The sequence below is a fragment of the Novosphingobium sp. PhB55 genome, assembly GCF_004368805.1.
Lineage (GTDB): Bacteria > Pseudomonadota > Alphaproteobacteria > Sphingomonadales > Sphingomonadaceae > Novosphingobium.
The window spans coordinates 1-113,370 of sequence record NZ_SODQ01000008.1 but is presented as its reverse complement, the minus strand read 5'-3'; the positions used below and the strand labels follow the sequence as shown (position 1 = coordinate 113,370).

The 113,370-nt window shown below is 65.2% G+C and carries 103 protein-coding genes, 1 tRNA gene and 2 riboswitches (1 of these 106 only partly in view); of the genes, 47 read left to right on the top strand and 57 right to left on the bottom strand.

Annotation, left to right across the window (positions count from 1 at the left end):
• On the top strand, positions 1-208 hold the final stretch of the coding sequence (locus EDF57_RS20175; protein WP_134095539.1) for an Hsp70 family protein. Its footprint begins 1,124 nt before the window's first position; 208 of the gene's 1,332 nt are visible here — the last part of the coding sequence; its start codon lies beyond the left edge, outside the window; it ends in the stop codon at positions 206-208.
• Between the two features lie 28 nt (positions 209-236).
• Here the strand turns inward: EDF57_RS20175 and EDF57_RS20170 are convergent, their stop codons facing one another.
• From EDF57_RS20170 to EDF57_RS20145, 6 genes are all read right to left on the bottom strand, one after another.
• Entirely contained in the window at positions 237-899 is a 663-nt protein-coding gene (locus EDF57_RS20170) for a TenA family protein (protein ID WP_134095538.1), read from the bottom strand.
• A gap of 44 nt (positions 900-943) precedes the next feature.
• Positions 944-1,684, bottom strand: coding sequence for a S1/P1 nuclease (locus tag EDF57_RS20165; protein ID WP_243841199.1), 741 nt, complete (start codon positions 1,682-1,684; stop codon positions 944-946).
• A gap of 139 nt (positions 1,685-1,823) precedes the next feature.
• A complete protein-coding gene (locus EDF57_RS20160; protein ID WP_134095535.1) occupies positions 1,824-2,606 on the bottom strand; it encodes a hypothetical protein in 783 nt (260 codons plus the stop codon).
• Positions 2,607-2,666: 60 nt separating this feature from the next.
• On the bottom strand, positions 2,667-3,056 hold the full coding sequence (locus EDF57_RS20155; protein ID WP_134095534.1) for a VOC family protein: 390 nt from the start codon (positions 3,054-3,056) through the stop codon (positions 2,667-2,669).
• Between the two features lie 122 nt (positions 3,057-3,178).
• Positions 3,179-3,697, bottom strand: coding sequence for a hypothetical protein (locus EDF57_RS20150; RefSeq protein ID WP_134095533.1), 519 nt, complete (start codon positions 3,695-3,697; stop codon positions 3,179-3,181).
• 69 nt (positions 3,698-3,766) lie between these two features.
• On the bottom strand, positions 3,767-4,312 hold the full coding sequence (locus EDF57_RS20145; RefSeq protein ID WP_243841161.1) for a hypothetical protein: 546 nt from the start codon (positions 4,310-4,312) through the stop codon (positions 3,767-3,769).
• Between EDF57_RS20145 and EDF57_RS20140 the strand changes: the two genes are divergently transcribed.
• Positions 4,311-4,550, top strand: coding sequence for a hypothetical protein (locus tag EDF57_RS20140; RefSeq protein ID WP_134095532.1), 240 nt, complete (start codon positions 4,311-4,313; stop codon positions 4,548-4,550). The genes EDF57_RS20145 and EDF57_RS20140 overlap by 2 nt on opposite strands.
• 115 nt (positions 4,551-4,665) lie before the next feature.
• Entirely contained in the window at positions 4,666-5,424 is a 759-nt protein-coding gene (locus tag EDF57_RS20135) for an enoyl-CoA hydratase (protein ID WP_134095531.1), read from the top strand.
• 6 nt (positions 5,425-5,430) lie between these two features.
• Here the strand turns inward: EDF57_RS20135 and EDF57_RS20130 are convergent, their stop codons facing one another.
• The 4 genes from EDF57_RS20130 to EDF57_RS20115 all read right to left on the bottom strand — a co-directional run bounded on the left by EDF57_RS20130 (position 5,431) and on the right by EDF57_RS20115 (position 10,013).
• Positions 5,431-6,735, bottom strand: a complete 1,305-nt coding sequence (locus EDF57_RS20130; protein ID WP_134095530.1) for a replication-associated recombination protein A — start codon at positions 6,733-6,735, stop codon at positions 5,431-5,433.
• A gap of 27 nt (positions 6,736-6,762) precedes the next feature.
• Positions 6,763-7,062: a hypothetical protein gene (locus EDF57_RS20125; RefSeq protein WP_132265711.1), complete on the bottom strand. Its 300-nt coding sequence runs from the start codon at positions 7,060-7,062 to the stop codon at positions 6,763-6,765.
• A gap of 121 nt (positions 7,063-7,183) precedes the next feature.
• Positions 7,184-9,019: a sensor domain-containing diguanylate cyclase gene (locus EDF57_RS20120; RefSeq protein ID WP_134095529.1), complete on the bottom strand. Its 1,836-nt coding sequence runs from the start codon at positions 9,017-9,019 to the stop codon at positions 7,184-7,186.
• Between the two features lie 97 nt (positions 9,020-9,116).
• Entirely contained in the window at positions 9,117-10,013 is an 897-nt protein-coding gene (locus EDF57_RS20115) for a LysR family transcriptional regulator (protein ID WP_134095528.1), read from the bottom strand.
• Between the two features lie 100 nt (positions 10,014-10,113).
• On the opposite strand from EDF57_RS20115, the gene EDF57_RS20110 reads away from it, so the two are divergent.
• Together EDF57_RS20110 and EDF57_RS20105 are read left to right on the top strand one after the other, a co-directional pair.
• Positions 10,114-10,914, top strand: a complete 801-nt coding sequence (locus EDF57_RS20110) for an alpha/beta fold hydrolase (protein WP_134095527.1) — start codon at positions 10,114-10,116, stop codon at positions 10,912-10,914.
• Between the two features lie 94 nt (positions 10,915-11,008).
• A complete protein-coding gene (locus EDF57_RS20105; RefSeq protein ID WP_243841160.1) occupies positions 11,009-12,283 on the top strand; it encodes an MFS transporter in 1,275 nt (424 codons plus the stop codon).
• 48 nt (positions 12,284-12,331) lie between these two features.
• Here the strand turns inward: EDF57_RS20105 and EDF57_RS20100 are convergent, their stop codons facing one another.
• Positions 12,332-13,450 (bottom strand): NADH:flavin oxidoreductase, encoded by a 1,119-nt coding sequence (locus tag EDF57_RS20100; RefSeq protein WP_134095526.1) that lies wholly within the window; start codon positions 13,448-13,450, stop codon positions 12,332-12,334.
• Between the two features lie 102 nt (positions 13,451-13,552).
• Between EDF57_RS20100 and EDF57_RS20095 the strand changes: the two genes are divergently transcribed.
• Positions 13,553-13,915, top strand: a complete 363-nt coding sequence (locus tag EDF57_RS20095) for a helix-turn-helix domain-containing protein (RefSeq protein ID WP_132265702.1) — start codon at positions 13,553-13,555, stop codon at positions 13,913-13,915.
• A gap of 13 nt (positions 13,916-13,928) precedes the next feature.
• On the opposite strand, the gene EDF57_RS20090 is transcribed toward EDF57_RS20095, so the two are convergent.
• A complete protein-coding gene (locus tag EDF57_RS20090; RefSeq protein ID WP_132265701.1) occupies positions 13,929-14,351 on the bottom strand; it encodes a hypothetical protein in 423 nt (140 codons plus the stop codon).
• A 219-nt stretch (positions 14,352-14,570) separates the two neighbouring features.
• Entirely contained in the window at positions 14,571-15,038 is a 468-nt protein-coding gene (locus EDF57_RS20085; protein WP_132265699.1) for an outer membrane beta-barrel protein, read from the bottom strand.
• 401 nt (positions 15,039-15,439) lie between these two features.
• Between EDF57_RS20085 and EDF57_RS20080 the strand changes: the two genes are divergently transcribed.
• Positions 15,440-17,704: an NADP-dependent malic enzyme gene (locus EDF57_RS20080; RefSeq protein ID WP_134095525.1), complete on the top strand. Its 2,265-nt coding sequence runs from the start codon at positions 15,440-15,442 to the stop codon at positions 17,702-17,704.
• A gap of 285 nt (positions 17,705-17,989) precedes the next feature.
• Here EDF57_RS20080 and EDF57_RS20075 read toward each other — a convergent pair whose 3' ends face one another.
• Positions 17,990-18,253 carry a hypothetical protein gene (locus EDF57_RS20075; protein WP_132265696.1) on the bottom strand — a complete coding sequence of 88 codons (264 nt, stop codon included), beginning with the start codon at positions 18,251-18,253 and terminating at the stop codon, positions 17,990-17,992.
• A 173-nt stretch (positions 18,254-18,426) separates the two neighbouring features.
• On the bottom strand, positions 18,427-19,041 hold the full coding sequence (locus EDF57_RS20070; RefSeq protein WP_243654205.1) for a TetR/AcrR family transcriptional regulator: 615 nt from the start codon (positions 19,039-19,041) through the stop codon (positions 18,427-18,429).
• Positions 19,042-19,145: 104 nt separating this feature from the next.
• Between EDF57_RS20070 and EDF57_RS20065 the strand changes: the two genes are divergently transcribed.
• The 5 genes from EDF57_RS20065 (at position 19,146) to EDF57_RS20045 (ending at position 27,286) form a co-directional block, all read left to right on the top strand.
• Positions 19,146-20,360, top strand: coding sequence for an efflux RND transporter periplasmic adaptor subunit (locus EDF57_RS20065; RefSeq protein ID WP_134095524.1), 1,215 nt, complete (start codon positions 19,146-19,148; stop codon positions 20,358-20,360).
• A 6-nt stretch (positions 20,361-20,366) separates the two neighbouring features.
• Positions 20,367-23,564, top strand: coding sequence for an efflux RND transporter permease subunit (locus EDF57_RS20060; RefSeq protein ID WP_134095523.1), 3,198 nt, complete (start codon positions 20,367-20,369; stop codon positions 23,562-23,564).
• Between the two features lie 2 nt (positions 23,565-23,566).
• Positions 23,567-25,054 (top strand): efflux transporter outer membrane subunit, encoded by a 1,488-nt coding sequence (locus tag EDF57_RS20055; RefSeq protein WP_208324909.1) that lies wholly within the window; start codon positions 23,567-23,569, stop codon positions 25,052-25,054.
• 131 nt (positions 25,055-25,185) lie between these two features.
• Entirely contained in the window at positions 25,186-26,094 is a 909-nt protein-coding gene (locus tag EDF57_RS20050) for a LysR family transcriptional regulator (protein ID WP_134095521.1), read from the top strand.
• A 142-nt stretch (positions 26,095-26,236) separates the two neighbouring features.
• Complete coding sequence (locus EDF57_RS20045) at positions 26,237-27,286, top strand: NAD(P)-dependent alcohol dehydrogenase (protein ID WP_134095520.1); 1,050 nt, start codon at positions 26,237-26,239, stop codon at positions 27,284-27,286.
• A gap of 208 nt (positions 27,287-27,494) precedes the next feature.
• On the opposite strand, the gene EDF57_RS20040 is transcribed toward EDF57_RS20045, so the two are convergent.
• On the bottom strand, positions 27,495-29,732 hold the full coding sequence (locus tag EDF57_RS20040; protein ID WP_134095519.1) for a fused MFS/spermidine synthase: 2,238 nt from the start codon (positions 29,730-29,732) through the stop codon (positions 27,495-27,497).
• A gap of 128 nt (positions 29,733-29,860) precedes the next feature.
• On the opposite strand from EDF57_RS20040, the gene EDF57_RS20035 reads away from it, so the two are divergent.
• Positions 29,861-30,196 (top strand): hypothetical protein, encoded by a 336-nt coding sequence (locus EDF57_RS20035; protein WP_134095518.1) that lies wholly within the window; start codon positions 29,861-29,863, stop codon positions 30,194-30,196.
• A gap of 216 nt (positions 30,197-30,412) precedes the next feature.
• Here EDF57_RS20035 and EDF57_RS20030 read toward each other — a convergent pair whose 3' ends face one another.
• Complete coding sequence (locus tag EDF57_RS20030; RefSeq protein ID WP_134095517.1) at positions 30,413-31,171, bottom strand: SDR family oxidoreductase; 759 nt, start codon at positions 31,169-31,171, stop codon at positions 30,413-30,415.
• Between the two features lie 229 nt (positions 31,172-31,400).
• On the opposite strand from EDF57_RS20030, the gene EDF57_RS20025 reads away from it, so the two are divergent.
• The 4 genes from EDF57_RS20025 to EDF57_RS20015 all read left to right on the top strand — a co-directional run bounded on the left by EDF57_RS20025 (position 31,401) and on the right by EDF57_RS20015 (position 33,410).
• Positions 31,401-31,910 carry a hemerythrin domain-containing protein gene (locus EDF57_RS20025; protein ID WP_134095516.1) on the top strand — a complete coding sequence of 170 codons (510 nt, stop codon included), beginning with the start codon at positions 31,401-31,403 and terminating at the stop codon, positions 31,908-31,910.
• Entirely contained in the window at positions 31,910-32,083 is a 174-nt protein-coding gene (locus EDF57_RS25600; RefSeq protein ID WP_208324925.1) for a hypothetical protein, read from the top strand. Before EDF57_RS20025 ends, EDF57_RS25600 begins: the two co-directional genes overlap by 1 nt.
• A gap of 62 nt (positions 32,084-32,145) precedes the next feature.
• On the top strand, positions 32,146-32,826 hold the full coding sequence (gntA, locus tag EDF57_RS20020) for a guanitoxin biosynthesis heme-dependent pre-guanitoxin N-hydroxylase GntA (RefSeq protein ID WP_134095515.1): 681 nt from the start codon (positions 32,146-32,148) through the stop codon (positions 32,824-32,826).
• A 5-nt stretch (positions 32,827-32,831) separates the two neighbouring features.
• Positions 32,832-33,410, top strand: coding sequence for an urea carboxylase-associated family protein (locus EDF57_RS20015; protein WP_134095514.1), 579 nt, complete (start codon positions 32,832-32,834; stop codon positions 33,408-33,410).
• A 5-nt stretch (positions 33,411-33,415) separates the two neighbouring features.
• On the opposite strand, the gene EDF57_RS20010 is transcribed toward EDF57_RS20015, so the two are convergent.
• Together EDF57_RS20010 and EDF57_RS20005 are read right to left on the bottom strand one after the other, a co-directional pair.
• Complete coding sequence (locus EDF57_RS20010; protein WP_134095513.1) at positions 33,416-34,699, bottom strand: cystathionine gamma-synthase family protein; 1,284 nt, start codon at positions 34,697-34,699, stop codon at positions 33,416-33,418.
• 90 nt (positions 34,700-34,789) lie between these two features.
• On the bottom strand, positions 34,790-35,314 hold the full coding sequence (locus EDF57_RS20005; protein WP_134095512.1) for a hypothetical protein: 525 nt from the start codon (positions 35,312-35,314) through the stop codon (positions 34,790-34,792).
• A gap of 151 nt (positions 35,315-35,465) precedes the next feature.
• Between EDF57_RS20005 and EDF57_RS20000 the strand changes: the two genes are divergently transcribed.
• The 3 genes from EDF57_RS20000 (at position 35,466) to EDF57_RS19990 (ending at position 36,621) form a co-directional block, all read left to right on the top strand.
• The gene (locus EDF57_RS20000; protein WP_134095511.1) at positions 35,466-35,699 is read left to right on the top strand and encodes a hypothetical protein; all 234 of its coding nucleotides are present in this window, start codon (positions 35,466-35,468) and stop codon (positions 35,697-35,699) included.
• A gap of 25 nt (positions 35,700-35,724) precedes the next feature.
• Positions 35,725-35,994: a DUF6356 family protein gene (locus tag EDF57_RS19995; protein ID WP_132265671.1), complete on the top strand. Its 270-nt coding sequence runs from the start codon at positions 35,725-35,727 to the stop codon at positions 35,992-35,994.
• Positions 35,995-36,144: 150 nt separating this feature from the next.
• Positions 36,145-36,621 carry a MarR family winged helix-turn-helix transcriptional regulator gene (locus EDF57_RS19990; protein WP_134095510.1) on the top strand — a complete coding sequence of 159 codons (477 nt, stop codon included), beginning with the start codon at positions 36,145-36,147 and terminating at the stop codon, positions 36,619-36,621.
• Between the two features lie 34 nt (positions 36,622-36,655).
• On the opposite strand, the gene EDF57_RS19985 is transcribed toward EDF57_RS19990, so the two are convergent.
• On the bottom strand, positions 36,656-37,420 hold the full coding sequence (locus EDF57_RS19985) for a CbtA family protein (protein ID WP_134095509.1): 765 nt from the start codon (positions 37,418-37,420) through the stop codon (positions 36,656-36,658).
• A 10-nt stretch (positions 37,421-37,430) separates the two neighbouring features.
• A complete protein-coding gene (locus tag EDF57_RS19980; RefSeq protein WP_134095508.1) occupies positions 37,431-37,658 on the bottom strand; it encodes a CbtB-domain containing protein in 228 nt (75 codons plus the stop codon).
• 35 nt (positions 37,659-37,693) lie between these two features.
• Positions 37,694-37,824: riboswitch (cobalamin riboswitch) on the bottom strand.
• 30 nt (positions 37,825-37,854) lie between these two features.
• On the opposite strand from EDF57_RS19980, the gene EDF57_RS19975 reads away from it, so the two are divergent.
• From EDF57_RS19975 to bluB, 5 genes are all read left to right on the top strand, one after another.
• Positions 37,855-38,436, top strand: a complete 582-nt coding sequence (locus tag EDF57_RS19975) for a histidine phosphatase family protein (protein WP_134095507.1) — start codon at positions 37,855-37,857, stop codon at positions 38,434-38,436.
• A 31-nt stretch (positions 38,437-38,467) separates the two neighbouring features.
• Positions 38,468-38,712: riboswitch (cobalamin riboswitch) on the top strand.
• 188 nt (positions 38,713-38,900) lie between these two features.
• Positions 38,901-39,950, top strand: a complete 1,050-nt coding sequence (gene cobW, locus EDF57_RS19970; RefSeq protein ID WP_134095506.1) for a cobalamin biosynthesis protein CobW — start codon at positions 38,901-38,903, stop codon at positions 39,948-39,950.
• Positions 39,951-40,095: 145 nt separating this feature from the next.
• On the top strand, positions 40,096-43,818 hold the full coding sequence (gene cobN, locus EDF57_RS19965; protein ID WP_134095505.1) for a cobaltochelatase subunit CobN: 3,723 nt from the start codon (positions 40,096-40,098) through the stop codon (positions 43,816-43,818).
• A 2-nt stretch (positions 43,819-43,820) separates the two neighbouring features.
• A complete protein-coding gene (gene cobO / locus EDF57_RS19960) occupies positions 43,821-44,426 on the top strand; it encodes a cob(I)yrinic acid a,c-diamide adenosyltransferase (protein WP_134095504.1) in 606 nt (201 codons plus the stop codon).
• A gap of 2 nt (positions 44,427-44,428) precedes the next feature.
• Positions 44,429-45,064, top strand: coding sequence for a 5,6-dimethylbenzimidazole synthase (bluB, locus tag EDF57_RS19955; protein ID WP_134095503.1), 636 nt, complete (start codon positions 44,429-44,431; stop codon positions 45,062-45,064).
• Here bluB and EDF57_RS19950 read toward each other — a convergent pair.
• A complete protein-coding gene (locus tag EDF57_RS19950; protein WP_243841159.1) occupies positions 45,051-45,923 on the bottom strand; it encodes an ABC transporter substrate-binding protein in 873 nt (290 codons plus the stop codon). The two genes, bluB and EDF57_RS19950, sit on opposite strands and share 14 nt — an antisense overlap.
• Positions 45,924-46,063: 140 nt before the next feature.
• On the opposite strand from EDF57_RS19950, the gene EDF57_RS19945 reads away from it, so the two are divergent.
• Positions 46,064-47,035, top strand: a complete 972-nt coding sequence (locus EDF57_RS19945; protein ID WP_134095715.1) for an iron ABC transporter permease — start codon at positions 46,064-46,066, stop codon at positions 47,033-47,035.
• On the top strand, positions 47,029-47,808 hold the full coding sequence (locus EDF57_RS19940) for an ABC transporter ATP-binding protein (RefSeq protein WP_134095502.1): 780 nt from the start codon (positions 47,029-47,031) through the stop codon (positions 47,806-47,808). Before EDF57_RS19945 ends, EDF57_RS19940 begins: the two co-directional genes overlap by 7 nt.
• A gap of 46 nt (positions 47,809-47,854) precedes the next feature.
• On the opposite strand, the gene EDF57_RS19935 is transcribed toward EDF57_RS19940, so the two are convergent.
• From EDF57_RS19935 to EDF57_RS19925, 3 genes are all read right to left on the bottom strand, one after another.
• Positions 47,855-48,853 (bottom strand): 4-hydroxyproline epimerase, encoded by a 999-nt coding sequence (locus EDF57_RS19935; RefSeq protein WP_134095501.1) that lies wholly within the window; start codon positions 48,851-48,853, stop codon positions 47,855-47,857.
• Between the two features lie 10 nt (positions 48,854-48,863).
• Positions 48,864-49,778, bottom strand: coding sequence for a dihydrodipicolinate synthase family protein (locus EDF57_RS19930; RefSeq protein ID WP_132265652.1), 915 nt, complete (start codon positions 49,776-49,778; stop codon positions 48,864-48,866).
• A gap of 224 nt (positions 49,779-50,002) precedes the next feature.
• Positions 50,003-51,751 (bottom strand): cytochrome c biogenesis protein DipZ, encoded by a 1,749-nt coding sequence (locus EDF57_RS19925; protein WP_134095500.1) that lies wholly within the window; start codon positions 51,749-51,751, stop codon positions 50,003-50,005.
• Positions 51,752-51,905: 154 nt separating this feature from the next.
• Between EDF57_RS19925 and msrA the strand changes: the two genes are divergently transcribed.
• Both msrA and msrB read left to right on the top strand, forming a co-directional pair.
• On the top strand, positions 51,906-52,619 hold the full coding sequence (msrA, locus tag EDF57_RS19920; RefSeq protein ID WP_134095499.1) for a peptide-methionine (S)-S-oxide reductase MsrA: 714 nt from the start codon (positions 51,906-51,908) through the stop codon (positions 52,617-52,619).
• Positions 52,616-53,116: a peptide-methionine (R)-S-oxide reductase MsrB gene (gene msrB / locus EDF57_RS19915; protein ID WP_134095498.1), complete on the top strand. Its 501-nt coding sequence runs from the start codon at positions 52,616-52,618 to the stop codon at positions 53,114-53,116. Before msrA ends, msrB begins: the two co-directional genes overlap by 4 nt.
• 35 nt (positions 53,117-53,151) lie before the next feature.
• Here msrB and EDF57_RS19910 read toward each other — a convergent pair whose 3' ends face one another.
• From EDF57_RS19910 to EDF57_RS19855, 12 genes are all read right to left on the bottom strand, one after another.
• The gene (locus EDF57_RS19910) at positions 53,152-54,114 is read right to left on the bottom strand and encodes a glycosyltransferase family 2 protein (protein WP_134095497.1); all 963 of its coding nucleotides are present in this window, start codon (positions 54,112-54,114) and stop codon (positions 53,152-53,154) included.
• Between the two features lie 48 nt (positions 54,115-54,162).
• Positions 54,163-55,152 carry a phosphoribosyltransferase family protein gene (locus EDF57_RS19905; protein ID WP_134095496.1) on the bottom strand — a complete coding sequence of 330 codons (990 nt, stop codon included), beginning with the start codon at positions 55,150-55,152 and terminating at the stop codon, positions 54,163-54,165.
• A gap of 22 nt (positions 55,153-55,174) precedes the next feature.
• Positions 55,175-56,167, bottom strand: coding sequence for a glycosyltransferase family 4 protein (locus tag EDF57_RS19900; RefSeq protein ID WP_134095495.1), 993 nt, complete (start codon positions 56,165-56,167; stop codon positions 55,175-55,177).
• A 48-nt stretch (positions 56,168-56,215) separates the two neighbouring features.
• Positions 56,216-57,163, bottom strand: coding sequence for a glycosyltransferase family A protein (locus EDF57_RS19895; RefSeq protein ID WP_166675328.1), 948 nt, complete (start codon positions 57,161-57,163; stop codon positions 56,216-56,218).
• 98 nt (positions 57,164-57,261) lie between these two features.
• A complete protein-coding gene (locus tag EDF57_RS19890; RefSeq protein WP_134095493.1) occupies positions 57,262-58,176 on the bottom strand; it encodes a glycosyltransferase family 2 protein in 915 nt (304 codons plus the stop codon).
• Positions 58,177-58,381: 205 nt separating this feature from the next.
• Positions 58,382-58,675: a plasmid stabilization protein gene (locus tag EDF57_RS19885; protein ID WP_132265634.1), complete on the bottom strand. Its 294-nt coding sequence runs from the start codon at positions 58,673-58,675 to the stop codon at positions 58,382-58,384.
• A gap of 172 nt (positions 58,676-58,847) precedes the next feature.
• Positions 58,848-59,495, bottom strand: a complete 648-nt coding sequence (locus tag EDF57_RS19880) for a YbhB/YbcL family Raf kinase inhibitor-like protein (protein ID WP_134095492.1) — start codon at positions 59,493-59,495, stop codon at positions 58,848-58,850.
• 70 nt (positions 59,496-59,565) lie between these two features.
• On the bottom strand, positions 59,566-59,823 hold the full coding sequence (locus EDF57_RS19875; RefSeq protein WP_132265631.1) for a hypothetical protein: 258 nt from the start codon (positions 59,821-59,823) through the stop codon (positions 59,566-59,568).
• A gap of 60 nt (positions 59,824-59,883) precedes the next feature.
• Positions 59,884-60,087, bottom strand: coding sequence for a hypothetical protein (locus EDF57_RS19870; protein WP_134095491.1), 204 nt, complete (start codon positions 60,085-60,087; stop codon positions 59,884-59,886).
• An 82-nt stretch (positions 60,088-60,169) separates the two neighbouring features.
• Positions 60,170-64,330 carry a bifunctional nitrate reductase/sulfite reductase flavoprotein subunit alpha gene (locus EDF57_RS19865; RefSeq protein ID WP_134095490.1) on the bottom strand — a complete coding sequence of 1,387 codons (4,161 nt, stop codon included), beginning with the start codon at positions 64,328-64,330 and terminating at the stop codon, positions 60,170-60,172.
• A 209-nt stretch (positions 64,331-64,539) separates the two neighbouring features.
• Positions 64,540-65,337 carry a transporter gene (locus EDF57_RS19860; protein ID WP_134095489.1) on the bottom strand — a complete coding sequence of 266 codons (798 nt, stop codon included), beginning with the start codon at positions 65,335-65,337 and terminating at the stop codon, positions 64,540-64,542.
• Between the two features lie 82 nt (positions 65,338-65,419).
• Positions 65,420-66,580, bottom strand: a complete 1,161-nt coding sequence (locus EDF57_RS19855) for a hypothetical protein (protein WP_134095488.1) — start codon at positions 66,578-66,580, stop codon at positions 65,420-65,422.
• Between the two features lie 162 nt (positions 66,581-66,742).
• Here EDF57_RS19855 and EDF57_RS19850 point away from each other — a divergent pair, with 162 nt between their 5' ends.
• The 3 genes from EDF57_RS19850 (at position 66,743) to EDF57_RS19840 (ending at position 69,295) form a co-directional block, all read left to right on the top strand.
• A complete protein-coding gene (locus EDF57_RS19850; protein WP_166675327.1) occupies positions 66,743-67,840 on the top strand; it encodes an acyltransferase in 1,098 nt (365 codons plus the stop codon).
• 202 nt (positions 67,841-68,042) lie between these two features.
• Positions 68,043-68,801, top strand: coding sequence for a response regulator transcription factor (locus tag EDF57_RS19845; protein WP_134095486.1), 759 nt, complete (start codon positions 68,043-68,045; stop codon positions 68,799-68,801).
• 266 nt (positions 68,802-69,067) lie between these two features.
• On the top strand, positions 69,068-69,295 hold the full coding sequence (locus EDF57_RS19840; protein WP_031342197.1) for a helix-turn-helix transcriptional regulator: 228 nt from the start codon (positions 69,068-69,070) through the stop codon (positions 69,293-69,295).
• On the opposite strand, the gene EDF57_RS19835 is transcribed toward EDF57_RS19840, so the two are convergent.
• From EDF57_RS19835 to EDF57_RS19805, 7 genes are all read right to left on the bottom strand, one after another.
• Entirely contained in the window at positions 69,261-70,025 is a 765-nt protein-coding gene (locus EDF57_RS19835) for a 4'-phosphopantetheinyl transferase superfamily protein (RefSeq protein ID WP_134095485.1), read from the bottom strand. The two genes, EDF57_RS19840 and EDF57_RS19835, sit on opposite strands and share 35 nt — an antisense overlap.
• Entirely contained in the window at positions 70,022-70,999 is a 978-nt protein-coding gene (locus tag EDF57_RS19830) for a glycosyltransferase family 2 protein (protein WP_134095484.1), read from the bottom strand. Before EDF57_RS19830 ends, EDF57_RS19835 begins: the two co-directional genes overlap by 4 nt.
• Positions 70,996-77,436 (bottom strand): type I polyketide synthase, encoded by a 6,441-nt coding sequence (locus EDF57_RS19825; protein WP_134095483.1) that lies wholly within the window; start codon positions 77,434-77,436, stop codon positions 70,996-70,998. The genes EDF57_RS19830 and EDF57_RS19825 overlap by 4 nt, the downstream gene beginning before the upstream one ends.
• Before the next feature lie 3 nt (positions 77,437-77,439).
• Complete coding sequence (locus EDF57_RS19820; RefSeq protein ID WP_134095482.1) at positions 77,440-82,140, bottom strand: MupA/Atu3671 family FMN-dependent luciferase-like monooxygenase; 4,701 nt, start codon at positions 82,138-82,140, stop codon at positions 77,440-77,442.
• 124 nt (positions 82,141-82,264) lie between these two features.
• On the bottom strand, positions 82,265-83,179 hold the full coding sequence (locus EDF57_RS19815; protein ID WP_134095481.1) for a glycosyltransferase family 2 protein: 915 nt from the start codon (positions 83,177-83,179) through the stop codon (positions 82,265-82,267).
• Entirely contained in the window at positions 83,176-84,348 is a 1,173-nt protein-coding gene (locus EDF57_RS19810) for a glycosyltransferase family 2 protein (protein WP_134095480.1), read from the bottom strand. Before EDF57_RS19810 ends, EDF57_RS19815 begins: the two co-directional genes overlap by 4 nt.
• The gene (locus EDF57_RS19805; RefSeq protein WP_132265605.1) at positions 84,348-85,211 is read right to left on the bottom strand and encodes a 2OG-Fe(II) oxygenase; all 864 of its coding nucleotides are present in this window, start codon (positions 85,209-85,211) and stop codon (positions 84,348-84,350) included. Before EDF57_RS19805 ends, EDF57_RS19810 begins: the two co-directional genes overlap by 1 nt.
• Positions 85,212-85,375: 164 nt before the next feature.
• Between EDF57_RS19805 and EDF57_RS19800 the strand changes: the two genes are divergently transcribed.
• Entirely contained in the window at positions 85,376-86,599 is a 1,224-nt protein-coding gene (locus EDF57_RS19800; protein ID WP_134095479.1) for a glycosyltransferase family 4 protein, read from the top strand.
• On the top strand, positions 86,596-87,978 hold the full coding sequence (locus tag EDF57_RS19795; RefSeq protein ID WP_134095478.1) for an oligosaccharide flippase family protein: 1,383 nt from the start codon (positions 86,596-86,598) through the stop codon (positions 87,976-87,978). Before EDF57_RS19800 ends, EDF57_RS19795 begins: the two co-directional genes overlap by 4 nt.
• A 104-nt stretch (positions 87,979-88,082) precedes the next feature.
• Here EDF57_RS19795 and ssb read toward each other — a convergent pair whose 3' ends face one another.
• The 5 genes from ssb to EDF57_RS19770 all read right to left on the bottom strand — a co-directional run bounded on the left by ssb (position 88,083) and on the right by EDF57_RS19770 (position 92,152).
• Positions 88,083-88,613: a single-stranded DNA-binding protein gene (gene ssb, locus EDF57_RS19790; RefSeq protein WP_134095477.1), complete on the bottom strand. Its 531-nt coding sequence runs from the start codon at positions 88,611-88,613 to the stop codon at positions 88,083-88,085.
• An 81-nt stretch (positions 88,614-88,694) separates the two neighbouring features.
• Complete coding sequence (locus EDF57_RS19785; protein ID WP_132265598.1) at positions 88,695-90,539, bottom strand: ferrous iron transporter B; 1,845 nt, start codon at positions 90,537-90,539, stop codon at positions 88,695-88,697.
• On the bottom strand, positions 90,536-90,775 hold the full coding sequence (locus EDF57_RS19780) for a FeoA family protein (RefSeq protein ID WP_132265596.1): 240 nt from the start codon (positions 90,773-90,775) through the stop codon (positions 90,536-90,538). The genes EDF57_RS19785 and EDF57_RS19780 overlap by 4 nt, the downstream gene beginning before the upstream one ends.
• A 157-nt stretch (positions 90,776-90,932) precedes the next feature.
• A complete protein-coding gene (locus EDF57_RS19775) occupies positions 90,933-91,586 on the bottom strand; it encodes a COQ9 family protein (protein ID WP_134095476.1) in 654 nt (217 codons plus the stop codon).
• 8 nt (positions 91,587-91,594) lie between these two features.
• Positions 91,595-92,152: an ankyrin repeat domain-containing protein gene (locus EDF57_RS19770; protein WP_243841158.1), complete on the bottom strand. Its 558-nt coding sequence runs from the start codon at positions 92,150-92,152 to the stop codon at positions 91,595-91,597.
• A gap of 202 nt (positions 92,153-92,354) precedes the next feature.
• On the opposite strand from EDF57_RS19770, the gene EDF57_RS19765 reads away from it, so the two are divergent.
• From EDF57_RS19765 to EDF57_RS19740, 6 genes are read left to right on the top strand one after another with little or no spacing between them, the layout of a single operon-like run.
• Positions 92,355-92,954, top strand: a complete 600-nt coding sequence (locus tag EDF57_RS19765) for an SCO family protein (RefSeq protein WP_243841157.1) — start codon at positions 92,355-92,357, stop codon at positions 92,952-92,954.
• Positions 92,951-93,448, top strand: coding sequence for a YcgN family cysteine cluster protein (locus EDF57_RS19760; RefSeq protein WP_132265593.1), 498 nt, complete (start codon positions 92,951-92,953; stop codon positions 93,446-93,448). Before EDF57_RS19765 ends, EDF57_RS19760 begins: the two co-directional genes overlap by 4 nt.
• 3 nt (positions 93,449-93,451) lie before the next feature.
• On the top strand, positions 93,452-94,177 hold the full coding sequence (locus tag EDF57_RS19755) for a SprT family zinc-dependent metalloprotease (RefSeq protein WP_134095474.1): 726 nt from the start codon (positions 93,452-93,454) through the stop codon (positions 94,175-94,177).
• Between the two features lie 33 nt (positions 94,178-94,210).
• A complete protein-coding gene (locus EDF57_RS19750; protein ID WP_132265589.1) occupies positions 94,211-94,708 on the top strand; it encodes a hypothetical protein in 498 nt (165 codons plus the stop codon).
• The gene (gene ribD / locus EDF57_RS19745; protein WP_243841156.1) at positions 94,705-95,721 is read left to right on the top strand and encodes a bifunctional diaminohydroxyphosphoribosylaminopyrimidine deaminase/5-amino-6-(5-phosphoribosylamino)uracil reductase RibD; all 1,017 of its coding nucleotides are present in this window, start codon (positions 94,705-94,707) and stop codon (positions 95,719-95,721) included. The genes EDF57_RS19750 and ribD overlap by 4 nt, the downstream gene beginning before the upstream one ends.
• A gap of 2 nt (positions 95,722-95,723) precedes the next feature.
• On the top strand, positions 95,724-96,341 hold the full coding sequence (locus EDF57_RS19740) for a riboflavin synthase (protein ID WP_134095473.1): 618 nt from the start codon (positions 95,724-95,726) through the stop codon (positions 96,339-96,341).
• 62 nt (positions 96,342-96,403) lie between these two features.
• Here the strand turns inward: EDF57_RS19740 and EDF57_RS19735 are convergent, their stop codons facing one another.
• The 3 genes from EDF57_RS19735 to EDF57_RS19725 form a co-directional block, all read right to left on the bottom strand.
• Positions 96,404-96,937, bottom strand: a complete 534-nt coding sequence (locus EDF57_RS19735) for a GNAT family N-acetyltransferase (RefSeq protein WP_134095472.1) — start codon at positions 96,935-96,937, stop codon at positions 96,404-96,406.
• Positions 96,938-98,116 carry an aromatic amino acid transaminase gene (locus EDF57_RS19730; protein ID WP_134095471.1) on the bottom strand — a complete coding sequence of 393 codons (1,179 nt, stop codon included), beginning with the start codon at positions 98,114-98,116 and terminating at the stop codon, positions 96,938-96,940.
• Positions 98,117-98,323: 207 nt separating this feature from the next.
• Positions 98,324-99,076: a DUF1134 domain-containing protein gene (locus EDF57_RS19725; protein WP_243841196.1), complete on the bottom strand. Its 753-nt coding sequence runs from the start codon at positions 99,074-99,076 to the stop codon at positions 98,324-98,326.
• 335 nt (positions 99,077-99,411) lie between these two features.
• On the opposite strand from EDF57_RS19725, the gene EDF57_RS19720 reads away from it, so the two are divergent.
• Positions 99,412-99,503: transfer RNA gene (locus EDF57_RS19720), tRNA-Ser, on the top strand.
• Positions 99,504-99,773: 270 nt separating this feature from the next.
• Here EDF57_RS19720 and EDF57_RS19715 read toward each other — a convergent pair.
• Complete coding sequence (locus EDF57_RS19715; protein ID WP_208324907.1) at positions 99,774-100,151, bottom strand: hypothetical protein; 378 nt, start codon at positions 100,149-100,151, stop codon at positions 99,774-99,776.
• A gap of 60 nt (positions 100,152-100,211) precedes the next feature.
• Positions 100,212-102,929 (bottom strand): TonB-dependent receptor, encoded by a 2,718-nt coding sequence (locus EDF57_RS19710; protein ID WP_134095468.1) that lies wholly within the window; start codon positions 102,927-102,929, stop codon positions 100,212-100,214.
• A gap of 336 nt (positions 102,930-103,265) precedes the next feature.
• Here EDF57_RS19710 and EDF57_RS19705 point away from each other — a divergent pair, with 336 nt between their 5' ends.
• The 3 genes from EDF57_RS19705 to EDF57_RS19695 are packed head-to-tail and all read left to right on the top strand — an operon-like array spanning position 103,266 to position 106,802.
• Complete coding sequence (locus EDF57_RS19705; RefSeq protein WP_134095467.1) at positions 103,266-104,405, top strand: aldose epimerase family protein; 1,140 nt, start codon at positions 103,266-103,268, stop codon at positions 104,403-104,405.
• Between the two features lie 56 nt (positions 104,406-104,461).
• Complete coding sequence (locus EDF57_RS19700) at positions 104,462-105,574, top strand: cellulase family glycosylhydrolase (protein ID WP_208324921.1); 1,113 nt, start codon at positions 104,462-104,464, stop codon at positions 105,572-105,574.
• Positions 105,575-105,611: 37 nt separating this feature from the next.
• A complete protein-coding gene (locus EDF57_RS19695; RefSeq protein ID WP_134095465.1) occupies positions 105,612-106,802 on the top strand; it encodes an SGNH/GDSL hydrolase family protein in 1,191 nt (396 codons plus the stop codon).
• Between the two features lie 47 nt (positions 106,803-106,849).
• On the opposite strand, the gene EDF57_RS19690 is transcribed toward EDF57_RS19695, so the two are convergent.
• Both EDF57_RS19690 and EDF57_RS19685 read right to left on the bottom strand, forming a co-directional pair.
• Positions 106,850-107,875, bottom strand: coding sequence for a glycoside hydrolase family 43 protein (locus EDF57_RS19690; protein WP_134095464.1), 1,026 nt, complete (start codon positions 107,873-107,875; stop codon positions 106,850-106,852).
• Entirely contained in the window at positions 107,872-108,507 is a 636-nt protein-coding gene (locus EDF57_RS19685; RefSeq protein WP_134095463.1) for a 2-dehydro-3-deoxy-6-phosphogalactonate aldolase, read from the bottom strand. The genes EDF57_RS19690 and EDF57_RS19685 overlap by 4 nt, the downstream gene beginning before the upstream one ends.
• 349 nt (positions 108,508-108,856) lie before the next feature.
• Between EDF57_RS19685 and EDF57_RS19680 the strand changes: the two genes are divergently transcribed.
• The 3 genes from EDF57_RS19680 (at position 108,857) to EDF57_RS19670 (ending at position 112,739) form a co-directional block, all read left to right on the top strand.
• Entirely contained in the window at positions 108,857-109,900 is a 1,044-nt protein-coding gene (locus EDF57_RS19680) for a family 43 glycosylhydrolase (RefSeq protein WP_243841155.1), read from the top strand.
• Positions 109,901-110,139: 239 nt separating this feature from the next.
• Positions 110,140-110,796 carry a FadR/GntR family transcriptional regulator gene (locus EDF57_RS19675; RefSeq protein WP_347876958.1) on the top strand — a complete coding sequence of 219 codons (657 nt, stop codon included), beginning with the start codon at positions 110,140-110,142 and terminating at the stop codon, positions 110,794-110,796.
• Between the two features lie 488 nt (positions 110,797-111,284).
• Positions 111,285-112,739, top strand: a complete 1,455-nt coding sequence (locus EDF57_RS19670) for a M1 family metallopeptidase (RefSeq protein WP_243841154.1) — start codon at positions 111,285-111,287, stop codon at positions 112,737-112,739.
• Positions 112,740-112,851: 112 nt separating this feature from the next.
• Here the strand turns inward: EDF57_RS19670 and EDF57_RS25845 are convergent, their stop codons facing one another.
• A complete protein-coding gene (locus tag EDF57_RS25845) occupies positions 112,852-113,238 on the bottom strand; it encodes a hypothetical protein (RefSeq protein WP_208324905.1) in 387 nt (128 codons plus the stop codon).
• Positions 113,239-113,370 lie beyond the last annotated feature (132 nt).

Sequence of the window (113,370 nt, the reverse complement as noted above, 5' to 3'; positions counted from 1 at the left end):
TCAGGCCGGGCTGCGCGCCGATGAGATCGACCACGTTTTCCTGACCGGCGGCTCCTCGCTCATTCCCGCGGTGCGCGCTCTGTTCGAGCAGCGTTTCGGGGATGGCCGCATCGCCACTGGCAACGAATTGACCTCGATCGCGCATGGCCTTGCGCTCATCGGGCAGTCGCCGGATCTCGACGAATGGGTGGCCGCGGAATCCGCCTGAGCCGTTTGAAGCCCGGCGACGGGAAGGCCTAGATCGGCCACTGCTCCAGGCGGTGGGCGGAATCCCAGAACATCCATTCAAAGCGCGTAGCGTTGCGGAAGGCCGTTGCCATGGCCTTTCGGATCGCGGGCGAGGCATGTGCTGCGGCTTCATCCACCAGCCTGCACACGCGGTCGGTCGCCTCTCCGAACGAGGGCGCGGCATATGTGTCGATCCAGGCGGCATAGGGATTGGGAGAGGCCGCGCGCGGCTTGATCGCGCAGCCGACTTCCCAATAGACCCAGAAACAGGGCAGGATTCCGGCGATCAGTTCTTCGTAGCTGCGGGTCGCGGCCAGGCTTGCGAGGTAGCCGGTATAGCCCAGGCACGCGGGCGAAGCCTCGCTACCTGCCGCCGTTTCCGCCGTCACGCCGAACTGGGCGAAGAAGGCCTGGTGCAGCGCTTCCTCGACCTGAACGGCCACTTTGGCGCCATCCGAGAATTCCAGTCGACCTGCCGCCGTGGGCGCGCGGGCCGCGGCGATTGCCAGCACGCGGGCATATTCGGCAAGGTAGAGGCTATCCTGTACGACGTAGTGGCGGAAGCTCTCGGGCGCGAGCGTGCCCTCGGCCAGCTCGTCCAGGAACGGATGAGCCAGGATCGCACGGCGCAGGGGCGCCACATCGGCCCAGATCGTTTCGCAAAAGCTCATGGTGTCCCCAGGTTTCGGTGTCCGCGACTCATTGGCCCCGCCCGTCACTTTGCGGCGGGCGCTTCCTGATCGAAGATCCAGTTCAGGTAGGCCGCGATACGGACACCCGCGCGTTCGAGGCGGTCATCGATTTCGGCGCGGTGCTGATATGCATAGTCCCAGGAAATGGAGGGCTGCTTCGGATAGATCGTCTTGCGCAGGGCGATGCTCTCCGAGGTCCAGACTTGCGGGTCGCGGACGTTCCAGGCCACGACCTGCTCGGGCGTGATCTTGCGCGACAGCCAGTGCGCATATTCGGAGTAGGACAGCGAGCGCTGTTCGATCATCCCGGAATCCCACACCGAGTGCAGGTTGGTTTCCTTGCCGAACCACGTCACCTTGAAGTCATTGCCCCCGCGATCCGTGCCGCCGCCGACATGGAGAGGCTGGTGCAGATCGCCGATGATGTGGACGATGAAGCGCAGGGCCAGGCGCTTGTCCTCGATCGATGCCTTCGGATCGCGCAAGGTGGCGGTGAAGCGGGGCAGGGCAGTGAGCGCATCGCCTTCCGGCGGCGCGTCGGAAGCCTTGTAGGCATCGCCTTCGCGCACGGTGACATAGTGCCAGGGACTGGCCTTCTTCTGCCAGAAATCGGAAGGGTCGGACTTCATGTCGTCCGGCCAGGTCGCTGCTTCGGCCAGGTCTTCGTTGCCGAGCAGGAGGCGCACTTGAGCCCGGGCGACGCCGCTCAGGTTCTCGTCCGCGATGGCGCCGGTGATGCGGTGCCCAATCGCGCCCCAGGCCATGGCCGGCGCAGTGGGGGTGAGGGCGGCGCCGAGGGCAGCGAAGAGCGAGGCGGCAAGAGTCGGATAACGCATGGTGCACTCCATACAGCAACCGGAGCCTCTTGCCAGTTGCCGCAAGCAAATCAATCGCCTGCGGCTGCTATCTGCACCAGAGTGCCATTTTCACGAGACGAGGCTGCGGGCACCCCGAGGCGGGCAGCGGCAGAGCTTGGCCCGCGCGCCACAGGCCGAGCCGATTGTAGATGTTCGGCATTTCGGCATCTATGACCGCGAGAGGATTGCCATCCCCATAGGTCGTCGCACTGCGGAACCGCAGGACCTGCCGATAGGGGCCTTGCGGGGAGGGGCGATCGACGGTGATCCAGTAGGCATAGGGTGCATCGCCGGTAGGCTCGGCAGCGATCACGGCACCCTGCAGCGGTCCCGCCTCGACATAGCGCAGCTCCTGATTGTTGTTCCGGCCGGTTCTCCGCGCAAATACCAGGGCGAAATCGTCTTTCACCCGGTCATAGGCGTAGAGTTGCAGGCCGATGCGCTGGTCGTTGTTGCCGGCGTGGAAACTTGCGAACTGGACCAGCAGCAGCGGATGTCCGCTGCCCGGCCGGACCACGTCCGCACGTTGGAGATAGTGCGGGACGGAGAACGCGTCGTCTCCAGCAGGAAGCCGCAAGGCCGAAGAAGTCGCGGGATGGCAAGAACGCCCCCGATCCCGGGAGATACAGGCTGTGATGGGTCCGGGGGCCATTTCGCCGGAAGGGTCTTCCTCCTCGCTGCCCTGCCTTACGATCAATTGCCAGGGTGAGCGCGCTTCGAAAGGAGCAGCCAGGTCTACGGTCCGGATGACCTTTTCGGGGGCGGCATAAGCGGGTGCCGGCAGCAGGCCCGCCATACAGAGCCATGCCGTCAAACCAAGCCGGTTCATGTAAGTTCTCGTCCTCACTATCAACAACAAGTCACTGTTTTAAAACACGATCATCCTTCGCTATCCAACCGGATCGACCTCGTAAAGTTCGAGCGGAAGCCCGTCGGGGTCGGTAAAGAATGTAAAGCGCTTGTCCGTGTAAGGATCGATACGGATCGGTTCGCAGGCCACGCCCCTGACTTCTAGCCTGGTCACTTCGGCATCGAGGTCGGCTACGGCGAAGGAAAGATGGCGCAGCCCGCAGGCTTCCGGCCGCGACGGACGTGGGGGCGGCTTGGGGAAGGAGAACAGTTCGATCTGGGCGTTGCCCGCGTCGAGGTCGCATTTCCAGGAGGCCCGCTCCTCGCGAAAGATCTCGCGGATGATCGGCAGGCCCAGCGTCTCGTGATAGAACGCTCTGGAGCGTTGGTAGTCCGATCCGATGATGGCGATATGGTGGATGGCGCGCATGGCGGCCCCTTAGCATCGCGCCGAACCGCTGTCCTCCTGGCGACTTTCGGTGAGGGTCCGGCTTGCGACAAGCTGCCCGGCAGCTTCGGCGGATCCGTGCCCTTACTGGCCGGGGGCCAGGGTTAGGGTCTCCCTTGGTCGTAGGCTTCCAGCGCCGCGCGGTCTTCATTGGATACGAATTCGCAGGCCAGCAGCGTCTTGCCCGGCATCGCCGGACCCTCCCGCGCCACGATGGAGATCAGGCCCAGGTCTTTCATGCCCTGCTGTTCTTCAGGCAGAACCCGCGCAAAGCCAGTCGTGGAGGCGCCGAAAAGGTGGCTCTTCTCGGCCGACAGAGCGTACCGCTTGCCCAGTTCCGCCGCCACGGCGCCCTCCAGCAGCACGCCGACCGACATCCCGGCAAAAACGACATCCTGCGTCTTGAAGCCGTCCCGCTCAATCGGCGCAGGCAAATGATAGATCGCGGCGCCGAGCGAAGAAGTGTCGGGCTTGGCAAGCTTTTCCGCCGCTTCGTAAAGGTCGATGGCATTGCCGGTGGAATAGGGCGGTTCACAAAGGGCGGCGGCAAGGAAGTCCGGCGTCTGCGCCGCAGCGTGGGAAGGTGCGGCCAGCGCGGCAATGAGCAGGGCAAAACGATTCATCACCGGGAATTGCACCATGTTTTCAGCAATTTCAACGGTTTGATGTCACCTCGAAGAAAAGACCTGAGATCAGTTCTTCGGTGCCATCGGTTTCTGGGATCGCACTTCTCCCAGCAGCAGGCCGAGGTATTTCTCGGCTTCGGCCGACTGGCTCTTGGGGAAAGCGGCCGTCATCCGCCCGCTCCAATAGCCGTAGTTCACCGTGGTCAAGCTGAACAGCCAGGGCTGGTTGTCTCGATAACCGCTGAACGTGCCGCGATAGGCGTCCAGCTTGCGGTTGGTCGGGATCTTGGTGGGACCTTCCGAGACGATGGCGGGGGCAGCGAAGTGCGCCATCGCGGCCTGGCGCATGATCATGTAATGATCGCGCGCAGACATATCGTCGATATGGAGGATCGCCATGCGCACGGCAATCTTGTCGCTTCCGCTACCGATCTGCCGGTCATAGCCGATGGCGACATATTCTCCGCTTGGGTCGTAGGCCTTCTCGCTAAGCCGTTTGAAACCTTGGAATTCTGCCGGGAAACGCAGCCCACTGGCGGTGTGGACAAGCGTGGTGCCATCCGCCGCGAGGGTGAAGCCCTCGGGAACGTCCACGGAGGGGACAGCAGCCATGGGCGAAACGGCCGGGGAAGGCTGGGCGAGGGCCGGCGCAGCAATGCCGGCGGCCAGCAGCACGGCCAGCGCGCCAATAGAGGAACAGATGGTTGAAGGCATCGGCGTCAAATCCCCTGGTCACGGCGGCGCTGCGGTAAATGACGCCCTCCTCGCGCTCAAGTCTAGGGCCATTCACAAGTTGCAATCAACATTTGAATTGCGGGTGAATCTTTTGAATGTCGATAAACGTGCTTAACAAAATCCATGCGCGACTTCGAAGGCAGGACGGGTTCGCGCAGGCTTGAGGCTTGGCGGTAATCGGCTAGAGCTTGGCCACCTGCATGGAATTCGGGCAGGTGTTGGAGAGAGGCATGAGTGAAGGCATCCTGGTGATCGATAGCGGCGGCGTTCTCGAAATCCTGATCGATCGGCCCGAAAAGAAGAATGCCCTCACCGCGCCGATGTACCGCGCGATGACGGCCGCTCTGGCTTCCGCGTCGGCGCGGACGGACATTGGTGTGGTGCTGGTCGGCGGGCAGGGAGATGCCTTCTGCGCCGGGAACGACCTTGCCGATTTCATGTCCGGACCGGATGGCGCCGAGGCCGCGCTCGATTTCATCCGGGCAATCGCGGTGTTCGAAAAGCCACTGGTTGCGGCCGTGCAGGGGCTGGCCGTGGGTGTCGGCACGACGATGCTGTTTCACTGCGACCTCGTCTATGCCGCTCCCGATGCCGCCTTCGTCATGCCCTTCGTGAACCTGGGTATCGTGCCGGAAGCGGCATCCAGCCTGCTCGCGCCTGCCACCCTGGGCCATGCCAAGGCGGCGGCCATGCTGCTGCTGGGCGAACCGCTGGATGCGCAAGGTGCGGAGCGTGCGGGCCTGGTCACGGCGGTCGTGCCGGCAGACGCCTTGCTCGGCCATGCACGCGCCAAGGCGTCGGCACTCATGGCCAAGCCGCCGGAGGCCCTGCTGGCGACGCGCCGGTTGATGAAAGGCGATCCGGCGCTCATTTCGGCCCGGATCGAGGAAGAGGCGCGGATCTTCCGAGAGGCGCTGCAATCGCCCGAGGCGCGCGAGTCCTTCACCGCCTTCTTCGAAAAGCGTCCGCCCGTGTTCCGGCGCAGCTAGGCCCGGTCACCCGGGCTCGCGTCGGGGCTGCTCGGCGCCGGTGACGCGGCGCCAGTGCTCGTCTGCGCGGCGCTCGAACGTGCCGCTTTCGCGTGCCTCGCTGCGGTAGAGAGAGCCTTTGGGCATGGGCGAATAGACCTGATCCACCCAGCCGCGCGGATCGTCGTGAGGCCAGATATATCCGACGTGGCCGAGCTGGCTGGCGCCCTTGTAATGGGCATCGCGCAAGTGCAGCGGCACTTGCGCGGGCGGCTGCCCGGCCACGAATTGCAATGCGGCCGAGATGCCGCGTGATGCGGAAGCCGATTTCGGCGCGCGGGCGACGTGCAAGGCTGCATGGGCCAGGACGATCTGGGCCTCGGGATAGCCGATCTTCTCGACGGCGTGGAGCGCTGCCACGGCTGTCTGCAAAGCGGTGTTGTCGGCCAGGCCCACGTCTTCGGAGGCGTGGATCATGATCCGCCGCGCTATGTAGCGGGGATCCTCGCCGCCGTGGACCAGGCGCGCCAACCAGTACAGCGTGGCATCCGCATCCGAGCCCCGCATGGACTTCACGAAAGCCGAAACGACATCGTAGTGGGCATCACCCGACCGGTCGTGGTTTACCGTAGCGGCGGCGTAGGCCTCTTCCAGCATGGCATCGGTAACTTCGAACGCCGCGTCGCCATGCCCGAGTGCCAGACTTTCGAGGGTCGTCAGCGCACGGCGGGCATCACCGCCGGACCGCCCCGCGACCATGCGTACCTGCTCGGGCGTCATGGCGATGGCAGCGCCCTCGGCGTGGAGGTGCTCGATCCCCCGGCGCACCACCTTTTCCATGTCCTCTATGGAGAGCGGTTCCAGCTTGAGGATGGTCGAGCGGGAGACCAGCGCCGGCGTGAGGACATGATAAGGATTGCCGGTGGTCGCGCCGATGAAGTCGGCGATGCCGTCTTCGCAGATCGCCAGCAGGTCGTCGGTCTGGGTGGCGGTAAAGCGCTGCACTTCGTCCACGAAGATCAGCAGGGGATGGACGCGCGCTTCATCCGCCAGCTTGCGGATTTCCGCGACTCCGGCGCGCGTGGCATTGAGCGGGCGGAAGGTCTTGCCCAGCATGGCGCCCACGGCCCGCGCAATCGAGGTCTTGCCGATGCCGGGCGGCCCGTAAAGGATCACGCTGCCCAGCGCTCCCGCCTTCACGCGCCGCCGCAGGATCGAGCCTTCGCCCACCACATGGCCCTGGCCGATCACATCGTCCAGCGAGGCGGGGCGGAGCAGGGCGGCAAGCGGCATCCTGCCGGCCGGCCCGGAACCTGCGAAGAGATCAGACATCGGTCATTTGAAAGCGCAGGCGGACGATCAGACCGTCAGCAGCAGCGTGTCGTCGCTTCGCGGCGCCGCAGGCTCGAAATCGGGGAGCGGTTCGAACACCTCTTCGAGGAGTTCGGTCACTTCCAGGCCGGCGAGCTTGAACTGGCCGAGGCGGCGTTCTTCGGGCGAGCGCCATGCCTTGCTCAGGTTCAGCGCGCTGACGAAGAGGTCTCCGTGGCGCTCGAACATCAAATGCGGGGCGAGCTTGATGATGCCGCCGTTATAGCGGGCATTGACGGTGCGGCGAAACGAGATCGCTTCCATGAGAGAGAGACGGGTATCGATCATGCGCGTGTAGAAGCCAGTTCGGTATTCGGTAGATTTTGCATTGCAGCATTGTGAAGGCGACAACGGTTCGGCGCAAGAGCCTAGCGCATGAAGAGCCACAGTTGATGCGGTGCGGTTGCGATCAGGCGCTGCGCCGCTCCTCGGGGTCGGCGGGGAGCGGCAGGCCCGTCCGATTGCGGCCGCCCTGCTTGGCCCGGTAGAGCGCGTCGTCGGCCTGGGTCATGATCGTGCGGCTCTCCTCGCCCCGCACGATCAGCGCAATTCCCACGCTTACGGTCGCTTCCACGGCGTTGCCGAGGGGATCGCGGATCGTCGTTTCCTCGAACCGCATGCGGATCCGCTCGCAGACCAGATGGGCCTGGTCGACGCCGAGACCGGCCAGCAATACGGCAAATTCCTCACCGCCAAGGCGGGCCACGAGATCGCCCTCGCGAACCGCGCCGCGCAGGATCGAGACGAAGCGCACCAGCACATCGTCTCCGGTGGCATGGCCGTGGCGGTCGTTGATGCGCTTGAAGTGGTCGAGATCGAACAGTGCCAGGCATCCCGCCGGGGCTTCGTCGGCAGCGGGTTCCGCAAGGGACTGGCCGAGCACGGCGAGAAGCGCCTCGTCGAAGGCGCGGCGGTTGCAGGCGCCGGTCAGGTGGTCGGTCATGGCCTGAGCGGTGAGGCTTTCCACCAGCTGCCGCCGGCGCGTTATCTCGCGGATGATGCTGACGGTGCCCGAAGTCTGCCCGTCCTCGTCGAGGATGCCGCGGATATGGCTTTCCACCCAGACGATGTCGCCGTTCTTGCAGCAGACCCGATATTCGAGGATCGCCGTCTGGTCAGGGTCGGCCAGTGCGCGGCTGCGTGCTTCGAGGATGGTGGGCACGTCGTCCGGCAGGATGAGCTTGAACATCGAGCTTCCCACCAGTTCGGCAGGCGCATAGCCGGTGACCTGCCTGGCCGAAGGCGAGGCGTAGCGCACCGTACCGTCCGCGCTCACGCGCACGACGATGTCGCTCATGCGGTCGAGCACCGCGCGGTGCAGCGCCTCGGCGGCATGCAGGCGGTCCACCAGGCGGCGGCGCGAGCGCAGTTCGGCGGCCAGCGGCAGGATGATAAGCACGATGGAGGCGAAGTAGATCTGCAAGACCTGCAGCTTCATGGCCATCGGACCATGAAGCAGGGTCGTCGGCCCGCGTCCTGCCAGGGAGAACGACAGGCCGATGCTCACCAGGATGACGATGGAGGAAATCGCACCGAACCGCCCCAGTCGCAGAGTGGCCGCGACCATCGGCACGAAGGGAATGATGACCAGCGGTATCACGTTCTGACCGAAGGTGATCAGCGAGGCCGCCACCACCAGTCCGAGCAGTATGGCCGCTTCGCCCACCCGCTTGCTTCCGGCTGCGGCGATCCATTGGCGGGTTTCGCCGCGCAGGGACAGAAGCACCGGCGGTGCGAAAGTCACGAAGCCGAGAGCATGGCCGGCATACCAGTCGAGCCAGGCTTTCCAATAGGGGATGCCGCTTGCCGCATGGGCGCATAGGGCCGCGCCGAAAGCTGCTGCCGCCGGGACCAGCAGCCCTGCGACAAGCAGGAACATGCCGACTTCGGGCAGCGACTGGAACCTGCCGAAACGCGGATAAAGCCGGCGTACCAGCCAGGCGGCGGAGACCGCCTCGGCAATGCAGAGCAGGGAGAGCGGCACGGCCACCAGGCCGTGGAAGCCGAAAAGCATGGAGGCGCAGAACCCGACCGGCGCGCATGCCAGCGCGATGCCCGCCCAGCGCCAGCGCGGCGTGCTGCTCAGCCTTGCGAAAAGGATCGGCCCTGCAAGCCACACGATGGCGATGCCCGCGTCGAAACGCGTCAGCTGCAGGGCGATGGCCGCGCAGACGAAATAAGTCGTGGCTGTCAGAACGGCCTCGCGCAGCGGCAGGCGAAGTCGTCTGGGGAACGAACGGGGCATCGCGCATGGCTAGTGGAATATGGTTAGCATCCTGTAAATGGGTAACTTGCCTGACCGCGGGTTTCCGCCCGGCGCCATTTCGGCCTGGCGCGGCGTCTCATCCGGGCTCGGCTTCCGAGGGGAAGCGCGCTTCCGCCACGAAAGCCGCCACGGTTGCCGCCTGCTCGTCGTTTCGCGTTGCCAGGGCCAGCGCGACTTTGGGTGTGTTGCCTGTGAGGTCGTGATACGTCACGCCCCTGAACGAGGCGTCGCGCATGGATTCCGGCACAAGCGCCACACCCAGTTCGGCCGCGACGAGGGCCAGAACCGAAGCGACCTGCGGTGCCGACTGGCCCAGTATCGCTTCGAACCCGGCGCGGCGGCAGGCCTCCAGCGTGGCGTCGAACAAGGTGGGTCCGAGGGCGCGGGGCGTGAGGATGAAGGCGTCTTCGGCAAGCTGCTCCAGCCGGATCGGCTCGCCATGCGGCATTCGCGCCGAGGCGAGGGCGGCAATCAGCGGCTCGTCGGCCAGGTGGAAGAGGCGCAGCCCCTGCTTGTCCACGGCGTCGGGACGCAGGAAAGCTGCATCGAGCGAACCGTTCTTCAGACCTTCCACCAGGCCGATGGAATTGTGCTCGGCCAGGCTCAGTTCGACGTCGGGGAAGCGGCGGCGATAGATGCGGATTGCCTGAGGAACGCGGGGGTTGAACGCGGCCGAGCCGGTGAAACCCACCCGAATGCGGCCGGTTTCACCGGCGGCGGCGCGCTGGGCGGCAACGACGGCCTCTCCGACGAGACCGGGGATCTGGCGCACCCCGGCTTCGAAGGCCCGCCCGGCCTCGGTCAATTCCGCGCCTTGCGGGATACGGTGGAAAAGGGGTGTGCCCACTTCGCGTTCCAGATCTTTGATCTGATGGCTGAGCGGCGGCTGCCCGATCCCCAGGCGCTGGGCGGCGCGCGTAAAGTGGCGTTCCTCAGCCACGGCCAGAAAATACCGGATGTGCCTGAGTTCCATCTGCCGTCTTCGCCTCATACCTAAAACATATCGAGATCGCCATCATCATGAATTGGACAGATGGAGCGCACAAGCCCATTTCGGCCTCAGGAGATTTGAAATGGCTAGTTTGGCAACCGACACCGCAGAGTTCACGACCGAGGCGCATTCCGCGCCGGGGCAGACCGCATGGAACCGCGCCAGCGCCGACCATGTGCTGGCTCTGGAGCCCGTGGTGTTCCTGCCCGGCCTGCTCTGCGACCAGTCGCTTTGGCGCCGACAGGTCCATGCGCTAGCCGATGTCGCTGCGCCGATGATCGCCGATCTTACCCTCGACGACACGATCGGCGCCATGGCCGAGCGCACCCTGGCCGCCGCGCCGCGCCGTTTCTCACTGGCGGGTCTCTCGATGGGCGGCTACGTCGCGCTGGAGATCATGCGCCGGGCGCCCGAGCGCGTTTCGCGCCTGGCTCTCATCAATTCCAGCGCTCGCGGCGATACGCCCGAACGCAGCCGGCAGCGCAAGGCCGGCATCGAGTCCCTGCGCCGCGGCAAGTTCGTGGGCATCACGCACCGCCTGCTGGGTGATCTGGTCCATGCGGACAACACCGTCGGCCCGGTTGCCGACGAGATGCGCGGCATGGCCTCGCGCGTCGGCGGTGATGCCTTCATTCGCCAGCAGCATGCGATCATGACGCGTCCGGATTCGCTGGACAGCCTGGGAGCCATCCGCGTTCCGACCATGATCGTGGTAGGCGAGGGGGACCGCATCACCCCGCCCGATCACGCCCGTGAGATCCATTCGCGGATCGAAGGCTCCAGCTTCCACATGATCGGCGCCTGCGGCCATATGGCGGCGCTGGAACATCCCGAGCAGGTGAACTTCCTGCTGCGGAACTGGCTCCAGCGCCAGGCAGCCTGATCGGGGACAGCCCGTTTTGAGCCGATAGGACGCGAAAAGCTCTCGGGCATTTTCGCAAATGCCGCTAACGAACTCTCCATGGGGGGAGTTCGCCATGTCCGCACCTGATCTTTCGCTGCTGGCGAAGCGGCGGTTCGCGCCGATGTTCGTCGTCCAGTTTCTGGGCGCCTTCAACGACAACCTGCTGAAATTCGCCATGCTGTTCCTGGCGAATTTCGTGATCTTCGCCGGTGAGGCCGACAAGGCGGGAATGCTGGCGGCCATCGCCAGCGGGGTGTTCATCGCACCCTATTTCCTGTTCTCCGCCCTCGCCGGACAACTTGCCGACCGGATCGACAAGGCGCGACTTGTCCGCTGGATCAAGCTGGCCGAAATCGCGATCATGGCCGTGGGCCTGAGTGGGTTCTGGCTTCAGTCGATCCCCGTGCTGATGACGGCGCTGTTCCTGATGGGGCTTCATTCCACGCTCTTCGGACCGGTGAAGTATTCGATCCTGCCGCAGCATCTTGCCACGCACGAGATCATGGGCGGCACCGGCCTGATCGAGGCGGGAACATTCCTGGCGATCCTTGGCGGGCAGCTCCTGGCCGGCGTGATCCCGGCCCGGGAAGCGGGCCTGGCCGCCATGGGCATTGCATTTCTCGGCTACCTTGCCGCTCGCGCCATCCCGCCGGCGCCGCCGGTTCGCGGCGAGCATCCGGTCGACTGGAACCTCTGGCGCGGGACGATGGAAGTGCTGCGAACCGCGCGCAGCGGCCGGGCCGTCTGGCTCTCGGTCCTGGGCATAAGCTGGTTCTTCGCGGCAGGCGCCGTACTCGTGTCGGAATTCGCGCCGCTGGTGAGTGGTACCCTGGCGGCCCGGCAGGAAGTGGCGACGGTGTTCCTGGTGATCTTTTCGGTGACGATCGCGCTGGGCTCGCTGGCGGTCAACAAGCTGCTGGGCGGCGAAGTCTCGGCGCGATATGTGCCGATCTCGGCATTGGGGCTGGCGATCGGCCTGATCGACCTCTGGCTCTCCACCAGCGGTTTCATCCCCGCCGCGCAGGAGGCTTCGTTCCGTCAGTTCCTGGCAAACCCCGGCGCGGCGCGCATTCTGGCAGACCTGGTGCTGGTGGCCTTTTCGGGCGGCATGTTCATCGTGCCGCTCTACGCGATCCTGCAAATGTACAGCGCCGCAGAGGAACGCTCCCGCATCATTGCCGCCAACAACATCGTCAATGCCGCGGTGACGGTCGGGGTCGTGCTGGCGATGACGGGGCTGCTGGCAGCGGGGCTCGACGTGCCGGAATTGATCGGCGTGCTCGGTTTTGCCTCGCTGGCTGCCGCGCTGCTCGGCCTGCGCCTCGCGCGGGAGACGGCGGCAGGGTGATGAGGAGCGCTGCGGGGAGACATCCCCGAAGCGCTCCCCGTCGCAGTGTCAGACGAGTTCGCCCAGAGTGGCGGCGTCGAAGCCCTTGAGCTTGCCGGATTCGCCCTTGCCGATCTTGCTGACCCAGTCCGGATCGGCGATCAGCGCGCGGCCGACGGCGATCAGGTCGAACTCGTCGCGCTCCATGCGCTCGACCAGATCGTCCAGCGCCGTGGAGGTCGAGCTTTCGCCGCCGAAGGCAGCCAGGAATTCGCCGGAAAGGCCCACCGAGCCGACGCTGATCGTGGCCGCGCCCGTGAGCTTCTTTGCCCAGCCCGCGAAGTTCAGGCCTTTTTCGCCGTCGATTTCGGCGAATTCCGGCTCCCAGAAACGGCGCTGCGAGCAGTGGAGCACGTCCACCCCGGCATCGACCAGCGGCTGCAGCCAATCGGCCATGAGATCGGGCGTCGCTGCCAGACGGGCGAGATAGTCCTGCTGCTTCCACTGGCTGAGGCGCAGGATGATAGGGTAGTCGGACCCGACGGCCTCGCGCACGGCGGAGACGACCTCACCGGCAAAGCGCGATCGTTCGCGGATCGTGGCGCCGCCGTAGCGGTCCGCACGCTCGTTGGTGCCGGACCAGAAGAACTGGTCGATCAGGTAGCCGTGCGCGCCATGGATCTCGACCGTGTCGAAGCCGAGGCGCTTCGAAGCCGCTGCCGCGCGGGCGAAGGCGGAGACGGCATCGGCAATGTCTTCTTCGCTCATGGCCGAACCACGCGGCTGACCCGGCGCCAGCAACCCGGAAGGGCTCTCGACCGGCACGCCCGGATCCCAGCCATCCGGCCCCACCGTGGAGCCGGTGTGCCAGATCTGCGGGCCCATCTTGCCACCGGCGGCATGGACCGCGCCGATCACGCTTTTCCAACCCTCAAGCGCTTCTTCGCCGTGGAACAGCGGAATACCAGCCATGTTGCGAGAGGCGGGGCGGTCGATCACCGTGCCTTCCGAAAGGATCAGCCCCACGCCGCCTTCAGCGCGGCGCTGATAATAAGCCGCTTGCGGAGCACCGGGAATGCCCTCTGGCGCAAATCCGCGCGTCATCGGCGCCATGACGATCCGGTTCGGCAGGTCGAGCGAACGGATGCTGAAGGGGCGGAACAGGACTTCGGTATTGGATGCCGACATGCAGGCAGGTCTCCATTGAAACAGGAAGGCCCTTAGGTATAAACTGGAAACCTAGCGTCAATGAGGCACCTTTAATCGCCTAGGTATACTGGAGGATACCGCTTGCCCGAATGCCAGCATTTCGACATCGGCTGCCCGAGCCGGCAACTGTTCGACCAGATCGCGGACAAGTGGTCGATGATGGTGCTGACCGTGCTCGTTCCCGGGCCGATGCGTTTCAACGCCATCAAGCGGCACATGGAGGGCGTGACGCAGAAGGCGCTCACCCAGTGCCTGCGCAAACTGGAGCGCAACGGCCTGCTTTCCCGCCGGGTGATCCCGACTTCGCCGGTCGGCGTGGAGTACGAGATCACGGCCTTGGGCCAATCGCTCCATGCACCATTCAAGGCGCTCTACCGCTGGACTCTCGACAACCTCGACGAAGTGGAGGAATCGCGGCGCGCTTTCGACCTGCGGGCCGCATAGGGCAGGGCGGGGCTCAAAGCTTGTAGGGGTTTCCGGGAAGCAGGCGGGCAGTGAGCGGTTCGTCGAGGTCCGGCACGCTCATCTCCACGCGGTCGCCGCTGATGGAGATGCTGGCGCATTCGCTGTCCCGGTTTTCCGGGCCGCCCACATCCTTTGCGCGGCGCTCGGAAACGCAGAGCAGTCCTTCGGGGCTGATCGCCCAGCGCTGCTGCATCACCCTGTGACCCTGGCCATGCTCGCGCATGCGGGCGATGCCGCCGGGCTTGAGGAAAATGACGTGCTCGCCCGGAAGCTGGGAATCGTCTTCTTCCAGCGTGTTGCCTGCAAGCCGTTCCACGGCGGCGCGCCCGGTAAGTGCTGCGGGGTCCTCGCCATCGGTCAAGGCGGGCAGGCTCGCGGCGGCGAGGATTGCAAATCCCAGTGCAATGTCCGTCATGTCCGTGTTCCTGTCTGGTGATCCGAAAATCCCACCCACCCCGATTTGATATAGAAACAGAAGCGGTTGCGGAATGGGGATTGGATGAAAATGACCGTCTTCGGCAGCCCCGACACGGCCGTAACGCAAAAAAGGCGGCTCTCGCGAGCCGCCTTTTCCTCGTCCTCGTCCGGCCTTCCCGGTGGCTGGCCGTGATGCCGGCCGGACGAAGGCCTCAGATCAGAACTTCATGCCGACGCCGACCAGGCCGACATCCGCATCCGGCGTGTTGTCGCCGACGAGCAGGTGCTTGTATTCGACCTTGCCGTAGAACTTGTCGTTCAGGTCCTGCTGCAGGCCGCCGCCCACGCCGACGGCGCTGTTGCCGTACTTGGTGAACTTCGACTGCCAGGTCGAGGCGGCATAGAGCTTGGTCGAAGGCGTGACCTTCACACCGGCGCGGCCGCCGACGCCCCACGAGACGCGGGTGTTGTCGGTCAGCACCTTGTCGGCCGAACCTTCCACGCCCACGAAGAACTTTTCGCCGAGATCGTAGTCGTAACCGGCAGCGACGCCAGCCACTGCATCGCTGTCGCTACCGTCCCAGATCACGCCGGTGCGCGCTTCCACGCGGGCCTCGTTCGCGAAAGCGGGCGAGGCGGCAGCGACGGCGGCAACCGCGGCGAGCGAAACAAGTGCAATACGCATATTCAAACTCCAGTATCTTTCTTCCCCGGCCCTCTTCCGGGCAGCCACCGAGTGGAGGCCAGGGCCTTGCACCGAAGTGAACAAGTCATTCTGATGACAGTCAGAATTCCGGCCCGTCTGACCTTTGGGAGGCTGAAGGATCCAGGTTTCCTGCGGGCTTCGGCTTGTTATGCGTGGCCCAGGGGGTGCCGCGAACGGTCAAAAATGCTCTGTGGATAAGATCGGCAAAACCGCGGGATAGCCAGGGGATGGGGCGGTAAAACCCCCGTGCACGCGGCACATCTTCGCGAAGACCGGGCCGCCGCGCCGTCCATTGTATAAGGATGCTTCTGGAAGAAGAGGAAAAGATGCTGGTCCGGAAGGCATAGGCAAGCGCGAATCCTTTGCCTATGAGGGCCGCCATGGACGACAATCTCCGCCGCGCCGCCCTCGACTACCACCTCCATCCGCAGCCGGGTAAGCTCCGTATCGAGCCGACCAAGCGCATGGTAAACCAGCGCGACCTGGCGCTGGCCTATTCGCCGGGGGTCGCCGCACCCTGCGTCGAGATCGCTGCCGATCCCGACAAGGCGATGGACTATACCGCGCGCGGCAACCTGGTGGCCGTGATCTCCAACGGCACCGCAGTGCTCGGCCTGGGCGCAATCGGTGCGCTGGCCTCGAAGCCGGTGATGGAGGGCAAGGCCGTCCTCTTCAAGAAATTCGCCGACATCGACGTGTTCGACCTGGAAGTGGACACCACCGATCCGGACAAGTTCGTCGAAGCGGTGGCCCTGCTGGAACCGACCTTCGGCGGTATCAACCTCGAAGACATCAAGGCTCCCGAATGCTTCGCCATCGAGGCGCGGCTCAAGGAACGCATGAACATCCCGGTGTTCCATGACGACCAGCACGGCACGGCCATCGTCGTCGCCGCCGCGGTGCGCAATGCGCTGGTGCTTCAGGGCAAGACCCTGGCTGAAGCCAAGCTGGTCACCTCGGGCGCGGGCGCGGCAGCGCTGGCCTGCGTCGACCTGCTGGTTTCGATGGGCCTCCAGATCGAGAACGTGACGCTGACCGACAAGGACGGCGTCATCCACTCGGGCCGCGAGGGCATGTTGCCGAACATGGCGCGTTACGCGCGTGAGACCAATGCGCGGTCGCTGCCGGAAGTTCTGCCCGGCGCGAACCTCTTCCTCGGCCTTTCGGCGCCGGGCGTGCTCAAGCCGGAATGGCTGCCGCTGATGGCGCCGAACCCGCTGATCTTCGCGCTCGCCAATCCCGAGCCCGAAATCCGGCCCGAAATCGCCCGCGAAGTTCGCCCGGATGCGATCATCGCCACCGGCCGCTCGGACTATCCGAACCAGGTCAACAACGTCCTGTGCTTCCCCTACATCTTCCGCGGCGCGCTGGACGTGGGCGCGACGGCGATCAACGAAGAGATGAAGGCGGCTGCGGCAGAGGCTATCGCTGCACTCGCCCGCTTGCCCGCGCATGACAGCGTTGCCCAGGCCTACGGCGGTCGCAAGCTGGTGTTCGGCCCCGAATATATCATCCCGACGCCCTTCGATCCGCGCCTGATCGGCGAGATCGCGGTAGCTGTTGCCCGGGCGGCCATGGCCAGCGGCGTCGCCCGCAAGACCATCGACCTCGACGAATACAAGCGCAAGCTGACGCGCCAGAACACGCGTTCCGGACAGCTCATGCTTCCGGTGTTCCAGGCGGCGCGCGGCTCCGGCCGCCGCATCGTCTACGGCGAAGGCGAGGACGAGCGCGTGCTGCGCGCCATCCAGGACGTGCTCGACGAAGAAATCGCGCGTCCCACCATCGTCGCCCGCCGCCGCGTCCTGGAAGAAAAGCTGCCCGGCCTCGGCCTCGGCTTCCAGCTCGACCGCGACGTGGAAGTGATCGACCCGGAAACCGACCATGAGATCATGGGCGAACTCGTCGAGGCCTATCGCGCGGTGGCTTCGCGCAAGGGTGTACCGTCGGACGAGATCCCGCGCCATGTCTATCGCCGCCCGACACTGACCGCGGCGCTCCTGCTGCGCACCGGCCGGGTCGATGCGGCGCTGGTCGGCGGGCGCTCCGAATATTGGGGCCAGATCGAGCACGTCCTGCGCGTGATCGACCGCGAGCCGGGCAGCAGCCGCGTCTACGCGCTTTCGGGTCTGATCCTGGATGCCGGCGCGCTGTTCATCACCGACACGCACATGGTGCCGGATCCCACACCGGAGCAGATCGCCGAAATGGCGCAGCTCGGCGCCACCCAGCTCAAGCACTTCGGCCTGCGTCCTCGCATCGCGTTGCTCTCGCACTCCAATTTCGGCGCTTCGCATAGCCCGAGTGCGCGCAAGATGCGCGCCGCCCTGGACATCGTGAAGGCCGCAGCACCGGATCTGAAGATCGACGGTGAAATGCATGCCGATGCCGCGCTCAGCCAGGCCCTTCGCGATCGCCTTGTGCCGGATGCCCGGTTCGAGGGACCCGCGAACCTGCTGGTGATGCCAAACCTCGATGCGGCGAACATCACGCTGACGGCGCTCTCGGCTTCGTCCAGTTCGCCTACTGTCGGCCCGATGCTGATGGGCCTTTCCCAGCCCATCCACGTCCTGACGCCGGGCGTCACCGCGCGCGGCATCCTCAATCTCACGGCTATCGCAGCCGCTCAACTCGAGCAGGTCTGAACCTGATACCTGCGGATGCGGCGCTTGAAGGCGCTGTGTCCGCAGGAAACTGATTCCGATCGGGACCACTCGGCCGAAGTGCGCTGATATTCTGCACGATGATTGAAGAATCGGGTCTGAGGAGAGCCTCGATTCTTGCTCCTGCTGAGCCAGATGATTTGCGTAAGGCGCAACTAAGGGCGCTCAAGGCCTCAGCAAAGACTGCAACCTAAGTTGCATCTTTCACATCAGCCTTGGCTTTTCACCTTCGCATCCGACGCCAAACGCGATCGAAGATCGCGTGCGTCAGTTGACCCGATGACGGTGCTTGCCGCCGAACTTCTTTCCGCAGAACTGTTCGAGCTGGCGCATTTCCGTGGCGGCGGCCGTTGCCAGCGCACTGGCGCAGGGCAGGTGGCTCTCGGCATCGGCGATCCGCGCTTCGACCTTGTCGCGCAGCTCTTCGATATCGGCACGCGTCAGGACATTCTTTTCACGCAAATAGCAGATCAGGCTCTGCAACAGGATCATCGCCTTCTCGCCTGAGTCCACCTCGTTCTTCTCGATCATTATCGGCATCCTCCGAGCGACTTTTCTGAAGGGTCGCGTCTCGTTGGAGGATGATACGATTCGAACGGCCTGTCCAGTCATCATGACTGGTTTGCGCAATGATCGGTCTTGAAACCGACCATCTTGCGAAACAAACGCAATATCACTTGCCTGCCAGGAAGAATGTCCGTTCCTCAATCATTTAAGGCGGCCAACTCCTTGCGGAGCACCGAAACGATGTGATCCCGCACCGGCGCATGCTTCTTGTCGGGCGACAGTTCCATCATCGCCATCATCCCCCACGAGAGCAGGAAGATGAGATCCACGACCAGCGACCGGCGCTCTCGCGACACGCCGGGCAAGAGGGATTCAAGCGCTTCGTCCAGGCGCAGCCGCACGCGGTCGTCGGTTTTCTGGTTTATGGCGGCAATGATGGGGTTACGACCGACTTCTGCCAGGAGTTCTGCCATCAAGCGGCGGTCTTCCAGGGTCGGCTCGTCCAGGCAGAAGCGCTCGATCCAGGCGCGGATTGCCGCCGTATCGCGGGCTGCCACCGCAGCTTCCAGCTTGTCTTCCTCCAGCCAGGCGAGAAGGTTGATCTCGCAGATGGCAGCGATGATCGCCTCCTTGTTCTCGAAGTCCCGGTAGATCTGGCCGACCTTGATCCCGGAGGCGAGGGCGATCTGCGCCATGCCGGTGCGATGGAACCCTTGCTCCACAAAGAGCTTTCTGGCCGTGTCCAGAAGATGCTCGCGGCGGGCGACCGAACGCGCCGCTCGCGAGCGATCCATAATTGTGTCATCTTTCACTGCATCCTCCTCACCTTGCAATCGTTCTAGCGACCCAATACACATCGCGCGAATCAATGAGTGAACATTCACTCACGTTTTAACTCTCATTGCGGGCTTGCTCCATGAAAAAGATCACCCCGGCTCTTGCCTTGCTTCTGACCGCGTGCGGCGGCGGTGGAGAGCAGCCGGCTCCTGCCGGTCCCCCGGAGGTCGGAGTCGTGACTGTGAAGGAGGGCGCGGTGACGCTCAGCTCCGAGCTTCCGGGCCGTACCACGGCCTACGAATCCGCAGACGTCCGCCCGCAGGTCAACGGCCTGATCCTCCAGCGCCTGTTCCAGGAAGGCGACATGGTGCGCGCCGGTCAGCCGCTCTATCGCATCGATCCGGCGCCTTACGAGGCCCAGGCCGCCAGCGCGCGCGCCGCGCTCGTCCGTGCCCGTGCCAATATCGCCAACACTGCTGCGCTGGCCCGCCGCTACGGGGAACTGGTCAAGATCAACGCGATCTCGCGGCAGGAGGCGGAGAATGCATCCGCCAGTGCCGCGCAGGCGAGGGCGGACGTGGCCGCGCAGGAAGCGGCGCTGCGCAGCGCTCAGATCGATCTCGGCCGCACGACCATTCGCGCACCGATCTCGGGCCGCATCGGCCGCTCGACCTTCACGACCGGTGCGCTCGTCACCGCCTCGCAGGCCGACGCGCTGACCACCATCCAGCGCCTCGATCCCATCTTCGTCGACATCCAGCAGTCCAGCGCCGACGTGCTGCGCCTGCGCCAGCAGCTGCTCTCGGGCGACCTTTCGCAGAGCGGCGGCGCCGCCCGCGTGCGCCTGAAGCTGGAAGACGGCAGCGACTATTCCGAAGAGGGCACGCTGAAGTTCACTGACGTGACGGTCGATCCCTCGACCGGCAGCCAGGTGGTGCGTGTGCAGTTCGGTAATCCGCGCGGCCTGCTGCTGCCCGGCATGTATGTCCGGGCCGAGCTGGTCGAAGGCACCCGGAGCAACGGCATTCTGGTCCCGCAATCGGCAGTCAGCCGCGACGAGAAGGGCAATCCGACGACTCTCGTGGTCGGTGCCGGCAACAAGCTGGAGATGCGCAAGCTCACCGCGCCGCGGACCGTCGGCAGCAGCTGGCTGGTGACATCGGGCCTGAAGGCGGGCGACAAGGTGGTTCTCGACGGTGCGCAGATGCTGCGTCCCGGCGCCGCCGTGAAGCCGGTGGCCGCACAGGCCGCCAAGCCCGCAGGCGCGGCACCTGCCGCACAAGGCCAGGGTGGCGGTCAGCCGCAGGCCGGCCAAACTCAGGCCGGCCAAACTCAGGCCGGACAGGGTCAGTAACCGATCATGGCACGCTACTTTATCGACCGGCCCATCTTCGCATGGGTCATCGCCATCGTGCTGATGATGTTCGGCGCACTGGCCATCCGCAGCCTGCCGATCTCGCAGTTCCCGGAGATCGCGCCGCCCACCGTCACCATCAGCGCCACTTATCCCGGCGCCGACGCGGAAACGCTGGAACGCACGACCACCCAGATCATCGAGCAGCAGCTCAAGGGCATCGACCAGCTCCGCTACTTCTCGGCGCAGTCGTCCTCGGCCGGCAATGTCACCATCACCCTGACTTTCGAGCAGGGCACCGATCCCGACATCGCCCAGGTTCAGGTCCAGAACAAGCTGCAGGCAGCCACCGCACTGCTGCCGCAGGAAGTCCAGCGCCAGGGCGTCACCGTCGCCAAGTCGGCGGCGAGCTTCCTGCTGGTTGCGGCGATCTATTCGCAGGACGGCAGCCATAGCGCCAACGACCTGTCGGACTACATCGTCAGCCAGGTGCAGGATCCGGTCAGCCGCATCAATGGCGTTGGCGAACTGCAGATCTTCGGCACCCAGTATGCCATGCGCATATGGGTCGATCCGCTGAAGCTGCGCAGCTACAACCTGACCATCGCCGATGTCAGCACGGCCGTGCAGGCGCAGAACGCGCAGGTTTCCGCCGGCCAGATCGGTCAGCTTCCCGCTTCGAAGGAGCAGGAACTCAACGCCACCGTTTCCGTCCAGTCCCGCCTTCAGACGCCCGAGCAGTTCGGCAACATCCGTCTTCGCCAGGGCCAGAACGGCTCGGTCGTGCGCCTGCGCGATGTCGCCCGGGTGGAACTCGGCGCCGAAATCTACGGCTTCGACACGCAGTACAACGGCAAGCCCGCATCGGGCTTCGGCGTCAGGCTGGCATCGGGCGCCAATGCGCTCGACACCGTCGACCTGGTGAAGGCCGAAGTCGAACGCATCGCCAAGAACTTCCCGCAGGATGTGAAGGTCGTCTATCCTTACGACTCCACGCCGTTCGTTCGCCTCTCCGTCGAGCAGGTGGTCCACACCCTGTTCGAAGCCGTCGTGCTCGTCTTCCTCGTCATGTTCCTGTTCCTGCAGAACTGGCGCGCGACGATCATTCCCACGATCGCGGTTCCCGTGGTCCTGCTCGGCACCTTCGGGGTCATGCAGGCGCTGGGCTACTCCATCAACACGCTCACCCTGTTCGGCATGGTGCTGGCAATCGGCCTGCTGGTCGATGACGCCATCGTCGTGGTCGAGAACGTCGAACGATTGATCCAGACGGAGCACCTGACACCGAAGGAAGCGGCGCGAAAATCGATGGACGAGATCAGCGGCGCGCTGATCGGCATCGGCATGGTGCTTTCGGCGGTGTTCCTGCCGATGGCCTTCTTCGGCGGCTCCACCGGCGTCATCTACCGCCAGTTCTCGATCACGATCGTTTCGTCGATGGCGCTTTCGGTCATGGTCGCACTGATCCTGACCCCCGCGCTCTGCGCCACCATCCTCAAGCCGCACGATCCCACGAAGAACGAGGGCAACGGACTGCTCTCGCGCTTCTTCCGCTGGTTCAACGACAAGTTCGACCGCGGCACGGAGAAGTACGAGAAGGGCGTCCGCTCTTCGGCACGTAGCTGGAAGCGTTCCGGCCTCGTCTACCTGCTGATCGTGGTCGCCATGGGCCTGATCTTCTGGCGCCTGCCGAGCGGCTTCCTTCCCGAGGAAGACCAGGGCACGATGTTCGCGCTGGTCCAGGCGCCTCCGGGTGCCACGCTGCCGCGTACCCAGCGCGGTCTGGACGTGGTGCGCGACCACTTCCTCAAGGACGAGAAGGCCAACGTCGAATCCGTCTTCACCATCAGCGGCTTCTCGTTCAACGGCCAGGGCCAGAACGCGGGCATGGCCTTCGTGAAGCTGAAGGACTGGAAAGACCGCAGCGGTGCCGACAACCGTGCTCCGGCCATTGTCGGCCGCGCCATGGGCGCCTTCTCGAAGTACCGGGATGCCATGATCTTCGCGCTGGTTCCGCCGGCGGTGCAGGAACTCGGCAATGCGACCGGCTTCGACATGTGGCTGGTCGACCAGAACAACATCGGCCATGATAAGCTGATCGCGGCGCGCAACCAGCTTCTGGGCCTTGCCGCTCAGGACAAGCGCGTGGCGCAGGTTCGCCCGGTCAGCCTCGACGACGCCCCGCAGCTCGACGTCAACATCGATCAGGACAGGGCGGGTGCGCTCGGCCTCGACCTGAGCGCGGTGAACAGCGAAATCTCGACCGCGTGGGGCGGCGCCTATGTGAACGACTTCCTCGACCGCGGCCGTACCAAGCGCGTCTACCTCCAGGCGGACGAGCAGTATCGCTCCTCGCCCGAGGCGATCGAGAACTTCTACGTTCGCAGCAGCGACGGCCAGATGGCACCCTTCGGTTCCTTCTCCAACCTGTCGTGGAAGACGGCTCCGGTCATCCTCACCCGCTATAACGGCCGGCCCGCCGTGCAGCTGCAGGGTGCACCGGGCGAGGGCGTGAGCACCGGCGCCGCGATGGAAGCCATCGCCGAAATCCAGCAGAAGCTGCCCGCGGGCACTTCGCTGGAATGGACCGGACTGTCCTACGAGGAACGCCTGTCCGGCGGTCAGGCACCCTCGCTCTATGCGCTGTCGCTCTTCGTCGTCTTCCTCTGCCTCGCGGCGCTTTATGAAAGCTGGTCGGTTCCGATCGCCGTGCTTCTGGTGGTTCCGCTCGGCGTCATCGGTGCCGTTCTTGCCGCCAAACTTACCGGCCTCAACAACGACATCTACCTCCAGGTCGGCCTGATCACCACGATCGGCGTCTCCGCGAAGAACGCGATCCTCATCGTCGAATTCGCCGAGGAACGCGTGCAATCCGGCATGAATGCCTTCAGCGCAGCCATCGAGGCGGCAAGGCTTCGCCTTCGCCCGATCCTCATGACCTCGCTGGCCTTCGTGTTCGGCGTGCTGCCACTGGCGGTTTCGACGGGCGCAGGCGCGGGCGGTCAGAACGCCATCGGCCGTGCGGTCGTCGGCGGCATGCTTTCGGCCACGATCCTCGCAATCTTCCTGGTGCCGATGTTCTTCGTGGTCGTCAGCCGCCTGTTCAAGCACGGGCAGACCGACCGCCACGAGGAAACCGAGGCCCATGTCGAGACCGAAGCCGGTCCCCGCTCCTCCGACGGCACCGAGCCGCAGGGAATCTGAACATGAAAAAGTCCCTTATCGCCCTGATCGCCGGCACCACGATGCTGGCAGGGTGCAATCTGGCGCCGCGGTATGAGCGGCCCGTGGGTGCGGTTCCGGTGGCGCTGCCGCAAGGCGGTGTCTATCCGGTCGCCCCGACCGATGCCCTCGACGTGACCCGTATCGGGTGGCGAGATTTCTTCCTCGATGACCGGCTGCGGCAGGTCATCGAGACCGGGCTTGCCAACAACCGCGACTTGCGGATTGCGGCCGCCAACGTGCTCCAGGCCCGCGCGCAGTTGAAGGTCCAGCGTTCCTCGCTGTTCCCGACCGTGAATGCGGGCGGCACCGCGACGTATACCAACAATATCGCGGGCGCCGTCGGCGGCGGCACCGGCGCGGGTGTCGTCGGGGCCCAGGACGTGGAGATCTATTCGGCGACCGCCGGGATTTCCGCGTTCGAACTCGATCTCTTCGGCCGGATCCGCAACCTGAGCAAGGCCGCGCAGGAACAGTTCTTCGCCAGCGAGGAAGCGCAGCGGTCCACCCGCATCAGCCTGATCTCGGAAATCGCCACCGCCTGGCTGACCATGGCCTCGGACAACGAGCAGCTCCGCCTCTCGCGCGAGACGCTCAAGACTTTCGAGGAAACGCTTCGCCTGACTCGCGAGCAGTTCCGCATCGGTGTCGGGTCCGAACTCGAAGTGCGGCAGGCCGACACCAACTATCAGGGCGCGGTGAACGACATTGCCGCGCTGGAAGCCAGCGTGGCGCTCGACCAGAATGCGCTGAACCTTCTCGTCGGCACCACGGTGCCGCAGGAGCAGTTGCCGACGGGGCTCTCGTCGACCCCGGTGACGCGTGATGCGCTGCCGGCGGACGTCTCGTCCGATGTCCTGCTGCGCCGCCCGGATGTGCTTCGGGCCGAGCATCTGCTCATCGCGGAAAACGCCAATATCGGCGCGGCCCGCGCGGCGTTCTTCCCGACGATCTCGCTCACCGGTACCATCGGCACGATCAGCACGGCGCTTTCGGGCCTCTTCAAAAGCGGCACTTTCACTTATACCGCCTCTCCGGGAGCGACCCTGCCGCTGTTCGACGGTGGCCAGCGGGCGGGCAACCTGGCTTATGCCAAGGCTTCGCAAGTGGCGGCCGTCGCCACTTACGAAAAGTCCATCCAGACCGCGTTCCGCGAAGTGGCGGACGCCCTGGCGCAGCGCGGCAAGATCGGCGACCAGGTCCGCGCCCAGTCGAGCCGCGCCGAATCCGCCCAAGTTGCCGCGCGCCTTTCCGACGCGCGCTTCAAGGCCGGGGTGGACTCGTTCCTGACCTCGCTCGACGCCCAGCGCACCGCCTACGCGGCGGAACAGCAATTGGTCGGCACGCGCCTGACCCAGGCCAGCAACCTGGTGGAACTCTACCGTTCGCTGGGCGGCGGCCTCGCTGACGAACAGCAGGCGGCAGGACAACGATCGGGTGGAGCAGGGGCCTCCGCCACGCCGCAGAACTGAAACCCTACAGGGGTCCGGCCGGTCTCGATGGCCTCGAAACCGGCCGGACTGCGCTTGCGAGGTGAATTTCTCTCAACTTCCCTGCACGGCAGGGCTGGACATGGCGGCAGGCTCGACCAAGAACGGTCGGCATGAAATTCAGCCGTTCCGATCTCGCGGACTTCGCCTACTTCCTGGCGATTGCGCGTAACCGCAGTTTTCGCCGTGCCAGCCTGGAACTGGGCATCAGCGCCTCCGCGCTCAGCCATGCGCTTAAGGGCCTGGAGGATCGCCACGGCGTGCGTCTGCTCAACCGCACCAACCGCAGTGTAACCCTCACGGCCGCGGGCGAAGCCTTTCGCGATGCGATTTCCGAACATTTCGATGCCATCGACAATGCCGCCGAAGTCCTCAACCGTTTCAGGGACGCGCCGGCCGGGCGCATCCGTCTCAATGTGCCGGAAGATGCGGCCGAACTGCTGCTGGCACCGGTCCTGCCCACGTTCATCGACCGTTATCCCGACATCGAGATCGACCTTTCGATCGACAACCGCATGGTCGACGTCATCGAACAGGGTTTCGACGCAGGCATCCGCTATGGCGGCACGGTGCCCGAGGACATGATCGTCCAGAGGCTGTCCCCTACCATGCGCTGGGTCGTGGCAGGATCGCCGGCCTATTTCGAGCGTTTCGGCGTGCCGGAAGTGCCGCAGGACCTGGAACGTCACCGCTGCATGAGGATCAGGCTCGGCAACGATCGTATCTACAACTGGGAGTTCGAACGCGGCGAAGAGGCCTGCGTCATCGCCGCGCCCGGTCCGGTGACGATCGGCAATTCGCGGATCGGCATGCAGATGGCGCTCAGCGGCGCAGCGCTCGTCTATTCGGCGGAACCGTCGATCGCCGCCGAGGTGGCTGCCGGCCGGCTTCAGGTCGTTCTGGAGGAATGGGGCTCGATGGGCGAGGCCTTCCACATCTACTATTCCAGTCGGCGGCAGGTGCCTTCGGGACTTCGCCTGTTGATCGACCTGATCCGGGAGATACGCCCGATGGGGCTCTAGGCCGTCCCGGGGGCGATCAAGCTGAATTTCATTCATCGCTGCGTTCGACGCGCGCGGGGATGATATGCATTCGTTTGCGCACTAATTGGGAGCTGGTGGCGGACCGTCACCACATTCTCTCAGCATCAAGGATTCAGCAACGATGACGAAAGCTTTCGGAGCCGTCACCGAAAAGACGCCGCTCGTAGCGCTCGATATCGAGCGCCGCGCGCCTGGCGCGCACGACGTCGCAATCGACATCGCCTATTGCGGCGTTTGCCATTCCGACCTTCACCAGGCCCGCGGCGAGTGGGCAGGGACCCTCTATCCCTGCGTACCGGGCCACGAGATCGTCGGCACGGTCAGCGCCGTCGGCAGCGAAGTCTCTGCCTTTGCCGTCGGCGACACGGTCGGCGTCGGCTGCATGGTCGACAGCTGCCAGCATTGCTCGGCGTGCGACGAAGGCCTGGAGCAATATTGCGACAATGGCTTCGTCGGAACTTACAACGGCCAGACTGCGGATGCCCCGGGTCACACGCTCGGCGGTTACTCGCAGAACATCGTGGTCAGCGACAAGTTCGTCCTGAAGATCAACCACCCGGCTGAACAGCTCGCCGCCGTGGCGCCGCTGCTCTGCGCCGGCATCACCACCTGGTCGCCGCTGCGTCACTGGAATGCCGGACCGGGCAAGAAGGTCGGCATCGTCGGCATCGGCGGCCTTGGCCACATGGGCGTCAAGCTCGCCCATGCTCTCGGCGCGCACGTGGTTGCCTTCACGACTTCGGAAAGCAAGCGCGACGCGGCGCTGGAGCTGGGCGCCGATGAGGTCGTCGTCTCGCGCAATCCCGACGAGATGGCAGCCCATGCCAACAGCTTCGATCTGATCCTGAACACGGTCGCCGCCAGCCACGATCTCGATGCCTTCACGGCCTTGCTGAAGCGCGACGGCACGATGACCCTGGTCGGCGTGCCCGAGCATCCGCATCCGTCGCCGAACGTCGGCGCGCTGATCTTCCGCCGCCGCACCATCGCCGGTTCGCTGATCGGCGGTATCGCCGAGACGCAGGAGATGCTCGACTTCTGCGCAGAAAAGGGTGTGGTTTCCGATATCGAGATGATCGACATCAAGGATATCAACGAGGCCTACGACCGCATGCAGCGCAGCGACGTGAAGTATCGCTTCGTGATCGACAACGCGACGCTGGCGAACTGACGTTTGCCGATTGGCCCTGGAGCTTCGGCTTCAGGGCCATCCCGTAGCGCCCACATGGGAGCCACACGGGAGGGGCCATGAAAGCGCCGTGAAAACCGGGTGTTAGCCAGCCCCATAATTTAACATAATCTATATTATCGATCCTACATATGGACCTTCGACCTTGGCGCGTTTCGCCGCCCTGTCTCGGATCCGCGGGACAGCCCCTTCATGGTTGACCGGTCATGCGGTCCCATCGAACGAACGGCAGGATCGAGGCGTGATCGTCCGTCCAGGATCGAGCCGCCCGCTCGTCGAGCGGCGCCCAGGGCGTGTCGGCACTCATCCGGTCCAGAGCCTTCAACACGCCCCCATCCCGAGACAGCGCGATCCAGCGTGACGGTGTGTAGTGATCCGTGTCCGTGGGATGGTCCAGGCGCGACATCGCCGCCATTCCGCTGACGGCCGCATTGGTGCCCACCACGGGCGCCAGATTGATGTAGCGGTTGGAGATATGGAGCAGAAGCAGGCCGCGCGGCGTCAATGCCCGCGCATAGACCTGCAGCGCTTCCGTCGTAAGCAGATGGACCGGAATGGCATCGCTCGAAAAGGCATCGATCACCAGCACATCGAAAGCGCGGGCCGGCATATGCGACAGTTCCAGACGCGCATCGCCGAGGACGACCTTTGCCTGAGGTGTGCAGTCACGCAGGAACGTGAACCGGCCCTCGGTCGAGAAGCGCAGGATCACCGGGTCGATCTCGAAGAAAGTCCAGTGCTGCCCCGGCGCCGCGCGGCAGGCCAGCGAACCGGTGCCCAGCCCGACGACACCCACGCGGGCGCCCGGCCCTTCGAGGTGCGGTGCCGCGGCCAGCGCCAGGGCCACACCCGAAGTCGGGCCGTAATAGGTCAAGGCATCGCGCGCGCGGCCGGGCTCCAGCGATTGTTCGCCGTGGAGCGTCGTACCGTGCGCCAGCGTGCGCAAGGTGCCGTCGGCCGTGTCGCGCACGGTATAGATGCCGAAATAGCTGCGGGTACGCTCACCGCCCAGCGTCGCACGGATCGTCCAGATACCGCCCTGCGCGACCATCGCCAAGGCCAGGACAGCTACGAAAGCCCAGCGCCAGGCCATGACCATGACGCCGGTGCCCACCAGGAAAACCGTGAGCAGGACCGCCGCCAGGCCTTCTTCCGGGCGCAGGGCAAATTGATCGAGCTGCCAGCCCAGAAACGCCGCGAACGCCAGCAGGAGCACAAGCGCCACGCGGGCCATGCCCGGCTCGATCCCCTCGCCGCTACGCCAGCGCAGCAGCGGTTCGAGCGGCATGAGCATGGCCGCGGCCAGAACCAGCAGCGGATGCTCCCATGCCCAATCGAAAACGAGCGGTGCGACCAGGGCCGTGAACAGCCCCCCTAACGCTCCCCCCGCTGACATCACGAGATAGAAGCGGGTCAATTGCGCCGGTCCCGGCCGGAGGTCGTAGAGCCGCTTGTGGAGGGAAACGGCGATGCAGAACAGCATGAGACAGGCCCCGCCCGCGATCCACAGCGTGCCGGAACCATTGGACAACATGGCATAACTGCCCGCGAAAAGGACCACGACAGGCGCTATCCGGGAAATCGCCAGCGCCGGCCCGCGCCGATCAGCAAAGGCCACCACGAAACTCAGGAGGTAGAGACCAAGCGGAATGACCCAGAGCAGCGGCATGGCGAAGATGTCGGTGGTCAGATGCGTCGTCGTCGAGAGCATGAGGCCGGAGGGAACCGCCGCCAACGCCAGCCATCGCACCGTGGTCCGGCCGTCGATCCGGGGCGCGGGTTCCTGGGCCTCTTGCGCTTGAGAGAGCGGCGGCAGCCCTCTCCGGCTCGCCGCGGCGACCCCGACGAGCAGTACGAGCACGCCGAAGCCGAGCGACCAGGCAAGGCTCTGGCTGCGCAGCGTCAACATCGGCTCGGCCACGAGCGGATAGGCCAGCAGTCCGGCGAAGCTGCCGAGATTGGAGGCCGCGTAAAGCGCCCAGGGCGCTCCTGCCGCCGGGTCTGCAGCGAACCAGCGCTGCATCAGCGGGGCTTGCGCGGAGACGGCGAAGAACACCGGGCCGATGCTCAGGCCCAGGAGTACCGGCACCCAGAGGGCCTCGGGCAGACCCCTGGGCTGGGCGAGATCCACCAGTCCGACCGGCAAAGTCAGGCCTGCCAGGACCAGCACGCCGAGATGGACGAATGCCTGCTTCGGCAAGGACAACCTGCCGAGCAGATGGGCATAGGCGTAGCCTGCAAGCAGCAGGGCCTGGTAGACCAGCATCGCGCTGTTCCAGACGTTGGGTGCGCCGCCGAGACGGGGCAAGGCCATCCGCGCGACCATCGGCTGCACCAGAAACAGCAGGAAGCTGCCTGTCAGAATGGTTGCGACGAACAGTCCGCGCGCGGCACGGCTGCTACCCCGGCCCTTCGTTTCAGCTTTCACCTGTCGTCCTTGCTCTCGTCCAGGATGCGCGCTCTATCCCACGCCGGAGAAACGATAAAGGCGCAACGATAAATCCCTCGGGCCGCTGCTCGGGGAAACCCTCCCCTCTTCTGCGGGTTTGGACGGGAATGAGCGAAGGAGCGCAATATCCCGAGACACCCGACGGTCGCTACTTCGTGGTGCGCGGGCGGTTGTGGCGCAAGTCCGACCCCTCGCTGACAGAGGAGCACCGCAGCGCCCTGGTGAAGGAGCTGATGCGCGCGCGCCGCGCCGTGGGAACAGCCATGCGCTCCGGTGACGCCGCGGGGGAAGCCGCCGCGCGGCAGGACGTCGATCATGCTAAACGCGCCCTGGGCGAGCGAGGACCGGTATGGTGGAAGGACGGCGAGCCGGACCTCAATCGACATCTGGTCCCGAACACGCCTTATGCCGAATGGTTCGCAGGCTTGCCTGCGAAGTCATGACGGAAGCCGATCACAGATAACAGCTTTTCGCGATCCGTCCTGAAAGCCAGGCGCGCTAGTCTGGCGACATGACAAAGCTTGAACAAGACCTCGCCCTGCCCCTTCGCCAATGGGTCGGCCCCGTTCAACTCGGCCTCGGTGCCGCCATATCCTGCGCAGGAATTGCCCTTGCGCTGGGCCACCTTGCAGTGTCGCTGTAACGGAAGGCGCGCGCGGTCATTCCTGCGCCTGAGCGCGGGGCGCGATGGTGAGCTGTTGCACCACCGCACGGCGCGGCTGCGTCAACAGGTAGTGAACGCCCACGGCGATGTCCTCCGCGCGCAGCATGGTTTCCTCGGCGATCATCTCGCGCTGCTTTTCCGCCGGAATGTCGGGGTACTGGAAATCGGCGCCGGTCTTGCCGGGCTCGACCAGTGCCACTTTGATCCCCTGCGGTCCGAGTTCGCGGCGAAGCGCCTCCGAAAAGCCGGCGATACCGGCCTTCATCCCGGCATAAACGGTCGAGCCGGGGCCGAGCACATGGGCTGACATGGAGCCGATGAGGACGATGTCGCCCTGGTCCACCAGCGCTTCCTGCGCGGCCTTGGCACTCAGGATATAAGCCGTGAAGTCCACGGCCACGGCGTAGCGGATTTCGTCCGAGGTCATGTCGGAGAGGGCGCGGGCGGGCACGGCGGCATTCACCACCACGATGTCCGGCTGCCCCAGACTGGCGCGCGCCTCTGCGAAGAAGGTGTCCAGCTGTTCGGGGTCTGCAAGGTCCAGAGCAACGCCCTCGCCCTTCCCCACTTCCCGGATCCGCTCCAGAGCATCGGCAAGGTGTTCCGGCGAGCGACCGCATATGAACACGTCCACGCCCTCGCTGGCCAGTAGCACGGCGATGGCGCGGCCGATGCCGGTCGTTCCCCCGGTGATGATCGCCTTGCGACCCTTGAGGCTGGGCGTTTCGGTGTGAGCGTCGGCCTGGTTCTTCATGGAGCGGTGCGTCCTTGCTGGAATTGCGGGCTAAGCCGCTCAGCCAGGACAAGTCGCGAGCCCGCGTACTCGTTCCGCTTCAAGCGCGCAAATACGGGAAATAACGGTTCATCGCACTATTCAGGTCTCTTGCAGCAAGCCCAGACAATCGAAGAAACATAGATCAATAGAGCGGGAACGCGTGGAACATCTGCGAGCTTAACAGGGCAAATCCGACAAGGAAGACGCCATGACCGAATCCTTCACCGACGCCATTGCCCTCCTCAAGGCCGATCATCGCAAGGTCGAAACACTGTTCGATACCTTCACCGCGGCGAAGTCTTCGTCGCAAAAGAAGAAGATCGCGCATCAGGTCTGTGTCGAGCTGAAGATCCACACCCTGATCGAAGAGGAAATCTTCTATCCGGCATTCCGCGGCAAGATAGAGAATGACACGCTGGACGAGGCCTATGTCGAGCACGATGGCGCAAAAGTCCTGATCAACGATATCGAAGCGGCCTCTCCCGAGGACGATTTCTTCGAGGCAAAGGTCAAGGTGCTGTCCGAAGAGATCAAGCACCATGTTCATGAGGAAGAGATGCCCGCCGAAGGCATGTTCGCGCAATGCCGAAAGGCCGGTGTCGATCTTGTCGACTTGCGAGACCGCATGTTGGCCCGCAAGCAGGAACTGATGGCCCAGGCCAGGGCCGACGGCCTTCCCCCGGCACGGCCGACCGCTCTCAATCTGCTGGCGGCATGATGAGGGACCCCGACAAGCCCAGTCCGCGCCGCCTGCAACGCGCCGGAATCACCGTTGTGGTGATCCTGCTGGCCATGATCGTGCTGATCTTCGTCGGCCGCAACATCTGGCACGCGGAGCGCCTCGATCAGGAAGAACGTACCGGCGTTCAGGAACGCAAGGGCCTGAACTGAAACGCAAGATAATCGAAGCATTGGTTCACTGCCACCGAAGCCGAAACTGGAGAGGAAGCAGCGTGTTTTCCGAAGAAGATCGTTCGCTCTGGGAAGAGCGTTTCAGGGCATTCATCGAGTCCAGGGCGTTCCCCTGCGTTGGCGCGAAGTCGGCGCTCTCGCGCGGTACTCTGGCGATTGCCGTGTGCCATTCGATCGAGAGTTCGTGGGACGATCTCGTCATCTATGAAAAGCTGCTGGATTGGTCGGCAAGCTATCAGGAGGACCCGTCGCTGTTCCGCAGTCTGGCCGTGATCTTCGCGGATGACGGCCCCTTGAGCGAGGATCGGTTCGAACATGCCTTGTGGAACCGCGTCCAGTCCCTCACGGACAAGGATGCCTGGCTGGGCTTGCCTTACGATCGCCGCGTCAGCAGCGATCCGGACGACCCCCATTTCTCGCTGAGTTTCGGCGGCGAGGCGTTCTTCGTCGTCGGCATGCACCCGCAGGCCAGTCGCCCTGCCCGTCGTTTCGAGCGGCCGGTCATGGTATTCAATCTCCATGACCAGTTCGAGCAGCTTCGCGCGCAGGGAAGCTATGAAAAGATACGCGAAACCATCCTGGAGCGTGATGTGAAGATGGCCGGTTCGATCAATCCCATGCTCGCGCGCCACGGTGAGGTGAGCGAGGCGGCGCAATATAGCGGCCGCCTGGTCGGCCCGGAATGGCAGTGCCCTTTCCAGAACCCGCGCTCCGCACGGTGAGCGACATGAACCGCATCTTGCCCCGCAGCGGCGCGGCGTTTCCCTTGGCGCGTGGACAATTGCTCACGGTGGTCGACCCACTCGGTACGCAAGTGTCCGACCTGCTGGCTTTTTCCGCCAGTGATGTGCGCGAAGTGATCAGCAATGGCCGGACCTTCGATTATGAGGAAACCCTCAGGCTCACGCGCGGCAACCGGATCTGGTCCAACCGGTCCCGCGTCCTGCTCACGATCGAGGAAGACAGCGTGGGCTGCCATGATTTCCTGCTGACCCCGTGCAGCGTCGATACCTTCAGGCATTTCTATCCGGACAAACCGGAACACCGGGGCTGCTTCGGCAACCTTGCAGAAGCGCTGGCGCCCTACGGTGTCTCGCCGGACGATATTCCGGTGGCCTTCAATTGCTTCATGAACGTCCCGATAGGCAGCACCGGGGGCATTTCCGTTCTGCCGCCTCCCAGTCGTGCCGGTGACAGCGTGTCGTTCCGTGCCGAACAGGACCTTGTCATCGGCCTCACCGCCTGCTCGGCCTATGCGAGCAATGGCGGGACGTTCAAGCCGATCGACTATCGCATCGACGACTGATCGCGCTAGCTGGCGTCCAGAGCCTGGGCGAGATCGGCCACGATGTCGTCCGGGTGTTCGATGCCGATGGACAGGCGAATGGTCGATTCCATCACCCCGATCCGATCGCGGACTTCCACCGGAACTCCGGAATGCGTCGTCGTCGCCGGATGACTGGCCAGGGACTCGGTACCACCCAGGCTCACCGCCAGCTTGAATATCTCCAGCGCGTTGAGGAAGCGGAACGCGGCCGGCTGTCCGCCCGCGATGTCGAAGGCGAACGTGGAGCCCGCGCCGCTGCATTGCGCGGCGAAGACTTCGGCTTGCCGGCTTCCTTCGGGGTAGAAGGGCGGATAGGCCACGCCCACGATCTTGGGATGGGATCGCAGGAAGTTCGCCGCCGCCGCAGCGTTGGTATTGGCCCGCTCCATGCGCAGGCCCAGCGTTTCCAGCGACCGGCCGAGCATCCAGCAGCTATGCGGATCGAGCTGGGTGCCGATGGCACTGCGCAGCAACCGCACCTCGCGCATCAGCTTGGCCGACCCCAGGGCTGCACCCGCCACGAGGTCCGAGTGACCACCGACATATTTGGTCAGCGAATAGAGAGAAATATCCGCGCCGAGCCGCAGGGGATGCTGGAAGACGGGACCGAGCAGCGTATTGTCGCAAACCAGCAGCGGGCGGTGCCCCTGCTGCCGCTCGATATCCTCGCACAGCCGCCTCAGCAGCGCGATGTCGACAAGGCTGTTGGTGGGATTGGCCGGCGTTTCGATCAGCACCAGTGACACTCGGCCATTGGCGATGGCCTGCCTGGCGGCGGCGGCTGTGGCTTCTTCGTCCAGCCCGTCGCTGAAACCCATCGCCTTGATGCCGAGGTTGGCCAGTGTCTTGGCAAGAAGCGTTTCGGTGCCGCCGTAAAGGGGCTGGGAATGGAGTATGACATCGCCGGGCCGGGCGAACGTCAGGATCGTGGTCGTGATCGCGCCCATGCCCGAGGAGAACACCACCCCCGCTTCCGCCCCCTCGTAGACCGCCATGCGGTCCTCGACGATCTCGCTGTTGGGATGGTTGAAGCGCGAATAGACCAGGCCCCGCCCCTGTCCCGGCGGCGGTTCCTTGCGGCCCGCGACATAGTCGAAAAAGTCGCGGCCTTCTTCGGCGGTGGGAAATACGAACGTGGAGGTAAGGAATACCGGCGGTTTTACCGCTCCTTCGGAAAGGAGCGGGTCGTAGCCGTAATTGAGCATCAGGGTATCGGGATGAAGCCGATGGTTGCCGATGGACGTCTTGCTTTCGCGCGGTGCCGTCATGTCCCTCTCCTTTCCAATGCTCGCGGAGCATGGCTTTTTCCGAAGAGGTTAAACCGACAACTCTTCCGTGGGTTGCAGCGGGAGCCAGTGCTATCGGCGAACTTCGGAGGTTCGCGCCGAACCACTCGAATTCGGGCTGAAACCCATCTGGCTGAGCAGATCCATCAGCCGCTGTCCGTCTGCCCGAACGCGCTCTATCCAGTTCTCGTGGTCCATATGGCCGAGCGCGGAGCGCTGGAACTGCCCTGCGGCGCGCACCGAATCACCCAGAAGATGTACCTGAAGAACGGCCGCGTCGCTGCGCCCCTGCTTGCCGAGCGACTCGTCCTCTCGCGAAGCGGGCCTTGCGACATGGCTCCGCGGTCCTGCGTAGATATCCACTTTTCCTGGCTCCCAATGGTGCCGGCGGCCGGACAGCGGCGCGCCGAACTTGTCCTGTCCTGAAACGCGCCGGACGCGTTCGAGTTTCGGATGACACCCTTGTGAAGTGCGAAAAATGGCAGTTTTCCGCTTTTGCAGATCGCGTCGACGGACGATCGTTTGCAGCCGGTCGCAAGGCAGCCGCCATTCACCGCCAGATGCACGGCGATGGGAACACCAGGCTTGACGATGCATTCTCAAGTAAATAAGTTGACAAACAAGGCCGCGAGCCGGCCTCCGAGAAATACCGCCCCTCAAGGGGCAGATTGACAGCGATCGAGCCAACCGCGACGCTACGTCACAAACGGGATTGGCCAGTGTCAAAATCGAAAGGGAGTATGGTTTCATGCCTCACAGCGATTTCCACGTCGTCCGCAAGGGCCTCGACTGGGCGGTAAGCCTTCATGGCGTGTTCCTGGCCGCGTTCGAAAGCCAGAGAGCCGCACTCAACCGTGCCATCGATGCCGCGCATCAGGTGGGCATGAAGGGGCACAGCGCCAAGGTCCTCCTGATTGACGATCAGGCCGATCCGCGAACGCACTGGGTCTTCGGCCATCACCCCTATCCGCCCACCGCGTGATCTAAGGCGGAAAGAGGAAGCCAGGATGTTCAAAGCCCTTTTCATCGAGCACCCGCGAAAAGTAAACGAAAGCTATGGGGAGCACTGGCTGGTCGCCAATCGCTTCGGCCTGCGCATGGTGGTGGCCGGCCTTGGGACCATGCTGCACGGGTTCGTTCCCGGCCTGCTCACCCATGCCGGCAGCGACATGGTTCGCAAGCTTCATGGCGAGATGGCCCGCCGCCAACAGGGGCTGCCCGTGAAGAAGCAGGAACGCGTCGCCGCCAAAACATGGCAACCGGAATACGAAATCTAGGCACGTCGCCGATTTTTGCCGCTCAGGACGATGCCGGAGAACGATCCTGACCGCCGGGGCGGATGAAATCCTTGTAAAATAACGCCGACAACCCCTTCCGGCGCAACATCATCTTGAGCAGGCGGCGGTTCTCACGCTAGGTGGCTATCCATGAGCGACCTCGAGACAATGCCCGGACATCTGATCCGCCGCCTGCAGCAGATTTCCCTTGCGCGCTTTGCCTCGCGCATGGCGGAAGCCGGTCTCGATCTCACATCCGTGCAATATGCGGCGCTGCTCACGCTTCGCGACCATCCCGGACTGGACCAGCAGACCCTCGCCGGCATGATCGCCTACGACCGCGTGACCATTGGCGGCGTCATCGACAGGCTGGTGCAGAAGGGCCTCGTAGACCGGGAAGTCAGTCCTACCGACCGGCGGGCGCGGGTGCTCATGCTCAGCAGTGCCGGACTGGTGACGCTCGATATCGCGGAGCCCTGGGTCGACAAGGTTCAGGACGATCTCGTCGTCCACCTGTCGCGCGACGAGCGCGATGTCTTCTTGAGAGTGCTCCAGAAAGCCACGCAGGCGGGCAACGAGATGAGCCGTGCGCCGCTCCGTCTCGTGGCCAAAGTGCAGAGTTCCTGAACCAGGCAACTCTGCACTCCAACCAATTGAACGATCAGGACTTTGCCTTCTGCAGCACGCGCTCGGCCCAAAGTCCGAAAGCGAGGCCGATCGTCGCCCATAGCACCAGCTGCGTGCCGATGGAGGCCACCCGGAAGTTCCACAGAAGCACGGCCGGGAAGTCCGTGGGAACCTCGTTCACGGCAGGCAGCAGGAACTGCCCCAGCCCCACCAGGCCCAGATAGATCACAAGACCGAGCAGCGTGGCATCGAAACCGCGTCCCGGTCGTGCAAGGGCGCTCCTGATACGCGCTGCCACGACGGCCGCGCCGAGCGACAGCGCGATCATGCCGAAATAGGCGGCAGTGCGCAGGGCCACGGTTTCGTGCTTGCCCACGGCTGGCGGGGTCTGGGGATATTTGATCGCCGGTACCAGCACCACCAGCGCGAAAGTCAGCGCGGCCAGCATGAGTGCGAAGCTGCGCGGGCCAAGATTTCCCATGCGGCCGTAGCCGTAAGCGAAGACGAGCGAGAAGATCCCGCCCACCGCAGCGCCGTACAGCACGAGCGCGGTCACCAGTCCCGCACCTTTCTGCGTATCGCGGCTGACGAGTTCCTCTTCCTGCGGCTCAGCCGGCGTGCCGGTGTGGGGCATGGCCATCCCGGCATGGCCGGGCGGGGCATCATGCGCGGAGTGGCTTTCCTCGTAACCGATCGCCAGATCGATCTGCGGTTCGGCAAAGCCACGCGCAAAAAGCGTGGCAAGAAGCGCGCCCAGAATGCCGGCAAGCATCCCGCGCCAGAGCAAGTCCCTGGTCATGTGCAGCGCCTCAGTGGCAGGGGAAGCCGAGGAGGTGACGCCCGTCGTGGACGAACTCGTGGACGTACATGCCCTGGAACAGGGAGAAGGCGCCCTGCTCGGTGCTGACGAAATAGATGAAGATGACGGCCAGCAGCGTGCCGAGCACGGCCCAGGGCGCGATGTCTTCCAGGGGAATGGTGTTACCGCCCTGCACGGGAATGAAAGCGTCGTCGAAAACTGCGGTGGAAACAGCCATTGTCATGCTCCTTGGCGGGATTGCGCGTCCCCGGAAAACCTGTTGCCAAGAAGGAAGGTCTGGCTCTCGACGGGATGGTTCCCGTGCGATTACAGTGGCGCGACCGCGCCGGATTCTCACCGGCTTCTTCGATACTCGACGCCGCTTCCTTAGGACCGCGCGGGCCGCGGCGTCAACGACCCCACGGAATTTACCCTTGGCGACACCCCTCCTGCTGATCTGCATCGCCGCCACGGCGTCGAGCCGCGAAGGCCGGTTTCCCGAGCCGGCGGAACCGCTGGATGCGGCAGGGCGACGCGATGCCGCCTTGGCCAGGTTGCCCCAACGCTACCACGCCGCGCTGCAGGCCAGCCCCGCCCGCGCCGCTGCCGAGACCGCCTCGGCGATGGGGCTCACGGCCAGAACCGAACCGGCGCTTGCCGATATCGATCATGGCGAGTGGCAAGGCTTGTCCTTCGCGCAGATCGAGGCGAGCGATCCCGGACAGCTCGGCCGGTGGCTGGCCGAACCCGCGCAAGGCGCGCCTGCGGGTGAAACACTGGAGCAGGTTCGCACGCGGGTCGGTGCATGGATGGACCGCGTTGCCGGCGCCGACGCGCCGACCTGCGCCATCACGCACCCGATGACGATCCGCGCCGCCCTCTCCCATGCGCTGGATCTGCCGCTGCGCGCAGCGCTCGCCATCGATGTGGCGCCGCTCTCCTGCACCGTTCTTTCCTTCAACCGGAGTTGGCGATTGCAGTCTCTGGGTCTTGCGGTGCGGGGCGTCCCCGGCTAATCGCCTCCGGGTTCGGGATGCCTTCTGGCGGCCCGACGAAGATCGCGCCGGTGCCCCGCAAGGGGCTTAATACGGGAACGCGGTAAGGTCGGTTCGCCGTCCCGATCCGCGGCTGTCCCTGCAACTGTAAGCGGCGAGCGCGATGCACATTCGCGGCGGGGCAAGCCCCCCACCGCAGCCACTGGGCCGGACGCTAAGTCATGCGAGGCCTGGGAAGGCCGTGCATCGCGCGATGACCCGTGAGCCAGGAAACCTGCCGGCGTCGATGTCGCTCTTGCCCGGGTCCAGGGAATGGCCAAGGCACGGTAACTCTTCCGTCTGAGCGACGTGATGCATGCGGCCGGGGCCGCAGCGGCATATCGCGTCGGGCGCCCGTGCGCCGGTCCGTCGCGGCGTGCCGCCATCGTCGCGACCGCGACGGGACGCCCCGCCGTTTCAGGTCGCTGGCGCGCGGGAGACGAGATATGAGCAAAGTTCCCACCACCGTCATCACCGGCTTCCTCGGCGCCGGCAAGACCACGCTGATCCGCCATCTGCTCCAGAACGCCAAGGGCCGCCGCCTCGCGCTCATCATCAACGAGTTCGGCGACGTCGGCGTCGACAGCGAACTGGTGAAGGGCTGCAATGACGAGGCCTGCCCAGAAGACGACATCGTCGAGCTTGCCAACGGCTGCATCTGCTGCACCGTCGCCGACGATTTCCTGCCGACCATGCAGAAGCTGCTCGACCGCGAGAACAAGCCCGATCACATCATCATCGAAACCAGCGGCCTCGCCCTGCCCAAGCCGCTGGTGAAGGCGTTCCAGTGGCCGGATATCCGCACCCGCGCGACGGTTGACGGCGTGGTCGCGCTGATCGACGCCGATGCCGTGGCCGCTGGCCGCTTTGCCACCGACGAAGCCGCCCTCGCCGCCGCGCGCGCCGCCGATCCGATGCTGGACCACGAAAGCCCGCTGGAAGAACTGTTCGAGGAACAGCTCGGCTGCGCGGACATGGTCGTGCTCAACAAGACCGACCTCGTCGACGCCGAAGCCCTCGCCCATGTCGAGACGCTGGTCTTGGCCGAAACGCGCCCCGGCGTGAAGATCGTGCGCGCGGACCACGGTGCGGTCGATATCGCCGCGCTGCTGGGCATCACCGCCGCTGCCGAGGACGACCTCGATTCCCGCCCCTCGCACATCGACGGGCTGGACGCGGATCACGACCATGACGACTTCGACAGCTTTGTCGTATCCGGCGGCGATGTTGCCGATCTCGACGCCTTGCTCGCCCGCCTCAAGGACCTGATCGCGGAGCATGACGTGCTGCGCGTGAAGGGCATGGTCGCGGTCGGCGGCAAGCCGAGCCGCCTTGTCGTGCAGGCCGTCGGTCCGCGCATCCAACACTTCTACGACCGCGCCTGGCTGCCGCAGGAAGCGCGCCGCACCCAGCTTGTCGTCATCGGCCAGAAGGGACTGAACCGCGCGGCCATCGAGGCCGGGCTGGCAGACGTTCTCGGCGCCGTGGCAGCGTGAAGCATAGGCTCCCCTCCCCACTTCGTCATTGCGAACCCGCAAAGCGGGTGAAGCAATCCAGAGCCACGCAGAGCCGCCCTGGATTGCTTCGCTTCGCTCGCAATGACGAGGGAGAGTTCTGTCGCGGTGTCGGGGGGAACGCCTGATGCACCTGCTGTCCGCCACGCCGGGGACGATCTCCAACGGCGAGGAGGCGATCGACCTCGACCAGTCTCCCGGCGACATGGTGATCCTCACCGTGGCGGACAGTGAGCTGGCCTGCTTTGCAAGCGCGGCGGCGCAGTTGCCCTCCGATGCTCCCAGCGTCCGCCTCGCCAACCTTCTGCAACTGCGCCACCCCTATTCGATCGACCTCTATGTCGAGAAAGTGATCGCGCAGGCTAAATTTGTCTGCGTGATCCTGCTCGGCGGCAAGAGCTACTGGGGCTACGGCATCGACGAGATCGCCCGCGTCGCCCGCGAGAACGGCATTGCCTTCGCCGCGATAGCCGATGGGCGAGAGGCAGATCCGGCGCTCGACCGCGCGTCCACCCTGCCCGCCGAAATGCGTGAGAAATTGCGCGACTATCTGCGGCAGGGCGGCACCGCCAATGCGCTCTCCTTCCTGCGCACCGCCGCGCAGGCAATCGGCTTTGACGCGGGCGAGCCCGACGATCCCGTGCCGGTGGCCGATGCAGGGCTCTATCTTGCGGGAACCGAGCGGGCGGGCCTTGCGGACGTGCAGGCCGGATGGGTCGAAGGCCGGCCGCTGGCGCTGCTGGTGTTCTACCGCGCGCTGATGATCGCAGGCACGCTCGACGCGGTGGACGCCATGATCGCGGCGCTGCGGGAACGCGGCTTCAATGTCGCCGCCGTCCACGTCCGCGCCTTGCGTGAGCCTTTCGCGGTGGATTGGCTGGGCGGCCTGCTCGGCGAAGTGGCGCCCGATGTGATCGTCAACGCCACCAGTTTCGCATCTTCCTCGGCAGGCGACGACCGCAAGCCCGGCATTCTGGAAAAGGCGAACTGCCCGATCCTGCAAGTCGCCTTCGCGGGCGTGGAAGAAGCCGATTGGCAGGGCGCCGCGCGCGGTCTTGGCCCACGCGATCTGGCGATGAACGTGGCGCTGCCCGAAGTCGACGGCCGCATCTTTACCCGCGCCGTCGCTTTCAAGGCGGCCGAGCGCTTTGACGAAGTGACGCAGTGCGGCATCGTCGTCCCCCGCGTCGCGCCGGACCGCGTGGCCTTCGTTGCCGACCTCGCCGCCGGATGGGCCAGCCTGCGCCGCAGCGCCCCGGCCGAGCGCCGCTTGGCACTGGTGCTGGCGAACTATCCCAACCGTGACGGACGCATCGGCAACGGCGTCGGCCTCGACACCCCAGCCAGCACCGCCGCCATCATCGCCGCGCTGGCTGAGGCCGGTTACGACATCGGCGATGCCCCGCGCGACGGTGCCGCGTTGATGCGCGTCATGACCGGCGGCGTGACCAACGCGCTCTCCTCGCTGGACCGGCCGGGCGAAGTCTCCCTTCCCCTCGCAAGGTACAAAAGTGCCTTCGCCGCAGTCCCCGAAAGCGCGCGCAAGGCGATGCTGGAACGCTGGGGCGAACCCTCCGCCGATCCCTTCGTACGCGACGGCGCGTTCCGGCTGCCCGTTCATCGCTTCGGCAAACTCGCCATCGCGGTGCAGCCCGCGCGCGGCTACAATATCGATCCCAAGGCGAGCTACCACGACCCGGCCCTGCCGCCGCCGCACGCCTACCTCGCGTTCCACGTCTGGCTGGCGCACGACTTCGGCGCGCAGGCGCTGGTGCATGTCGGCAAGCACGGCAATCTGGAATGGCTGCCCGGCAAGGCGATCTCGCTTTCCAGCGATTGTTTCCCTGAGATCTGCGCCGGGCCGATGCCGCAGCTCTATCCCTTCATCGTCAACGATCCCGGCGAAGGCACGCAGGCCAAGCGCCGCATCAGCGCGGTGGTGATCGACCACCTGACCCCGCCGCTCACCCGCGCCGAAACGTATGGCCCGCTCAAGCAGCTGGAAGCGCTGGTGGACGAATACTACCTCGCCGCCGGCATGGACCCACGCCGCCTCGACCGGCTAAGGCGCGACATTCTCGACCTTGCGCGTAGTCATGGCCTCGACCGCGATGCCGGCGCCAGCGGCGATGATGACGATGCGCTTTCCGCCATCGACAACTACTTGTGCGAGCTGAAGGAATTGCAGATCCGCGATGGCCTGCACGTCTTCACGCAATCGCCCGAGGGCCGACTGCGGCGCGATCTGCTGGTGGCTCTGGCCCGCACGCCGCGCGGATACGATCATGCGGGGCAGGCCTCGCTGCTGCGGGCGATGGCGGCGGATCTGGGGCTGGACTTCGATCCGCTCGACTGCCGCATGGGCGATCGCTGGGACGGCGCGCGGCCCGAAGCGCTGGCGGCGGTTTCGAACGAACCCTGGCGCACGCATGGCGATACCGTCGAACGGCTCGAACTGCTGGCAGCCGAACTGGTCGATACGCCGAGCGGAAACCTCGGCAGCGAGACCGCCGCCGTCCTCCACGCCATCCAGACCGACCTCGCCCCCCGCATCGACCTCTGCGGCCCGCGTGAGGCCGAGGCGTTACTGGCCGGTCTCGATGGCCGCTTCGTCCTGCCCGGCCCCTCCGGCGCGCCCACGCGCGGACGGCCCGACGTGCTGCCGACCGGCCGAAACTTCTATTCGGTCGACACCCGCGCCGTGCCCACGGCGGTGGCTTGGGAACTCGGGCGCAAGTCCGCCGACCTGCTGGTGGAGGACTACCTTCAGCGCGAAGGCGAGTATCCTAAGGCCATCGCCCTCTCGGCCTGGGGCACCGCCAATATGCGCACCGGCGGCGACGACATCGCGCAGGCCCTCGCGCTGATGGGCGCCCGCCCGCGCTGGGACTGGACTTCGGGCCGGGTGGTCGGCTTCGAGATCATGACCGTCGCAGAACTCGGCCGCCCGCGCGTGGACGTGACCTTGCGCGTCTCCGGCTTCTTCCGCGATGCCTTCCCCGAGCAGATCGACCTGATCGACAGCGCCGCGCGCGCCGTGATGGCACTCGACGAGCCGCTGGGTGATAACCCCGCCGCAGAACGCCACCGCGCTGAAGCCGCCGCGCTTGTCGCGGGCGGCGAAGCGGAAACGCAGGCCGTCCGCCGTGCCGGTGCGCGTGTCTTCGGATCGAAGCCGGGCGCCTACGGGGCCGGGCTTCAGGCCATGATTGATGAAAAAATCTGGCACGAACGCGGCGATCTGGCGGACGTCTATCTCGACTGGGGCAGCTACGCCTATGGCAGCGGCGTCGAAGGCGATGCCGAGCGCGGGCTTTTCGCCGCCCGTCTCGCCTCCGTCGATGCCGTGGTTCAGAACCAGGATAACCGCGAGCATGACTTGCTCGACAGCGACGACTATTATCAGTTTGAGGGCGGGATCGCCGCCGCCGTCGAGCACCTGAAGGGCCGCGCGCCGCTCAGCTATCACAACGACCATAGCCGCCCCGAACGCCCGGTGATCCGCACCCTTGAGGACGAGATCGGCCGCATCGTGCGCGGGCGCGTCACCAATCCCAAGTGGATCGCGGGCGTGATGCGGCACGGGTACAAGGGCGCGTTCGAGATCGCCGCCTCGGTCGACTATCTCTTCGCCTTCGCCGCGACGACCCACGCCGTGAAGGACCACCACTTCGACGCCGTCCACGCGGCTTTTATCGAAGACGAGACGGTGCGCACCTTCATGGCCGAGGCCAACCCCGCCGCCTTGCGCGAAACCGCCGCGCGGCTGGCCGAAGCGCTGGAGCGCGGCCTTTGGAAACCCCGATCCAACAGTGCGGGCGTGATGCTCGCCGAACTCTCTGGAGCATGATCATGGTGCAGCGTACCGACGAACAGCACGCCGAGAAGATGAAGAAGAAGCAGGCCGCGCATGACAAGATCATGGCCGGCAAGACGGTCGAAAAGGGCCTTCTGGTCGTCCACACCGGCAAGGGCAAAGGCAAGACCACTGCTGCTCTCGGCATGGTGGTGCGCATGATCGGCCACGGCAAGAAAGTGGGCGTCGTCCAGTTCGTGAAGGGCGCGATGACCACCGGCGAGAAGGTGGTCTTCGATGCCTTTCCCGATCAGGTGGAATTCAAGCCGATGGGCGAAGGCTTCACCTGGAACACGCAGGACCGCGCCCGCGACATCGAACTCTCGCGCGAGGCGTGGGAGGAAGTGAAGCGCATGATCGCCGACCCTGCTTACGATATGGTTCTGGCGGACGAACTCAACATCGTGCTGCGCTACGACTATCTGCCGCTGGACGAAGTACTGGAAGTGCTGACTGCGCGCGGCGAGATGAAGCATGTGATCGTCACCGGCCGCAATGCGCCCGAGGGGCTGATGGAGGCGGCGGACCTCGTGACCGAGATGACGCTCGTGAAGCACCCGTTCCGCTCCGGTGTGAAGGCACAGGCAGGCATCGAGTTCTAGAAATGCCGCCCCGGTTCGGCCCCGATTTTCAGGATGAACTCTCCGCGCTGCTGGCCTGGCGGCGCGATGTGCGCCATTTCCGCCGGGATCCGCTGGACGAGAACATGGTGGCCGAACTGCTGGCAACCGCGCAACTCGCGCCTTCGGTGGGCAATTCGCAGCCCTGGCGTTTCGTCCGCGTCCGGTCGCCGGAATTGCGCGAGGCACTGGCCGCCCATGCGGATCGGGAAGTCGCCCGCGCCGGCGCGGCGATGGGCGAAGATCAACGCGCGGCCTATTCCGCGCTGAAGCTCCACGGGATCCGTGAAGCACCCGAGGTCGTGGCCGTGTTCTGCGACGAGGCGACGACGGCCGGGAGCGGCCTCGGCGCAGCGACAATGCCGGAAACACGCGGATTTTCAGTCGTGCTGGCGATCCATACGCTCTGGCTTGCGGCCCGCGCGCAGGACCTGGGACTGGGCTGGGTATCGGTGGTGGAAGGCGGCTACGTCACGGTCCTGCTGGACGTCCCCGAACAGTGGCGCCTGATCGCGCTGCTCTGTCTTGGCCATCCACGGGAGGCAGACCTGGTGCCCGAACTCGAACGGCGCGGCTGGCAAGCACGGCTCGGCTGGCGCGAAAATGTCAGCGAGCGCTGATCTGTTCCGCCAGCGCCTTGGCAGCCTTGACGTAGGCAGGGCCGCCGCAGACCGTCCAGGATTGGGGGATGGCGATACGCGGAATGTCCTGCAGGATCGGATGATTGATCATCTCGGTCCCTTGGTCGCTCACTCGCCGTGTGGCACTGTCGATCACAATGAAGTCTGGATGGGCTTCGGCCATTTCCTCCAGGCTCATCTGCGAGAGCGCCGGTTTGCCGAGCTTCCCGGCCAGATTGACGAGGCCGACGCGGTGCATCAGGTCATCCACGAGCGTGCCGGTGCCGGTCATGTAGCCTCGGCGCTGGTAATAGGCCGCAACCTTTCCATGCCCCCGAGTGCCCAGGCCGGCCAGCCCGGCATTCATCCGCGCGATCATGGCCTCGCCGCGCTCGGGATGGCCGACCGCGCGGGCGACCTCGCGGATCGATGCCAGGATCCCGGCATAGTCATGCGCGGACTTGAGATCGACCGAGGCGTAGTGCTGGCTGGCCAGCACGGCGATGGCCGAATTGCGCCTTGCGGGCATGCCGATGACGAGATCCGGGTCGGCCGCCATGACTTCTTCGGCGGAGCCGCCGAATACGGGCAGGCTCCGCGCCCTGTCTGCCACGTCGGACATGTCGGGATCGGAGGCATAGCGGGTCAGTCCGGCGATCTGGCCGCGATCCGCCAGCGCCACTATCAACTGATCCGCGCAAAGGTTGAGCGAGACGATGCGCTGCGGCCTGGGCTTCGCTGCCGCGATGGAACGGGGCGCGGCAGGCGGAACAGCGCCCTGCACGCCTGCGCCGGCCATTCCCGCCAGCAGCAGGCAGGGGACAAGCCGAAGATAGCGATGGATTTTTCCGATGCCCATGTCATGGGCTCCTTACCAACACGGACCCGGGACACAAGCGTGACGGGTAGCCGATCGCATGCGAGGTTATCGTGCAGAGCCCCAGTTCGTCGCCCCTCGCTTCACCGACCCTCGTTTCACCCCCGGCGCGCCATCCCGCGCTGATCCCCCTTCTGGCCGCGGCGCTGGTTCTCGTTGCCGTCGCATCGCTTTGTATCGGTCCGGTGGCCCTGGGGTGGAGCCGGACGATCGCGGCCTTCGGCGATCAGGGGGACCGCGTCGCCCAGGCGATCCTGTTCGAACTGCGGCTGCCGCGCATGGTGGTCGGCGTTCTGGTGGGCGCCATGCTCGGCCTCGCGGGCGCGGTCCTGCAAGGCTATTTGCGCAATCCGCTGGCCGAACCTTCCGTGCTGGGCGCCTCGAACGCATCTGCACTCGGCGCGGTGATCGCGCTCTACTTCGGCATTTCCGAATGGAGCCCGGTCATGCTCCCCCTGCTCGCCATCGTGACGGGTCTGGTGTCTATCACCCTGCTTTTCGCGCTGGCAGGACGTTCCGAAAGCCCGCTGAGCCTCATCCTTGCAGGGATTGCCGTCTCGACGCTGGCGGGCGCCGGGATCAGCCTGGCGCTGAACCTTTCGCCCAACCCCTTCGCGGCGATGGAGATCATGTCCTGGCTGCTCGGTTCGATCGAGAATCGGTCCATGCAGCACGTCTGGATCGCGCTGCCGTGTGTAGCGGTGGGTGCCGTTCTGCTGCTGGCCCATCCACGCGCGCTGGATGCCCTCTCGCTGGGCGAGGACGGCGCGCGTTCGCTCGGCGTCGATCTTCGCCGCACGCGCCGCCGGCTGATGCTGGGCGTCGCGATCGGCGTGGGCGGAGCCGTGGCCGTTTCGGGCTCGATCGGCTTCATCGGGCTGATCGTCCCGCACCTCATCCGCCCGATGACGGACCGCAGCCCTTCGGCGCTGCTCCTGCCATCCATGCTGGGCGGCGCGGTGCTGCTTTCCGCCGCCGACATCCTGGTCCGCCTCATTCCCACCGGCGCCGAACTCAAGCTGGGCGTGGTGACGGCATTCCTCGGCGTTCCTGTGTTCCTCTTCCATCTGCTTCGGGAGCGCCGCCTGTGGTGACCATCGCCATCGAGAACCTGGCCGCCCGCCTCGGCCGCCGCGAGGTCCTGCGGGGGATCTCCGCCACGCTGCGGCCCGGCGCGCTGGTGGGCGTTATCGGACCCAACGGGGCAGGCAAATCGACACTCGTGCGGGCCATGCTCGGGCTCGTACCGGCAGAGCGCGGCGGCGTGTCGCTGGATGGCGAGCCGTTGTCCCGACTTCAGCCGCGCGATCTGGCGCGGCAGGTCGCCTATCTGCCGCAAGGCCAGACACTGCACTGGCCGCTCACCGTGGAGCGCCTGGTCGCACTGGGGCGGTTGCCGCACCTCGGACCGATGTCGCGAATATCCGCGGCGGACAGCGCAGCGGTCCAGAAGGCCATGGCGCGAGCCGATGTCACGGCGCTCGCCGCACGCGTAGCCACGGAACTCTCGGGCGGCGAGCGCGCGCGCGCCATGCTGGCCCGGGCGCTGGCTGTCGGCGCCCCGGCGCTGGTGGTCGACGAGCCGCTGGCCTCGCTCGATCCCGGACATCAGATCGACGTCATGGACCTGCTGGCCCGCGAAGCCCATGACGGCAAGCTGGTAGTCGCCGTGCTGCACGACCTGACGATGGCCGCGCGCTATTGCGATCGCCTGCTGCTGGTCGACAACGGTGCGCTGGTCGCCGATGGATCGCCGCGCGAGGTCCTGACGGCCGAGCGGCTTCGCCAGGTCTACGGGGTGACCAGCCATGTCGACATGACCGGGCCACTGCCGTTCGTCGTGCCTCTGGAGCGCGCGCCGCAATAAAGCGCGAGGACGGAAAGGCGCGCTTTGCGCCTTCCCGTCCTCCGGATCAGGTGACCTGGAAACCGGCCCAGAACGGGTCGGCCTGGTCGATCCAGATCGTGTTGAAGCCGGTGGCAATGGCCGAACCCTCGATAGAGGGAATGATGGCCGGCTTGTCGCCCAGCATGACTTCCTGCTCCACCCGGCCGATGAAGCGGCTGCAGATGTAGCTCTCGTGCACGAAACGCTCGCCCACCTTCAGGCGGCCGGTGGCGTGCAGGTGCGCGATGCGTGCCGAGGTGCCGGTGCCGCAGGGGCTGCGGTCGATCGCCTTGTCGCCGTAGAACACGGCGTTGCGGCCATCGGCGCCGTCATGTTTGGGCTTGTCGGCCCAAAGGACGTGGCTGACGCCGCGGATCGTGGAATCGAGCGGGTGGACCGGCTCGTACTTCGCGCGAACGGCTTCGCGAATGCGGCCCGAAAGCTCGACGATGCGCGAGGCGCCCAGGTCGTCGAGGCCGGTGTAGTTGCCCTGCGGTTCGACGATCGCGTAGTAATTGCCGCCGTAGGACACGTCGATGGTGAGCGGGCCGATGCCCTCGACATCCACCGCGATGCCCCGCTCGGCAACATAGGCGGGCACATTGGTGATGCGCACCGAAGTGACCTTGGGACCATCGGTTTCGTAGGCGATCTCGATCACGCCTGCGGGAACTTCCACGCGCAGCTTGCCGGGCGTCGCGGGTTGGATCAGCCCGTGTTCGAGGCCGAAGGTCACCATGCCGATGGTGCCGTGGCCGCACATGGGCAGGCAGCCGCTGGTCTCGATGAACAGGATGCCGATGTCGTTGGCGGCATCGGTCGGCGGATAGAGGAAACCGCCCGACATCATGTCGTGCCCGCGCGGTTCGAAGCACAGGCCGGTGCGGATCCAGTCGAAGCGGGACAGGAAGTCCTGCCGCCGTTCGGACATGGAGGCGCCCTTCAACAGCGGAGCCCCGCCCGCCACAAGGCGAACGGGGTTACCGGCTGTGTGGCCGTCGATGCAGAAAAACGTGTGCCGCATCGACGCTCCCTTAGGCTGCTGCCGCGACCGAAAGGTCGGGGCGGGTTGCCGCGGCCTGTTCGACCATCGCGATCACTTCAGCGCGGCGTTCGCCCTGAAGGACGTAGCGCGGAGGCAGGACGCGCTCCGAACCACGGCCCATGACCTGTTCGGCCAGCTTGATCGACTGGACGAGGTCGTGGTCGGCATCGAGGTGGAGGAGCGGCATGAACCAGCGATAGATTTCCATGGCCTTGGCGTGATCGCCGCGCTCGAATGCCTTGACCAGCTCGACCGATTCCTTCGGGAAAGCGTTGGTGAGGCCCGAAACCCAGCCCTGGGCGCCGAGGTAGAGACCTTCCAGAGCGACATCGTCGAGACCTGCGAACAGGGTGTAGCGATCGCCGAAGGTGTTGCGGAAGTCGGTGAAGCGACGGGTGTCGGGAGCCGATTCCTTGACGGCGACGATGTTCTTCACATCGACCAGGGCGGTGAGGACGTCCTTGTCGATCACCGTGCGGTAGGCCGGCGGGTTGTTGTAAAGCATGATCGGCAGGGCGGTCTGGTCGGCCACGCCCTTGAAGTGGGCGACGAGTTCGTGCGGCTTCGTCACGTAGACCATCGGCGGCAGCAGCATGAGGCCATCGGCGCCGGCCTTTTCAGCGGCCTGGGCATAGCGAACGGCGCGGCGGGTATCGAATTCCGAAACGCCGGTGACGACCGGAACGCGGCCGTTCACGGCTTCCACGATGGCCGAAAGAACCTGGACCTTTTCGTCGTATTCCAGCGAGTTGTTTTCACCAACCGTGCCGAGCGCGATCACGCCGGTCACGCCGTCGTTGATGAGATCGTCGACGACGCGCTGCGTATCGGCGAGGTCGATCGACAGGTCCTCACGGAGCTGCGTGGTGACCGCCGGGAACACACCCTTCCAACCAATTGCCATGTAAATCTTCCTACTCTCTCTGAATTGAGATATCGTATACGATATTACGAAGTATGCGACAATTGCAAAATTCGCACACGATGGGAAAATTTGCTCATCTGCCGATTTCCCGGATTTGCGAACGGTCAGGCGCGGCGGCGACCCGCTCTACTCTGACAGATAAAATGCCTGGGGCGGGAGACTTTCGGTCCCCCGCCCCAGTTTCATGTCCGTCCTCAGGCTGCCTATCCGAATGTGAACGCGAAGGCCTGCACGCCGGGATCTTCGAATTCGATCTCGAACGTCCGGTCTCGCACCGGGCCCTTCTGGCGAACCAATTGATAGAGCCGTTCGCTCTGGACCACGCCTTGGCCTTCGGCATCGATATCGACGCCATGGTCCTTGCCGGGAGCCTGCCCATCGACCGTCACCCGAAAGCGAACCGGACGGCCGCCTTTTGCCGGGCCGAGCACGAGGTGCAAGTCCCGCGCATGAAAGCGGAAGGCGATCCGTCCTCGGGCCCGGTCCAGCGTGGCTTTCTCGGCACTCACCGTCCACGCGCCCGAGAGACCCCAATCGTTCAGCGTTCCCAACCGGGGTAACACATAGTCCTGGGACCGGTTAGGAACATAGCCGCCGGCAGAGACGAAGCGCTCGCCTCGGGAATGGCCGATGTAGGTTTCGGGCGAGCGGTTCGCGTTGCGGTCGGCCGGTGCGGCGATGCCGGTACCTTTCACAAGTACCATGTCGCTGTCGCTCTTGCCGGTGCCGTTCTCGGCGAGCAGTTGCCGGATCACGCGTTCCGATTGGGCATAATCGCCTTCGCCGAAGTGGTGGTAGCGAATGCGACCCCGGCCATCGATGAAGTAATGGGCCGGCCAATAGAGGTTCTGGAACGCGCGCCAGATGGCGCGGTCGTTGTCGAGCGCCACCGGATAAGTCACCCCAAGGTCCCGGACCGCCTTGCGCACGTTCGCGGGGTCTTTCTCGAAAGCGAATTCCGGTGCGTGAACGCCGATGACGACCAGACCCTGATCCTTGTACTTCTCCGCCCAGGCCCGGACATAGGGCAGTGAGCGAAGGCAGTTGATGCAACTGTAGGTCCAGAAATCGACCAGCACGACTTTTCCGCGCAGTTGTTCGGGCGTGAGCGGCGGGGAGTTCAGCCACTCCGTGGCGCCGGATAGCGAGGGGAACTGGCCCTCCACGCCGAGTTTCCCGTCGCTGCGCGGCTTGGCCGACTGGCCGGTACCCGCGCGGAAACGGTCGAGCAGCCCTTGTTCGACCGTCGATGTGCTCGAGAGCGAAAGGCGCGTCAGCAAGCCGGTATCGAGGCCAAGCGCGATCGCCGCCACGGCCACGAGAACCGCCAGCCCGAGCAGGCGCCGGATCCACTCGCCCGCGCCGATCGAGCGCTTCATGGCGGAGAAGACTTTGCCCCCGACGAGAAGCGCCAGCGCCAGCGAACTGGCCGCACCCAGGGCATAGGCCAGCAGCAGCAGGGTACTCTGCCCGCTGGCCCCCTGCAGCGCGGCGCCTGTAAGGATCAGGCCGAGGATCGGTCCGGCGCAGGGCGCCCAGAGCAAGCCGGTTGCCACCCCCAGCAGCAGCGAGGCCGCGAATGGAGAGGCGCCGCCCTGCCCCGCTCCCGCGACCGGCCCCGCGGCCGATTGCGAGAGCCGCGCCCCCAGAGCGACAAGCGGCCGCGTCGCGCGTTCGGCAATGGCGGGGAACAGCAGCAGCAGACCGAAGATCGCCAGGATCACCAGCGCCGCAGCGCGACCGTAGCTGTTGGCCTGGACGACCCAGCCTCCGCCGACCGACGCCAGCGTCGCCACGCCGGCGAAAGTGACGGCCAGCCCCAGCAGCAGCGGCAACCCGCTGCGCAGGAATGGCTGGTCGGCGCGGGCGAACACGAAGGGCAGGACCGGCAGGATACAGGGGCTGATGATCGTCAGCGCGCCGGCCAGGTAGGAGAGGAGAAACAGGATCATGGTCAATCTCCGCCATGGCCGAAAGAAGGGATCAGATCGCCCCTCAGCATGAACGCAAGCTGTCCAAACGGCAAAGCACGAATATTCCGTTCGGGGTGCATCCGTCCGGCTTCCTGGCGCGTACTATGAGGGCCAAGGCTGTGGAAAGCTCGACATGCAACCGATAATCGGCAAGCGCCTTTTGATCATCGCCGGCCTCGCGACCGTGCTGGGAGCATCGCTCCATGGGCACTGGGAACAGGCCGTGGCCGTGCCTGCCCAGGCAAGGCCTGCCGTGCCCGCCCCGCTCGTAGACACGCCCAACCCCGCGCGCAGCGAAACCGCCGTACTGGCCGGAGGCTGCTTCTGGGGCGTGCAGGGCGTGTTCCAGCATGTGAAGGGCGTGAGCAGCGCCGTGGCGGGCTACTCCGGCGGAGCCTCCGGGACCGCGCGCTATGACAGCGTGTCGGGCGGCAATACCGGCCATGCCGAAGCCGTGAAGATCACTTTCGATCCCCGGCAGGTCAGCTACGGCACCTTGCTCAGGATCTACTTCACGGTCGTGGCCGACCCCACGACGCGCGACTATCAGGGCCCGGACCACGGTACCCAGTATCGCACCGCCCTCTTCCCCCAGAGCCCGCGCCAGCGCGACATCGCCCAGCGCTACGTTGCGCAGCTTGGGCAGGCCGGTGTCTGGAAGCGCCCGATCGTCACCCGGATCGAACCGTTCAAGGGCTTTTACCCGGCCGAGAGCTACCATCAGGATTTTCTGACCCGCCATCCTGAATCGAGCTATATCCGCATCAACGACCAGCCCAAGGTCGACGCCCTGAGACAGGCGTTCCCACGTTCCTATCGGAACAATGCCGTGCTGGTCCGGCCATGACGAACCTTGGCATCAGGCAGGCTCGGCGCGCATTCCTGGCGAAGTGCGGCATGGCAGCGGTCGCCGCCGTGATCTGCGACTTTTCCGTTTTAACGCCGCGCGCCGATGCGGCGAACTGGAACCTTCCGGACGCGGAATGGCGGCGTCGGCTTTCGCCGCAGGCTTATGCCGTCCTGCGCCAGGCCTCCACCGAACGCGCCTATTCCAGTTCGCTCTTGAAAGAGCACCGGAAGGGGCAATTCGCTTGCGGAGGCTGCGCATTGCCGCTCTACGCGTCCAATACCAAGTTCGAGAGCGGCACGGGCTGGCCAAGTTTCTGGGACCACCTGCCCGGCGCGATCAATCTGCGCCGGGACGGCAGCCTTGGCATGGTTCGCACCGAAGTCCGCTGTGCCCGGTGCCTGGGCCATCTGGGCCACTTATTCGATGACGGCCCGCGTCCCACCGGCAAGCGCTATTGCATGAACGGCGCAGCCCTGACGTTCAAGCCGGCCTAGCGGCAAGACCGGCCTTGCGAAGACCGGTCTGGCGTTCAGATCCCCGCCGCGGAATTGTTGCCCCCGCCGCCGGTCCGGAACACGCGCGAGCGCGATACGAAGCGCCAGAGCGCGCGCGGATGGCGCAAGGCCAGCGACAGGAACTCCCCCCACTGCCCCGTCCGCCGTAGCTCCCCAAGGCGATGGGCATCGGCATAGAGCACTTGCCATTGCCGCCCTTGCCGCAGGGCCGCCATCGTGGAAGGCGGTGTGCTGGCGGCGTAGTCCGAGATCAGCCCGTCCATGATGTCGACGCGGGTCTGCGGCGTGAAACGGGTTCGGGTTCCCTGCGAGCGGGCACCGCTCACTTGCCCGAGCTGGGTGGTATAGACATAGTACGCCTGGCGATCGAGGATCCCGCGCGCGCCGGAAAGCAGGCACCGGGCGTAGAGATCGAAGTCCTCTGCAAAGCGCAGGCTTTCCGAATAGCGCAGGGCCTTGTCCATGATGAAGCTGCGCCGCATCATCGGCTTGAGGAACCCGAATTTCAGCGGAGAACCGGGCCGTTCGGCATCGATCAGTTCGGCAATCGTCACCGTCGAAATGCCCTCCTGCTCGAACGAGCATCCCGTTTCCCGGCGTTCCTGATCGTCGTAATAGATCAGCCCGTCGAAGACGAGGTCGGCGGCGCGCTCGTCTCCCAGGGCGGTCAGGCTGGCGAGGCGGGCGGGCTTGAAGGCATCGTCGGCATCCAGGATCGCCAGCCAGTCGCCCAGGCTTTCCCGGATCCCGATATTGCGCGCGACGCTGGGCCCGCCGTTCTTCACCGTCTGCAGGCAGCGCACACGCGGATCGCGGCGCGACCATTCCTGCAGCCGGGCGCGGGTGTCGTCGGTCGAGCAATCGTCGATGGCCAGGAGTTCCCAGTCCTGCAGCGTCTGGTCCAGCAGGCTGCCGATCGCGCGGTCGAGAAAGGTGGCCGCATTGTAGCAGGGCATGATGACGGAAACCTGGGGCATGAAACCTCCACTTAGGCAGGTGCGAAAGGGACGCGGGCTCGGCCGGGCCTAGCGGCGCAGGCTTCGCTTGATCTTCGCGATCGTCCGGTCTCCGAGAATGCCGAAAGCCACCGCCCGCATCAGTCGTTTCGCGGCACCGCCGCTGCTTTCGCCGCGCCGGACATAGCTGCGCCGCGCCGCCGTGGCGTTACCGGGCCAGACCATGCGCTGGCCTTCGATGCTCAGTACCGGCCGCTCACTGAGCTGGGCAATCTCCTGCGCCTGCTTGTCCTCGCTCTCCACGAACAGCCCGGCGCCGGTCTTGATGTAGACCGAGGCCTTGAAACTGGCATGGGCACGCTGGCGGCGCCGTTCCTCCGCGGATGGCAGATCGAGCATCCAGAGGTTTTCGTACTTTACCCCGTTGGCCGCGAGCCATTGCTCGGTCTCGGGACGGTATTTCTCCAGCCTGCTGGTCACGAGATGCTTGATCGGCACATTGGCCCGCAGGAGCGGCTTGGCCGTCAGCAGGAAATCGCGGTATTTCTCGCCATCGTCGTTCTGGGAGCTGTGCGGATCGTGGCAGAGGATACCGTCGATGTCGAAACAGGCATCGGCCAGTCTCTTGTGCCGCATAAGGTTCCACTCGAAGATGCGGGGCGAGGGTACGGCCTCGAAGATCAGATCGGCATCCTCATGGGCGGCGCGGGTGCCATATACGGCAAGGTAGGTTGCCGGAATTTGCGGGGCCGCGGCCTGCACCCGTTCGCGCACCGCGCGCATCGATTCGCCCGAGGCGATGCTGTCGTCCACGATCAGCACACGCCGCGGCCGGACTTTCTCGTCGATCGTCTCGCGCGCCGTTCGCCCGACGGTGGGCGTGCGCCCCTCAAGATAGCTTTCCAGGTCGAGCAATGGCTTGTGCAGCTGAACCGCCAGAAGATTGGCCGGCAACAATCCGCTGCGAGGGACGCCCACGATCAGGTCGACGTCTTCCGGAATGGCGTGGGCGTTGAAGAACACGGTCTCCGCCAGGTCTGCGAACGAGCGATATTCCATGTCGTCTTCCTCGAATTGGCGGTCAGGTCGGCGCATCGGGTTGGAGGTAGAAGGCCTGCACTTGCGCGCGCACCTCGTCGCTGAGCAGGCTCTCCGCGGTGGACCGCGCGGCCTGGCCGAGCGACTGCCGCAGCGCAGGATCACCCTTCAGCCGCATGAGCAGTTCGAAGGCCTCTTCCGTCGTGTCGAACAGCAGGCCGTTGCGGCCGTGCTCGATCACGGAGGATGCGCCCGAAGTGCGATCGGTCACCACCGGCAGGCCGCTGGCCATGGCCTCGATGATCACACGTCCCCAGGGTTCGGGCCACTCCGGAGCGGTCCGGTAGAAGAAACAGTCGAGGCCCTGCAGGAATACCGGCGCCTTCACGCTGCCGATCGCGCGCATGTGAACCTGGTCGGGGGCGAAGCCAGCGGCCTGCATTTCGGCGGTCGCGCCCAGAACGTCGATCTCGCAGCCCTGCTCCGCGAGGCGGGCGTAGAGGGCCATGTCTTCCGGGTGGTGCTTTTCGGGCGCATCGCGGCTCAAGCGGCCGATACGGAAGCTGTCCCGCCCTGTCCTGTCGGTAGGGGCGAAGGCATCGAGGTCCACCAGCGAAGGTTCCACGATGCCGCGATAGGGGACTTGCGCCGCCAGTTCCCTGGAGCAGAACACGATCTCGGGCTCGATCCCGCAGGTCTTGCGGATGAGGTCGACCCTGGCCGCAAGGCGTTCGGCATCGGGCGTGTTGTAGGTGAGGATCACCCGCCTGGGCCGGGCGAGCCGGATCCAGTGGCTGATGTTGAAATAGACCCCGACGAAAACCAGCGTGCCCCCGCGCGGAAAGGACAGGCGGCGCGTATCGATTTTCGCCAGGCTGATGCCCGAGAACGCCTCGGAAGGGGCTTCCCGGAAATGCCAGATCTTGACGTCGGCCGAAGGCTGGAGTTGCCGGTACAGGCTGACCGTCCGCCATTCGCTGCCCCCCGAAGGGTTGAGCATCGGGTTCACCAGATGGACTTGCGGCTTCCGGCTCATCGCAGCGCGATCCGCATGGGAACAGGCATGGTCATCTCCTCATCCCGCCTAGGCCCTGGCCGACAGTTTCTTGAGGCGTACCCCGAGCTGCGCCAGCGGATGGCCCAGCGGCGAGGACAGGCCCAGCAGGACCGCGAACTGCAGCGGATTGTACCAGGGCTTGAAGTGCTTCCAGCTGGCCCGCCGCACCCGCTGGCTCTTGGCGGTGCGCAGCGCGTATTGGAAGGTTTCGCGATTGGCCAGGCGAACCAGCAGGTTCCGCGTCGCTGGCGGCTCGCTCTGCTCCATGGTCATGATCGTCTCGATCATGCAGTGGCAGACATTGTCGTGAGACAGGGACGTCACCATGTTCTGGGAGTCCTTGAAGTAGATCGCCGTCGGCACCGGATTCACGCAGGTGCCGCCCTGCCGCGCGAGCCGCAGCCACAGGTCCTTGTCGCCCCCGCGCCGGCAGCGCTTGTCGGGGAAAAGCCCCGCCTCGATCAGCGCCGTCCGCCTGGCCGCAATGGCCGAGGTCCAGACCGGGCATTCCCCGCAATCCAGCCAGGCGCTTACGAAATCCGCAAAGGAGAGCACTCTCTCCCGCCCGCCCGAGCGCCGGTAGACGTCTGCGATCGTTCTGCCGCCGGGATGGATCTCGTCATAGCCGGTGCCGAACAGGACGGTGTCCTGCGGGGAACTGCGGATCATGCGGTCCAGCGTTTCGAGGTGGACGTCATCCCACTCGTCATCGGCGTCGAGGAAGGCGATGAAGTCGGATCGTGCCGTACGGATACCGAGATTGCGCGCCGCATAGCCTCCCGGGCCCGGCCGATCCCGGCTCAGGACCTGCACGCCGTCATAGCTGCGCGCGATCTGCGGGCCATCGTCCTTCGAGACGTCGTCCACCACGATGATCTCGGCCGGCTGCACCGTCTGACGCAGGACGGAATCGAGGGCGCGCGCAATATGCGGGCCCTTGTTATGCAATGGAATGACGACACAAATAGACGTCACGCGACCATCCCGTCCTTGTTGTGGAGCCTCTGTTAGGCTTGGCGTCGAAAGGCGATCAATGACCATAAATGGCTAGCCCGGCTCCCATCGGAGCAGCCCTACCCGGCCGGTGCCGGATGGGCGGCTGCATCCCTGCTCACCGCTACCGGCATGCGCAGGGGATTGCCGAAATCCCGCACGAGAGAGGCGATCTGAAGGTCGTTTTCCCGCTGGTTGTGATCGTAGAGACGCTCTTTCTGCGAAGACCACCAGGCCGTCTGGTCGAAGCGCCCGCCCACTTTCCTGTAGGCCGTACCAGCACGCCTGGCGCACCAGTAGAACCACAAATCGTCTGCAGAAGGGGCATAGCGCTCGAACAGGTCCTGCCGGATGGCATCGGGATGAAGTGCATGCGGCGGGTAGAGAATGCCGCCGATGCCAGTGGGCATCAGGTCTACGCTGGGGCGCCGTGCGCGGGCGTCCTGAACGTCCCATTCCCAATCGTGATAAGGCACCAGACCGCCGCCTTCCTGGGCAGCGAGGCGGTGCGCGCGGTGGCAGGTAATCACCGGATCGCCGCCGCGCTGCCCCTCGACCAGATCGGTGAGCCAGTCCGGCCGGTAGAACACGTCGTCGTCGGCCGTCGCGACATAGGCCGCTGGGAAGGCGGGCAGCGCGAAAATCAGTTTCTTGTAGCTGCGGGCATCGCTGACGATCCGCATCTCGATACCCTGGCGCAGCAATTCCCGCGTCTTGCCGGGAAGCGCTGCGTCATCGCCCTTGGCAATCCACAGGACGATCCGGTCAGGCGCCGTGTCCTGCCGCAGCAAGCTTCGCAAGGTAAGATGCAGGGTGGCGTAGCGCGCCGGATAGGAGGTGAGCGAGACGATCAATTCGCCCGGCAGGCCATGAGGTTTCGGCGCACCGGCAGGAAACGCCCTGGCAATCTGCCGATACTGCGCCTCGCTCCAGAGCCGGGTCGCCACCGGCCGTGGCAGCAGCCTGTTCACGATGCGCTTTGCTAGGCCGCTCAAGGGTCTTTTCCCGGATAATTGGCAATCCGTGGACGAACTTAGGCGAAGTCACCGAGACCCGCCATTATACTATAGAGATCGTCCAGCGCCCGCCTCCGAAGGCGCGCTCGCCCTTTGCGCCCGGCAAGCGGCAACAAGGGTTAGTGTGGATTCTGAAAGGATTAGAGCGGGGCGTGTCGGCGTAGATCCTTCAGCCCGCAGCGCTTCAGCCGTTCCCGTTCCGCCTGCGGGTTTCCCAGCCCTTGCGCGCGGCAGCGGAGCGCTGCTCCGGCGAACCGGACTTGTGCGCCTTGCCCCCGCGCGATGAAGAGGCATGGGTGTCGGGCTTGCCGCGACCGGAGCCCGACTTGTTGCCGCCGCCCGATTCCTTGTTCACGGTAGCCCAGGCGCGCCGTTCTGCTTCCTTGTGGCTGACCCCGCGATCTTCGTAGCCTTCCTCGATATGTTCGGCCTTGCGCTTCTGCTTGTCGGTGTAGCTGCTCTTGTCACCTTGCGGCATGACATTCTCCGGATGCTGGGGCGCCGTGCTGCGCCAGTCTCTGAGAACAACGGCGCCGCCCCTTATGCGTATCCCGAATTTGGCCGGTGACACGCAGTTCCCGGAGCAGCATCAGATGCGCGACGGGCGCACTCCCCTCTCGGAGAGCGCGCCCGCTTCGGTTCTACAGGCGTCAGGCGGCTTGTATGCCCGGAGTGCCGGCCATCACTGGCGCTTCGGCAGCATCCTCCACCCGGGCCGGCTCATCGCGCGAATAGTTCCCGACGAGCATCCCGGCGGCAAGCACACGGCCGCTGATCGCACTGACCACTTCCGACCGTCCGGGATTGTCATCCACGTCGATCACCTCGGAAAGCGCGAAGAGCTGGAAGACATAATCATGCAGCCCATGACCCGGTGGCGGGTCGGGCGGAAGCCAGCCCTCCAGGAAATAGCTGTTACGCCCCACGTCCCGGCCGTCGGGGCCTCCGATACCGTCGGCGACGATCTCCCCTTCCGCCAGGCGGCGTTCCGTGGGCGGGAGGTTCCAAACCAGCGCGTGGACCAGCGGACTGGCTGCCGGAGCGTCCGGATCCTCGACCAGCAGCACCAGGCTGACCGTTCCCTCCGGAACATCCCCCCAGACCAGCGGGGGAGAAACCCCTTCGCCATCGGCGGTGAAACGCAGGGGAAGCCGTGTACCGTTGGCGAAGGCCGGGCTGGACAGGTCGATGAACCCGGCGCCGCGCGTCACTTCCTCCTGGACGATGGCGAGCTTGGAATGGCCTGCCCGCACGTTGGTCATCAGCGCGCCGAGCCAGCGGGGAACATGTTCGAGCATATCATCTCCAGAGTTCGCGGGAAGCGCCATAGGGCGCTTCCCCTTAGTCAGTCGCTGTTATCGCCGGCCGTTATTCGGAGTCGCTTTCGTCGTCGTCATCGTAATCCTCGGCGGGCTCGTCGTCTTCGTCGGGATCCACGAAATCGAGCGGGTCAAGGCCGAGTTCCGCGGCCACTTCCAGCCGCGTCGCCACAACAACGACCTCGTCGCCATCGTCCAGTTCGATGATGGTCGTCTCGTCCTCGCGGCCTTCGGAAATGTTGACCACGTCGGCCGGATCGACCTCGATCTCGTCACCGTCGGGGGTTTCAAACTTCGCAATCGGCATGATGCACTCCTTGTCGAGAGAACCACCGAACTCGCCATTCGCTCGCTGGTTCCAGCAGGCTCAGGAAGCGAGTTCGGGCCAGTCCACTGCCAAGTGCCCACGGCGGGCATCGCGGCGGGAGAGCATCCACACGAGGAAGGCCCGCGCCTTTTCGCAGACCGGCTCGGGAATGAGGGTTTCCCCGGCGCAGAGCACGACGAGTTCCGATGGCGGGGTATCCGGAGATGCCTCGTCAAGCCGCGGTCGGAATTCCCTTGCTGTCATCACTGCTCTCCACACGCTTGCCAAGGCAACGCGCGGGGTCCGGCAGAGGTTTCCGCCTCCGGGAGGCCACCTTCAATAGCGCTCAGTAAACATCACGAAGGTATCGCCGATCCTCGCGCATCTGGGCCACATAGTCCTCGGCTGCGTCGGGCTTCATTCCGCCATGCGTGGCAACGATGCGACGAAGTGCGAGGTCGACGTCCTTGGCCATGCGCCCCGCATCGCCGCAGACGTAGAAGTTGGCGCCGCCCTCTATCCAGCGCCACAGCTCCGCACCGTCTTCCACCATGCGATCCTGCACGTAGATCTTCTCGGCCTGGTCGCGGGAGAACGCCAGGCTCAGCCGGTCGAGATGGCCCGAGCGGCGCCAGGCGTCGATCTCCTCCCGGTAGTAGAAATCGGTCGCTTCGTGCTGCTCTCCGAAGAACAGCCAGTTGCTGCCGGTCGCGCCGGTTGCCAGACGGTCATGCAGGAAACCCCGGAAAGGTGCGATCCCCGTGCCCGGGCCGACCATGATCGCGGCGCGCGAGGGGTCGGCAGGCGGCCGGAAGTGCGCCGAGGATTGCAGGAACAGCCCTGCCCCCAGCTCTTCCGCCCGGTCCGCCATGAACGCCGAGCAAACCCCGCCGCGCCGCCGCCCCTTGTTGGCGTAGCGCAGCACGGAAACGGTCAACTGCACTTCATCGGGCTGAGCATGAGGGCTGGAGGCAATGGAATAGAAACGCGGCTGGATCGGCCGCATGACTTTCATGAGATCGCTGAGCGTCAGGCGCGCGCCGGTCTCATGCAGCACGTCGGCGATCTGGTTTTCGCGAAGGAAGCGATCGTATTCGGGCTTCCTCTCGGGATCGAGCAGCGGCACGAAAGCCGCTTCGGGCAAGCGCTCGGCAACGAGTTCCAGAATGTTGCGCGTGGGCTTGGCGATGTCCCAATGCCGCAGGAGCGCTTCGTAGAGCGGCACGTCCCCCACATCCTTGACAGTTACGGAGCTATCGGGCGCAAGCTCCAGCAAATCCAGGATTTCCGTAGCCAGGGCCGGACAATTGACAGGCCACACGCCCAGCGCGTCCCCGGCTTTGTAGGCGAAGTCATGGCCCGTCAGGTCGAACCCGAACTGGCGTACTTCCTTCGCGGCGCCAAGGCCGCTCAGCACGGAGTTGCGCACCATGCGGGTGCGCAGGGGTGCTTTCCGGCCATAGGGAGCGCCGGGTCCGCTCTCTATGGGCGCTGCTGCAGGAACGGCGGGTGATGGTACAGGCGGGACATCCGCAAGCATGGCGCCGATGACCGTTTCCAGCCACTGGCCGGCCACTTCCTCGTAGTCCGGCTCGCAGTCCGCACGGGCAGCGATCCGCTGCGCGCCCAGTTCCTCCAGTTTCGCATCCAGCTTACGGCCAAACCCGCAAAACTGGTCGTAGCTCGAGTCCCCGAAGGCCAGCACCGAGTAACGCAGCGCGTCCAGCCCGGACGGCGCCCCGGCCTCCAGCGCCGACCAGAAGGTGCCGCCGTTGTCCGGCGCATCGCCGTCTCCGAACGTGCTGGCGATAATGAGCGCCCTTCCCGCCTCGGCCAGTTCGGCGGGTTTCACGCTGTCGAGCGAGGCCAGGCGCACCTGGCACGACCTGGCCTCCAGCTTCCGGGCGCATTGTTCCGCGAACCCTTCCGCCGTCCCGGTCTGCGAGGCCCAGAGCACCATGACGTGCGAGGCCGGCATCGCGCCCGCCGTGTCGGAAACGAGCCCCGGGGAACCGGCAATCTCGTCACCGGCCAGCGGCACCCGTGCGAACAGGCCCGCTAGCAGGCCATTGACGTAGTGCAGCTTGCCGCCTTCAAGCGGCGCTCCGGGGGGAAGAAGGGGCACGGCATGAGCCAGTTCGCTGGCGCGAAGACCGGTCATGAAGCCGCTCAGATAGCCTTCCTCTGCCGCCGTGAGAACGGGCGGAACCCCCGGTGACAGCCCCATGACCTGCGCGAAAGCATCGATGGCGGCCGCCTGCGACGGCAGAAGGCGCGGGGCGGCGGGAATGGCCGCGGAATAGGACTTCGTCATGTTTTCCGGTGCCGCAATCGAGGGAGCCTGCTCGACTGGCCCCGACAGCCAGGTGAGCGCCACGGCCGAGAACTTGAACTCCGGCTGCAACGAGATCGGGTCCACGGCGTCGTTGGTCACGGCATTGACGCAGAGATCCTCGCCGAAAACGTCGTTCCAGTGGAAGGGCGCGAAGCAGTTTCCGGGGCGGACCCGGTTCGTCACCACGGCGGGCAGCACGGCCCGTCCCCGGCGCGAAGCCAGTTCCACCATGTCCCCCTCGCCGATGCCGAGGGCGGCGGCATCTTCGGGGTGGATTTCCAGGAAGGGACCGGGATTGAGCTTGTTCAGCGTCGGCACTTTGCCGGTCTTGGTCAGGGTGTGCCACTGGTGCTGGAGACGGCCGGTGTTGAGCACCAATGGGAAATCGGCATCCGGCATCTCGGCCGGGTCCATGTGCGGGCGCGGCAGGAAGTGCGCCTTGCCGCTTTCGGTCGGAAAAGCGATGGCGGGACGGCTGCCGTCGGTCTCGATCCGGGCGGACTGGCTCACGCCGTCGTTGATGTAGCGTATTGGATTGCGATCGTTCCCTGCTTCGGGCGGACAAGGCCACTGCATCGGCGTTTCGCGCAGGAGGTCGTAACTTGCGCCGCGAATGTCATAGCCGGTCCGCGGGTTCCAGAAGGCCCGGATTTCCTCGAAGACATCGGCAGCCGAGCCATAAGTGAAGGCCCGGGCATAGCCCATTTCGCAAGCCACGCGGGCGATGATCTCCCAATCCGCCATCGCCTCTCCGGGAGGATCGACGGCTTTCTGCATCAGGGTGAGGTTGCGCTCCGAATTGATCATCACCCCCTCCGCCTCGGCCCAGAGCGCACCCGGCAGGATCAGGTCGGCATGGCGGTTGGTCTCGGTATCGACGAAGACATCCTGCGCGATCACGAGTTCGGCGGCTTCGAGCCCGGCAACCACCGTCTTGCGGTTCGACACGCTGGCGACAGGATTGGTACAGATGATCCAGCATGCCTTGATCCGGCCGGCGGCCATGTCCTCGAACATGGAAACCGTGCCTGCTCCAGCCTCAACCCGCAGCGTGCCGCGCGGAATGTCCCAGGCATCCTCCACGAAATGCCGGTCCGCCTCGCTGGGTGTGGCGCGCTGGCCCGGAAGACCGGGCCCCATGTAGCCCATCTCGCGACCGCCCATGGCGTTGGGCTGGCCGGTCAGCGAGAACGGCCCGGCGCCCGGGCGGCAAATCGCGCCGGTCGCCAGATGCAAATTGCAGATCGCATTGGTGTTCCAGGTGCCGTGAGTGCTCTGGTTGAGGCCCATGGTCCAGCAGGACATCCATGCTCCCGCTGTCCCGATCCACTGCGCGGCCTGGCGCAAGTCCGCTTCGGCAATCCCCGTCAGCGCTGAAACCGTCGCCGGGGGATAATCGGAGAGGAACCCCGCCATGGCGTCCCAGCCCTCGGTATGCGCGGCGATGAACGCCGGGTCGATGTGGCCCTGCTCGGCGATCAGATGGAGCAGCCCGTTCAGCAAGGCGAGATCGGTGCCCGGTCGCACCTGCAAGAACAGGTCGGCCTTGTCCGCCGTGGCATTCCGGCGCGGATCGACGACGATCAGCTTTGCCCCGGCTTTCACCCGGTCCATCATCCGCAGGAACAGGATCGGGTGACAGTCTGCCATGTTGGCCCCGATCACGAAGAACAGGTCCGCCTTGTCGAAGTCCTCATAGGATCCGGGAGGCCCGTCCGCGCCGATGGAAAGCTTGTAGCCGCTGGCCGCGCTCGCCATGCAGAGGCGCGAATTGCTTTCGATGTTGTTGGTGCCGATGAAGCCCTTGCAGAGCTTGTTGGCCAGATATTGCGCCTCCAGCGACATCTGGCCGGAAACGTAGAAAGAGACCGCATCCGGCCCGTCACGATCGATGATCGCGCGCAGGCCCTGCGCCGTTCGCGTGATCGCCTCTGCCATCGGGATCGCGCCCTGGTCGCGGCTGCCCTTGATGCGGGCATAGGCGGTTTCCGCCCTGCCGGGGGCGGTTACCGGGACATGGCAACTGCTGCCCTTGGTGCAGAGCCGGCCGAAATTGGTCGGATGGCTCTTGTCGCCCGACACCTTGACGATGCGCCCATCCGCCACGTCCATCACGATGCCGCAACCGACGCCGCAGTAGGGGCATGCGCTCTTGACCTTGCTGCTAGCCACGTCTTCCCCAAACGAAAAAACGCCACCGGCCGGAACCCTTTTCGGGGTTCGACCGATGGCGTCGTTGCCTTGTTAGCCAGCCCTTGCGGACTGCTGGAGAGAACCCCGCGCCTTTGCGGGTCTCACTCCGATTTGACCGTTATCTTGCCGTAAGGACCCGGCGGCTGCAAGCCCCTGTTTCGCAGTGCAGCATGGAGCGCTGCCGCTCGTCAGAACCTGCGGGAAATACCCATGTAGATCTCGAGATCGTCGGCATCGCGGTCCAGGCCCGCGTTGGCGCCGAGGTCGATCTGGAAGCGATCGGAAGTCTGCCATCCCAGCGACAGGCCCGAGAGATGCTCAGAGTGATGCTCGCCCGGCTCCCGGACGGTGCGGTACTGATACTCGGCCGTGGCGGTCAGGGCATCGCTCAGCTTGGCCGCTACACCGACGACGTCTCCGAATGCGAAGTGGCGGCCATGCCCGTCCTCGTTCACGTCGGCGTCGAATTCGGGAACCATCTCCAGCGAAATCGCGGACGTCACTTCGTAGGAGAGTGGGATGCGCAATCCAGCGCCCCAGTCACCCGCGCCGATCGGCTCGCGCCCCGTGGGCAGCGACACGAAAGGCATGACGGCGGCCGAGAAACCCGACCCGTCAGGATTGGCAAGATTGCGCCGCAGGGCGAGCGTCAGGTCGCCGGTGCCGCTGCGATGCTCGACCTCGCCCGTCGTCCGGTCGCGGCTGCGCGAAAAGCCCAGGCTGGTCCAGCCGACCTGGACTTCCGCATGATCGGCAATGCCCATGCGCAGCAGGAAATCGCCGACCACGAACACATCCTCGCGCTGCGTGGAATCACGGTTGAGCGTCCAGTCGCCAAGGCCGGTTTCCAGCGAGAAGCGGCCGGCCTCCATGGTGCAAGCCGGGGTGCCGATGCCGGGGCGATCGGGGCAATAGTCACGGCCCTGCGCGGCGGCCATCGTCGGGGCGGCCATAAGGGCAACGAACAGGAGAGCGCGAAATTTCATAACAGCCCTTATAGACGACTGCCGTGCAAATCTTCCGCTGCGGGCGCTTGTTCCCGCGGGCTTCCGGCCGGGTGACGATTGATCAGCGGGTGTAGCGTCCGCGTCCCAGTTCGTTCGGCAGCAGCGCGTCCCCGTCGATGCGAAGCGTCATCCGTTCGAAGGGTGGGTCCATGATCTGTTCGATATCGATGGAAAACCGCACCACGCCCGAGCGGACCGGCGGAACAGGCACTTCGATGTCTCGGTCCGGAACATAGGGTGCGCTCAGGGTGGCGGAGACGAGGTCTGCGGACGGTCCCTCAGGCACCAGGGTCAGTCCTTCCCCGGCGGTGGTCACTTCGCTCTCCCGGCCGTCCGCGAACCGGAGCGCCACCCGCACACCGCGCGCATCGTTACCGGACTTGGGGTCGATCACCAGGACGGCCAGGCCGCCCTGCCATTGGTCGGGCGACTGCTCATCGACGGCAACCGGCTCGGGCATTCGGCACATATCGGGCAGCACCGGGTCGGGCAGATCCGGGCGGGACCTTCCGGCGGCGCTCGCTGTGCGTTCGGCCCTGTCGCGCGCCTCCTGCCAGGCCAGCGTTACCTGCCGCGCCTCCTGCGCCGCATCGTCGGCGACAGGCGTGCCGGCCGACAGGATACGGCTTGCCGCTTCCTCCATGCGCGCCCGGGCCTTCTCTGCCGCGGTCAACGCGGCATCCGCTGCGGCATCGCGCTCTGACTGCGGCACCTGCACCTGACTGCCCGGCGCTTCGACCGTTTCGACGACCGGCTCGGCGGCGGCGACGGAATCGACCAGGAAAGGGCAGCGCGCCTCCACCGCATCTTCTGCCGTAGCGCGATCGCGCGCCAGTCGCTCCTGCTCGGCCAGGGCCGACCAGGCCTGGGTGTCCAGATAGGCGAACAACGGCCGATCCCGCACCGGCCGGTCGGCTAACAGGACGATTTCGGCGCCATCCCGCCGCCAGGTCCCGTGCGCGAACTGGTCCAGCGCGCCAACCGAGATGTACCATTCGAACGTGCCGTCGCGGCGCAGGAGCATCTCGGACCCTGTCTCCATGACGCCCGACAAATAGTAATGCCCGGCGAAGTCCGTATCGACGCCTGTCCCGGTCCTGCCGCTTTCGTCAGCCCTGGAAGTCGGCGCTTCGGCTTCCGGGACATTCCGATCCTGCGCGCCTGCAGGCACGATCGGTGTCGTCAGGGCCAGTCCGGCAGCAATAAAGAAACCTGTCCGCATCCGGCGATGTTTACCGCAGCGACCTGGCCCGACAACCACAAACTCCCGCGCGCAGTGGCAAGAAAGTGGCAAGAACTCAGGGGGCGATAGCCCGGATTACCCGCGCGGCTATCCGATAGGACAATGCCAAAAGGCAATGCGAATAACCGGGTAGCGGATGCAATGATGACGCCAGCAGCGGAAATCAGGCCGATGACGGGCATACGCGGCGCCGCCGCGCTGTTCGTGATGCTCTATCATTTCCACCTCAAGATGATCGCCACCGGACCGCTTTCGACCATGCTGCTGCATGGCTATCTGGCGGTGGACCTGTTCTTCATCCTGAGCGGCTTCGTCATGGCCCATGTCTATGGCCAGGCGCTGGAAGCCGGGACATTTCGCCAGCGCAACTTTCTCCTCCACCGCCTGGCGCGGGTCTATCCGCTCTATCTCCTGGCCACGCTGGCATGCCTGGTGCTGGCGCTGGGTCGCAGCGGCAGTCCGGGCGCGCCGCTGTCCGTGCTGGCGGCCAATCTCGTGATGCTGCAAGCGCTCGGCAACTGGCCCAGCATGGACCCGCCCGCATGGTCGGTGAGCACCGAGATGGTGGCCTACCTTCTGTTCCCCGTGATCGCGATGGCCTGCCTGCGGTCGAGCCGCCGGACCGCGCTCATCACGGGCGCCGCCGCCTTGCTGGCCGTACTGGCGATGACATTCGCCGCAAGCCGCCACTACATCGGCGCACCTGTCGCGAAAGGCGAACTCGACTTGTTCTTCTCGCCTTACACCCTTGTGCGGTGCCTGGCCGGTTTCACCATCGGACAATTGCTCTACCGGCTCTACCGCAACGGCGTTCTCAATCGGGTACTGTCGGGCAACCTCATGCAGTGTGCGGTCCTGCTGATGGTCCTGGCGACGATGGCGCAGGCGCTCTCGGACTTTCCTGCCTATCTGGCATTGATCGCATTGATTGCGACCCTGGCGCAGGACCGCGGCGTGATGAAACGGCTCTTCGCCTCGCCGCCGTTCATGCTGCTGGGTAAAGTGTCCTTCGGCATCTACCTGCTGCATTTCCAGGCCATCGGCCTTGTGGAGCGCCTGCGGACTGCCGCGCTGCACCGGGGCCTGAGCGCCGATGCCAGCGACTGGATCGCCTCGCTCACGGCCTGCGCCATGGTGATCGCGCTCGCCTGGGTGCTGCACCGGGGGTTCGAAAGCCCGGTGCGCCGCATGATCCGGCGCCTCGAAGCGCGTCCGGCAACGCCGGCTCTGGCGAGATGAGCCGGGCGTCAGCGCATGGTGAGAATTACCCTCCCCAAAAGGAGGAACTGTCAAAATCGGCCTGTTCGCAGTAGGTTCATTTAAGAATTAGCGAACGAGGCTTAGCACTCGTATTTTCCGGGTTCTGTTGGGCGGAACGGATCTTCTCGGACCTCAGGCATCTTCCCAGGATGCAACCAAGACGAGAGGCCTGCGAACGATCATGACGACGGGTACATCGGTGGTGGTCTCGGTGGCCATCAGGAATTCGCTGATACGGGAAGGGGTTCGGCGCATTCTTTCGGACTCCGGCTTCGATCTGGCGGAGTCGGTCGACGCTCTGGAGCGCTTGTCGCCGCGCAGCGAAACGGAAGCCGCGCATGTGATCGTGGTAGGCGGCTCCCTGCTGGGCGACGAGGGTGCTGCCGTCATCGCCGATGTCCTCCACCATTTCCCGAACGCGCGCGTGGTCGCGCTCGTCTCTTCTTTCGATTTCAACGAAATGGCCGCAATCTACGCCGCCGGAGCTTACGCTTATTTCCTCGACCAGGTGCCCTATCAATCGCTCGTGGCGATGATGCAGATGGTGGCCGTCGGCCAGAAGGTGGCCCCGCCGGAGATTATCGCCCTGCTCGACAACCTGCTGCTCATCACGGAATTTCCCGCGCAGCAACGCACCGCGCAAGGGTACGATCTCAGCGACCGGGAATGGGACGTGCTGGGCGCCCTAGAGCGCGGGCTGCCCAACAAGACGATCTCGCGCGATATCGGCATCAGTGAATCGGCCGTAAAGGCGACGGTCAAGTCCTTGCTTAAAAAGCTTTCCGTAAGCAACCGGACGCAGGCTGCCGTGCTGGCGCGCGAACTGGCCAACCAGGGGCGTGCCCGGATGATATGCGGCCGCCAGATCGCCAGCGCCCTGCCCGGCCTTCCCCACCATCTCAACGGCGAAAGCACGCGGCGCGACATCCTGCAGTCGTGATCCCGGCACGCGATTGCTTGCTATGTGCAATCGTGAACATAACTCTCCCGGATTATACGAATGAGTATCCGGTCGAATCGGGATAGTCCCCACGCTCATGCGATCGTCCCTGGACCCGGTTTAAATCCAAACGGCCGCCCCCCGTCGCCAAAATATAGCGTGACTCGAATCTTCGCCAATGCAACATTTGCCATTGAGGCTCGGTAAAAGTCTCAATGGAAGGTAGGGGGGTTCGATAATCATCATCGAAATGTAGGGGGAAATTCATGTACAGATTTGACAATGAAGCTGTGCAACTTACCGCTCGTGAATTGGATGTCTTACGCTTTGTGGCCATGGGACGGTCTGCAAAGGAAACGGCGATCGAGCTTAATATTGCGCCCTGCACGGTCGAGCGGCATGTCGAAAACGTGCGCCTCAAGACCAGAACACGTAATCGTGCGCATATGATCGCTCATGTCATCCGCGAAGGGCTCCTGCAGCTCCACCAGTAACGGAGCCTGCAGGAAAAAGCCGATGGTTCCGATCAGACCGGCTCATCCGGATGCATCGGGCCCAGGCGACCAGCAGGTCGTCCTTCAGGTCGTAGACGTGACTTTCCACAGGAGAGCCGTCGATTTCAACGAGAGCTGACCCCGGGTCAACGTCGCAATCGAATGACGAAGGTGCTATGGCAAGACCGCGTCCCAGCGCCTTCACGCAGGCTTCCTTTCGTACCCACACCGTCAGGAACGCGCGGCTGTAGCTGGACGCGTCCTTATCGGAAAGCCGCTGCCGCTCGCGCGCGGTGCAATGGAGATCGGCCAGTTCGGCCGCTTCGGCAATCGGCCGCAGACGCTCGGCATCGACGCCGATGTCATGGTTCCACGACCAGCCCACAACGATACTTTCGCCGCTGTAGCTGAGACTGCACTTTGCCTCCGGGGTATTCGTCAGCAGCGGCTTGCCATGAGCATTGGCTTCGTAAGTCTGGCGCGCGGTCGGGATGCCGGTCCAGTATTCGCCCAGCAAGCGCAAGGCTCCATGCGCGACACGGTAGCGGTTGGCGAGTTCGGGAAAGCGGAACCGTGCTGCACGGGCCTGTTCCTTGTCGGAGAGGCTGGCTGCGAGCCGAGGATCGACGCGAGCCGGGACCGTGATCCGCCAGAGGCCGAATGGCGCTGAAAGCCTCACGGCCGCAAGCCCCAGCGAACGCACATCCCTTTCCCAGCCAGTTCCGTTCATCTGCGGCGCGGGAAGAAGGCACTGTGCCGCGCGAAATCGGCCAGGAGTCGCGGCGGGTCCAGGCTCTGCTCCCGGCGCAAGGCCTGTTTGGCCAGAAACACCGAATGGGATGCCATCCAGGCGAGATCGGCGAAGAGCGCATAGATGCGGCCGTGGTTCTTGCGAAAATAGCGGCGACGGGATTCGAACCAATATGCCGGCATCCGCCGCGGCTTTGCCTGCGGGTCAGTAATCCCGGTGCTCTGGCCGGAAATGTGAAGCACGCAGGCCTCCGGCAGATACCAGCACTCCCACCCTTGCCCGCGGACCGTGCGGCACAAGTCCGTTTCCTCGTAGTAGAGAAAATAACCCTCGTCGAAGCGCAGGCCCTCCCACAGCAGGGCGGGCCGGATGGCGAGGCTGGCGCCGCTGACCCAATCCGCGCGTTCCGGCCGGTCCCCCATCCTTCGCAGCAGGGCGTGGCGCGCCAGCAGACGGGAACTGGCCTTCCATCGCAGTCCCCGCTCGATCTCGCCCAGGATCGAGGGAAACCGGAAGGCAAAAGGCCATGGACTTCCATCGGCTTCGAGCAGCGCCGTTCCGACCAGCCCGGCCGCCGGCGTGCTCGCCATGAAATGCGCCAGCGCGCGCGCCGCGCCGGACATGACGCGGGTGTCGGGATTGAGCAGCCAGACCAGATCCGCCGGTCTTTCCTGCGCCAGGGCAAGGTCGATGCCCTGGTTGTTGCCCGCCCCGAAGCCGCCATTCACCGGGGAGCGGACGACGCGCGCCCAGTTCCAGTCCTGCTGCAGGAGGGCGGCCTCTATCGCATCGGCCGATCCGTCGCGGGAATCGTTGTCGATCACGAAGGCCCTCAGCTGCAGCCCTTCTCCCGCTTCGGCCGCCAGGCTTTCCAGGCACGAGACGACCAGTTGCGCCGTCCGGTAGTTCACGATGACCACGTCGATGGCGTGGAACGGCAGGTAATCGCTCATTCGGCCGCGACCCCGATGAGGTCCTGGGCCAGTGGTTCGAAAGAGGCCAGCGCGGCATCGAGCGCGTCCTGGAACAAGGGAGCAAGGCGCTCGACGTAAGGTTCCTGGAGGTTGCTGCTGTGTCCGCCCGGAATGTCGACGATCACGATTTCATCGCGTACGCGCTTGCCCCAACCGAGCGCATAGTCGCGGTATGTCAGGCTGTAGGGCGTGTCGTCGACCAGGCCGGTATCGTCGCCGGCCTTGAACAGGGCCACGGTGCCGCCCTCGAAGATCCCGGCAGGTCGATGCTCCTTGTGAGCGACTTCATAGAGCTTGAGGAAGGGGATCGATGCCGGTCCGCCCGGCTCGCTCGCTCCCGCCTTGTGCGCGCGCATCGTTCGCACCGTGCGGCGATCCTCGGCCTGCCGCAGGCGGGAGCCGACCTCCCAGCGCGCAGCGTTCCAGGCCCGCCGTCCGATGTCCGGCAGCACGCCCAGGGCTCCCGTCCGCGTCACGAGGCCGCGCAGGCGGGCAAGACGCAACCGGGTCGTGAGGAACCGGAACTTGCGCGCTTCCACGTCGGCGGCATCGATAATGCCCACGAAGGCCACCTGCTCCCCGCTATCCTGGAGTTGCCGGGCCATTTCGAAGGCAATGACACCGCCCGCGCAGAGCCCGGCGAGAAGATAGGGCCCGGCGGGCTGCACCGTGCGCAACCTGGCCACGTAATGTGCCGCCATCTCGTCGATCCGGGTATGGGCATAGGAGCCGTCACTGCGCCGGAGCGGCTCCATGCCCACGACGTCACGGCTCCTGTCCAGCCTTAGCGCCAGTCCGCGATAGAGCAAAGTCTCGCCCAGCCCGTCATGAACGAAGAACAGCGGAGTGCGCGCCCCGCCCTTTCGGACGGTGACGAGGCCGACCGGCCCCTGATCGGCATTCGCCGCCTCCGCCGGTCGATCTGCCAGGCTGCCCGGATCGACGATCGCCGCCAGGTTAGCGACGGTCGGCTGTCCCAGCATCGCCGCCAGGGGCAGCGTCTTGCCGGTGCGCTTGCGCAGGCGATTGGTGAACTGGACGGCCAGCAGCGAATGGCCGCCCATGTCGAAGAAGTTGTCGTTTCGTCCGATCGCGGGCACGCCCAGAAGATCGCACCACAAGTCCGCGATGACCCGCTCGGTTTCGGTTCGGGGAGCATCGGCGGGATCGCAGGCCACCCCGGTCGCGGCGGGCTTCGGCGGCTGCCGCAGGGCCGCGAGCACTGCGTGGAGATCGTAAGGCGAAATCACCAGATGCGGCCGCCCTGCCCCCGAAAGCAGGCGCGAGACGATTTCCGCGCCTTCCTCGGGACGGATGCCCATTCGCGGTCCGGGTTCGGGAACACCTGCCGCATCGACGGAGCCTGACGAAGACGCCGCAGCGGAAAGGTTCATCGCCGTGCGGATCATCGTGAAGTCGCTGGCCTCCGCCAGCACCCTTCCATCGGGATCGGTGATCGTGACATCGAACACGGCCGTCTGGCCGCCGTCGTTCGCGCTGGGACGATGGCGCACATGGCTGACGATCCGCGCCGGCAGCGGTGCATGGAGCACCAGTCGGCGATAAGTGAAAGGCGCAAGGAAATCGCGCTCGGGGTCGCGTCCGGGAATCAGTGACTGCGCGCCCGCCGTCGCGAAGTCGAGCATAGCGGGGTGCAGCAGGATCTGTTCCAGCTCGCCTTCGAAGGCTGCCGGCAAGTCGATATGGAGCAGCGCTTCGCCGTGTCCGATCAGCGTCTTCGAAAGGTTCTGCCAGCGCGGCCCGAAGCGAAGACGGGGCTGGTCTTCGCTGCCGCCCCGGCCGAGGCGGCAGCGAGCCGCGATCGCATCGAGGTCCAGCGTAGCGCGGAGCGGCGCTGCTGCATGACTGCTGACAGTCCCCCGGGCATGCTCCGTCCACGCCCCGCGATCCCCAGCAGAGCGACCGAGCACGGCGACCCGCCAGCCCTCCTCCCCCGCGGGGCCATCCTCCTTGCGCACATGAACCCTGAGATCGCGCGCTTCGCCGTCGGCAACGGAGAAAGGTTCGAGAAACGTGAAATCGCTTAGCTCCAGCGGCCCCGGCTCGACCATGGCCACCGCGGCACGGGACAGCTCCAGGTAAGCCGTGCCCGGCAGCAAGGCGCCTGCCGGCTGCTGCTCGCGGATCATCCGGTGCTCATCCAGCACCCAGTGTTGTTCGGGCGAGAGCGTTCCGGCCAGCACGAACTCGCCGTGCGAAAGGGAATGCGCACGCGTCAGGAAGGGGTGCGCGAAAGGACGACCCTTGCCGAGATCGTCTGCGAGCGCGGTTCCGACGCCCTGCCCCGGCCCCTGCCGTCCGCCCTGCGCGGCCGCCATGCCCACTTCGGCCCATTGGCTCCAACCGGCAGATACCACGCGCGTGACCGGATCGTGCCGCCGCGACTGGGCATAGGCATCGAGGAAAGCATTGGCCGCGGCATAATCGGTCTGCCCCGGCAGCCCGGCAAAGGCACTGATCGACGAGAACAGCATCAGGAATTCGGGAGGCCGCCCCGCCATGGCCTGCTCAAGGGCCAGAGTGCCCGCGATCTTCGGCCGCAGCACGGCCTCCATGGCCGAGCGGCTGCGGGTCTCGACCAGTTCGTCATCCAGCGCGCCCGCCGTGTGAAAGACGCCCGATATCCTGCCGAACCGGGCTTCGACGCGGCGCACGGCGCGGCGCAGAGCGCGCAGATCGCCGACATCGGCAATCACGAGTTCGACTTGCGCGCCCGCCGCCTCAAGGGCCGCGATCTGCCGCAGCTTGTCTTCCACGGCCAGTGGCAGATCACCTGCCTCCAACAAGGCGCTCCAGCGCGCGCGTTCGGGCAAGGCGGTGCGGGAGAGCAACGCGATGTTCGGCGTGCAAGTCCGCGCGAGGTGGTGCGCGATGGTCAGGCCGATGCCGCCGAGACCACCGGTAATGAGATAGGTTCCGCCTTGCGCGAGCCAGGAGGCGGCACCCCCTGCGGGCGCGCCTGAAGAAGCGGCGCGATGGCCCAGCACCCACCGCTCGCCCGCTCGAAAGGCTACGTCCCGGCCATCTGCCGACACCGGCTCGCGGATCAGCGCGTCCACGGTTCCTTCCAGCGCCAGAGCGTGCTGCGTTGCGGGTTCGATATCCACGGCGCGGAACAGCAGGCCGGGATACTCGGTGGCAAGGCTTCTGCGCGCGCCGAGCGCCGTGGCCTTGATCGGCGCGACATCGCGGTCTCCGGCGATGCGCTGCGCGTGGTCGGTGATCAGCAGGACTTCCACTTCGGCGCCGTCGCAAGCCGCGGCAAGCTCCGGCGCCATCGCCGCGAGCGCGAAAAGACCGTGATCCAGCAGTGCATCGTGAGGGTCGCCGGTCTCCCCGGTCACGAGCCAGGCGTGATAGATCCGGCCGGGCAGCAGGCTGCGTTCCGCAAGGGCCGCGAACAGCCAGTTCCAGTCCTCGCGGTGGGAAGGGCGAACGACGAAATCCTCGACATCGCGTTCCGCGCGGCGCCGACCGGCGCGCACGGTCACGACATCGACGCCTGCGCCGCGCAGCCGCGCGACCAGACGGTCAGACAGGCCGCGATCGTCGCAAAGCACCATTGCCGGCTGTTTCGCGGGCTCGCGATCGGGAGCGTCCTCCCGCGCCCAGACCGGCTCGTAGATCCAGTCCGCAAGTTCCATCCGCGTATCGGGATCGGCCTCGGCCAGATCGTGAGCCCCGGCGCTGCCCATAGCAGCGGATGGCTCGATCCAGTGACGCTGCCGGTCGAAGCGGTATGTCGGCAGCGGCAGGCGCAAGCGGCGCTCCCCGCTCCAGAAGGCGGTCCAGTCCACCGCGACGCCCAGTGACCACAACTCGCCCAAGGCCTGCAGGAAGCGGGCATCGTCGGGGATGTCCTGATCGGGGTGACGCATCGAATTGACGACCGGCTGCAAGGCTCCGCGTCCCGGATGCTGCCGCGCCAGGCTCGTGATCGACCGGCCGGGGCCGACTTCCAGAAGAACCCGCTGGGGATCGCCCAGCAGGCATTGCAGACCGTCAGTGAAGCGCACCGGTTCGCGCAAGTGGCGGACCCAGTATCCGGGATCGGTCGCTTCGGCCGCCTGCACCCAGTTTCCGGTGAGATTGGAGGCGAAGGGAATGCGCGGCGCGTGGAAGGTGATTGCCGCCAGCATAGTGCGGAACGCGGGCAGGATCGGATCGAGCATGGGCGAATGCGCGGCGACCGTGATCGGGATTGGCTGGGCTTCGATTTCGCGCGCGGCCAGCGTCTCGTGAAACTGCGCGATCGCCGGTGCCGCCCCGGAGACGACGCATAGGCGCGGACCGTTGATCGTCGCGATCGACAAGTCGGGCGGCAAGAGCGGCGCCAGTTCCTCTTCCGCCATCGCGACGCCGAGCATGGCTCCAGCGCCGGTCTGCTCGAACAGCATGCCGCGCGCCTGGACGATGCGCAGTCCGCTTTCGAGGTCGATCACCCCGGAAATGTGCGCCGCTGCATATTCGCCGCAGCTGTGGCCGATCATCGCGCCCGGCTCGACGCCCAGCGAGATCCAGAGCCGGGCGAGTGCGGTCTGGACGATGAACAGCGCGGGCAAGGCGAGCGAGGGCCGCTCCAGTTCGGCGGCGGCATTCGCGCGGTCGGCCTCGCTGGGGAAGAGCCAGCGGCGCAGGGCGTTCGGGGCGATCCGGTCCAGCAGGTCCAGCCCGCGATCGACCTGAGCGCGAAATAGCGGCTCGCTTTCGTAGAGTCCGCGCGCCATGTCGACATGCTGGGGACCGCCGCCGCAGAACAGGAAGGCCACGCTCCGGCCGGGAATTGCGGCCCCCTGGCTCTTGTCCTCGGCCGCTGCGGTCAGCGCCGCCGCCATGGCCTCGGGCGCCTCACCGGCGGCCACGGCGAAACCGCGCATGGGCAGTTCACGCCGTCCGGTGCTCAGAGTGAACGCCGCGTCGGCCAGAGAAATATCCGGCCTTGCGGTGACATGCCCGGCCAGCGCCGCGAGGTTCGCGGCCAGCGCAGTTTCGCTCTGGCCCGAGGATATCAGCAACTGGTGGCGGCGGCCCGGCGTGCCTTCCCTGCGCAGCGGGGCTTCTTCCATCACGACATGAGCGTTGGTCCCGCCCACGCCGAGTGAACTGACCCCGGCGCGACGGGGGCTGTTATCGCGCCGGGGCCAGGCTTCCCGCGAATCCTGGATGCGCAGCGGGCTCGTAGCGAATGCGCAGTCAGGATTGGGCGCCTCGAAATGAGGCACTGCGGGAAGTTCCTCGTGACGCATCGCCAGCGCCACCTTGATGACCCCGGCAGCACCCGCTGCCGTGTCGGTATGACCGATATTGGCCTTGACCGAGCCGAGCCCACAGGGCCTTGTTCGGGGGGCGGATTGCCGGAAGACTTGCGTGAGCGCGGCCACTTCGATGGGGTCGCCGATAGGCGTGCCGGTGCCATGAGCTTCCACGTAGTCGACCTCGGACGGATCGACACCGGAGACCGCCAGCGCCTCCGCAATCACGGCGGCCTGACCTTCGACGCCCGGCGCGAGATAGCCCACTTTGCCGCTTCCGTCGTTGTTGATCGCCGATCCGCGCAGCACCGCGTGGATATGGTCGCCGCTTTCGATGGCGTCGGCCAGGCGGCGCAGGGCCAGTATGGCGACGCCGCTGCCGAACACTGTCCCTTGCGAGCCGGCATCGAAAGGCCGGCACTTTCCGTCGGGTGAGAGAATTTCGCCGGGCTCATAGAGATAGCCCTGGCGGTGCGGCAGTTCGATCGAGACCCCGCCCGCCAGCGCCATGTCGCATTCGCCGGAGAGCAGGCTCTGCGCGGCCATGTGGATCGCCACCAGCGAAGTCGAGCACGCGGTCTGGACATTGATGCTCGGCCCCTTGAGGTCGAGCAGGTAGGAGGCGCGGGTCGTCAGGAAGTCCTTGTCGTTCCCGGTGTGGCGCAGCAGGAACAGGCCGGTGTCCCGCACCAACCGCCGGTTGCCGAGCAGGTTGTATGGCATGTAGGCGTTGTGCCCGGATCCCGCGAAGACGCCGATCACCCCGCCGAAGCCCTGGGGCGTGTGCCCGGCATCTTCCAGTGCCTCCCACGAGCATTCGAGGAAATGCCGGTGCTGCGGGTCCATGATCGCGGCGTCCCGCTGGCTGAGACCGAACAGCGCGTCGTCGAAGCATTCCATGTCTTCCAGCGGGGCCCCGCGCCGGACATAGTGGGGATTGCGCAGGAGTGCGGGACTGACACCGGCCGCGATCAGTTCGTCCTCGCTGAAGGTCTCGATCCCCTCGCGCCCTTGACGCAGCATGTCCCAGAACGCCTCCGGGCTTCGTGCGCCCGCAAATCGGCAGGCCATGCCGACGATGGCGATGGAGCTGGCGTCAGGCGCGCCGTCGCGGTCTTCGAAAGAACCGAATGCCTGGTCCATCGTTCAGGTCCTTGCCACGGTGCGAACGGCGCCCCGGCGTGCCAGGGCGGCACGGCGGGCCATCGCCCGATCCTGGCCCTCGCGCGTCGCGGCCGCGTCTTCGGCCTCGCCCGAGAGATGGGCCCCCAGCGCCGCGATGGTCGGGAAGCGGAAGATGTCCGTCAGGACCACGGGGCGCGACGCCGCGGCGGCCAGGCGGCGGTGAACCTGGATCGCCAGCAAGGAATGCCCGCCGATGTCGAAGAAGTTCTCCTCGCGCCCGACATGCGGCACATGCAGCAGATCGCACCAGACTTCCCGGATCTGCGCCTCGATCGGACTGGCCGGCGTTTCCACCGGATCGCGCCGAGGTTCGCTCTCTCGAACGGCGCCCGGCTCCGGCAGAGCCTTGCGGTCGATCTTGCCGTTTGGCGTGCGCGGCAGCGCGCCCAGCAGGATGAGGCTTCCCGGCACCATGAATTCGGGCAGTTGGCGCCGCAGGTGTTCGCGCAACCGGTCCCGCAGCGCATCGAACGGAGCCGCGGCGCTGGTACCGGCGACATAGCCGATCAGACGCGTGGCCGCGCCTTCGCTGCGGGCCACGACCACGGCCTCCGCAACTTCGTGATGCGCGGCCAGAGCGGCTTCGATCTCACCCAGCTCGATCCGGTACCCTCGTATCTTCACCTGGTGGTCGAGCCGACCGAGGAATTCCAGCGTTCCGTCGGCCCGCTGCCGCGCCAGGTCGCCGGTGCGATAGGCGCGCGCGCCGGTGACGAACGGATGAGCCACGAAGCGCTCGGCGGTCAGTTCGGGCCGGCGATGATAGCCGCGCACCACTCCCGCGCCGCCGATCACGAGTTCGCCCGGCGCCCCGGGCCTGACAGGTTCCAGCCTGCGGTCGAGAATGTAGATCTGTTGGTTGGCCAGCGGACGGCCGAGCGGCGGCGCGTTGTCCTGCGCGGTCACGTCATGGACGGCAGACCAGACTGTCGTTTCCGTCGGCCCGTACATGTTCATCACGGAGCCGCGCACAAGCCCGCGCATGTCCTGCGCGAGGTGGGGCGGGAACGCCTCGCCCCCCACCATGAGCCGCCTGAGACCGGCCAGGGCAGGACGCGCCGCCGGGTCGCTCGCCAGGGTCTGGAGCAGCGACGGGGTGCACTGGAGATGGGTCACGCCGTGACGGGCCATGAGGGCGTGCAGCGCGGGTTCGCCGGTCCCGCTCGATACGTCCGCCTGTGCCAGCCCCCGAAGCCGGTCGATGGCCGGAAGATGCGCAAGGACGCGTTCGGTCTCGATGCCGAAGTCGATCAGGCAGCCGATCTCGTCGACGCCCAGTTCTCCAAGACGCCGGACCAGCGGCAGGTTGTCCTCCGGCGTGCCGAACAGGCCGCTCGTTTCGAAGTAGCGCTCGAAAGCATGTTCGAGCAGCGCTTCGGTCTCTTCTTCGCTGAGGGCACCGAGATCGACCTGGGTATCGGCGGCAACACCGCCGGGACGCCGGAACGCGGGGAAAGCCCAGGCATGCTGGTGCAGCAGCGCGGTGGAAGTGCGCAGGTATTCGATCAAAGGCCCGCGCACGGCGTCGCGTACCGATGTTTCGTCTTCGCCCAGGAACGTATGGAGCATCAGGGTGGCGTGGCCCTCGCCGGCATGCCCGGCCTCGCGCCAGGCCTGACGATAGGCGGCTATCTTCTCGGCCACTTCCTCGATCGACTGTCCGAGCAGGTGAGTGAGGACGTAGGCGCCGACCCGTCCGGCTTCGATGAAGGTCTCGACGTTTCCGGCCGAAGTGATCCAGCATGGCAGTTCGCCCTGCACCGGACGCGGGTACGTGAGCACTTCGACGTCGCTCCCCAGCGGCCCCGGGAAACGTCGCGCCTCCCCGCGCCAGAGGGCGCGCACGTCTTCCATGCAGGCCTTGAGCGTACCGGGCCGGTCGGCGAAAGCCGAAGGGTTGAGCACGAAATCGTTTGGCTGCCAGCCGGAAGCGAATGCCAGTCCGACGCGTCCTCCCGAGAGATTGTCCACCAGGGCCCATTCCTCCGCGATCCGCAAGGGATGGTGGAGCGTGCCGACGACGCTGCCCGCCCGAATGCCCACGCGAGAGGTGACGGCGGCGATCGCAGCGGAAGCTACCGAGGGGTTGGGATAGGGACCGCCGAACGCGTGGAAGTGGCGCTCGGGCGTCCACACGGCCTCGAACCCATGCTCGTCGGCGAACCGCGCGCCCTCCAGCAGGAGCCGGTAGTTCTCGGCGGCGCTGCCCGCGCTCGAACTGGCGAAGTAGAACAGGCTGAAGCCGGTGTGGCGCGTCGGCTGGGCAAGGGAAACATCGCCCCTCACCTGCCGCTCGGACGCAATGACGACATGATATCCGTGCATCAGCGGCCAGAGCAGTTCGAGCACCGAGATGTCGAAGCTGAGACTGGTGACCGCCAGCCATGTCCCTTCCGGCTCGATATGGCCTTCCATTCCGGCGAAGAAGTTGAGCAGGTTGCGATGCTCGACGACGACGCCCTTGGGCAGCCCGGTCGATCCCGAGGTATAGATCATATAGGCGAGACTTTCCCCGCCCACGCCGCTCTCGAAGACTTCGGGCGAGAAGGACGCGCTTTCGCGGCGCAGATCTTCCATGCAGAGCACTTGCGCTTCGCCGTGCGGCAGGGCGTCCTTCAGCGCCGTTTCACTGACGATCAGGGCCATTCCGGAATCCGCAACCATGTGCGCAAGGCGGTCTTTCGGGTAGGCCGGGTCCAGCGGGACGTAGCCGCCCCCCGCCTTGTGCACGGCGATCAGGCAGGCGAGCATTTCCACCGAGCGGGAGAGGTGCAGGCCCACCAGGGTTTCCGGCCCTACGCCGCGCGCCGTCAGGAGCCGTGCCATCCGGTTGGACAGAGCTTCCAACTGACCATAAGTGAGAGAGGTAGCGCCTGCGGTCACTGCCACGCGGTCGGGCGTCGATGCGGCCTGATCGGCGAAGGCGCTGCACCATGTCGCCCTATCGGCAAGCGGGGCGGGCCGCCCGTTCCACACTTCGAGCACGCACGCACGCTCCGCATCCGATAGCAGCGACAGCCGTCCCAGATCGGTGTCCGGTGCCGCACGGAACGCCGCCTGGAATATCTCGAACGCGGTCAGCAGATCTTCGGCCTCTGTTTCCGGCAGCCGCGCCGCGTCGTATGTCCAGCGGCAGGCGCCGTCCGAAGTGCAGATCGCCAGTTCGAGCACGGTCTCCCCGAACGGTACCGCATCGTCGAACCTGTCTACCAGACGCACCGCGATCGGGTGTTCGATGCTCGCCTTGCCGCGCAATTCGGGGCAGCGGGCGAGAAGGTCCGCCGAATAGCCGACATGGCGGTGCAGCGCGGCGATCTCCTGCTCGACATGCTCGACCAGCAAGGCCAGCGGCGCGCCGAAATCGACCGCGACTTTGAACGGCAGTTCGTGCGCGAACCAGTTCGACACGTCTTCAAGCCGTGCCTGGCTGACCGCATCGGCAAAGCCGACTTCCACGCTTTCCCGGTCCGCCATGCGCGCCAGCCAGCCGATGACGGCTGCGAGCGCCTCGGCTGCGCGTCCGGTCGGGACCGTAGCGTCCAGCCGGTGCCATCGCGATGGCTCGCCTTCGCGGAGCGGGCGAAACGAAGGCAATTGCAGGCTGTCGCGCTGCCGCAGCCGGCGGCGCCACCACGCTTCGTGACGCCCGGCCGCCGCATCGAGCAAGTCGAGACGAGCCTGGCGGGATGCATCGAGCGACTGGAATGCACCGGCAGCGTAGCCGTCCAGCCCCGACAAGGCCGATCCATCGAGCGCCGTCATGCGATCGATCCGCAAGTCCCGGTCGCCGGTTGCCACCACCGGCCGCTCGCCGCCGGATAGCAGCGTACCCGGCGCTCGTCCCGAACGGCCGGCCAGCACGGTGACCTGCTGAACGAGCACCAGGCCTTGCGCCAGCACCGCCTTGGGCAGGCCCATGGGGTTGGCATAAGGCCCGAAGTCCAGCGCCGACACGAGCCGGGCGATTTCCTCCGCGGAACGGGTCCAGTCGATCGTCCCGGCCGCCGATGGTCTATGCGCGCGCCCGAACATGCGGACCGGAGCATGGGGCTGCGGCGCGGCAGCGACAACCGCGCCGTCCAGGTCGTCGACGATACGCGAGAAACTGCGCAGCCCCGCTTCGAAGCAACGCGTGTTGAGCGAAAAGGCGGTTTCGCCGTCACTCACGCTGATGGGCTCGGCAGCCAGCACCGCACCTTCATCGACGGCGCCCGTCATGAGGTGCCAGGTGACGCCGTGGTCCCGCTCGCCTTCGAGTAGCGCCCAGACCGGCGTGTTGAGGCCGCCTCGCGCGGGCAGCGGGCCATCGTGGAAATTGATCGCTCCGCGCGCCGCAAGCGACAGGACTTCGCCGGGCAGGATAGCAAGGTTGGAAATGCTGAAGATCCAGTCGAGCGGAGCGCTCCCCTCGGCCAGCAGGTCGCGCGCGCGGGTCAGCACCCGAATGCGGCTGCGACGCGCCCAGGCCGCGGCGGGCGACCCTTCGGCCGCCACCACGGCCACGATCTCGTGCCCCCGCGCCCGCAGCAATTCGCCGCATTCGACCAGCAGAGTTTCCTCGCCGATCAGCACGGAGCGATATCCGGTGTCAACGGCGCCCGCGCCTGGCGCCGAGATGTCGACGATAGTGCCCTCCACCACCGGATCGAATGTCGCATCCATGGGTATTCTCCTTAGGTTCCGAGCGTAACGGCTCGCCGGCAGCGAAGCCATTTCGTCAACTCGGTGCGGAAATTCATGGTGCTGGAAATTGTGGTGGAAAGTTCGGTAATCTCGTCCCGGCGTTTTACTTGTATTCGATCAGGCGCGTCTCTCCGGTCGGAGCCTTTCGGCGCATAGATCGCCACCAATATTGCAATTGCCCCTGAAAATGCGGGATCTTCCCGAGGGTGATGAAGCTCGCCACCAGCGGCCCGCCGCGCCGACATATCCGCGCCCAGAGCACGGGCCAGAGCAGCCACATCGGCGGCATCGCCCATATGACGTTGCTCGCCACGGCATGGCGCAAGCGGACATTGCCCTCCCCGCGCAAGGCGAACGCCTCGGCCGTTGCATAGCCGCTGCGGCGGTTGCGCTGCCACCATTGGGCAAAGCGCGTCATCGCCGCATCGTGGACCGTCATTTCCGCATCGACCCGGCGGATAAGCCAGCCTTGCCTGCGGATCCGGTGACACAAGTCCGGTTCCTCACCGGCGATCAGGTCTTCGCGAAAGCCACCGACGCCGCGAAAGGGCGTAACGCGAAACAGGGCATCGCCGCCGCATGTCTCACGCAGACCTACCGGCGTGTTCCACTCGTGATCGCAGAGGCGGTTGTAGGGGCTGGCACCCGGTGCCCGCTCGCGCCGACGGCCACAGACGGCGGCGAGCCCCGCGTCTGAGCGGATCGCGGCCAGGGCCCGGTCCAGCCAGCCTCTGACAAGTTCGCAGTCGCCATCGATGAAATGCACCAGTTCCAGTTCGGGATGGCGGCTCGTCAGCCAGGCGAAGCCGGCGTTTCTCGCGCGCGCCGCGGTGAAAGGCACGGCGGGATCGAGTTCGACCACCGGCAGCCCGCGCGCTCCGGCCAGCGCCACGCTGTCATCGGTGGAACCGGAGTCGACATAGACCGCCAGCGATGACTGGCGCAGCACGCTGTCTATGGACAGGCCGAGCCGCGCCCCTTCGTTGCGGCCGATGATGACGAAGCCGACGACGCTCATGGATCACGCTCCGTTCGCAGCCAGACCCGCTCGCGCCGCGTGACGAACTGCGCGAGAAGCGGCATCTTCCAGATGACATAGCCAGGTATTCGCAACAGGCTCGCCAGCGGCAGCATCGCGCGTGCATGATACCACCATGCGGCGAGCAATGCCGATCCCAGACAGGCTTCCACGCCCAACAGAACCTGCAACGCAAGGCCAAAGCCACTCGCAGCCGTCACCAGGATCGTGGCGAGCACCAGCAGAAGCAGAAGCAGCACGGTGGGCGGCACCAGCAGGTCCAGCGCGACCAGCGCCAGCCCCCCACGCCCGCGGCGCAGCGCGGCCGCAAGCAGCCGGGGCGCATATCGACAGGCCGTCTGCATCATGCCGTGCTCCCAGCGCCGACGCTGGCCCGCGGTCGCCTGACGCGAGCTGGCCGCACTGGTGAAGCGAGCCGTTTCGGCAAAGACGACCCGGAGCCCGGCCAGGAGCAGATCGAGGCCCATGTCGAGATCTTCGACCAGCGAGGATGTCCAGCGCATCCGCTCAAACGTCGCCCGCGGAAAGGCCATGCCCGAACCTTGCAGCAGCGTCATGCCCGCCAGACGCTGGAGCCCTGACTGGCGGACGAGGTTCTTCACGAGAAAAGCGAAGCAGGACACCCGCACCATGGCATCTGCGCCCGGCGGCGGTTCCATGAGATAGGCACCCTGAACGACGGCGCGGCGCGCTTGCGATAAGGAGGCCAGCGCCGCCAGAGCGCCGCTTTCGGGAACGCAGTCCGCATCCAGCACGATGACCACGCGCGGTCCCTTGAGCGATGGTGCCGAGGCCAGGTAGTCCCGCCCGAATTCGAGCGCATGGCCTTTTCCGCGCTCCGCCGGATCGGTCCGCTCCACCACGACAGCGCCGAGGCCGCGGGCGATGGCGGCCGTGCCGTCGGTGCAGTTGTCGGCCACCACGACGAGCGCGTCGCAGCCCCGCAACTGAGCCATGACAGCCGCGACGACCTGCGCGATCCCCGATGCTTCGTCATGGGCGGGCATGAGCACGATGAAAGGCGGCGGCGCCGCGGTCATGTCCTGCCCGTGCCGACGCGGCAACAGGCCCAGCGCGCATTCGATGGCCAGCATGGCGGCGGGAACCGAGATCCCCAGCGTCACCGCCCAGATGCCCGCCTCGATCATCAGGACGCCGCCGTGGCGGGGTCGATGGGCACCGTTTCGAGCGGCTCACGGTTGCGGCGCTGGAGGATCGGTGGAAGCCAGTCCGATTTGAGATTGTGAAGCCGAACTCTCCAGTCGGCCTTGTCGCCGCTGCCGGGGCGCGCGCGAAAATCCGTGGTCCGCTCGATCGCCGGCAGGCTCGCGCCGATCGCTGTATAATAATAAGTGGCGATCGAACGGCGGGAGCGGCCCGCGGGACAGGCCAGCGGATCGGGATGGCCGTGGTAAGTGTCGCGGTCGGTGCTGAAGATCACCGCACGGCCGAATTCGGGCTGGATGCTGCGCTCGGCGCGGGTCATGCCACGGTCCCAGAGTTCCAGCGCCCCGCCGTAGCCCGGCATCCATTCCTCGTTGAGGTAGATCAGCAGGTTGAGCCGCCGCTCCACTTTCATCCCGCCGTGGTGCGGAAAGTCGGCATGGATCCCCAGATGCCCCCCACGCCGGGTCTCATGCAGTCCGGCGCCCGCATGATAGGGATCGGCGATCAGCCCCCGGATCCCGGTCAAGGCCGAGAGAAACGCCAGGAAAGCCCGCGAGTTCAGCTCCGCGAAAAGCATGCGCGTAACCGGCCCGCTGCACTGGTCGGGTCGGAACTGGAACTTCAGGCGCTCCTGGTCCCGGTCGAAGAAGTCGCGCCCCTCGCTGTCCGGGAATTCCTCGCAGACCTTGCGCAGGACTTCCGGCGCCAGAAAATCGTCGAGCATGACATGTGGAAAGGGCTGGTTTCCGCGATATTCGGCCGCCTTCGCCGCACCAGCGGCCTTGCACGCCTCATGGTCGAAGCACTTGTAGCCGCCAAGGTCGGTCATCTCCAGAAACGCCATTGCACCCCTTTCCGCGCCGCCGCGCCCCATCGGAGCCCGCCGATCGAGGATAACCGCGCACACCCGCGCCCGGCAGGCAGGAAACTCCCTTGGAAGTTCTCATGATCGACAGCTTTCGGTCTGCTCCGTAGGCTTTCCAGGAACCCGCAGCGGGAGGTATCTGCGTGCACATCGGGCTATGCTCTCCCCATTGGCCGCCTTCGCTGGGGGCCAATGGCATCGTCAGTTACGTTGCCGCCGTGCGCGACCATTTCATCGCCCGCGGGCACGAAGTATCGGTCATCTCGCAGGAGCGGCTCTACGCGAGCGACGGCAGCGCCGTGCCGCTGGCGGCACGCGGCGCAGGCAGGATCATGGCGTCGATCGGGGAGAAGTTCGCCCGCCTGCGCGAGGATGCGAAAGGGGCCTTGCCCGAAGTCGGCCGGAACGTCGCGCGCCAGATTGCCGCGGCCCACCAGATCCGGCCTTTCGACATCGTCGAGATGGAAGAGAGTTTCGGCTGGTCCGAATCTGCCGGCCGCGCCATCGCCGCGCCGGTCGTGACGCGGCTCCACGGGCCACAGGCCCTGAAGCCCCCGCGCCATCTGACCGATGAGGAACTGCGCGACGAACGCGATCGCTGCGCGGCGGAGGCGCGCGCCGTGCGCAGCGCTCCGGTCGTCACCGCGCCCACGCAGGCGATCATGGCCGGCGCCTGCCGCAGCTACGGACGCGATCCGGCGCAAACTTCGGCAGTGATCGCCAACCCTATCCGCCTGCGCGCCAATACGCCGCGATGGAGCCTGGAGGGGGCCGATCCCGACCATGTGCTGATGGTCGGCCGGTTCGACTTCTGGAAAGGCGCCGATACGATGCTGCTCGGCTTCGAGCACCTGCTCCGTCTTCGGCCCCATGCCCGACTGACGATGGTCGGCCCGGACGAAGGATTGGAGACCAGGCCGGGAGAACGGCTGAGCTTCGAACAATTCGCCCAAGCCCGGCTTTCGCCGGAGGTCCGGGCCCGGATCACCTATCGCGGCCTGCTGAAGCCTGCCGAGATCCTGCCGCTGCGGATGAGCGCGATGGCGACCGTCATCAGTTCGCGCTGGGAGAACTTCCCCTACATCCTGCTTGAAGCGATGGCCGCCGGAAGCCCGCTGGTTTCGACCGATTGGCCAGGCGCCGACGAGATCGTCCTCGACGGCCGGAGCGGCCTGCTCTCGCCGGTGGCCGATCCCGCACCGCTTGCCCTGGCGCTGGACCGTCTTCTGGGAGATCCCCAGCGCGCCGCGGCAATGGGCCAGGCCGCCCGCGATCGCTGCGCGGCGGAGTTTTCGCTCGAAGTCGTGGGGGACAAGCTGCTCGACTGCTATGCCCGCACGATCGGCCCCGCCGGGTGCCGGCCATGAACGAGCATGCCGCCAGCCCGGGCTGGCCATCGTTCGCCGCGCCGCGCGGGCTCTGGAGCCGCCTGCGCGAACTGGCGGCGCGCGACACCAATGTCGTCATAGTTTCGGTCATCCTCAACAATCTGCTGCGCGCCGTTTCCGGCATGGTGCTGACGCGGCTGCTGGTGCCGGAAGTCTTCGGCATTTCGGGCGTCATCGCCTCCGTCCAGTTCACGGTCGCACTGGCCACCGACCTCGGCTTCCAGGCTTTCGTCGTCCGTCAGGAAAACGGCGAGGACAAGCGCTTCCTCGACACGGTCTGGACGGTTTCGCTGATCCGTTCCCTGTTGCTCGCGCTGACGCTGGCCGTGCTGGCGCTGCCCTTGTCCCAAGCCTTTGGAAAGCCCGACCTGGCGCCGTTGATCGCGGCTTCGGGGCTGACGTTCGTGATCGAGGGACTGACCTCCACGAGCCTGCTCACCGCCCTGCGCCATCGGCAGATCCTGCGTCTCTCGACTCTGGAACTGGCGGCGATGGTGGCGCAGATCGCCGCCAGTGCCGCGCTGGCCTGGGCCTGGGGGTCGTACTGGGCGATCCTGGGCGGGCTTTTCGTCAGCGGGCTGCTGAAAGTCCTGTTCAGCTACACGCTTTTCGCCGATTCCCGGCGCCGGCTCCGCCTCGATCCCCAGACACTCAAGGCCCTCTGGGCCTTCTCCCGCTATGTCACCGGATCGAGCATCATCTTCCTGCTGATCTCGCAATGCGACAAGTTCGTGCTGGCAAAGCTCATGCCGCTGGATCGGTTCGGCTTCTACATCCTGGCCGGTAACCTCGCCTCCGCACCGCTCGGCTTCGCCGCCAATTATGCGAGCCGGGTCCTCTATCCGACATATGCCCAGCTCTGGCGAGACGGCGCGCAGGACCTGCGCCGCCAGTTCTATGAAAAGCGCCGGCTGCCGGCTCTGCTCTATGGCTTCGCCACCGGCGGCATCATCGGCAGCGCGCCGCTGATCGTGGGCGTGCTCTATGACGACCGCTACGCCGACGCGGCGGGCTACCTGCAGATCCTGTGCCTGTCCTCGCTCCTCGCGCTGCCGTCCAACGCCGCGAACGAGGCGCTGACCGCCACCGGCCGGATCCGCGCCACCCTGGAAGCGAGCGTGGTCAAGCTGGTGTGGCTGTCCGGCGCTGGATCTGCCGGTTATCTCCTATGGGGACAGCTCGGCCTGGTCCTGGCCGTCGGCCTCATGGAAGCGCCCGCATTGGTGATGAAATGGGTGCGCCTGCGCTTTGCCGGGCTGCTCGACATGCGCGAGGAGCTTCTGTTCCTGGCGGCCGGACTGGCCGGGACGGGCTGCGGCTTCATCGGCGCACGAGTTCTGGCACCCTTCCTGACATAAGGTCCCGCGTCGCATATCCCCTGTTTGGCACTAACGAAAAACCCCGAGAGCGACAGGCTCCCGGGGTTTTCGATTTTCATGTCGTCCGGCAGAGGCCGAAACGATCAGAACGGAATGTCGTCGTCCAGATCGTCGCCGAAGCCGCCGCTGCTGCCGGTCCGGCCCCATTCGTCACCGCCGCGCGAACCGCCGCCCGAACGCGAACCGCCGCCCGAGGAGCCGCCTTCGCCCCAGCCGCCGCCGCCACGAGCGCCGCCACCACCGGCGCCGCCGCTGCCACCCTGGGCACCGTCGAGCATGGTCAGCACGCCGCCGATGCCGCCTACCGACACTTCGGTGGTGTAGCGATCATTGCCGTTCTGGTCCTGCCACTTGCGGGTGCGCAGCTGGCCTTCGATGTAGATCTTGGAACCCTTGCGCAGGAACCGCTCGACCACGCCGACGAGGCCTTCGCTCTGAATCACCACGGAGTGCCACTCGGTACGCTCCTTGCGCTCTCCGGTGGCGCGGTCCTTCCAGTTTTCCGAGGTGGCGATGCGCAGGTTGGCGATGCGCCCGCCGTTCTGGAACGACTTCACTTCGGGATCGGCTCCGAGGTTGCCGATCAGAATGACCTTGTTGACACTGCCTGCCATGATGGAATCGCTTTCTTCTGAATCTCGGCGAACGGGTTAGCGAATGGAGCGGCCCTGCGCGAGTCTGCCGCCCCGGGTTTTCTACAATCCCGCGCCCACCGCGATCCAGTAGGTCACCCCCGCCGCCAGGTAGGCCAGGCCGAAAAGGTATACCAGCATGAACGTCGGCCATTTCCAGCCGTTGGTCTCACGCCGGGTCACGGCGATGGTGGACATGCACTGCGGGGCGAAAACGAACCAGGCCAGGAAGGCCAGCGCCATCGGCAGGGTCCAGCGGCCCTTGAGACGGTCGCCCAGTTCGACGGCCTGCTGGTCCTCGTCGTCGCCCGCGTCCACCGCATAAGTCGTCGCCAGCGAGGATACCGCCACTTCGCGCGCAGCCATGGCGGGGATCAGCGCCAGCGCCATGTCGCGGTTGAAGCCGATCGGTTCGACCACCACGGCCAGGCCGTTCGCCAGCTTGCCCGCGATGGAGGCATCGACCTGGCTCTCGCCGGGCTTGGCCTGCGGGAAGTTCAGCAGGATCCAGAGCACCACGGTGACCGTGAAGATGATCGTACCGGCGCGGCGCAGGAAGATCCACGCGCGCTGCCACAGGCCGATCGCCATGTCCTTGAGGCGGGGCATCTGGTACTTCGGCATTTCCATGATGAAGCCGGAAGCGGCGCCCTTGGTGATCGAGCTGCGCAGCAGCAGCGCGACGACCATGGCCCCGACAATGCCCGCCACATAGAGCGCGAAGAGCACCACGCCCTGGAGGCCGATGCCCCAACCGAGATTGGTGTTCGGGATGAAGGCGCCGATAATCACGGCATAGACAGGCAGGCGCGCCGAGCACGTCATCAGCGGGGCGATCAGGATCGTCGTCAGGCGGTCCTTGGGATCCGTGATCGAGCGCGTCGCCATGATCCCGGGAATGGCGCAAGCGAAGCTGGAGAGCAGCGGAATGAAGCTGCGTCCCGAAAGCCCGACATAGGCCATCAGTCGATCCATCAGGAACGCCGCGCGTGCCATGTAGCCCGAGGCTTCCATCGCCAGGATGAAGGCGAAGAGGATGATGATCTGCGGCAGGAACACGACCACCGAGCCGACGCCGGAAATGACGCCGTCAGTCAGCAGGTCGCGCACCAGGCCGGGCGGCATGGAGGCCTTCACCGTATCGTGAAGCCAGCCTGCGCCCGCGTCCAACCCGTCCATCAGCGGCGCTGCCCAGGCGAACACGGCCTGGAACACCACGAACAGGAACGCGAAGAGAATGAGCGGCCCCAGCCAGGGGTTCAGCAGGACCTGGTCCAGACGCGCGTGAAGCCGGTGCTGCTTCGATTCCGAAAGGATCGCGGCATTGGCCATGGCGTGGGCGGCGACGCGGCGCTCGGTCGGCCCGAGGTCGGTCAGGCCTGGTCCGGCGTGGCGCGTTTCGGCCGAGGCGATCGCCTCGCCCAGTTCGGCGAGCCCGCGGCGGCGCACGGCCACCGTCGGCACCACGCGAACGCCCAGTTCTTCCTGCAACACGGCCGCGTCGAGCACGAGCCCGTCGCGTTCGGCAAGGTCCACCATGTTGAGCGCGACGACGGAAGGCTTGCCCAGCGCCAACAGTTCCTGCGCAAAGACCAGGTGCTGTTCGAGGTTGGAGGCATCGAGCACGATAACCAGAACGTCCGGCTCCGCCTCGCCTGCGAACTTGCCGGCGATGACCTTGGAGGTCACTTCCTCGTCGGGGCTGGTGGCGTCGAGGCCGTAGGCGCCCGGAAGGTCGGTCATCTCCACCGGCTCGCCCGTCGGCAGCACCATGCGGCCCGACTTTCGCTCCACGGTCACGCCGGGATAGTTCGCGATCTTCTGTCGGGCGCCGGTAAGCGCGTTGAACAGCGCGCTCTTGCCCGCATTCGGGTTCCCGACGAGGGCGATCTTGCGCTGGCGGCTCATAACGGCGAAACTTCCATGGCGACGGCGTGGGCACGGCGCACGGCAATCGTCATGCGCCCGATGGTGATGGCGATCGGGTCGCGCCCGCCGGCGACGCCCCGGTGCGCCACGGAAACCGTCGCGCCTTCCTCCAGGCCGAGCGCGCGAAGGCGGCGCGCCTCTTCGGGAACCAGTGCATTCCAATCCACCGCGACGATTCGAGCGCGCTGGTCAATGGGGAGAAGATCCAAAGTCATGCCGCTCCGCTGCCAGATCAGCGCAGCGATTGCAACTTGTTCGCAATAACTAACAAACCCTGATCCGATTGCCGACAACCTCTCCCGATGCCGAAGCGCGTTTCATCAGCCCCTAGGCCCCCAGGGAAGGCTCCAGCGACCCAGCACGGCCGGCCGGTCAGCGGGCCGGATAACGCAGCCGCCCGAGCAGGCGCACCAGGCTGATGCGTTCTTCCGGCGCGCGCAGGAACTGGGCCTTCGTCTTCTCGAAGCGAATGATACCCTCGATCCGGCGATCCAGGAAAGCACGGGTTTCCGCCTTGTCGGCGCTCTTGTCCGAAGCGAAGACCCGCAGAGTCGCCGCATAGATCCCGCCCAGGATCGTGCGTTTGGTATAGTGGTTGTAATCGGTCGCGGTATCGCCCGCGAGCCGCCACATGGCATCCGCGCTGTTCCACCCCAGACGCAGCGAAGTACGCAGGTTCTGCGGCAAAGCCATGATCGTCAGCGCCCGGTTCAAGGCTTCCTCGCGGCCCGCCACGGCTTCGAGACGGGCCATGACCAGACGGCGGATACGCTCGCGAATGGAGACGCCCTGCAGCGATGACGCCGGGGTGGAGCGCTCCATCTGCTGGTCGACATGGCTGACCCAGGCCGAGATCATCGCCATCGGACCTTCGCGGAAGGCGAATTCCGCCAGCGCCGCGTCGATGCCGGCAAGACGCGCCGCCTGTCGGACGGCGTCCATCGTCCAACCGTCGAACACGGCGGCATCGGCAATGGCCGGCGCAAGCTGGCGGCGCAGACCTTCGAGTGTTTCTGGCTCTTGCATCATCGCGCTCAGAACGTCGGGCCGTAGACGGCCTTGCCCTTGCCCGAATTCTTCTTGGCATAGTCGTCAAGCAAGGTTGCCAGCGTGCTGCCACGCGCTTCCTGCGCGGCATAGTCGCGCGCGCTGCGGCCGGAATTGTCGGAGCGGCTGGGATCGGCACCGGCTTCGAGCAGCGCCTTCACCATGTCGGTATCCTTGCGGTGCACCGCGAAGATCAGCGGAGTTTCGCCGGCATCGTTGGACGTGCTCGGGTTGGCCTTATGATCGAGCAGCACCGAAACGCCGTCGCGCCAGCCCAGGCTGACCGCAACCGAAAGCGGGGTCCGGCCACGGTCGTCGGAAGCGTTGACGTTGGCGCCCTTGCCGATGAGGTAGCTCAACCAGGTGATGTCCCGCCGGTTCGTGACGATCAGCAGCGCCGTCTCGCCCGTCGTCACGTCCTTGGCGTTGACGATCTGCCCATTGTCGGCAAGCGCCTGCTCGACTTTCTCGCCTTCCTTTTTCTTCACCGATTCGAGGAACTTGTACCCCTCGGAGAAATCGGCGTGAGCTGGGGAAGCGAACATCAGGCCTGCGGCCAGTGCGGCCAGGAATGCCCTGACAGGACGCGCTCTGAGGATTCCACGCGAGCGCTGGGACACGTTCCCGGACATGGTCTTCGACACCTTCATTACCTCCAGACAGACAAGGGCGCCCTGAAAACCGGCCTTCCCTTCCGGCATCGCACCCTTGCGCCAGAGGCTCTAGCAGAGCATGAAGCGCGGCGCCATGACATACCTGCTGCGCCGTATCGCCCCCCTCGCCCTGGCCATTTCGCTGGGCCTGCCGCTCGCTGCCTGCCAGCAGTCCGCCACCGAGGCGCCGCCGCTGGAAGGCGCGCAGATCGGCGGACCCTTCACGCTGACGGACAAGGACGGCAAGACCGTTACCTGGGAGAGCTTCAAGGGCAAATGGCGGATCGTCTATTTCGGCTACACCTTCTGCCCGGATGCCTGCCCGATGGATGTCCAGGCGATGATGCGCGGCTTCTCTCTCTACGAGAAGGCCCATGCCGCGCAGGCCGCCAAAGTGCAGCCGATCTTCGTGACCATCGATCCCGCGCGCGACACGCCCGAAGTCGTGGGCCAGTGGACCGCCGCCTTCGGACCGCGCCTTTACGGCCTCACCGGCAGCCCCGCGCAGATCAAACAGGCGGCCGACGCTTTTGCGGTCTATTACAAGAAAGGCGAATCGACGCCCGGAGGCTATCTCATGGATCACAGCCGCACGGCATTCCTGATGGACCCGGACGGCAAGCCGATCGCCATGCTGCCGGTGGACAAAGGGCCGGAAGCCGTCTCGGCCGAACTGGCGAAGTGGGTGAAGTGAACGCAGCCAAGCCTTTCTGGGAACGCCCGATCGACACGCTCAACCGCGAGGAGTGGGAAGCCCTCTGCGACGGTTGCGGCCAGTGCTGTCTGCACAAGGTCGAGGATGCCGATACCGGGGAGATCTACCACACGAACGTCGCCTGCAAGCTGCTCAATCTCAAGACGGCGCAGTGCAGCGACTATCCCCGGCGGCACAAGTTCGTGCCGGACTGCCTGAAGCTGACGCCCAAGACGGCGGGCAACCTGGCCTGGTTGCCGCCCAGCTGCGCCTATCGCCTGCGCGCGGACGGTGAGCCCCTGCCGGAATGGCATTATCTCGTCTGCGGCGACCGCGAGGCGGTCCATGCGGCGGGGATCTCCGTTGCGGGCAAGGTCATCAGCGAGACGGTGGCCGGGCCGCTCGAAAACCACATCGTCTGGCCCTATGGCGACGATGAGGACGCTGAGGAATATCTGGAACCCGAAGGCCCTGCGCCTTGGGAGAGCAAATAGCCCGTGCTCGACTGGCTTCGCCGTGACCCTCGCGAAGAGCCGGTGCTCGAAATCGCCGGCCGTCAGGTTCCCGTCGTGATCCGCAGGCTGGCGCAGTCCCGGCGGATGACCATGCGGCTCGCCCCCGACGGCAGCGAAATCCGCATTTCCGTCCCGCGATGGACGCGCACCGAGGACGCCGTGGCCTTCGCCCGCTCCAAGCAGTCCTGGCTGGCGATCCAGATCGAGGCCATGCCCAAGACGCAGCCGCTGGGCGACGGCGCCCTTCTCGACTTTCGGGGCCACCGCTTCACGATCCGCCACGATGCCGCCCTGCCGCGCCGCCCCGTGCCGGATGACGGATTGCTCTTGGTCGGCGGCCCGGAAGGCTCTCTGGCTGCGCGGCTGAAGCGCTGGCTCGAAGGCGAAGCGCGCGACGTGCTCGCGCAGGATCTGGCGGAATACTGCGACCGTGCCGCACAAGCGACACCGGCGCTGGCGCTGTCGGGCGCACGGCGGCGCTGGGGCAGCTGCGCGGCGGATGGATCGATTCGCATCAACTGGCGGCTCATCATGGCGCCGGACCCGGTGCGCCGCTCGGTCGTGGCGCACGAAGTGGCGCATCTGGTGCACTTCGACCATTCGCCCGCATTCCATGATTTTCTGGGACAAATCTTCGAAGGCAGCGTGCCCTCGGCCAACAGGTGGCTCAAGGAAAATGGGCGCTCGCTCTATGTGCCGTTCGGGTAGCGTTCCGCCCTTTTAGCGACTACATAGCCCGGCATGGCACTGTTCAAGCGTTCTGGTTACTGGAAAGACGTCAGCCCGGTCGGCATGATTGCAGACTTCCGCGCGGTGTGGAAGCAGGCGGGCAGCAACCGCTGGCGCATCGCCGCGGTTTCGGCAGCATGCACGTTCTCGGTCTTCTATCTCATGTCGACCCAGGAAGGGCGCGGCCCGCATCCGCCGCCCAAGGTCGTCTATATCTCGGTGCTTCCGGCCCATCGAACCGAGGAACAGATCCTCGCCTCGAATATCGAGAACCAGAAGCGCAAGGAAGCCTGGGCGGCCGAGCAGGCCCGGCGCGAGAAGGACGTTCGCGAGATCTACAAGACGATCGGTCGCTACTCCGGGATGGACGTGGACAAGATCGCGCGTGAGGCCGACGCCGAGGAAGCCGCGCGCAAGAAGGCCGAGATGGACCGCATCGGCAAGCCCCGCCTGCCCGAAGGACGCACACTGCCGCAGGTCGATCAGGTTCCGACCCAGCCTGCCCAGTGAAGACTGCTGGTAATGTGAAGATTGCCGCCGGTCACGATGCGCGCTGGCTGGCCGCGGCCGCCGCGATTGCCGCGCGCGCACGGCCTTCCAGCAGGCCAAACCCCGGCGTCGGCGCGATCCTCGTGAAGGACGGCAAGGTCATCGCCCGTGGCTGGACCCAGCCCGGCGGTCGCCCGCACGCCGAGGCGATGTGTCTTGCGCTCGCGGGCAAAGCTGCACGAGGCGGCACGCTCTACGTCACATTGGAGCCTTGCGCCCACCAGTCGGCGCGCGGCCCCGCCTGCGCCGATCTCGTCTGCGCCGCCGGACTGGCCCGCGTGGTCATCGGCTGCATGGACCCCGATCCCCGCACCTCCGGCGCCGGCCTTGCGCGCCTGATCGCAGCCGGAATCGAAGCGATTTATCTGCCTTCAATAGCCTGCCAGCGAAGCCTTTCCGGCTACCTGATCTCCAAGCGCCTCGCCCGTCCCGAAGTGACGCTCAAACTGGCGCTGTCGCTCGACGGCTGCATCGCCCTTGCCAGCGGCGAGAGCCAGTGGATCACCGGAGCCGAGGCCCGTGCCCATACCCATGCCATGCGGGCCCGGGCCGATGCCATCCTCGTTGGCGGCGGAACGCTGCGCGCCGACCGCCCTCGCCTCGATGTCCGCCTGCCGGGGCTCGAAGCGCGCAGCCCGGAGCGCTGGGTGCTGACACGCGGCAGCGTTCCCGAAGGCTGGAAGGCGCTGGCAAGGCCCGAGGACGTGACCGGCATGGCAGGCATTCAGCACCTCTTCGTCGAGGGCGGCGCCGGCGCTGCGACTGCCTTCCTGCGCGCTGGCCTGGTCGATCGACTGCTGATCTATCGCGCACCGATCCTCATCGGAGGACGTCCCGCTCTTTCCGACTTCGGGCTTGCAAGCCTTTCCGAAGCCCACGGCCGCTGGCGCCTCGCCGAACGGCGGCGGCTTGGCAGCGACACGCTGGAAGTCTACGAAACCGCACATTCATCAGAGCACCCGCTCGAAAGGTAGCCATGTTCACCGGAATCGTCACCGCCATCGGCCAGATCCGCGAAGCCCGCCAGACGGGCGACTTGCGCGCGGTCATCACTTGCCCCTTCGATCCGGCCGGCATCGCCATGGGCGCTTCGATCTCGTGCTCGGGTGTGTGCCTGACCGTGGTGGACAAGGGCGGCGTGGCCGGTGACGCCTGGTTCGCAGTGGACATCTCGGCGGAATCGGTTTCCCGCACCGTGCCGGGGCGCTGGACCCAGGGCACCAGCCTCAATCTCGAACCTGCCCTCAAGCTGGGTGACGAACTGGGCGGGCACATCGTGACAGGCCATGTCGACGGCGTCGGCACCATCGTCAGCGTGACGCCGGAAGGCGATTCGAAGCGCTTCGTGATCGCCGCCCCGAAGGAACTGGCGCCCTATCTCGCCCCCAAGGGCTCGATCACCGTCGACGGCGTATCGCTGACGGTGAACGACGTGACCGACCAGGCGGACGGTAGCTGCCATTTTACGCTCAACATCATTCCCCACACCTCCGAAGTCACCACGATCGGCGCGTTCAAGGCAGGAGACAGCGTGAACCTGGAGATCGACGTGCTTGCCCGCTACCTGCAGCGGATGCAGTCGCTGCGGAACTGAGGAAAATCGAAGCAGCGGAAGGGTCGCTCGGAGACCCTTCCAAGGCCTCCAGCCAACAATCCTCAATCCGCCAAAGGCCCATTGGCAAAGCTCTCGCGGGTGATTTCGAAAAGCACATGCGGAACGATCACGCCGCATAGTTCGCGTTCGAAAGCGCGATCCGTCAGAAGGCCGCCGATATGGCCCATGGCCTTGCGTGAGATCACGTTGTTTGCGCCGACCATGAAGGTCACCCGCGCGAAATGGACCAGCGCATGGGCAAGCATCAGGCGCTTCATCTCGGCATTGCAGCCGCGGCCCCAATACGCGCGCGCCAGGAAAGTCCAACCGATCTCGATCTCGTCGCCATCAGGCTGGCCGTAACGGCCGGAGCCGATCAGCGCCCCGCTCTGCTTGTCGACAACCGCGAGAGCCCCGCCGCTGGCCATTGCCTCGGCAAAGAAGCGCCGGAACACCGGCTCCTGCCAGCGATCGTGAGCGGGATGGCCCGCCCAGATCTCGCGATCGGAAGCCACGGCAAACAGCGCGTCCCAATCGTCGGCACGAAGCGGACGAAGAACCAGCCGGTCCCCTTTAAGGACCGGCTGGCGATCCATTCAGGCCGTCACGTCCGCCACTGCGGCGATGAACTTGTCGATGTTGCCCATCGTCAGGCCCGCCACGTTGATACGGCCCGAACCGGCCATGTAGATCCCGTGCTTCTCGCGCATTTCAAGGACCTGGTCCTTGCTGAGCGGCACGATCGAGAACAGGCCGTTCTGGCCGCCCATCGGCGTCAGGTCCACCGCACCGGCAGTTCCGGAAGCGGCAAGCTTGGCGCGAACCTGGCGCATGCGGTCGCGCATCTCGTCGAGTTCGGCGAGCCACTGCGCGGTCAGCGCTTCATCCTCAAGGATCAGACGAACCGCGGCACCGCCGTGATCTGGCGGCTGCGACCAGTTGGCGCGCGCCAGGTTGTGGCCGTTCGACATGACCTTGGCGAGGTCGGCCGGATCGGAGACCATCGCATAGAGGGCGCCGACGCGGTCGCGATAGAGGCCGAAGTTCTTGTCGCACGAATAGCAGATCAGGGCTTCCGGCACGGCCACGAGCACGCGGCGCAGGCCATAGGCGTCTTCTTCCATGCCCATTCCCAGGCCCTGGTAGGCAAGGTCGAGGATCGGCAGGATCTTGGCGTCGGCGATGAGCTGGGCAATCTCGTCCCACTGCTCGTTGGTGTAGTCGATGCCGGTGGGGTTGTGGCAGCAGCCGTGCAGCAGGATGGCATCGCCTTCCTGGGCACCGGTGATCGCGGCGCGCACGGCGTCCATGTCGGGGTGGCCCGAGGGCAGCGCGTGGTTGAATTCGACGACGCCCAGGTCGAGGTCGGCGCAGATCTGCGCATGGTTCGGCCAGCTCGGCGTACCGACGATGATCCGCTGATAACCGGCGCGCTTCACCATCGCGAGTGCGAGGCGCAGCGAACCGGTGCCGCCGGGGGTCTGCATGCCTTCGATGCGGCCGCCCATGTCGGGGCTGTCCTTGCCGAAGACATAGGGCATGAGCGCTTCGACGAAGCCCATGTCGCCCTCAGGACCGAGATAGGCTTTCGAGTCCTGCTCGGCGACGAGTTTCGCCTCGGCCGCCTTGATCGAGCGGAACACCGGGGTATCCCCCTCGCCCGTGCGGTAGACGCCGACGCCGAGGTCGATCTTGTCTGCGCGCGGATCCGCGTTGTGGAGCTTGATGAGCGCGAGAAGCGCATCGGCGGGCTGTTGCTGAAGGTTCGTAAGCATGGCGCGCGGGGCATTAGACCGAGCAGGGACAGCGCGCAATGCCGGATCGACCGACAATTGCCGAGAACTGCAAATTTATCGCGCCCGGCGATGCCGGATGCCCGTCAGGGCGAAATTTTGTTTGAATGGAACGAAAGATGCAAAGCCACGCAGCGCCGACCGGAAGCCGACGCTGCATGGATCCAAAACCGGGGAGCTGAACGCGCCTTAGAAAGGCATCCAGCTCTGTTTGTGGGTGAACTTCATGTAACCGATGTTGGCCCCGAGACGCAGGCCCGCACCGGCGCGAACCGGAATAAGCACGACGTTGCCGCGCCGCAGATAACTGATGTTGAAGCCGCCCACGAGATAGGCCTGCCCCTCGCCGGCACCGAATCGGTGGTAGAGGTCTTCGGTGTCGTAAAGGTTGTAGACCAGCACGAAGGCGTTGCCCGCGTTGGCACCGGCATCGAAGCCGATCGAAGGGCCAGTCCAGTAGACTGGCTGCTCGCCCTCCACCTTGTGATAGAGGGTGCCCGAACCATAGCGCAGGCCCACGGCGATCGCGCCGCCGCCTTCACGGCCGATGATGTAGCCGTTCGGCTCGCCCTGCTTCTTGAGCAGGTCCTCGATCACACCGGCGAGCCCCTTGGCACCCTTACCGAAGACGCCCTCGGCGGCGCCGATCAGGTCGTCCTGGCGATAGGTCGTCGATCCGTCGGCAGGCGGCGTGGTCTGCGAAGGTGTGGTCTGCGAGGGGCTGGGCGCAGGCTGGTAGGTCGAACCGTTAGCCGACGAATCGACCGGCGTTCCGTTGCCCGGATAAGGCGAAGGCGCGTCCACCGGCGGCGCTTCGGCCGGGGGCGCATATGTGTTGCCTGAGGCGTTTCCGCCGTTGAGGTCGCTGTCGATCGCCGCATCGGGATCGACCGTGGTCACTTGTGCCGTGGCGGACCCTATCGGAGCGAGCAGGACCAGCATGGCCGCAACGGCGCCGCCGACCCTCCGAGACAGGCGAACCGTCGCCCCCCTGGCGGCGATTTGCGTGGTGAATGACATCTGGTGGCCCTCCAATGGCGATCCCGAATTCCATACGACAGGTACGCTCCCGAGCGCACACTGCGACATGCCACTAAAGAATCCAGAGCGCATGACCCCGCAATGAACGGTCGACAGGACGACTCGGTTTTGCGGCAGATCGAATCCCCGCGAAACCCCATGCCTCGACAAACATTTCCACAGGCGTAAAAAACTACGACAAGACCCTCTTGCCGACACAAACACCCCTCGTTATACGGCGCCTCCTAGGCCGCTACGGAGACGTGGGTGAGTGGCTGAAACCAGCGGTTTGCTAAACCGTCGTACCCTTAAGGGGGTACCGAGGGTTCGAATCCCTCCGTCTCCGCCACGGCGGCGCAGTTTTCTGCGCTTCGTGGGCCTAAGTTTCAGCCCGGGTCCACGATAGGGACCATGATAGACACTTCGTTTGGAAGAGTTTTTCATGGACTATCGTGGACCTCGGGCTAGAAATTTTTCCGAGAAATTTGTAGATTTTCATGACGCCGGCGAATGCTTTTACGTCGGGTGCCGTGATTTGTTCAGATCGGTAAAGTCGCGGCGAGCCCCGAGTCGCCCTGGCCGGCGAAGGACTATATCTCAGCGCCTCAGCGTTTGTTGATTAGATCGTTGCTGCTTTAGCGTGATGCCACTCTTCTCGCTCGTCGCGGCCCACGCCGCTTGCCGCCGAGCGATTCCATGGCAACGATATCAACGTGTCCTTTAGGGCTAAGGTGAAGACCGATACGGCGACGTCGAGGATCGATGTTCGCGACGATCGACCGTTTGCCGGCCCGATCCACTGGCGGCGCTGTCCCATTGTCACGCGATCGACGCGACAAGCGATCCAAGGCCGTGCCTGGCGTTTGGTCAACCCATCCTGCAAGCCAATGCCTATGTCCGCTACGGCGAGCTTGACGGCCAACCGGGATTTGCGGGGCCACTTCACGAGCGTCACTGGAGCGACCAGTGTGGTCGCAAGGAAAAGGCGGGGCGCCATCACAGCGCCCCGCCCTTGTTTCGGCTCTTTCGGAAACGATCTCCTGGCGGTCGTCCGAACTTAGTACTTCAAGCGAATGCTTGCACCGTAGAACTTGTCGTCGATACGGATGTCGTGCGGGAAGGCTGGCGTATCGAAGTAGCTGTAATACTTGCCGCCGTTCACATTGACGCCGTCGAACGTGACGGTGATATTCGGTGTCACGTCATAGCCAATCGAGAAGTCGAGACGGCCGTTGGACTTCACCTTGTTGAACTGCACCGAGTCTGTCGAGCCGGTCAGCGTACCCGCTCCGAATGCCGTCTCGTTGTAGCCCGAGCGCCAGGTGTAGACCACGCGCGCGGTGATGCCGTACTTCTCGTAAAGCGCGCCCGCGGTGTAGCTGTACTTTGACACGCCGAGCAGCTGCTGGCCTTCCAGAAGATCGCCCTTGGTCGTCACCTTGCTGTCCGCATAAGTGAAGGTACCCATGAGACCGAAGCCGTCGAAGCCTTCGGGCAGGAAATCGAGGAAGAACTGGCCGGCCGCCTCGATGCCCTTGAGGTTCGAGGAACCAAGGTTGCGCGGCTGGGTGATCTGGTAGGTCTGTCCGTCGATCACCTGGATCGTGGTGTCCGGTGCCACGCGATCCTTGAGCTTGCGGTAGTAGCCCGCCAGCGAGACGTAGCTGGAACGGCCGAAGTAGTATTCCGCAGTCACGTCGAAGTTGTGGGACTGCTGTGCCTTGAGATCGGGATTGCCGCCGGAACCTGCCAGGATGACGTTCGGGTTGCCGCCCGGCGCTGCCAGCGACAGGCCGGGGTTGAGATCGCCGAACGTCGGCCGCGACATCGTCTTGGCATAAGTACCGCGGAACTGAAGTTGGTCGTTCGCCTTGAAGCGGATGCTGGCGTTGGGCAGGACGTAGACGTCCGAGGTGTCGCGGTTGACGGGTACGAACAGGTCGCTGCCGTCCGTTGCCCCGCCGATCACGCGCGAGGTGCCGTCGATCGTGCGGTTGGTCCGTACTACGCGCAGGCCGACAAGGCCGTCGATCATCGAGACATCACCGATATCGAGCTGGTACTTGCCCTGCATGTATGCCGCGAAGGTCTTCTCCGCCGCATCGTAGTTACGGGTCGGATCCCAGTCCGGATCGCCGGCGGGCGCGCCGTAAAGCGCCCGCAGGTCATCGGTGTTGTTGAGCAGGTAGTCCGCGTTGGGCGTATACCAGTGCGATCCGCCATTGATGTAGGGGATGGAATCGGGCGAGCGCACCATGAAGTCAGACGGCAGGCCAACCGAATCGACCAGCGTGCCGCGGTTCGGTCCGGGGAACGAAGGACCGCCTGCCACGGCCCGGAACGTGCCCTGGCGATCGCTGTAGCGTGCACCGACCTGGACCTGGCGCAGGAAGCTGCTGTCAACGTCGAACGCGGAGTCCAGCTTGAAGGCATACTGGCGGCTGTTGGACTTGTTGAGGTCCTGGAAAAGCGTGTTGGCGAAGACGAAGCCGTCCGGGGTGGACAGCGGATCGCCTACCATCTGGGTCGTGCCGTGACCGTTGTCGTTGACCAGGATGTCCACCGACTGGTTGCGCTTGGCCACGTCGACGATGATCGCGCGGTTCGCGTTCTTCGACTGAATGTAGCTGGCGTCGAACACGACATGGATCGTGTCGGTGTTCCACTTGGCCCCGCCGCCCAGCACATATTGGTCGGTGCTTTGCTTCTTGGCCTGAGTGCTGGTGAGTGCATCGACGCCGTTGAAGGTCGCCGACTGACCGATGCACAAGTTCTCGACATTGTTGCCGCCGAGGAATCCCGCATTGTCGACGGGAGCGGTGAAGCAGTCGCTGCTTGCGGTGGCGTTGGTGATGCTGTTCCCCGCGAACAGATCGGCGAAGATGAAATTGGTCGCGAAAGTCGAGCGATATCCGGTGTACAGGCCGTCGAGGTAGAGTTCCAGCTCGGGGGTCACTTCCCACTGCAGCGCTGCATTGACCTGCGGGCGCGTGTTGTGGCCGGTGTCGGTGGTACCGCCCACGCAAGTTGGCAGGACAAGGTCCGGCGCGCCGGCAGGACCGTGGTTGGTCGAGCGCGGGTCGCAGTTGAAGGAAACCGGGCGGCTGAAATTGTTGCGCGCGTAAGAGACGTCGATCAGCGCACCCAGACGGCCGTCGCCCACATCCCAGGTGTTGGAGACGAGCAGACCGGCCGTGTAGCTGGTCTCGTCGGAGACGCGGCCATTGTAAACGCGGCCGTTCGCGGCAATGGTGAGGCCCTTGTCGAAGTTGAAGGGCTTCTGGAGCTTCATATCGATAACGCCGGCGACGCCGCCCTCGATAAGGTTGGCCGAGTTCGACTTGTAAACGTCGATACCGCCGATCGCCTCGGCCGGAAGATCCTGGAACGAGAAGCCACGGCCAACGCCGGTGAAGATTTCACGGCCGTCCAGTGTCGTCAGGATATCGCCCAGACCGCGCACGATCGGGCTCTGGATTTCATTGTTGAAGCCATTGACCACCTGGACGCCGGCGACGCGCTGAAGCGCAGAAGCGACCGACGTGTCGGGAAGCTTGCCGATGTCCTCTGCCACGATCGAATCGACGACGAGATCGGAATTCTTCTTGATGTTGCGGGCGGCCTCAAGGCTGGCGCGCTGGCCGGTTACGACGATCTCGTTGCCAGCGACGTCGGCGGCGGCCGCATCCTGGACTTCCTGTGCATGGACTGGCGACCAGATCGTCAAGGCCAGGGCCGAAGACGACAGGACGAGCGAATGAGCAATGCGATTCATGGGACCTCCCTCCAGGAACAATCGGCCCCTTTGACGGGCCTTGCCTGGGCTCATACATTTCTGTTTCTTGTCCGACAAGGCATATTTGTCTGATAAATAAGTTGCCACGCAAAATGGCCGGTGGTAGCCGCTCAAACAACGCTCCCGCGAGGTTTGCCGCAAAAATCGGCATGGACGGAAACGAGCGAAGTTGAGGGAGGCCGGCGTTTCATCGATCGACAGAGCAGCCAGTTTGCTTGGCTTCGCAACGCGCCTTCCCAGCGCGCCCATATACCTGTCGGCTGATCGCGACAGGTCGGGCAGGATCACCGGCGCCAAACACAATAAGGAGAGAGCATGCTGAAGGTTATCGCGAACGCCGCGCTGCTGGCGACCGTCGCCGCCACGGCCATCACCCCCGCGCTGGCAGCCGAAGTCAAGCGGGAGAACTTCGGGAAACTGCCGGACGGGCGAACCGTCGAGGCAGTGACGCTCACGAACGGCAAGGGCATGGCGGTCCGCGTAATGACGCTGGGCGCGTCGATCCAGTCAGTCATGCTTCCCGATCGCAGCGGTAAAGCCGTGGATGTCGCGATTGGCTACGACAGCCTCGATGGCTATATCAAGGCACCCGAATTCTTCGGTGCCACCGTGGGGCGCGTCGCCAACCGCATTGCCAGGGGCAAGTTCTCACTCGACGGCAAGGCTTATACTGTACCGGTCAACAATGGCGTCAACTCGCTCCACGGAGGCACCAAGGGGTTCGACAAAGTCGTCTGGACCGTGCGCGCGGTGAAGAACGGGGCCGAAGCCAGCGTCACCATGCGCTACACCAGCCCCGATGGCGACATGGGCTACTCCGGCACGCTGACCACTGATGCGACTTACAGCCTGGACGAACAGAACCGGCTGAGGATCACTTACACCGCCACCACCGACAAGCCGACCGTGGTCAACATTTCGAACCACGCCTACTGGAACCTTGCCGGACCGGGGCGAACCGCGATGGATCACCTGCTCACCATTCCCGCCGACCGGTTCACGCCGACGGACGAAACCTCGATTCCGCTCGGCGAGCACCGTGCGGTCGAAGGTACCGTTTTCGATTTCCGTAAACCCACCCCGGTGGGCGCGCGGGTGCGCAGCGGTGATGACAAGCAGATGGTCTACGGACGCGGCTACGACCACAACTGGGTCGTCGGCCAGGGTGTTACAAAGGACGAACACATGATGGCGCGCGTGGTGGAGCCCACCTCGGGTCGCGGCTTCGAACTGTGGTCGAACCAGCCAGGCCTGCAATTCTACTCAGGCAACTTCATGGATGGTACCCTTACCGGCAAGTCCGGCCAGATCTACCGAGAGGGCGATGCCCTGGTGTTCGAACCGCAGCTTTTCCCGGACAGCCCTAACCAGCCGCAGTTCCCCTCGGTCCGCCTCGCTCCAGGCCAGACCTATCGGAACGTCATGACCTACAAGTTCTTCGTCACTGCAGAATAACAGAGGATCCCAACGTGAAAGCACTCGCAACCTCCCTGCTCGCAACTGCCGCCGCCCTGATCGTCCAGGCGCCTTTCACATCCGCCGAAGCCCGCCCTCAGTGGACGCCCGCAGAGGCAAAGGCGTGGTATGGCAAGCAGCCGTGGCTGGTCGGCTCGAACTTCGCGCCTGCCACTTCGATCAATCAGCTCGAGATGTGGCAGGCAGCAACCTGGGACCCCCAGCGGATCGATTACGAACTGGGTCTCGCCCAGGGCATCGGCATGAACACCATGCGCGTATTCCTCCACGACCAGCTCTGGCAGCAAGACCCCGAGGGTTTCAAGAAGCGCATCGATGAATTCCTGTCCATCGCAGCGAAGCACAAGATCAAGCCCCTTTTCGTGCTGTTCGACAGCTGCTGGGATCCGAACCCCGTGCTGGGTCCGCAGCATCCTCCTATCCCGGGCGTCCACAACTCCGGTTGGGTCCAGGGTCCGGGTCTCCCGGCGATGCGCGATCCCTCCCAGGAAGGCCGCCTGAAGACTTATGTGCAAGGCGTGATCGGCGCTTTCGGCAAGGACGATCGCGTTCTCGGCTGGGACCTGTGGAACGAGCCCGACAACGGTGCCGACCAGTACAAGGGTCAGGAAGGCAAGCAGCCGATGGTGCTCGCCCTGCTCACCAAGGTTTACGGCTGGGCACGCGAAGCGGACCCCTCGCAGCCGCTAACCTCGGGCGTTTGGCAGCATGACGACTGGAAGACCCCCGGCGCCCTCACCCCGATGGAACAGCTCCAGCTGACCCAATCGGACGTGATCTCGTTCCACGACTACAACTGGCCGGAGAAGTTCCAGGAACGCGTCGACCAGCTGAAGGTCTACGGTCGCCCGATCCTCTGCACCGAGTACATGGCGCGCGGCAACGGCTCCACGTTCGACGGCTCGCTGCCGATCGGCAAGCGCGAGAACGTGGCGATGATCAACTGGGGCTTCGTCGACGGCAAGACCCAGACCCGCCTGCCCTGGGATTCCTGGAAGAAGCCATACACCCAGGACGAACCCACGATCTGGTTCCACGAAGTGTTCCGCACGGACGGCACCCCCTACCGCCAGGCCGAAGTAGACCTGATCCGCAGCCTTTCCGCAGCCCCCAAGGGCGTCGTGCCCACTGCGAAGAAGACGAAGTAGTTCTGGACATTTCAGGACCGGCCCGGAAGGAAGCGGCATGCGTATCACCTCAGTGCTTGCCGCCGCCTTCGGTCTCGCTCTTGCGAGCGGGCCGGTCCATGCCGCTTCCGGCGCTCCGACCTGGGTGGGAGCCTGGGGCTATGCCTCGGCCGATGCCGGTCCCACCGAGGAATTGCTGCCTCCGGGGACCTATCGCTACCGTGTCCGCCTGACGCAGGGGGGCAGCGCGGTCCAGGCGACTTTCAGCAATGCCGAGGGCGATGCCCCGCTGGCCCTGACTGCGGCCACCATCGCCAGCCCGCTTGCAAACCACGGCACCGAAATCGCGCCGCAGACCATTCATGCCCTCACCTTCTCCGGCAAGCCCGGCGCTGCTCTACCGAAGGGCCAGGCGCTGATGAGCGATCCGCTGACGATCCCGCTAGCAAATGGCCAGGACGTGATCGTAAGCGTCACGTTCTCCACGCCAACGCGCGCGCCGCGGACCAATCTCGGTATCGAGATGGCGTTCTCTCCGGCCTCTTCTGCTTCCGTGTTCCAGCCGATACAGGCCCGCTCCTGGCTTTCGCTGGTATCGGTCCGCACGGTGCAGGCGCCTTGCACGGTGGTCGCTTTCGGTGATTCCATCACCGACGGGTTCGACAGCCTCTCCGCCGAGACGCGCGGCTGGCCGGGACGTCTTGCCGAACGCATGGCCGCGCTCCCGTCAAACCGCCGCTGCAGCGTGGTCAACATGGGGATCAGCGGCAACCGCGTCCTGCGCGAAGGCCGAGGCGTATCCGCGCTGGACCGTTTCTGGCGCGACGTGGCGAGCGTGCCGAACGTCACGCATGTCATCTTCCTCGAAGGCATCAATGACATTGGCGCCGGCGGTAACGAAGGTGCCGACGCTGTCAAACCGGAAGAGCTGATCCATGGCTATCGCCAGTTCGTCGCCCGCGCCCATGCGCTGGGCATCAAAGTGATCGGCGGAACCATGACGCCGGCCCTGCACGCCGGCTACATGTCACCCATGAAGGAACAGACCCGCCTTGCCGTAAATTCGGCGATCCGCAGCGGCAATATTTTCGACGGCATCGTCGATTTCGACGCCGCCGTTCGAAATCCGGCCATGCCTTCGGATCTGCGGCCGGAATTCGATCCCGGTGACCATCTTCATCCCAACGACGCTGGCTTGCGCGCGATGGGCGATGCCGTCGATCTGCGAATGCTGACTTCGGCCAGGTAACTCTGCCCGCCCCCTCCCTTGCGGGAAGAGGGGGCAGTTCGTTCCGTTTAGGGCTGCGGCGCGGGGACCTTGTCACCAGCGCGGGATGGCACCGGGAAGATCGGCATGCCGTCCTTGGTCCATTCCATGCGCTGCACGCGCGGCGAGCGGGCAGCGGTGCATTTCTGGTCCGGGCCGGTATTGGCGTGGTAGACGATCCAGGTCTGCTTCCCGCCATCGGTGGTGAAGAAGCCATTGTGCCCCGTGGCGTAGACGTTGTTCTGCGGCGCCTTGGCAAGCACCGGCTTCGGCGACTTGACCCAGCTCTCGGCCTTCAGCGGATCGCTGCCTGGCGCGGCATGGAGGAGACCGAGGGCATAATCGTCCGACCAGCAGGCGCTGGCCGAATAGGCCAGGAACAGATCTCCCTTGGGGCCGGCCAGAAACTCCGGCCCCTCCAGGATCTGGCGCCCGCCCTGGCGTTCGAAGTCGAGGTCGGGCTTCGCGATGACCGTCTCACCCGGACCGAGTGTCCAGGGGTTCGTCATCGGTGCGATGGCAAGGACGCTGTCGGGACCATCGTAGGCGGAGTAGATGAAATAGCGCTTGCCGCCGGTCTCGAAAACGGTGCCGTCGATACCGGTCATGCCGGTGACGATGCGGCCCCGGTCCACCCATTCGCCCTTGAGCGGATCGGCGCTGGCATTTTCCAGCACGAAGATGCCGCGATGTGCATCGTCGTCATGCCCTGCGGCGGCAGCGGTGTAATAGACGTACCACTTGCCGTCGATGCGGTGCAGTTCCGGCGCCCAGATCGAGATCGCGTTCGGGCCGCTGGCTGGCGGCGTCCATATGACATGCTCGGGCGCTTCGGCCAGCTTCGAAAGGTCGTCGGTCTGGCGGATGGCCAGGCGGTCTCCCTTAGTGCCCATGAAATAGAAGGTCGAACCCTGGTGAACGATCCAGGGGTCGGGACCGCTCGCGAGCAATGGATTGGTGAGAGTCGCGCTGATGGCCGCCGGCGTGGTGCCGGTGGGTGCGCAAGCACCAAGGGCCAGCACTGCGAGCGCGGCGGGGGCGAGGGATCGGATCATGCGGGTGTCTCCATCTTGGCCCAGGCCGCCGCGAAGGCGCGGGCATTGGCAGCTATTTCCCGGGTGGTGGCGCCAGCCCTGTAGAGCGACGAGCCTAGGCCGAAACCGTCGGCTCCGGCCTCGCGCCAAGGCTCCATGTTATCGGGCGTAATGCCGCCGACCGCGAAGAGCGGAACATCTTTGGGCAGCACGGCCCGCTGCGCCTTGACGACCGAGGGCGTCGCGGCCTCTGCAGGGAACAGCTTGAGGCCGGTGGCGCCTGCCGCCAGGGCGGCGAAAGCCTCGGTGGGCGTGAAATAGCCCGGGAGCGAGACCATACCGCGCCGGGCGGTTTCCGAAATCACGGCAAGGTCGGTGTTGGGCGAGACGATCATGGCGCCGCCCGCGTCCTCGACTTGTGCCACTTGTGCGGTCGTCAGGACCGTACCCGCCCCCACGACCGCGCGGTCACCGACCCGTTTGACGAGGCGCTCGATACTGACGAGCGGTTCGGGCGAATTCAAAGGCACCTCGATCAATGTGAACCCTGCCTCGACAAGAACGTCTCCGGCAGCCTCCACCTCATCGGGGGCGATACCGCGCAGGATGGCGACCAGTGGCAGGCCGGCCAGAGCGGAAGCGAAATCAATCATGACATATGGTTCCTGATGCGCCTGATGCCGGCAACGAAGGAGGCCCGGCGATTGGTCGTGCCCCAATCACGGCAATGAAAGGCGCGTTTGCCTCCTCCCCGCTATTGGCAGCTGCCTGCCCCATCTCGTCTCCCTGCCGTTTCGGGCCATTTTTCCGGGCCTGTCCGGCTGCCGATCCGAAACCTCTCGAATCAGGCCGCCGACCCGTCCCGACCCTGAATAACGTCTAAAACCGTATTTATAAGATGAATCTTGACAATGGCGCGCTGGCACTGCTTTTTGACGCTCAAGCACAGAACACATCGGGAGACGAAAATTGGCACGGGGCAATTCGCGCAAAGCCGCAGGCATGGCCATCGCAGCGATCATGGGCATGGCAGCACAGACGACCGCCACGGCCCAATCGCCCGCCAGACCGGCGCGAACGGAGGTCGTTCCGGGGGCGCCAGAGACGCCTTATGTCGATCCCGACAAGGCCTACCTCTTCGCCCACATGACCAAGGAGCGCTACGGCGTACTGTACTACACCGTCAGCAGGGACGGACTTCACTGGACCCAGATCAACAGCGGCAGGCCGGTATCCGAAGACTATCACGGCCATCCCTCGATCGCGCGCGGTGCGGACGGGCGCTATTACCTCGTCGGCAACAAGAGTGACGAGGATCCCTACATCCGCTTCTGGGTGTCCGACGATCTCGTCGCCTGGAAGCCATACGGCACCTACAAGCCGGATGTGCTGCACGTTCCCGGCCTGCCGCATGCCCTGCAGCGGATCGGCGCGCCCAAGCTCTTCTTCGACAAGCCCTCGGGCAAATTCCTGCTGACCTGGCACACCGCCACCGTGCCCGGCGTGCCCGAGGATCCGGAGCGCTATTGGGCGAGCCAGCGGACCCTCTACGCCCTTTCGAGCGACCTCAAATCCTTCGACAAGGCGCCCAAACGCCTGTTCGACTGGGACATGGCGACGATCGACACCTTCATCCAGCCCGAAGCCGATGGCAGCGGCTACTGCGCGGTGATCAAGGACGAACGATACCCCAGCTATAACTGGACGACCGGCAAGACCGTGCGCGTCTCCTGCGCCAAGGACCTGTTGGGCCCTTACCCGCTGCCCGGCCCCTCTATCAGTCCCAACTTCCGCGAAGCGCCCACGGTCATCCGCGCGCCGGGCGGCGAGGACTGGCTGATGTATTATGAGCAGTACGCGGGAACCAGCTACGGCCTGTCCAAGGCACAGCGTCTTACGGGCCCGTGGTTCCAGGTTTCAGGCAACTCAGGCGTTCCTGAATGGAACCGTTACGAGATGCCCGCCGGCTTGCGCCATGGTTCAATGATAGAAATCACCAAGATACAGTATGATAGGCTTGTGAAGGCTTTCCCCAACGACAAGTAAATCGCGACTGGCAATAGGCGCTATCACATCCACTTCACGGCTATCATATGAACGGACTTATCATATTAAAGGTTCTTGCGTCGCCCGCGATGTCCAGTAGGTTGGGCGGGCGACAGGATCGAACCGTGCGAGCGGGATGACAACACAAGGACGGCTTAGTGACAGGCTCCTCCCCCCTCATCGTCGATGAGCCCGTCGCTCAGCTCGGCCGCAATCTGACATATGGCCTGCTCGACAGCATGGGCCGTGCCATCGTTACCGGGCAATTCGATAACAAGGTTTTTCCCACCGAAGCCGAGCTCGCCAAGCAGCACGGCGTCAGTCGCTCGGTAACGCGCGAGGCGGTCAAGATGCTGACCGCCAAGGGACTGGTCAGTGCCCGTCCCCGCCAGGGCACCATCGTGCAGCCGACCTCGTCTTGGAACCTGTTCGATACCGATGTCCTGCGCTGGATGCTCGAGCGCCAGCTTTCGGTCGAATTGCTTCGCCAGTTCAATGAGTTGCGTGTCGCGGTCGAACCTGAGGGTGCCGCTCTGGCGGCGCAAGTCGCGGGAGAGGAAGACATTTCGCGGATCAGGGCGGGTCTTCTGCGGATGCGCGCTGCGGAGAACGGGCTGGACGACCCTCTGGAAGCCGACATCGCTTTCCATGTGGCGATCCTGCGTGCCTCGAAGAACCCGTTTTATATCCAGCTTCGAGACATCGTCAGCACGGCTTTGCGCACTTCAATCCGTTTCACCAACCGGATCAAAGGCCGCACCGCCGATGTCGACGAGCACGCAAAAGTGCTGGACGCCATCATTGCACGAGACTCCCACGCGGCGCGTATCGCCATGCGTACGATCATCGGTGACGTGCTCGGCCTGATCGAGAAGCGTCATCCCGCTCCGGAATGATCCGCGCTCGTCGTCGGTCGCCCTTCGTTGGCTGGATGATCGGAAGCCCCAACTGGCATACGGTGAGGGCTGACTACCGTCTGTGAATACTATCGGCCGTCCTAGATCCAGTTTCCCCAACATCATCGATGCTGCGGCCGGAGCGCCGCCCCAGACGGTTCAGAAGTCCCAGCCTGGATTGCAGCGGCCAAAGCAAGTACGAAAATAGCCACATCACCTCGCCATCGAATATGATGATTTAGAGTGGAGAAACGAGCATTGATGGCAAGCTGGGTCCAAATGGATAGTCGCGCTAACAAAAGGAGATTACCGGAATACACGGCTATTTCGCGAACATTTGCCGTCGAGTGCCTATCGGTTAAAACCTTGCAAGATAGCAGGTCGGCTCCGGGCGTGTGGCCGCGTATCGATTTTCGACCGGAACTCCGCTCATAAATTCGTCGCAGCGCGGCTTATCAGCGCAAACACCTTCAGTTAGGAATATGCGGATGTACTGCGACACCAATTGGGGCGATGCGGAATGGAACAGCTTCTCCCCCGTGCCGTATGGGCTGAACCTAACCGTGCAGATGTCGTCGACTATGCCTTGGTGGCTATGGTTATCGGCGCTGATGTCCATGGCCGTACCTGCGAGTCCCGCCTTTGCTCATCCGACGCCGACAGCGTCTTTCGACGTTCAGAGCTATGACCTGACGCTCACGCCAGATATGCAGAACGCAACGGTGGCAGGACGCGAGGCGATCCGCTTAAGAGCGAACGACGACGGACTGAAGCAGCTTAGTTTCTCTGGGAACGCGCTCACCATCGACAGTGCGAAAGTTGATGGCCTGCCCGTCCATACCACGGTGGCGGGCGACAGTCTTATTTTTGATCTGACCAAGCCTTTGAAGAGCGGACAGATTGTCAAACTAGAACTCACTTATCATGGGCGCCCCGCACGCGGGTTGGCGCGTTCGGCTACAGCCCTCTACACAAGCTATTTCGCGTGCGACTGGATGGTTTGTCTCCAAAACGCGTTTGGAGACAAGGCGGCATTCTCGCTCGCACTTCGTGTCCCAGCCCGTAGGGACACGATCTCCGTCGGCCGGATGGTATCGAGACGTCCGGGCCCGGACAGCAGCGAGATCCACAGCTGGAAGGCACCGCGGCCATATTCACCCTATCTCTACGGCTTCGCAGTTGGACGATTTGCCCGCTCCAGCCAACAACTCAAGACCACCAAGCTTACTTACCTCAGCGACGTAGCAGGCGCTGAGGAGTTAGAGCGGCGGTTTGCGATCGTGCCTGAAATGGTCCGCTTCATCTCGGATAAAGCCGGGGTGCCGCTCCCGGTAGCTGAGTATAGCCAGCTTTTGGTTGAGGGCGACGAAGCGCAAGAGGCCGCAACCTACTCTGTCATCGGCATAAACGAATTGCCGGCAAGAACGAACGATCCTGGACAAGATTGGGTGATTGTTCACGAACTGGCCCATCAATGGTGGGGCAATTTGGTTACCTGTGCGACCCTTCAGGATTTCTGGCTGAACGAGGGCATCACGACTTTTATGACAGCCGCCTGGAAGGAGCATCGCTACGGGCGGGCTGCCTATGATGCCGAACTGGACGTGGCACGGGGCCGATGGGAAAAGGCGAGAGCTAAAGGTTTCGACAAGCCTCTCGCCTGGGGCGGACGCTATCCCTCGCTGGGGACACGCCGGGCAGTCCAATACAGCAAGGGCGCCCTGTTCATGGATCATCTCCGTGTCACGCTCGGCGACGCGGCCTTCTGGTCTGGCTTGCGGCGCTACACTCGCGCCCATGCCGGCCGAACCGTCACCAGCATTGACTTCGAAAGGGCAATGGAAGACGCGAGCGGCCGGGACTTGCGCCAGGTTTTCGCGGATTGGGTATTTGGAGGAGATGCAGAGGCGGAACAGCCGCATTCGCCTGGACGGTCCCACTAAGCGATCAGGCGGGAAGCGGTGCCATTTTCTCGTGGCGACTTGACCGGCGCCGCCCTGCGAACGGCAGGATTGTCCCACTTCTACGCGTGTTAGGCTGAGGCCGCACCCTAGTTCAGCCATTCCATAGCCAAGGTGGAAATGACTGCTGTTCCTGGAACCTGCCGCTCGCAGTCCATTGCAGGACCCCGGCAGCGCTGATGACACCGCCGGCCATGCACACACCGGCCCAGCCCCAGAGGCTGTACATGAAGGGCGCTATAGCTGTCCCTGTCGCGCTGCCGAGTGAATAGAGCACCATGTACGCGGCGATCGCGCCTGCTATGCCGACCAATCCGAACAGGCCGACCTGCGTATGTGACAGCCCCGAACCGGGAGCCGTCAGCGGAAGAACCAAGGCGGTCCAGAATGTGCTGAAGGCTGCAAAGATGGCCATGGCGGCACGATCGAGGAGGCACAGCAAGTCGTGCTTGACGGACTGGGCGGGAATTCCATCGGGCATGCCGCAGAACCTGACCTGCCCCCCGGCGGTCCCTCGGTCATAACGAGAGTCTTGCGGTTGAATAATCCGGCACGCTCGCCTGCACAAGCGCGTCGGGCGTGATGCTATCGTCCTGCACGAACGTCCGACGCG

Bases quoted from the DNA above. Each gene is read 5' to 3' on its own strand.
- EDF57_RS20120 (WP_134095529.1), bottom strand. From the start codon at position 9,019: ATGCCCCGTTCGTTCCCCAGACGACTTCGCCTGCCGCTGCGCGAGGCC.
- EDF57_RS20055 (WP_208324909.1), top strand. From the start codon at position 23,567: ATGAAAAAGTCCCTTATCGCCCTGATCGCCGGCACCACGATGCTGGCA.
- EDF57_RS19715 (WP_208324907.1), bottom strand. From the start codon at position 100,151: ATGGCGCCCCGCCTTTTCCTTGCGACCACACTGGTCGCTCCAGTGACG.
- EDF57_RS19900 (WP_134095495.1), bottom strand. From the start codon at position 56,167: ATGAGCCGGAAGCCGCAAGTCCATCTGGTGAACCCGATGCTCAACCCT.
- EDF57_RS19705 (WP_134095467.1), top strand. From the start codon at position 103,266: ATGCTGAAGGTTATCGCGAACGCCGCGCTGCTGGCGACCGTCGCCGCC.
- EDF57_RS19845 (WP_134095486.1), top strand. From the start codon at position 68,043: ATGACGACGGGTACATCGGTGGTGGTCTCGGTGGCCATCAGGAATTCG.
- EDF57_RS19910 (WP_134095497.1), bottom strand. From the start codon at position 54,114: ATGCCCCAGGTTTCCGTCATCATGCCCTGCTACAATGCGGCCACCTTT.
- EDF57_RS19815 (WP_134095481.1), bottom strand. From the start codon at position 83,179: ATGAGCGTCGTCGGCTTCGTCATCATCGGCCGCAACGAAGGGGCGCGG.
- EDF57_RS20035 (WP_134095518.1), top strand. From the start codon at position 29,861: ATGAGCGAAGGAGCGCAATATCCCGAGACACCCGACGGTCGCTACTTC.
- EDF57_RS20140 (WP_134095532.1), top strand. From the start codon at position 4,311: ATGGGCGAAACGGCCGGGGAAGGCTGGGCGAGGGCCGGCGCAGCAATG.
- cobN (WP_134095505.1), top strand. From the start codon at position 40,096: ATGCACCTGCTGTCCGCCACGCCGGGGACGATCTCCAACGGCGAGGAG.
- EDF57_RS19820 (WP_134095482.1), bottom strand. From the start codon at position 82,140: ATGGATGCGACATTCGATCCGGTGGTGGAGGGCACTATCGTCGACATC.
- msrB (WP_134095498.1), top strand. From the start codon at position 52,616: ATGACGAACCTTGGCATCAGGCAGGCTCGGCGCGCATTCCTGGCGAAG.
- EDF57_RS20090 (WP_132265701.1), bottom strand. From the start codon at position 14,351: ATGACGGACATTGCACTGGGATTTGCAATCCTCGCCGCCGCGAGCCTG.
- EDF57_RS20065 (WP_134095524.1), top strand. From the start codon at position 19,146: ATGAAAAAGATCACCCCGGCTCTTGCCTTGCTTCTGACCGCGTGCGGC.
- EDF57_RS20025 (WP_134095516.1), top strand. From the start codon at position 31,401: ATGACCGAATCCTTCACCGACGCCATTGCCCTCCTCAAGGCCGATCAT.
- EDF57_RS19770 (WP_243841158.1), bottom strand. From the start codon at position 92,152: ATGTTCGCTTCCCCAGCTCACGCCGATTTCTCCGAGGGGTACAAGTTC.
- EDF57_RS19740 (WP_134095473.1), top strand. From the start codon at position 95,724: ATGTTCACCGGAATCGTCACCGCCATCGGCCAGATCCGCGAAGCCCGC.
- EDF57_RS19950 (WP_243841159.1), bottom strand. From the start codon at position 45,923: ATGGGCATCGGAAAAATCCATCGCTATCTTCGGCTTGTCCCCTGCCTG.
- EDF57_RS19880 (WP_134095492.1), bottom strand. From the start codon at position 59,495: ATGCTCGAACATGTTCCCCGCTGGCTCGGCGCGCTGATGACCAACGTG.
- EDF57_RS19780 (WP_132265596.1), bottom strand. From the start codon at position 90,775: ATGACTTTGGATCTTCTCCCCATTGACCAGCGCGCTCGAATCGTCGCG.
- EDF57_RS19850 (WP_166675327.1), top strand. From the start codon at position 66,743: ATGATGACGCCAGCAGCGGAAATCAGGCCGATGACGGGCATACGCGGC.
- EDF57_RS20045 (WP_134095520.1), top strand. From the start codon at position 26,237: ATGACGAAAGCTTTCGGAGCCGTCACCGAAAAGACGCCGCTCGTAGCG.
- EDF57_RS19860 (WP_134095489.1), bottom strand. From the start codon at position 65,337: ATGAAATTTCGCGCTCTCCTGTTCGTTGCCCTTATGGCCGCCCCGACG.
- EDF57_RS25600 (WP_208324925.1), top strand. From the start codon at position 31,910: ATGAGGGACCCCGACAAGCCCAGTCCGCGCCGCCTGCAACGCGCCGGA.
- EDF57_RS19840 (WP_031342197.1), top strand. From the start codon at position 69,068: ATGTACAGATTTGACAATGAAGCTGTGCAACTTACCGCTCGTGAATTG.
- EDF57_RS19980 (WP_134095508.1), bottom strand. From the start codon at position 37,658: ATGGCTGTTTCCACCGCAGTTTTCGACGACGCTTTCATTCCCGTGCAG.
- EDF57_RS19775 (WP_134095476.1), bottom strand. From the start codon at position 91,586: ATGCAAGAGCCAGAAACACTCGAAGGTCTGCGCCGCCAGCTTGCGCCG.
- EDF57_RS19750 (WP_132265589.1), top strand. From the start codon at position 94,211: ATGGCACTGTTCAAGCGTTCTGGTTACTGGAAAGACGTCAGCCCGGTC.
- EDF57_RS20150 (WP_134095533.1), bottom strand. From the start codon at position 3,697: ATGAATCGTTTTGCCCTGCTCATTGCCGCGCTGGCCGCACCTTCCCAC.
- EDF57_RS19695 (WP_134095465.1), top strand. From the start codon at position 105,612: ATGCGTATCACCTCAGTGCTTGCCGCCGCCTTCGGTCTCGCTCTTGCG.
- EDF57_RS20000 (WP_134095511.1), top strand. From the start codon at position 35,466: ATGCCTCACAGCGATTTCCACGTCGTCCGCAAGGGCCTCGACTGGGCG.
- EDF57_RS19885 (WP_132265634.1), bottom strand. From the start codon at position 58,675: ATGCCGCAAGGTGACAAGAGCAGCTACACCGACAAGCAGAAGCGCAAG.
- EDF57_RS19805 (WP_132265605.1), bottom strand. From the start codon at position 85,211: ATGGCGTTTCTGGAGATGACCGACCTTGGCGGCTACAAGTGCTTCGAC.
- EDF57_RS20145 (WP_243841161.1), bottom strand. From the start codon at position 4,312: ATGGCTGCTGTCCCCTCCGTGGACGTTCCCGAGGGCTTCACCCTCGCG.
- EDF57_RS19935 (WP_134095501.1), bottom strand. From the start codon at position 48,853: ATGCGGCACACGTTTTTCTGCATCGACGGCCACACAGCCGGTAACCCC.
- EDF57_RS20155 (WP_134095534.1), bottom strand. From the start codon at position 3,056: ATGCGCGCCATCCACCATATCGCCATCATCGGATCGGACTACCAACGC.
- EDF57_RS20060 (WP_134095523.1), top strand. From the start codon at position 20,367: ATGGCACGCTACTTTATCGACCGGCCCATCTTCGCATGGGTCATCGCC.
- EDF57_RS19675 (WP_347876958.1), top strand. From the start codon at position 110,140: ATGGGCCGTGCCATCGTTACCGGGCAATTCGATAACAAGGTTTTTCCC.
- EDF57_RS20010 (WP_134095513.1), bottom strand. From the start codon at position 34,699: ATGACGGCACCGCGCGAAAGCAAGACGTCCATCGGCAACCATCGGCTT.
- bluB (WP_134095503.1), top strand. From the start codon at position 44,429: ATGCCGCCCCGGTTCGGCCCCGATTTTCAGGATGAACTCTCCGCGCTG.
- EDF57_RS20005 (WP_134095512.1), bottom strand. From the start codon at position 35,314: ATGCATCGTCAAGCCTGGTGTTCCCATCGCCGTGCATCTGGCGGTGAA.
- EDF57_RS19995 (WP_132265671.1), top strand. From the start codon at position 35,725: ATGTTCAAAGCCCTTTTCATCGAGCACCCGCGAAAAGTAAACGAAAGC.
- EDF57_RS19855 (WP_134095488.1), bottom strand. From the start codon at position 66,580: ATGCGGACAGGTTTCTTTATTGCTGCCGGACTGGCCCTGACGACACCG.
- EDF57_RS19765 (WP_243841157.1), top strand. From the start codon at position 92,355: ATGACATACCTGCTGCGCCGTATCGCCCCCCTCGCCCTGGCCATTTCG.
- EDF57_RS20015 (WP_134095514.1), top strand. From the start codon at position 32,832: ATGAACCGCATCTTGCCCCGCAGCGGCGCGGCGTTTCCCTTGGCGCGT.
- EDF57_RS20100 (WP_134095526.1), bottom strand. From the start codon at position 13,450: ATGTCGGCATCCAATACCGAAGTCCTGTTCCGCCCCTTCAGCATCCGT.
- EDF57_RS19690 (WP_134095464.1), bottom strand. From the start codon at position 107,875: ATGATCCGATCCCTCGCCCCCGCCGCGCTCGCAGTGCTGGCCCTTGGT.
- EDF57_RS20170 (WP_134095538.1), bottom strand. From the start codon at position 899: ATGAGCTTTTGCGAAACGATCTGGGCCGATGTGGCGCCCCTGCGCCGT.
- EDF57_RS19830 (WP_134095484.1), bottom strand. From the start codon at position 70,999: ATGAGCGATTACCTGCCGTTCCACGCCATCGACGTGGTCATCGTGAAC.
- EDF57_RS20085 (WP_132265699.1), bottom strand. From the start codon at position 15,038: ATGCGTATTGCACTTGTTTCGCTCGCCGCGGTTGCCGCCGTCGCTGCC.
- EDF57_RS19670 (WP_243841154.1), top strand. From the start codon at position 111,285: ATGTACTGCGACACCAATTGGGGCGATGCGGAATGGAACAGCTTCTCC.
- EDF57_RS19905 (WP_134095496.1), bottom strand. From the start codon at position 55,152: ATGGAATATCGCTCGTTCGCAGACCTGGCGGAGACCGTGTTCTTCAAC.
- EDF57_RS20105 (WP_243841160.1), top strand. From the start codon at position 11,009: ATGTCCGCACCTGATCTTTCGCTGCTGGCGAAGCGGCGGTTCGCGCCG.
- EDF57_RS20135 (WP_134095531.1), top strand. From the start codon at position 4,666: ATGAGTGAAGGCATCCTGGTGATCGATAGCGGCGGCGTTCTCGAAATC.
- EDF57_RS19810 (WP_134095480.1), bottom strand. From the start codon at position 84,348: ATGATCGAGGCGGGCATCTGGGCGGTGACGCTGGGGATCTCGGTTCCC.
- cobW (WP_134095506.1), top strand. From the start codon at position 38,901: ATGAGCAAAGTTCCCACCACCGTCATCACCGGCTTCCTCGGCGCCGGC.
- EDF57_RS19685 (WP_134095463.1), bottom strand. From the start codon at position 108,507: ATGATTGATTTCGCTTCCGCTCTGGCCGGCCTGCCACTGGTCGCCATC.
- msrA (WP_134095499.1), top strand. From the start codon at position 51,906: ATGCAACCGATAATCGGCAAGCGCCTTTTGATCATCGCCGGCCTCGCG.
- EDF57_RS20080 (WP_134095525.1), top strand. From the start codon at position 15,440: ATGGACGACAATCTCCGCCGCGCCGCCCTCGACTACCACCTCCATCCG.
- EDF57_RS19795 (WP_134095478.1), top strand. From the start codon at position 86,596: ATGAACGAGCATGCCGCCAGCCCGGGCTGGCCATCGTTCGCCGCGCCG.
- EDF57_RS19925 (WP_134095500.1), bottom strand. From the start codon at position 51,751: ATGATCCTGTTTCTCCTCTCCTACCTGGCCGGCGCGCTGACGATCATC.
- EDF57_RS20030 (WP_134095517.1), bottom strand. From the start codon at position 31,171: ATGAAGAACCAGGCCGACGCTCACACCGAAACGCCCAGCCTCAAGGGT.
- EDF57_RS20125 (WP_132265711.1), bottom strand. From the start codon at position 7,062: ATGATCGATACCCGTCTCTCTCTCATGGAAGCGATCTCGTTTCGCCGC.
- EDF57_RS19835 (WP_134095485.1), bottom strand. From the start codon at position 70,025: ATGAACGGAACTGGCTGGGAAAGGGATGTGCGTTCGCTGGGGCTTGCG.
- EDF57_RS20160 (WP_134095535.1), bottom strand. From the start codon at position 2,606: ATGAACCGGCTTGGTTTGACGGCATGGCTCTGTATGGCGGGCCTGCTG.
- EDF57_RS19990 (WP_134095510.1), top strand. From the start codon at position 36,145: ATGAGCGACCTCGAGACAATGCCCGGACATCTGATCCGCCGCCTGCAG.
- EDF57_RS20050 (WP_134095521.1), top strand. From the start codon at position 25,186: ATGAAATTCAGCCGTTCCGATCTCGCGGACTTCGCCTACTTCCTGGCG.
- EDF57_RS19680 (WP_243841155.1), top strand. From the start codon at position 108,857: ATGGCCATCGCAGCGATCATGGGCATGGCAGCACAGACGACCGCCACG.
- EDF57_RS25845 (WP_208324905.1), bottom strand. From the start codon at position 113,238: ATGCCCGATGGAATTCCCGCCCAGTCCGTCAAGCACGACTTGCTGTGC.
- EDF57_RS20115 (WP_134095528.1), bottom strand. From the start codon at position 10,013: ATGGAACTCAGGCACATCCGGTATTTTCTGGCCGTGGCTGAGGAACGC.
- EDF57_RS19735 (WP_134095472.1), bottom strand. From the start codon at position 96,937: ATGGATCGCCAGCCGGTCCTTAAAGGGGACCGGCTGGTTCTTCGTCCG.
- EDF57_RS19725 (WP_243841196.1), bottom strand. From the start codon at position 99,076: ATGCTGGTCCTGCTCGCTCCGATAGGGTCCGCCACGGCACAAGTGACC.
- EDF57_RS19785 (WP_132265598.1), bottom strand. From the start codon at position 90,539: ATGAGCCGCCAGCGCAAGATCGCCCTCGTCGGGAACCCGAATGCGGGC.
- EDF57_RS19870 (WP_134095491.1), bottom strand. From the start codon at position 60,087: ATGACAGCAAGGGAATTCCGACCGCGGCTTGACGAGGCATCTCCGGAT.
- EDF57_RS19825 (WP_134095483.1), bottom strand. From the start codon at position 77,436: ATGGACCAGGCATTCGGTTCTTTCGAAGACCGCGACGGCGCGCCTGAC.
- ssb (WP_134095477.1), bottom strand. From the start codon at position 88,613: ATGGCAGGCAGTGTCAACAAGGTCATTCTGATCGGCAACCTCGGAGCC.
- EDF57_RS20130 (WP_134095530.1), bottom strand. From the start codon at position 6,735: ATGTCTGATCTCTTCGCAGGTTCCGGGCCGGCCGGCAGGATGCCGCTT.
- EDF57_RS20075 (WP_132265696.1), bottom strand. From the start codon at position 18,253: ATGATCGAGAAGAACGAGGTGGACTCAGGCGAGAAGGCGATGATCCTG.
- EDF57_RS19710 (WP_134095468.1), bottom strand. From the start codon at position 102,929: ATGAATCGCATTGCTCATTCGCTCGTCCTGTCGTCTTCGGCCCTGGCC.
- cobO (WP_134095504.1), top strand. From the start codon at position 43,821: ATGGTGCAGCGTACCGACGAACAGCACGCCGAGAAGATGAAGAAGAAG.
- EDF57_RS19985 (WP_134095509.1), bottom strand. From the start codon at position 37,420: ATGACCAGGGACTTGCTCTGGCGCGGGATGCTTGCCGGCATTCTGGGC.
- EDF57_RS20165 (WP_243841199.1), bottom strand. From the start codon at position 1,684: ATGGCCTGGGGCGCGATTGGGCACCGCATCACCGGCGCCATCGCGGAC.
- EDF57_RS20110 (WP_134095527.1), top strand. From the start codon at position 10,114: ATGGCTAGTTTGGCAACCGACACCGCAGAGTTCACGACCGAGGCGCAT.
- EDF57_RS19875 (WP_132265631.1), bottom strand. From the start codon at position 59,823: ATGCCGATTGCGAAGTTTGAAACCCCCGACGGTGACGAGATCGAGGTC.
- EDF57_RS19730 (WP_134095471.1), bottom strand. From the start codon at position 98,116: ATGCTTACGAACCTTCAGCAACAGCCCGCCGATGCGCTTCTCGCGCTC.
- EDF57_RS19930 (WP_132265652.1), bottom strand. From the start codon at position 49,778: ATGGCAATTGGTTGGAAGGGTGTGTTCCCGGCGGTCACCACGCAGCTC.